General features: G+C 74.5%; 113 protein-coding genes and 2 riboswitches (2 of these 115 only partly in view). Of the genes, 62 read left to right on the top strand and 51 right to left on the bottom strand.

The features are described from left to right. The 4 genes from BJ968_RS26430 to BJ968_RS07400 all read left to right on the top strand — a co-directional run. Positions 1-568: the 3' portion of an ABC transporter permease subunit gene (locus tag BJ968_RS26430; RefSeq protein ID WP_179750570.1), read on the top strand. The gene continues 269 nt to the left of window position 1, outside the view; the window shows 568 of its 837 coding nt (coding positions 270-837); its start codon lies off the left edge, out of view; the stop codon is at positions 566-568. Further along, positions 565-1,290 carry a hypothetical protein gene (locus BJ968_RS07410; protein ID WP_179750568.1) on the top strand — a complete coding sequence of 242 codons (726 nt, stop codon included), beginning with the start codon at positions 565-567 and terminating at the stop codon, positions 1,288-1,290. The genes BJ968_RS26430 and BJ968_RS07410 overlap by 4 nt, the downstream gene beginning before the upstream one ends. A 64-nt stretch (positions 1,291-1,354) precedes the next feature. Beyond that, entirely contained in the window at positions 1,355-2,299 is a 945-nt protein-coding gene (locus tag BJ968_RS07405; RefSeq protein ID WP_179750566.1) for a LysR family transcriptional regulator, read from the top strand. Between the two features lie 162 nt (positions 2,300-2,461). Beyond that, complete coding sequence (locus BJ968_RS07400) at positions 2,462-3,793, top strand: ABC transporter substrate-binding protein (protein WP_179750564.1); 1,332 nt, start codon at positions 2,462-2,464, stop codon at positions 3,791-3,793. A gap of 54 nt (positions 3,794-3,847) precedes the next feature. On the opposite strand, the gene BJ968_RS07395 is transcribed toward BJ968_RS07400, so the two are convergent. Both BJ968_RS07395 and BJ968_RS07390 read right to left on the bottom strand, forming a co-directional pair. Then, positions 3,848-4,675 carry an alpha/beta fold hydrolase gene (locus tag BJ968_RS07395; RefSeq protein WP_179750562.1) on the bottom strand — a complete coding sequence of 276 codons (828 nt, stop codon included), beginning with the start codon at positions 4,673-4,675 and terminating at the stop codon, positions 3,848-3,850. A 2-nt stretch (positions 4,676-4,677) separates the two neighbouring features. After that, positions 4,678-5,202 (bottom strand): phenolic acid decarboxylase, encoded by a 525-nt coding sequence (locus BJ968_RS07390; protein WP_179750560.1) that lies wholly within the window; start codon positions 5,200-5,202, stop codon positions 4,678-4,680. 62 nt (positions 5,203-5,264) lie between these two features. Here BJ968_RS07390 and BJ968_RS07385 point away from each other — a divergent pair, with 62 nt between their 5' ends. Next, positions 5,265-5,783, top strand: a complete 519-nt coding sequence (locus tag BJ968_RS07385; protein ID WP_179750558.1) for a MarR family transcriptional regulator — start codon at positions 5,265-5,267, stop codon at positions 5,781-5,783. 151 nt (positions 5,784-5,934) lie between these two features. Here the strand turns inward: BJ968_RS07385 and BJ968_RS07380 are convergent, their stop codons facing one another. The 7 genes from BJ968_RS07380 to BJ968_RS07350 all read right to left on the bottom strand — a co-directional run bounded on the left by BJ968_RS07380 (position 5,935) and on the right by BJ968_RS07350 (position 14,765). Further along, positions 5,935-7,011: an NAD-dependent epimerase/dehydratase family protein gene (locus BJ968_RS07380; RefSeq protein ID WP_179756356.1), complete on the bottom strand. Its 1,077-nt coding sequence runs from the start codon at positions 7,009-7,011 to the stop codon at positions 5,935-5,937. Between the two features lie 250 nt (positions 7,012-7,261). Further along, positions 7,262-8,218, bottom strand: a complete 957-nt coding sequence (locus BJ968_RS07375; RefSeq protein WP_179750556.1) for a TIM barrel protein — start codon at positions 8,216-8,218, stop codon at positions 7,262-7,264. Further along, complete coding sequence (locus BJ968_RS07370; protein ID WP_218884910.1) at positions 8,215-9,150, bottom strand: TIM barrel protein; 936 nt, start codon at positions 9,148-9,150, stop codon at positions 8,215-8,217. The genes BJ968_RS07375 and BJ968_RS07370 overlap by 4 nt, the downstream gene beginning before the upstream one ends. Beyond that, entirely contained in the window at positions 9,147-10,697 is a 1,551-nt protein-coding gene (locus tag BJ968_RS26425) for a GMC oxidoreductase (protein ID WP_179750554.1), read from the bottom strand. Before BJ968_RS26425 ends, BJ968_RS07370 begins: the two co-directional genes overlap by 4 nt. Then, the gene (locus BJ968_RS07360) at positions 10,694-13,084 is read right to left on the bottom strand and encodes a glycoside hydrolase family 3 N-terminal domain-containing protein (RefSeq protein WP_218884908.1); all 2,391 of its coding nucleotides are present in this window, start codon (positions 13,082-13,084) and stop codon (positions 10,694-10,696) included. Before BJ968_RS07360 ends, BJ968_RS26425 begins: the two co-directional genes overlap by 4 nt. Further along, complete coding sequence (locus BJ968_RS07355) at positions 13,081-14,187, bottom strand: LLM class flavin-dependent oxidoreductase (protein WP_179750552.1); 1,107 nt, start codon at positions 14,185-14,187, stop codon at positions 13,081-13,083. Before BJ968_RS07355 ends, BJ968_RS07360 begins: the two co-directional genes overlap by 4 nt. A gap of 29 nt (positions 14,188-14,216) precedes the next feature. Then, positions 14,217-14,765: a flavin reductase family protein gene (locus BJ968_RS07350; RefSeq protein ID WP_179750550.1), complete on the bottom strand. Its 549-nt coding sequence runs from the start codon at positions 14,763-14,765 to the stop codon at positions 14,217-14,219. A 136-nt stretch (positions 14,766-14,901) separates the two neighbouring features. Between BJ968_RS07350 and BJ968_RS07345 the strand changes: the two genes are divergently transcribed. From BJ968_RS07345 to BJ968_RS07325, 5 genes are all read left to right on the top strand, one after another. Next, positions 14,902-15,576: a TetR family transcriptional regulator gene (locus BJ968_RS07345; protein WP_179750548.1), complete on the top strand. Its 675-nt coding sequence runs from the start codon at positions 14,902-14,904 to the stop codon at positions 15,574-15,576. Between the two features lie 167 nt (positions 15,577-15,743). Next, on the top strand, positions 15,744-17,186 hold the full coding sequence (locus BJ968_RS07340; RefSeq protein ID WP_179750546.1) for an MFS transporter: 1,443 nt from the start codon (positions 15,744-15,746) through the stop codon (positions 17,184-17,186). Next, positions 17,183-18,172 carry a sugar phosphate isomerase/epimerase family protein gene (locus BJ968_RS07335; protein ID WP_179750543.1) on the top strand — a complete coding sequence of 330 codons (990 nt, stop codon included), beginning with the start codon at positions 17,183-17,185 and terminating at the stop codon, positions 18,170-18,172. Before BJ968_RS07340 ends, BJ968_RS07335 begins: the two co-directional genes overlap by 4 nt. A 10-nt stretch (positions 18,173-18,182) precedes the next feature. Next, positions 18,183-18,575 carry a C-glycoside deglycosidase beta subunit domain-containing protein gene (locus BJ968_RS07330; RefSeq protein ID WP_179750541.1) on the top strand — a complete coding sequence of 131 codons (393 nt, stop codon included), beginning with the start codon at positions 18,183-18,185 and terminating at the stop codon, positions 18,573-18,575. A 28-nt stretch (positions 18,576-18,603) separates the two neighbouring features. Beyond that, on the top strand, positions 18,604-19,416 hold the full coding sequence (locus BJ968_RS07325) for a TIM barrel protein (protein ID WP_179750539.1): 813 nt from the start codon (positions 18,604-18,606) through the stop codon (positions 19,414-19,416). Positions 19,417-19,557: 141 nt separating this feature from the next. Here the strand turns inward: BJ968_RS07325 and BJ968_RS07320 are convergent, their stop codons facing one another. The 3 genes from BJ968_RS07320 to BJ968_RS07310 are packed head-to-tail and all read right to left on the bottom strand — an operon-like array spanning position 19,558 to position 22,275. Further along, positions 19,558-20,466: a MetQ/NlpA family ABC transporter substrate-binding protein gene (locus BJ968_RS07320; protein ID WP_179750537.1), complete on the bottom strand. Its 909-nt coding sequence runs from the start codon at positions 20,464-20,466 to the stop codon at positions 19,558-19,560. Then, entirely contained in the window at positions 20,456-21,274 is an 819-nt protein-coding gene (locus tag BJ968_RS07315) for a methionine ABC transporter permease (RefSeq protein ID WP_343077879.1), read from the bottom strand. Before BJ968_RS07315 ends, BJ968_RS07320 begins: the two co-directional genes overlap by 11 nt. Then, the gene (locus BJ968_RS07310) at positions 21,271-22,275 is read right to left on the bottom strand and encodes an ATP-binding cassette domain-containing protein (protein WP_179750534.1); all 1,005 of its coding nucleotides are present in this window, start codon (positions 22,273-22,275) and stop codon (positions 21,271-21,273) included. The genes BJ968_RS07315 and BJ968_RS07310 overlap by 4 nt, the downstream gene beginning before the upstream one ends. Before the next feature lie 149 nt (positions 22,276-22,424). Then, a riboswitch (SAM riboswitch) is annotated at positions 22,425-22,534 on the bottom strand. Between the two features lie 138 nt (positions 22,535-22,672). After that, positions 22,673-22,755: riboswitch (SAM riboswitch) on the top strand. 11 nt (positions 22,756-22,766) lie between these two features. On the opposite strand from BJ968_RS07310, the gene sfnG reads away from it, so the two are divergent. The 4 genes from sfnG to BJ968_RS07290 are packed head-to-tail and all read left to right on the top strand — an operon-like array spanning position 22,767 to position 26,495. Continuing rightward, positions 22,767-23,912 carry a dimethylsulfone monooxygenase SfnG gene (gene sfnG / locus BJ968_RS07305; RefSeq protein WP_179750532.1) on the top strand — a complete coding sequence of 382 codons (1,146 nt, stop codon included), beginning with the start codon at positions 22,767-22,769 and terminating at the stop codon, positions 23,910-23,912. 54 nt (positions 23,913-23,966) lie between these two features. Continuing rightward, positions 23,967-24,761, top strand: a complete 795-nt coding sequence (locus BJ968_RS07300; RefSeq protein ID WP_179750530.1) for an N-acetylmuramoyl-L-alanine amidase — start codon at positions 23,967-23,969, stop codon at positions 24,759-24,761. Positions 24,762-24,780: 19 nt separating this feature from the next. Continuing rightward, on the top strand, positions 24,781-25,311 hold the full coding sequence (idi, locus tag BJ968_RS07295; protein ID WP_179750528.1) for an isopentenyl-diphosphate Delta-isomerase: 531 nt from the start codon (positions 24,781-24,783) through the stop codon (positions 25,309-25,311). Between the two features lie 44 nt (positions 25,312-25,355). Then, positions 25,356-26,495, top strand: a complete 1,140-nt coding sequence (locus BJ968_RS07290) for a membrane dipeptidase (RefSeq protein ID WP_179750526.1) — start codon at positions 25,356-25,358, stop codon at positions 26,493-26,495. Positions 26,496-26,517: 22 nt separating this feature from the next. Here BJ968_RS07290 and BJ968_RS24240 read toward each other — a convergent pair whose 3' ends face one another. Continuing rightward, positions 26,518-26,760: an acyl-CoA carboxylase subunit epsilon gene (locus BJ968_RS24240; RefSeq protein WP_218884906.1), complete on the bottom strand. Its 243-nt coding sequence runs from the start codon at positions 26,758-26,760 to the stop codon at positions 26,518-26,520. Between the two features lie 38 nt (positions 26,761-26,798). Continuing rightward, on the bottom strand, positions 26,799-28,421 hold the full coding sequence (locus BJ968_RS07280) for a carboxyl transferase domain-containing protein (protein ID WP_179750524.1): 1,623 nt from the start codon (positions 28,419-28,421) through the stop codon (positions 26,799-26,801). A gap of 110 nt (positions 28,422-28,531) precedes the next feature. On the opposite strand from BJ968_RS07280, the gene BJ968_RS07275 reads away from it, so the two are divergent. Next, complete coding sequence (locus BJ968_RS07275) at positions 28,532-29,746, top strand: NADP-dependent isocitrate dehydrogenase (RefSeq protein ID WP_179750522.1); 1,215 nt, start codon at positions 28,532-28,534, stop codon at positions 29,744-29,746. Between the two features lie 54 nt (positions 29,747-29,800). Here the strand turns inward: BJ968_RS07275 and ypfJ are convergent, their stop codons facing one another. Then, complete coding sequence (ypfJ, locus tag BJ968_RS07270) at positions 29,801-30,718, bottom strand: KPN_02809 family neutral zinc metallopeptidase (protein WP_179756346.1); 918 nt, start codon at positions 30,716-30,718, stop codon at positions 29,801-29,803. 479 nt (positions 30,719-31,197) lie between these two features. On the opposite strand from ypfJ, the gene corA reads away from it, so the two are divergent. Both corA and yidD read left to right on the top strand, forming a co-directional pair. Further along, on the top strand, positions 31,198-32,295 hold the full coding sequence (gene corA, locus BJ968_RS07265; RefSeq protein WP_179756344.1) for a magnesium/cobalt transporter CorA: 1,098 nt from the start codon (positions 31,198-31,200) through the stop codon (positions 32,293-32,295). A 36-nt stretch (positions 32,296-32,331) separates the two neighbouring features. Next, positions 32,332-32,628, top strand: a complete 297-nt coding sequence (gene yidD, locus BJ968_RS07260; RefSeq protein ID WP_179750520.1) for a membrane protein insertion efficiency factor YidD — start codon at positions 32,332-32,334, stop codon at positions 32,626-32,628. A 15-nt stretch (positions 32,629-32,643) separates the two neighbouring features. On the opposite strand, the gene aqpZ is transcribed toward yidD, so the two are convergent. Together aqpZ and purU are read right to left on the bottom strand one after the other, a co-directional pair. Next, entirely contained in the window at positions 32,644-33,465 is an 822-nt protein-coding gene (gene aqpZ / locus BJ968_RS07255) for an aquaporin Z (RefSeq protein ID WP_179756342.1), read from the bottom strand. A gap of 181 nt (positions 33,466-33,646) precedes the next feature. Further along, positions 33,647-34,534 (bottom strand): formyltetrahydrofolate deformylase, encoded by an 888-nt coding sequence (purU, locus tag BJ968_RS07250; RefSeq protein ID WP_218885601.1) that lies wholly within the window; start codon positions 34,532-34,534, stop codon positions 33,647-33,649. Between purU and BJ968_RS07245 the strand changes: the two genes are divergently transcribed. The 6 genes from BJ968_RS07245 (at position 34,528) to BJ968_RS07220 (ending at position 40,752) form a co-directional block, all read left to right on the top strand. After that, positions 34,528-35,661, top strand: coding sequence for an isochorismate synthase (locus BJ968_RS07245; protein WP_179750515.1), 1,134 nt, complete (start codon positions 34,528-34,530; stop codon positions 35,659-35,661). The genes purU and BJ968_RS07245 overlap by 7 nt on opposite strands. A gap of 192 nt (positions 35,662-35,853) precedes the next feature. Then, the gene (gene glyA, locus BJ968_RS07240) at positions 35,854-37,152 is read left to right on the top strand and encodes a serine hydroxymethyltransferase (protein ID WP_343077878.1); all 1,299 of its coding nucleotides are present in this window, start codon (positions 35,854-35,856) and stop codon (positions 37,150-37,152) included. Then, on the top strand, positions 37,149-38,036 hold the full coding sequence (locus BJ968_RS07235; protein WP_179750513.1) for a bifunctional methylenetetrahydrofolate dehydrogenase/methenyltetrahydrofolate cyclohydrolase: 888 nt from the start codon (positions 37,149-37,151) through the stop codon (positions 38,034-38,036). Before glyA ends, BJ968_RS07235 begins: the two co-directional genes overlap by 4 nt. Before the next feature lie 49 nt (positions 38,037-38,085). Then, positions 38,086-38,910, top strand: a complete 825-nt coding sequence (locus tag BJ968_RS07230; RefSeq protein ID WP_179750511.1) for an exodeoxyribonuclease III — start codon at positions 38,086-38,088, stop codon at positions 38,908-38,910. Between the two features lie 110 nt (positions 38,911-39,020). Beyond that, positions 39,021-40,169, top strand: coding sequence for an alcohol dehydrogenase catalytic domain-containing protein (locus tag BJ968_RS07225; RefSeq protein WP_179750509.1), 1,149 nt, complete (start codon positions 39,021-39,023; stop codon positions 40,167-40,169). 10 nt (positions 40,170-40,179) lie between these two features. Further along, positions 40,180-40,752: a hypothetical protein gene (locus BJ968_RS07220; RefSeq protein ID WP_179750507.1), complete on the top strand. Its 573-nt coding sequence runs from the start codon at positions 40,180-40,182 to the stop codon at positions 40,750-40,752. A gap of 19 nt (positions 40,753-40,771) precedes the next feature. Here the strand turns inward: BJ968_RS07220 and BJ968_RS07215 are convergent, their stop codons facing one another. Continuing rightward, entirely contained in the window at positions 40,772-42,049 is a 1,278-nt protein-coding gene (locus tag BJ968_RS07215) for an FAD-dependent oxidoreductase (RefSeq protein WP_218884899.1), read from the bottom strand. 82 nt (positions 42,050-42,131) lie between these two features. Between BJ968_RS07215 and BJ968_RS07210 the strand changes: the two genes are divergently transcribed. The 4 genes from BJ968_RS07210 to BJ968_RS07195 are packed head-to-tail and all read left to right on the top strand — an operon-like array spanning position 42,132 to position 45,608. Beyond that, positions 42,132-43,070, top strand: a complete 939-nt coding sequence (locus tag BJ968_RS07210) for an ATP-binding cassette domain-containing protein (protein ID WP_218884897.1) — start codon at positions 42,132-42,134, stop codon at positions 43,068-43,070. Continuing rightward, positions 43,067-43,948 (top strand): hypothetical protein, encoded by an 882-nt coding sequence (locus tag BJ968_RS07205; RefSeq protein ID WP_179750505.1) that lies wholly within the window; start codon positions 43,067-43,069, stop codon positions 43,946-43,948. Before BJ968_RS07210 ends, BJ968_RS07205 begins: the two co-directional genes overlap by 4 nt. Then, positions 43,945-44,883, top strand: coding sequence for an ATP-binding cassette domain-containing protein (locus BJ968_RS07200; protein WP_179750503.1), 939 nt, complete (start codon positions 43,945-43,947; stop codon positions 44,881-44,883). Before BJ968_RS07205 ends, BJ968_RS07200 begins: the two co-directional genes overlap by 4 nt. Further along, the gene (locus tag BJ968_RS07195) at positions 44,880-45,608 is read left to right on the top strand and encodes an ABC transporter permease (RefSeq protein ID WP_179750501.1); all 729 of its coding nucleotides are present in this window, start codon (positions 44,880-44,882) and stop codon (positions 45,606-45,608) included. Before BJ968_RS07200 ends, BJ968_RS07195 begins: the two co-directional genes overlap by 4 nt. 69 nt (positions 45,609-45,677) lie before the next feature. On the opposite strand, the gene galK is transcribed toward BJ968_RS07195, so the two are convergent. The 3 genes from galK to BJ968_RS07180 are packed head-to-tail and all read right to left on the bottom strand — an operon-like array spanning position 45,678 to position 48,786. After that, positions 45,678-46,883, bottom strand: a complete 1,206-nt coding sequence (gene galK / locus BJ968_RS07190; RefSeq protein ID WP_179750499.1) for a galactokinase — start codon at positions 46,881-46,883, stop codon at positions 45,678-45,680. Next, the gene (galT, locus tag BJ968_RS07185; protein WP_179750497.1) at positions 46,880-48,013 is read right to left on the bottom strand and encodes a galactose-1-phosphate uridylyltransferase; all 1,134 of its coding nucleotides are present in this window, start codon (positions 48,011-48,013) and stop codon (positions 46,880-46,882) included. Before galT ends, galK begins: the two co-directional genes overlap by 4 nt. Beyond that, positions 48,010-48,786 (bottom strand): DeoR/GlpR family DNA-binding transcription regulator, encoded by a 777-nt coding sequence (locus tag BJ968_RS07180; RefSeq protein ID WP_343077877.1) that lies wholly within the window; start codon positions 48,784-48,786, stop codon positions 48,010-48,012. Before BJ968_RS07180 ends, galT begins: the two co-directional genes overlap by 4 nt. 115 nt (positions 48,787-48,901) lie before the next feature. Here BJ968_RS07180 and trpS point away from each other — a divergent pair, with 115 nt between their 5' ends. The 9 genes from trpS (at position 48,902) to BJ968_RS07135 (ending at position 57,861) form a co-directional block, all read left to right on the top strand. Beyond that, a complete protein-coding gene (trpS, locus tag BJ968_RS07175) occupies positions 48,902-49,966 on the top strand; it encodes a tryptophan--tRNA ligase (protein WP_179750493.1) in 1,065 nt (354 codons plus the stop codon). After that, the gene (locus BJ968_RS07170; protein WP_179750491.1) at positions 49,963-50,490 is read left to right on the top strand and encodes a 2'-5' RNA ligase family protein; all 528 of its coding nucleotides are present in this window, start codon (positions 49,963-49,965) and stop codon (positions 50,488-50,490) included. The genes trpS and BJ968_RS07170 overlap by 4 nt, the downstream gene beginning before the upstream one ends. A 15-nt stretch (positions 50,491-50,505) precedes the next feature. Further along, on the top strand, positions 50,506-51,588 hold the full coding sequence (locus BJ968_RS07165; RefSeq protein WP_179750489.1) for a YhjD/YihY/BrkB family envelope integrity protein: 1,083 nt from the start codon (positions 50,506-50,508) through the stop codon (positions 51,586-51,588). Positions 51,589-51,635: 47 nt separating this feature from the next. Then, positions 51,636-51,884: an SCO4848 family membrane protein gene (locus BJ968_RS07160; RefSeq protein ID WP_179750487.1), complete on the top strand. Its 249-nt coding sequence runs from the start codon at positions 51,636-51,638 to the stop codon at positions 51,882-51,884. A 26-nt stretch (positions 51,885-51,910) separates the two neighbouring features. Beyond that, on the top strand, positions 51,911-52,927 hold the full coding sequence (locus tag BJ968_RS07155) for a substrate-binding domain-containing protein (protein WP_179750485.1): 1,017 nt from the start codon (positions 51,911-51,913) through the stop codon (positions 52,925-52,927). Between the two features lie 174 nt (positions 52,928-53,101). Beyond that, the gene (locus BJ968_RS07150) at positions 53,102-54,421 is read left to right on the top strand and encodes an ABC transporter substrate-binding protein (protein ID WP_179750483.1); all 1,320 of its coding nucleotides are present in this window, start codon (positions 53,102-53,104) and stop codon (positions 54,419-54,421) included. Positions 54,422-54,495: 74 nt separating this feature from the next. After that, positions 54,496-55,473, top strand: coding sequence for a carbohydrate ABC transporter permease (locus tag BJ968_RS24235; RefSeq protein WP_179750480.1), 978 nt, complete (start codon positions 54,496-54,498; stop codon positions 55,471-55,473). After that, a complete protein-coding gene (locus tag BJ968_RS07140) occupies positions 55,470-56,363 on the top strand; it encodes a carbohydrate ABC transporter permease (protein ID WP_179750478.1) in 894 nt (297 codons plus the stop codon). The genes BJ968_RS24235 and BJ968_RS07140 overlap by 4 nt, the downstream gene beginning before the upstream one ends. Before the next feature lie 28 nt (positions 56,364-56,391). Continuing rightward, positions 56,392-57,861 carry a GH1 family beta-glucosidase gene (locus tag BJ968_RS07135; RefSeq protein ID WP_179750476.1) on the top strand — a complete coding sequence of 490 codons (1,470 nt, stop codon included), beginning with the start codon at positions 56,392-56,394 and terminating at the stop codon, positions 57,859-57,861. On the opposite strand, the gene BJ968_RS07130 is transcribed toward BJ968_RS07135, so the two are convergent. After that, complete coding sequence (locus BJ968_RS07130) at positions 57,851-58,474, bottom strand: MBL fold metallo-hydrolase (RefSeq protein WP_179750474.1); 624 nt, start codon at positions 58,472-58,474, stop codon at positions 57,851-57,853. The genes BJ968_RS07135 and BJ968_RS07130 overlap by 11 nt on opposite strands. A gap of 61 nt (positions 58,475-58,535) precedes the next feature. Between BJ968_RS07130 and BJ968_RS07125 the strand changes: the two genes are divergently transcribed. The 3 genes from BJ968_RS07125 to BJ968_RS07115 all read left to right on the top strand — a co-directional run bounded on the left by BJ968_RS07125 (position 58,536) and on the right by BJ968_RS07115 (position 61,465). Beyond that, a complete protein-coding gene (locus BJ968_RS07125) occupies positions 58,536-59,003 on the top strand; it encodes a MarR family winged helix-turn-helix transcriptional regulator (RefSeq protein ID WP_179750472.1) in 468 nt (155 codons plus the stop codon). Positions 59,004-59,103: 100 nt separating this feature from the next. Beyond that, positions 59,104-60,366, top strand: a complete 1,263-nt coding sequence (gene fdhA, locus BJ968_RS07120; RefSeq protein ID WP_179750470.1) for a formaldehyde dehydrogenase, glutathione-independent — start codon at positions 59,104-59,106, stop codon at positions 60,364-60,366. A 79-nt stretch (positions 60,367-60,445) separates the two neighbouring features. Beyond that, entirely contained in the window at positions 60,446-61,465 is a 1,020-nt protein-coding gene (locus BJ968_RS07115) for a TauD/TfdA family dioxygenase (RefSeq protein WP_343077876.1), read from the top strand. 36 nt (positions 61,466-61,501) lie between these two features. On the opposite strand, the gene BJ968_RS07110 is transcribed toward BJ968_RS07115, so the two are convergent. From BJ968_RS07110 to sdhC, 6 genes are all read right to left on the bottom strand, one after another. Next, positions 61,502-63,157, bottom strand: coding sequence for an ABC1 kinase family protein (locus tag BJ968_RS07110; protein ID WP_179750468.1), 1,656 nt, complete (start codon positions 63,155-63,157; stop codon positions 61,502-61,504). A gap of 30 nt (positions 63,158-63,187) precedes the next feature. Further along, a complete protein-coding gene (locus tag BJ968_RS07105) occupies positions 63,188-63,799 on the bottom strand; it encodes a methyltransferase domain-containing protein (protein ID WP_179750466.1) in 612 nt (203 codons plus the stop codon). A gap of 92 nt (positions 63,800-63,891) precedes the next feature. Next, complete coding sequence (locus BJ968_RS07100; RefSeq protein ID WP_179750464.1) at positions 63,892-64,731, bottom strand: succinate dehydrogenase iron-sulfur subunit; 840 nt, start codon at positions 64,729-64,731, stop codon at positions 63,892-63,894. Then, a complete protein-coding gene (locus BJ968_RS07095; protein ID WP_179750462.1) occupies positions 64,731-66,563 on the bottom strand; it encodes an FAD-binding protein in 1,833 nt (610 codons plus the stop codon). The genes BJ968_RS07100 and BJ968_RS07095 overlap by 1 nt, the downstream gene beginning before the upstream one ends. A 21-nt stretch (positions 66,564-66,584) precedes the next feature. Next, positions 66,585-67,091: a succinate dehydrogenase hydrophobic membrane anchor subunit gene (locus tag BJ968_RS07090; RefSeq protein WP_425491480.1), complete on the bottom strand. Its 507-nt coding sequence runs from the start codon at positions 67,089-67,091 to the stop codon at positions 66,585-66,587. A gap of 13 nt (positions 67,092-67,104) precedes the next feature. Further along, positions 67,105-67,524 carry a succinate dehydrogenase, cytochrome b556 subunit gene (gene sdhC, locus BJ968_RS07085; RefSeq protein ID WP_179756330.1) on the bottom strand — a complete coding sequence of 140 codons (420 nt, stop codon included), beginning with the start codon at positions 67,522-67,524 and terminating at the stop codon, positions 67,105-67,107. Between the two features lie 345 nt (positions 67,525-67,869). Here sdhC and BJ968_RS07080 point away from each other — a divergent pair, with 345 nt between their 5' ends. From BJ968_RS07080 to BJ968_RS07040, 9 genes are all read left to right on the top strand, one after another. After that, positions 67,870-69,051: a mannose-1-phosphate guanylyltransferase gene (locus BJ968_RS07080; protein ID WP_179750460.1), complete on the top strand. Its 1,182-nt coding sequence runs from the start codon at positions 67,870-67,872 to the stop codon at positions 69,049-69,051. A 56-nt stretch (positions 69,052-69,107) separates the two neighbouring features. Beyond that, a complete protein-coding gene (locus BJ968_RS07075; protein ID WP_179750458.1) occupies positions 69,108-70,346 on the top strand; it encodes an amidohydrolase in 1,239 nt (412 codons plus the stop codon). Positions 70,347-70,492: 146 nt separating this feature from the next. Continuing rightward, positions 70,493-71,590, top strand: coding sequence for a BMP family lipoprotein (locus BJ968_RS07070; protein WP_179750457.1), 1,098 nt, complete (start codon positions 70,493-70,495; stop codon positions 71,588-71,590). A 36-nt stretch (positions 71,591-71,626) separates the two neighbouring features. After that, on the top strand, positions 71,627-73,141 hold the full coding sequence (locus BJ968_RS26420; RefSeq protein ID WP_179750456.1) for an ATP-binding cassette domain-containing protein: 1,515 nt from the start codon (positions 71,627-71,629) through the stop codon (positions 73,139-73,141). Further along, positions 73,138-74,364, top strand: coding sequence for an ABC transporter permease subunit (locus BJ968_RS07060; RefSeq protein ID WP_179750454.1), 1,227 nt, complete (start codon positions 73,138-73,140; stop codon positions 74,362-74,364). Before BJ968_RS26420 ends, BJ968_RS07060 begins: the two co-directional genes overlap by 4 nt. Positions 74,365-74,372: 8 nt before the next feature. Beyond that, the gene (locus tag BJ968_RS07055) at positions 74,373-75,665 is read left to right on the top strand and encodes an ABC transporter permease (protein ID WP_343077875.1); all 1,293 of its coding nucleotides are present in this window, start codon (positions 74,373-74,375) and stop codon (positions 75,663-75,665) included. Next, positions 75,662-76,093 (top strand): cytidine deaminase, encoded by a 432-nt coding sequence (locus BJ968_RS07050; RefSeq protein ID WP_179750450.1) that lies wholly within the window; start codon positions 75,662-75,664, stop codon positions 76,091-76,093. The genes BJ968_RS07055 and BJ968_RS07050 overlap by 4 nt, the downstream gene beginning before the upstream one ends. Then, positions 76,090-77,373, top strand: coding sequence for a thymidine phosphorylase (locus BJ968_RS07045; protein ID WP_179750448.1), 1,284 nt, complete (start codon positions 76,090-76,092; stop codon positions 77,371-77,373). The genes BJ968_RS07050 and BJ968_RS07045 overlap by 4 nt, the downstream gene beginning before the upstream one ends. Before the next feature lie 55 nt (positions 77,374-77,428). Then, a complete protein-coding gene (locus tag BJ968_RS07040; RefSeq protein ID WP_179750446.1) occupies positions 77,429-79,669 on the top strand; it encodes an EAL domain-containing protein in 2,241 nt (746 codons plus the stop codon). Here BJ968_RS07040 and BJ968_RS07035 read toward each other — a convergent pair. The 6 genes from BJ968_RS07035 to BJ968_RS07010 form a co-directional block, all read right to left on the bottom strand. Further along, positions 79,648-80,214 (bottom strand): GNAT family N-acetyltransferase, encoded by a 567-nt coding sequence (locus tag BJ968_RS07035; protein ID WP_179750443.1) that lies wholly within the window; start codon positions 80,212-80,214, stop codon positions 79,648-79,650. The two genes, BJ968_RS07040 and BJ968_RS07035, sit on opposite strands and share 22 nt — an antisense overlap. 89 nt (positions 80,215-80,303) lie before the next feature. Beyond that, on the bottom strand, positions 80,304-80,624 hold the full coding sequence (locus tag BJ968_RS07030) for an SMR family transporter (RefSeq protein WP_179750441.1): 321 nt from the start codon (positions 80,622-80,624) through the stop codon (positions 80,304-80,306). Beyond that, positions 80,621-80,968: an SMR family transporter gene (locus tag BJ968_RS07025; RefSeq protein ID WP_179750439.1), complete on the bottom strand. Its 348-nt coding sequence runs from the start codon at positions 80,966-80,968 to the stop codon at positions 80,621-80,623. Before BJ968_RS07025 ends, BJ968_RS07030 begins: the two co-directional genes overlap by 4 nt. A 31-nt stretch (positions 80,969-80,999) precedes the next feature. After that, positions 81,000-81,998, bottom strand: a complete 999-nt coding sequence (locus tag BJ968_RS07020) for an intradiol ring-cleavage dioxygenase (protein ID WP_179750437.1) — start codon at positions 81,996-81,998, stop codon at positions 81,000-81,002. 43 nt (positions 81,999-82,041) lie between these two features. Continuing rightward, the gene (locus BJ968_RS07015; RefSeq protein ID WP_179750435.1) at positions 82,042-83,433 is read right to left on the bottom strand and encodes an MFS transporter; all 1,392 of its coding nucleotides are present in this window, start codon (positions 83,431-83,433) and stop codon (positions 82,042-82,044) included. 94 nt (positions 83,434-83,527) lie between these two features. Continuing rightward, positions 83,528-84,412 carry a LysR family transcriptional regulator gene (locus tag BJ968_RS07010; protein ID WP_179750433.1) on the bottom strand — a complete coding sequence of 295 codons (885 nt, stop codon included), beginning with the start codon at positions 84,410-84,412 and terminating at the stop codon, positions 83,528-83,530. Between the two features lie 71 nt (positions 84,413-84,483). On the opposite strand from BJ968_RS07010, the gene BJ968_RS07005 reads away from it, so the two are divergent. After that, a complete protein-coding gene (locus BJ968_RS07005; RefSeq protein ID WP_343077874.1) occupies positions 84,484-85,425 on the top strand; it encodes a DMT family transporter in 942 nt (313 codons plus the stop codon). Here BJ968_RS07005 and BJ968_RS07000 read toward each other — a convergent pair. Continuing rightward, positions 85,346-85,855 carry a GNAT family N-acetyltransferase gene (locus BJ968_RS07000; protein ID WP_179750432.1) on the bottom strand — a complete coding sequence of 170 codons (510 nt, stop codon included), beginning with the start codon at positions 85,853-85,855 and terminating at the stop codon, positions 85,346-85,348. The genes BJ968_RS07005 and BJ968_RS07000 overlap by 80 nt on opposite strands. Before the next feature lie 114 nt (positions 85,856-85,969). Between BJ968_RS07000 and BJ968_RS06995 the strand changes: the two genes are divergently transcribed. Continuing rightward, positions 85,970-86,518, top strand: a complete 549-nt coding sequence (locus BJ968_RS06995; protein WP_246314805.1) for a helix-turn-helix domain-containing protein — start codon at positions 85,970-85,972, stop codon at positions 86,516-86,518. A 22-nt stretch (positions 86,519-86,540) separates the two neighbouring features. Continuing rightward, positions 86,541-87,638 carry an adenosine deaminase gene (locus tag BJ968_RS06990; protein ID WP_179750428.1) on the top strand — a complete coding sequence of 366 codons (1,098 nt, stop codon included), beginning with the start codon at positions 86,541-86,543 and terminating at the stop codon, positions 87,636-87,638. A gap of 95 nt (positions 87,639-87,733) precedes the next feature. Here BJ968_RS06990 and BJ968_RS06985 read toward each other — a convergent pair whose 3' ends face one another. Next, a complete protein-coding gene (locus tag BJ968_RS06985) occupies positions 87,734-88,714 on the bottom strand; it encodes a WYL domain-containing protein (protein WP_179750426.1) in 981 nt (326 codons plus the stop codon). Positions 88,715-88,776: 62 nt separating this feature from the next. Between BJ968_RS06985 and BJ968_RS06980 the strand changes: the two genes are divergently transcribed. Beyond that, the gene (locus BJ968_RS06980; RefSeq protein WP_179750424.1) at positions 88,777-89,403 is read left to right on the top strand and encodes a TIGR03086 family metal-binding protein; all 627 of its coding nucleotides are present in this window, start codon (positions 88,777-88,779) and stop codon (positions 89,401-89,403) included. On the opposite strand, the gene rsgA is transcribed toward BJ968_RS06980, so the two are convergent. Together rsgA and BJ968_RS06970 are read right to left on the bottom strand one after the other, a co-directional pair. After that, positions 89,394-90,464 (bottom strand): ribosome small subunit-dependent GTPase A, encoded by a 1,071-nt coding sequence (gene rsgA, locus BJ968_RS06975; protein ID WP_179750422.1) that lies wholly within the window; start codon positions 90,462-90,464, stop codon positions 89,394-89,396. The genes BJ968_RS06980 and rsgA overlap by 10 nt on opposite strands. 44 nt (positions 90,465-90,508) lie before the next feature. Then, positions 90,509-91,414, bottom strand: a complete 906-nt coding sequence (locus BJ968_RS06970; RefSeq protein ID WP_179750420.1) for a zinc-binding dehydrogenase — start codon at positions 91,412-91,414, stop codon at positions 90,509-90,511. A gap of 88 nt (positions 91,415-91,502) precedes the next feature. On the opposite strand from BJ968_RS06970, the gene BJ968_RS06965 reads away from it, so the two are divergent. Then, entirely contained in the window at positions 91,503-91,991 is a 489-nt protein-coding gene (locus BJ968_RS06965; protein WP_179750418.1) for a MarR family transcriptional regulator, read from the top strand. A 6-nt stretch (positions 91,992-91,997) separates the two neighbouring features. Here BJ968_RS06965 and BJ968_RS06960 read toward each other — a convergent pair whose 3' ends face one another. Together BJ968_RS06960 and BJ968_RS06955 are read right to left on the bottom strand one after the other, a co-directional pair. Beyond that, entirely contained in the window at positions 91,998-92,645 is a 648-nt protein-coding gene (locus BJ968_RS06960) for a hypothetical protein (protein ID WP_179750416.1), read from the bottom strand. Beyond that, the gene (locus BJ968_RS06955) at positions 92,638-94,038 is read right to left on the bottom strand and encodes an aldehyde dehydrogenase family protein (protein WP_179750414.1); all 1,401 of its coding nucleotides are present in this window, start codon (positions 94,036-94,038) and stop codon (positions 92,638-92,640) included. The genes BJ968_RS06960 and BJ968_RS06955 overlap by 8 nt, the downstream gene beginning before the upstream one ends. Positions 94,039-94,119: 81 nt before the next feature. Here BJ968_RS06955 and BJ968_RS06950 point away from each other — a divergent pair, with 81 nt between their 5' ends. Then, complete coding sequence (locus tag BJ968_RS06950) at positions 94,120-95,670, top strand: PHP domain-containing protein (RefSeq protein WP_218884893.1); 1,551 nt, start codon at positions 94,120-94,122, stop codon at positions 95,668-95,670. On the opposite strand, the gene BJ968_RS26415 is transcribed toward BJ968_RS06950, so the two are convergent. Continuing rightward, entirely contained in the window at positions 95,637-96,503 is an 867-nt protein-coding gene (locus BJ968_RS26415; RefSeq protein WP_179750412.1) for an MmyB family transcriptional regulator, read from the bottom strand. The two genes, BJ968_RS06950 and BJ968_RS26415, sit on opposite strands and share 34 nt — an antisense overlap. Before the next feature lie 99 nt (positions 96,504-96,602). Between BJ968_RS26415 and BJ968_RS06940 the strand changes: the two genes are divergently transcribed. Continuing rightward, entirely contained in the window at positions 96,603-97,346 is a 744-nt protein-coding gene (locus tag BJ968_RS06940; protein ID WP_179750410.1) for an SDR family oxidoreductase, read from the top strand. Between the two features lie 10 nt (positions 97,347-97,356). Here BJ968_RS06940 and BJ968_RS06935 read toward each other — a convergent pair whose 3' ends face one another. After that, positions 97,357-98,319, bottom strand: a complete 963-nt coding sequence (locus BJ968_RS06935) for an SDR family NAD(P)-dependent oxidoreductase (RefSeq protein WP_179750409.1) — start codon at positions 98,317-98,319, stop codon at positions 97,357-97,359. 119 nt (positions 98,320-98,438) lie between these two features. Next, positions 98,439-100,094 carry a phosphohexomutase domain-containing protein gene (locus tag BJ968_RS06930; RefSeq protein ID WP_179750407.1) on the bottom strand — a complete coding sequence of 552 codons (1,656 nt, stop codon included), beginning with the start codon at positions 100,092-100,094 and terminating at the stop codon, positions 98,439-98,441. Positions 100,095-100,131: 37 nt separating this feature from the next. Between BJ968_RS06930 and BJ968_RS06925 the strand changes: the two genes are divergently transcribed. The 3 genes from BJ968_RS06925 to BJ968_RS06915 all read left to right on the top strand — a co-directional run bounded on the left by BJ968_RS06925 (position 100,132) and on the right by BJ968_RS06915 (position 103,085). Next, complete coding sequence (locus tag BJ968_RS06925; RefSeq protein WP_179750405.1) at positions 100,132-101,145, top strand: CobW family GTP-binding protein; 1,014 nt, start codon at positions 100,132-100,134, stop codon at positions 101,143-101,145. Between the two features lie 126 nt (positions 101,146-101,271). Then, on the top strand, positions 101,272-102,288 hold the full coding sequence (locus BJ968_RS06920) for an ATP-binding cassette domain-containing protein (RefSeq protein ID WP_179750403.1): 1,017 nt from the start codon (positions 101,272-101,274) through the stop codon (positions 102,286-102,288). Continuing rightward, complete coding sequence (locus BJ968_RS06915; RefSeq protein ID WP_179750401.1) at positions 102,285-103,085, top strand: ABC transporter permease; 801 nt, start codon at positions 102,285-102,287, stop codon at positions 103,083-103,085. Before BJ968_RS06920 ends, BJ968_RS06915 begins: the two co-directional genes overlap by 4 nt. On the opposite strand, the gene BJ968_RS06910 is transcribed toward BJ968_RS06915, so the two are convergent. Then, positions 103,086-103,922, bottom strand: coding sequence for a purine-nucleoside phosphorylase (locus BJ968_RS06910; RefSeq protein ID WP_179750399.1), 837 nt, complete (start codon positions 103,920-103,922; stop codon positions 103,086-103,088). 64 nt (positions 103,923-103,986) lie between these two features. Then, positions 103,987-104,448, bottom strand: a complete 462-nt coding sequence (locus BJ968_RS06905; RefSeq protein WP_343077873.1) for a gamma-glutamylcyclotransferase family protein — start codon at positions 104,446-104,448, stop codon at positions 103,987-103,989. A gap of 29 nt (positions 104,449-104,477) precedes the next feature. Between BJ968_RS06905 and BJ968_RS06900 the strand changes: the two genes are divergently transcribed. Then, the gene (locus tag BJ968_RS06900; protein WP_179750397.1) at positions 104,478-105,917 is read left to right on the top strand and encodes an NAD(P)H-quinone dehydrogenase; all 1,440 of its coding nucleotides are present in this window, start codon (positions 104,478-104,480) and stop codon (positions 105,915-105,917) included. A gap of 96 nt (positions 105,918-106,013) precedes the next feature. Here the strand turns inward: BJ968_RS06900 and BJ968_RS06895 are convergent, their stop codons facing one another. From BJ968_RS06895 to BJ968_RS06880, 4 genes are all read right to left on the bottom strand, one after another. Then, on the bottom strand, positions 106,014-107,861 hold the full coding sequence (locus tag BJ968_RS06895; RefSeq protein ID WP_179756323.1) for an ATP-binding protein: 1,848 nt from the start codon (positions 107,859-107,861) through the stop codon (positions 106,014-106,016). Positions 107,862-107,945: 84 nt separating this feature from the next. Continuing rightward, complete coding sequence (locus BJ968_RS06890; protein WP_179750395.1) at positions 107,946-108,572, bottom strand: Maf family nucleotide pyrophosphatase; 627 nt, start codon at positions 108,570-108,572, stop codon at positions 107,946-107,948. 123 nt (positions 108,573-108,695) lie between these two features. Next, positions 108,696-110,318 carry a DUF885 family protein gene (locus BJ968_RS06885; protein WP_179750393.1) on the bottom strand — a complete coding sequence of 541 codons (1,623 nt, stop codon included), beginning with the start codon at positions 110,316-110,318 and terminating at the stop codon, positions 108,696-108,698. Between the two features lie 16 nt (positions 110,319-110,334). Then, positions 110,335-111,360 (bottom strand): ABC transporter substrate-binding protein, encoded by a 1,026-nt coding sequence (locus BJ968_RS06880; RefSeq protein WP_179750391.1) that lies wholly within the window; start codon positions 111,358-111,360, stop codon positions 110,335-110,337. Between the two features lie 87 nt (positions 111,361-111,447). Between BJ968_RS06880 and BJ968_RS06875 the strand changes: the two genes are divergently transcribed. Then, the gene (locus tag BJ968_RS06875; protein ID WP_179750389.1) at positions 111,448-112,269 is read left to right on the top strand and encodes a biotin--[acetyl-CoA-carboxylase] ligase; all 822 of its coding nucleotides are present in this window, start codon (positions 111,448-111,450) and stop codon (positions 112,267-112,269) included. On the opposite strand, the gene BJ968_RS06870 is transcribed toward BJ968_RS06875, so the two are convergent. Together BJ968_RS06870 and BJ968_RS25535 are read right to left on the bottom strand one after the other, a co-directional pair. Then, complete coding sequence (locus tag BJ968_RS06870; protein ID WP_179750387.1) at positions 112,210-112,833, bottom strand: GtrA family protein; 624 nt, start codon at positions 112,831-112,833, stop codon at positions 112,210-112,212. The genes BJ968_RS06875 and BJ968_RS06870 overlap by 60 nt on opposite strands. 75 nt (positions 112,834-112,908) lie before the next feature. After that, positions 112,909-113,040, bottom strand: coding sequence for a hypothetical protein (locus BJ968_RS25535; RefSeq protein WP_281372677.1), 132 nt, complete (start codon positions 113,038-113,040; stop codon positions 112,909-112,911). A gap of 147 nt (positions 113,041-113,187) precedes the next feature. On the opposite strand from BJ968_RS25535, the gene BJ968_RS06865 reads away from it, so the two are divergent. Further along, the gene (locus BJ968_RS06865; RefSeq protein WP_179750385.1) at positions 113,188-114,438 is read left to right on the top strand and encodes a 5-(carboxyamino)imidazole ribonucleotide synthase; all 1,251 of its coding nucleotides are present in this window, start codon (positions 113,188-113,190) and stop codon (positions 114,436-114,438) included. Beyond that, positions 114,435-114,935 carry the 5' portion of a 5-(carboxyamino)imidazole ribonucleotide mutase gene (purE, locus tag BJ968_RS06860; RefSeq protein ID WP_343077871.1) on the top strand. Its footprint extends 21 nt past the window's final position, so 501 of the gene's 522 nt are visible here — the first part of the coding sequence; it begins with the start codon at positions 114,435-114,437; its stop codon lies off the right edge, out of view. Before BJ968_RS06865 ends, purE begins: the two co-directional genes overlap by 4 nt.

The raw sequence follows: 114,935 nt of genomic DNA, 5'->3' as shown, positions 1-114,935 counted from the left end.
GGGCTCGATCACCGCGTTCACGCTGACCCGCATCACGACCGGCTGGAGCCGGGCCGCGTTCGCCAGCTTCCTGGTCGCCATCGTCCTGCCGGCGCAGCTGGGGCAGGTGCCGCTGTACAGCGCGATGCGGCACCTGGACCTGCTGGGGACCCGCACGGGGATGGTCCTGGCGTACTCGGGGATGCTCATGCCGCTGGCGGTGTTCCTGTACTCGGGTTTCACCCGCTCGCTGCCGCAGGAGTACGAGGAGGCGGCGCAGATGGAGGGGGCGAGCCGGTTCACGATCTTCACCCGGGTGGTGTTCCCGCTGCTGGCCCCGGCGACCGGGACGGTCGCCATCCTCGCCGGGCTCATCGTCTGGAACGACTTCTTCACGTCGCTGGTGTTCCTCAACGGCTCGGACGCGGTGACCCTTCCGGTCGTCGTGTACAGCTTCGTCGGGACGCTGGTGTCGCGGTGGAACGTGGTGTTCGCCGCGGTGCTGCTGTCGATGGTCCCCGTCCTGGTGCTCTACCTGCTGGCGCAGAAGAGGTTCATCCAGGGCTTCGCGGGCGGGGTCAAGGGGTGAGTGCCGCGGCGCGGCTGACGGAGGTCGAGTTCAGCACCCCCGCCCCCGGGGCGGACGCCGAGGTGCTGGTCGGTCTGGGCTTCGTGCCGTCGCCGGGGCCCGGCGCGGCGGGGGGAGGGGACGTCCACGTCCTGCGGACCTGCACGGACCCGCACGGCTGCCGGGTCGTGCTGCGCCCGGGCCCGCGCGCGGCCGTGACCCGGCTGACGTGGCGCCCGGTCGACGGTGACCACCTGCGGCGGATGGTGGGGGTCGTGGAGGGCCGGGCCGGCCTGGAGGGGGCGGTCGTCTCCTCCGGCTGGGCCGGGGAGGACTACCGCGTGGTGCACCCGGGGGGAGCGGAGACGCTGCTGCACTGGCGCCAGGACCGGGAGTGGGTGGCGGGGGCGGCGCTGACCTGCCCGCTGCACCCGGACGGGAGCACGCGGCTGTGCGTGCAGGACCCGCCGCTGGTGCTGGGGGTCGACGTGCCGGTCCCGGACGAGGCCCTGGAGCGCTGGACGTCGTGGGTGCTCGGGGTGCCGCCGGTGGGCTGGGCGGCGCCGGGCCGGGGGCAGGGGCCGCGGCTGCGCAGCGCGCCGGGCGGTGCGGCGGGGCTGCGCGTGGGCTCGGACCGGTGGACCGCCGTCCGCCGGTGGACGTCGCCGGGGGGGCTGGGCCTGGAGGTCGTGGCCGGGGAGGCGGACCTCCTCGGATCCCTAGAATCAGAAGCTTTCTTCTGATACCGTCCTGCCCCAGACGACGGACCGCCGGGTCCGAGCCGGACGACGACGTCGGGAGCGCCTCGTGGTCAACCTGCTCAACACCGACCTCAACCTCCTCGTGCCCCTCGACGCGCTGCTGACCGAGCGGAACGTCACCCGCGCGGGGGCGCGCATCGGCGTGAGCCAGCCGGCGATGAGCGCGGCCCTGGGGCGCCTGCGCCGGCAGTTCGACGACGAGCTGCTCGTGCGCGTCGGGTCCCACTACGAGCTGACCCCGCTGGCCGAGGACCTCGTCTCCCGGGTCCGCGACGTCCTGCGCCGCGCGGAGGAGACCCTCAAGCCGACCCCGGGTTTCGACCCGCGGAACTCCACCCGCGAGTTCCACCTCATCTCCTCCGACTACGCCGTCGCCGTCCTGGCGCCGCTGTTCATGGACCGCCTGCGGCGGGAGGCTCCCGACGTCAAGGTCAGGATCACCAGCGTCGACGCCGCCGCCATCGAGAACCCGCAGACGGCCCTGAGGTCGGCCGACCTGCTCCTCACCCCCCGCGGCCAGACGTCCGGCATCCCCAGCACCGACCTGTTCGACGACCACTGGGTGTGCATCAGCGGGACCCCGCGCCCGGGCGGGGGACTGGACGAGGACGAGTTGCGGCGTTCCCGCTGGGCGCGCGCCTTCGCCGACCACGGCGGGACCGCCGCCGACCGCCAGGTCGACGAACTCGTCGTGGGGGCGCGCGTGGACCTGGTCGTCGACAGCCTCGCGCTGCTGCTCACCGCCGTCGCCGGGACCGACCTGCTCGCCCTCGTCCCCAACCGGCTGGTCGCCCGCGCCGAACTGCTCCACGTCGTCCACCGCGTCCGTGTCCCGTTGCCCCGCACGACGTTGCGCGAGGCGGCCTGGTGGCACCCGTCGCTGCAGGACGACGCCGGGCACCGCTGGTTCCGGCGCCTGGTCCGCGACGCCGCCCGCAGCCTGCCGGCCGACGCCCCGCTCCCGCAGGACGCTCCCGTCGCCCTCGTGTGACGACGTCCCCGGCATCACCGGGGACGATGCGCACCATGCCGAACCGCTATTTCCCCGCCGGTTCCCCGCCTCGGCAGAATCGGGGCAGGCGCCGGGGAACCCCGGCGCACGACACCCCGGAACCCGTCCGGAACCACCCGACAACGCTGTCAGGAGAACTCCATGACCACGTCGAAACCCTCGTTCCGCTCCTCGTCCGGGTCCGTGGGCCGGCGCCGCCGCGCCGCGGCGCTCCTCCTCGCCGGAGCGGTCGCCGCCGCCACCGCGGCGTGCTCGTCGGGGGACGACGCCGCCGCCGGGGACGGCCCCGTGACGATCCGCTTCGCGACCGAGACCCCCACCAGCGGCGAGGGGCCGTACCGCGCCCTGGCCAAGGCCTTCGAGGCCGAGAACCCCGACATCAAGGTCGAGGTCGTCGAGACCCCGCTCGACTCCTACTCCAACGTCCTGCGCACCCAGCTGCGCGGCGGGAACGCCCCGGACGTGTTCTACGGGTCGCCCGGGACGGGGAACACCAACGCCCTGCTGACGCTGGCCGACGCGGGCCTGGTGGCCCCGCTGACCGACGAGTCCTGGGCCGCGGAGGCGGTCCCGGAGAGCTCCAAGGACCTCTTCGAGACCGACGGCGAGGTCTACGCGGTGCCGCTGGACGTGTCCCCGAGCACCGAGATCATCAACCGGACGGCCTACACCGCGACCGGTCTGAGCCCGGCGACGACGCTGCCCGAGCTCCTGCAGCAGTGCGCCACGGTGCGCGGTCAGGGCAAGTCGCTGTTCGCGGTCGCCGGCGCCAACCCGGGGAACCTGTCGCTCATGACGATGGAGTTCGCCTCCAGCTCCGTCTACGCGGCCGAGCCGGACTGGAACGCCCAGCGCGCCGACGGGAAGGTCACCTTCGCCGGGAGCGCGGAGTGGAAGCGCACGCTCGACGCGATCGTGTCGATGAACCAGGCCGGGTGCTTCCAGGACGGTGTCGCCGGTGCGGGTTTCCCCGAGATCACCCAGGCGCTGACCAGCGGGTCCTCCCTGGGCATCTTCGCCCCCGGCGGTGCGGTGACCGAGATCAGCGCCGCCACCCCCGGTCAGGAGTTCGGGGTGGCCGTCCCGCCCGGGGCGACCGCCGACGACACGCGGCTGACCGTCACGACGTCCAACGCGATCGCCGTCTCGGCCGAGAGCGAGCACCTGGAGGCGGCGAAGGAGTTCGTCGAGTTCGCCACCCAGCCCGCCCAGCAGGACGCCTTCGCGAAGATCTCCGGGAACCTGTCCCTGACGTCGCTGTCCGCCGAGGGGGCCGGCGGCGTGCCCGAGCAGCTGTCGGGCATCTCCGACCTGCTGGCCGACCAGTCCAAGCAGGCCCCGCTGGGGTACATCACGTGGAGCTCGGGCGCGGTGACCGACGCGCTCGGCACCGGCGTCCAGGGTCTGCTGACGGGCCAGACGACGACCGCCGACGTCCTCACGGCCATGGACGCCGCGTACGACAAGGGCTGAGCACCGGCCCCGGCACCGCGCGGGCGGTGCCGGGGCCGTCCCCGCGGGGCGGCCTCAGCGGTCCAGGAACCCCGTGATCGAGGCGGCGAACCCCGGGTCGAGCAACGCCTGCCCGTGGTCGCCGCGCACCCGCTGCAGGCGGGCTCCGGGGACGGCGCCGGCGAGCACCTCGGGGCGTTCGGCGAGCGGGTCGGCGTCGCCGGCCAGCACCAGGGTGGGGGCGGTGATCCGGTCCAGGGCGAGGGGCGCGGCGTGCACGGCGTCGGCCTGGGCGGCCAGCGCGAGCAGGTCGTTGCCGGTCTGCTCGGCGAACTCGCGGAAACCCCGCACCAGGGGGTCGGTGATCGCCTCGGGGTCCGGTGAGCGCAGCGCCTCGGCGAGGCGGGTGGCCGGCAGGGCGCGGGTGTCCACGCCGCCGACCTCGACGATCCCCGCGCCGACGCCGCCCACGGCCAGGCGGTGCACGCGCCCGGGGTGCGCGGAGGCGACCAGCAGCGAGACGACGGAACCCATGGAGTACCCGACGAGGTCGACCACGGGCACGTCGAGGGCGTCGAGGACGTCGACGACGTCGGCGGCCATCCGGGCCTCGCCGTAGCGCGCCGGGTCGTGGGGCTTGTCCGACCCGCCGTGCCCGCGGGCGTCGAGGGCCAGGACGCGGCGCCCGGCGGTGAGCAGCGCGTGGACGAGCCCGGTGCGCGGCCACTCCACGAGGGCGCTGGCGCTGAACCCGTGGTGCAGCAGGACCGGGTGGGCGCCGGGGCCGGTCCCGGGGTCGGTCGCGCGGGCGTCCCAGGCGTGGACGACAAGGGTGAGCCCGTCGGAGGTGCCGACCCGGTGGGTGCGGTCCGGGGCGGGGCCCGGCAGGGGTTCGGGTTCCACGGTCAGTCCTCCTGGTCGGTGGAGCCGGCGGGCAGGTCGCCGGGGGCGGTGGCGATGACGCTCTCGTCGTCGGTCCCGACGTGCTCGAAGGACGTGATCCGGGCGAACTCCGGCACGACGTGGATCGGGTACGTGGGCCCGGCGTCGCGGTAGCTGCGCATCAGGGGCAGGTGGTCGTTCTGGTAGAGGACCGTCTTGGTGCCGTCCTCCTCGACCCAGCGCGGGAAGAAGATGGTGCCGTGCAGGCGGCGCCGCCCGGGCATCACGTTGACGACGACCGACGTGCCCGTCGGCTCGTTCCAGGAGAGCTTGTAGCTGTCCTCGTCGAGCAGGACGAGGTCGACCTCCTGGTCCTTGACCCAGCGGCCGCCGACCATGCCGGAGTGGATGCGGTAGTCGATGGTGCGGTCGTTCTTCACGTACATCTCGTACCGCCAGCCGTTGGCGTAGGTGTAGGTGAGGCGGTGCCCGACCAGCCCCGAGAGGTCCTGGACGGGGACGTGGTCCTGAGCTGCTGGAGTCGTCACCCGATGATTTTGCAGACAAAACCACTTGGGGTCAAGGGACCCGCCCGGTGCAGGATGGGGACGTGCAGGACGACCCCGCCGCCGGCCCCGCGGCCGAGCTCTCCGTCCTCCTGGGCCCCCTGCGCCGCAAGGTGCTGCGGCGCAGCCGGGAGCTGGCCGGCCTGCCGGACCTGCCCGAGGCCCAGGTCGAGCTCCTGCGGCTCCTGGCCGAGCGCGGGCCGCTGACCCCCAGCCAGCTGGCCGCGACGCTGCGGCTGGCGCGCTCCACGATCAGCAACCTGCTGCGCACGACCGGCGCCGCCGGGCTCACCGAACGCGCCCCCGGCGGCGGCGACCTGCGCGTGGTCAGCGTCAGCGCGACCGCGGCCGCGCTGACGCTGCTGGCCCGCTACGACCGGGCCAGCGCCACGACGGTGGCGTCCGCGGCGGCGCGCCTGAGCGCCGAGGAGCGGGCGTCGCTGCCCGCCTTGGTCGCGGTGGTGGGCCGGCTGCTGGAGGTCCTCGACGCCGAGGACGGCTCTCGGGGGGAGGACGATCGCGCACCCGGGCCGATGAGCGACCTCGGCCGCCGCACCCGCTGACGTGGATCACCGCACCGGCGACCGCTTCCCCACCCTGCTGGACGCCGGCCGCTCGCACGGTCGCCGCCGGGGCCTGCTCCACCGGTGACCCGCGCCGTCCACCGGTCCACCTCCGGCTGCCCGGGTGTGCAGCCGGAGGTGGACCCGGGGGTCAGGGGACGAGCCGCTGCGCGCGGTAGGCGTCGACGCGGCGCAGGAGGGCGCGCTCGGTGCTCACCCAGCCCGTGTAGCCCAGCAGGCGGCTGCGGGTCATGTCCGCGATGACCTCCATCGGGCGGCCGAGGTCGGCGTCGGTGTGCCACCAGGACGCGACCCGGGCCAGGTCCGGTTCGGTCAGGCCGTGCTCGGCGACGAGGTCGGCCCACACGTCCTCGGCCCCGGCCATCTGAGCCTCCAGCGGCTGCGGCTGCTCGCCCGGGCCCTGCGGCTCGAGACCCAGGTGCGCGGCCAGCGCCGGCCACAGGCGCCGCCAGCGGACGACGTCGCCGTCGACGACGTTGAAGGCGGTGTTCGCGGCCGCCGGGGTGGTCGCGGCCCACACCTGGTGGTCGGCCAGCAGGTCGGCGTCGGTGATGTCGACCACGCCGTCCCACTGCTCGCGCGAGCCGGGGAAGACGAACGGCCGGCCGAGGTGGCGCTGCACCCCGGCGTAGGCGCCCAGGGTCGAGGCCATGTTCATCGCGTTGCCCACGGCGTGCCCGAGGACGGTGTGCGAGCGGTGCACGCTCCAGGAGAAGCCGTGGAGGGCGGCGGCGGCGAACAGCTCGTCCTCCTGCGCGTAGTAGAAGTTGTCCACCGGCAGGCGCGCGGCGTCCTCGAGGAACGGCGTGTCGGGCATCTCGCCCTGGCCGTAGGCCTCGAAGGGCCCGAGGTAGTGCTTGAGCCCGGTGACCAGCGCGACGTGCCGCACCGAGCCCTGCGGCCCGAGGACGGCGAGCAGGTCACGCACCATCGCGCCGTTGACGCGGATGTTCTCGGCCTCGGTGTCCTGCCTGGCCCACGCACCGATGAAGACGTGCGTCGGGCGCAGGTCGGCCAGCGCCTGCTCCAGCGACGACCGCGAGGTCAGGTCGGCCGCTGCGTGCGCGGCGCGCTCGTCGGCGGGCGGGCGGCGCGAGAGGCCCGTCGTGCGCCACCCGGCGTCCAGGAGCTGGCGCACCAGCGCCGAACCGGTGATGCCCGTGGCGCCGACCACCAGGGCGTGCGCGCCCTCCGGCGGCGTGCGCACCGGTGTCGGGGCACGGTCGCTCCCGGTGTCGCCCGGCCAGGAGGCGCCGAGGTCGACGGGCGCTGCGGGGGTGCGGGGCGAGGTGGTGTCGTGGGTGCTCACACCCCGGGTCAGCAACCGCGGGCGCGACGGTGTTCCACGGACGGCAGGACGCTCCGGTCCCGGTGACCGTCCCCGGTGGGTGGGGAGCGCCGCGGCGGACGGTCCGGGGGGCGGTCGGCCGTGCCCGGCGGACCGGGCACGGCCACGGTCACAGACCCAGGCGGTGCCCGGCGTACCAGCCGTTGAGCATGACGCTCGAGGCCGGGTTGGGCGTCTGCTCGCTCTCGAAGACGACCCACCCGTCGTACCCGGCGCCGCGCGCGGCGTCCAGGACGGCGGGCGCGTCGACCAGGCCGCCGCGCGTGCCCACCTCGAAGAACCAGCGCTCGACCTCGCGGTCGCCGCCGGCGGTGAGGAAGGCGTGCTCGGCGTGCGGTCGCAGCCGTTCGCCGGCGGTGTCCACGAACCGGGTGTCCTTCAGCTGCAGGTGGTCCAGCCGCGCCGCGTGCCGCCGGACCACCGCCACCGGGTCCAGCCCGGCCAGGGTGAGCTCACCGGTGTCCACGGTCAGGCCCACGACGGCGGGGTCGGTGGCGGCCAGCAGCCGGTCCAGCACGTCGTCGTCGGCGGCGGCCGACAGCACGTCGGCGTGCAGCGAGACGCGGACCCCGTGCCCGGCGGTCATCGCCCCCAGCGCGTCGAAGCACTCCGCCGCCGTCGCGACCGCCGCGTCGTCCACGGCCCCGACCTGCCAGGCCGCCGGCAGGGCGCGCACCACCAGGCGCGAACCGCCCAGCTCGGCCAGCGCGGCGGCGAAGGGACGGGCCCACTCCACGATCGCGGCGTGCTGCCCGCGGTCCAGCACCGACCGCCCGTGCGACAGCTCCTCGTCGACGGGTTCACCGGGGTCGACGGCCCAGCTGCTCACCGCGGCCAGCCCGACGTCGGTCAGGACCTTGCCGAACGCCGCGAGCGAACCGTAGGTGTTCTCGATCGAGGAGGGCCGCCCCAGCGGGTCCCACCGGCCCGTGCCCCCGCGCAGTTCCACCCCGGTGAAACCGGCCGCCACGACGGTCTTGAACGCGCGCAGGTGCGCGTCCGGGCGGCAGAAGTCGTCGAAGTTCGGCTTCCACTGGTTCACCGCGTACGCACGGCGGATGCTCACGACGCCACCTTCCCGAGGACCTGCTTCGCGTACCACATGGACAGGGCGGTGCTCTCGGCGTAGTCGCCGCCGATGTTGGCCTTGTCGTGCTCGACGGTGACCCAGCCGTCGTAGCCGTGGGCGTCCATCGCCCGCACCAGGCGCTGGAAGTCGACCAGGCCGCCCTCGGTGCCCATCTCGTGGAACCAGCGGTCGGTCTGCGGCGCCATGAGCTCGGCGTCGGGACGGTGCTGGTAGGCGCCCGTGGTGTCCTGCTGGCGGGTGTCCTTGAAGTGGAAGCCCGAGACCCGGTCGTGCAGCCGCTCGTACAGCTCCACGGGGTCGACCCCGGCGATGCAGTGCTGCGCGGTGTCGCAGAAGAAGCTCACGTACCGGGGGTCGGTCAGCTCGTAGAACCGCACGATGTCCTCGAAGGTGCGGATCGCGCAGAAGAACTCGTGGTGGCCGGTGGTGCGGACGCCGAACTCGGTGAGGGACATCTCGCCCACCCGCGTCCAGCACTCCGCCGCCGCGGCGATCTTGTCGTCGGTCACGGGGGCGGTCGAGGTGTAGAGGCTGGCCGGCATGACGATGAGGTTCTCGATCTGCAGGTCCGACCACATCCCCAGCATCCGGCGGGTGCTCTCGACGATCTCGTCGTGGGTCCCGCGCACGTGCGCGTCGGCGACCCGGGGGTCGTACATGATGCCGCGGAACAGGTTCACGATCTTGGCGATGCCGTGGTCCTGGAGGTACTCCTGGTACTTCCCGATGGACCCGAACATCCCGGTCAGCCCGAACACCTGGAAGTCGAACATGTCCAGGCCCTCGAAGCCGACCGCGGCGATCTGCTTGACGAAGTCGTCCATCAGGCGGCGGTTGGCGTACTGCGTCTGCGGTCCGCGCGGGGTGTCCACGCGCCAGTGGTCCATGTAGGCCCAGCGGTAGGTCACGAGCCGTCTCCTCCTTCGGTGCGGTGCGCGAGGTTCTTCGCGACGTGCCGGGCGCCACCGACGGCGAGCGCCACGGTGGTCAGGGTGGGGTTGCAGGCCGTCTCGGTGGGGATCAGGCCGTTGCCGGCGACGAACAGGCCCGGGACTCCCCAGACCTCACCGTTGACGTCGCACACGCTGGTGCCGTCGTCGGTGCGGCCCATCCGGGTCGTGCCCTGGTAGTGCAGGGAACTGCCCGCGGGCAGTTCGATCGGCGCGTCGTCGATGGGGCGGCCCAGCGCGCGGGCCGCCGCCGTGATGGCCGCCTTCGCCGCGGCGAGCCGTTCGGCGTCGACGGCGGTGAGGCCGTAGTGCACGCGCGGGGCGGGCATCCCGTAGTCGTCGGTCGCGGACTCGTCGAACTCGACGCGGTCCTGCTCGCGCACGTCCTTGGCGCAGAACCAGCCCAGGCCCACGTAGGCGCCGGGCCGGTCGGCGGGCAGGTCGGGCCGCGGCACCGGGGAGGCGTCCATCTGCATGACCTGCCCGTGGAAGGGGTGCCGGTCGTCGTCGAAGGGGACCCAGCTGACGCCGCTGCTGCCGTCGATCGCGGTGCCGGCGTGCTCGTCCACGGGGTCCCCGGCGAGGACCTCGTCGGGCAGCCGCACGGCCAGCAGGACCTGCGGCTGGTCGTTGAGGTAGCGGCCCAGGGCCCGCGGGCGGACCCCGGAGGCGAACAGCAGCTGCGGGGTGCGCAGGGCGTCGGCGGCCACGACGACGACCCGGGCGGCGACCTCGGCCGCCGTCCCGTCGCGGCGGTCGCGCACGGCGATCCCGCGGACCGCGCCGCCGTCGTCGCGCAGCACCCGCTCGACCAGCGTCTCGGGGTGCAGCCCGACCCCGTGATCCAGGACGTCGCCCAGGACGACGGAGGGACCGGACCAGTGCAGGCGGCCCGCCCCGGTCCCGTCCACCTCCCGCCGCACGGCCAGGGGCATGGGCTGGACCCGGCGGCCGGCCGGGCGGTCGGCGTCCAGCGCCGCCCCCAGCAGCCGCCGCACCTGCCCGGCCAGCGGCGCGTCGGCCAGCGCCTGCGCGCTCACCCCCAGGAGCCGCTCGGCCTCGTCGAGCAGCTCGTCGAGGTCCTCGACGAAGTCGACGCGCTCGGTGCCGCCGGGGCGCGGGCACGCGCACGTCCAGTGCGCGCCCATGCCGCCGACGTTGCTGGACATCGCCCCCACGGGCAGTCCCGTGCCGCCGGCGGCGAAACCGTCGCCGAGCAGGAACGTGCCGGGCCGCCCGCGCCGGCCGTCGGCGCTCGCGGGCGGCTGGTCGGCGTCGGCCTCGGCGGCCGGCCCCTCCGAGGCCCGCTGCGCCCGGCGCCGGGCCCGCGGGTCGGCGATGTTCTTCACGTGGTCGCCCGGCGGGTCGGACAGCACCGGCCCGACCTCGAAGACCGCCACGCGCAGCTGCGGGGCGTTCTCGTGCAGCGTCCGGGCCCACGCGGCCCCCGCGGGCCCGCTGCCGACGACCGCGACGTCCACCGCGTCCGGGTACCGTCCCGTCACCGTTCCACCTCCAGCTCGAGCGCCTGCGGGTCCGCGGCCGAGCGGGCCACGGTCAGCACGTGCGTGCCGCCCGGCACGGCCCAGCGCCCCGCCGTGCTGTCCCACCGGCGGAACGCCCTGTGCGACAGCCTGATCGTGGCCCCCACCTTCGCCCCCGCGGGGGCGTGCACGCGGGCGAAACCCACCAGCCGGGAACGCGTCGCGCCGGGTGCGCGGCCGTAGACCTGCACGACGTCGTCCCCGGCGCGCCCCCCGGTGTTCTCGACCTCGGCGTGCACCAGCACGTCGTCGCCGTCCCGTTCGGCCTGGACCGCGCCGAGCCGCCACGTCGTGTAGCCCAGGCCGTGCCCGAAGGCGTAGGCGGGCACGGGCCCGCCGGCCTGGAAGTGCGCCGCGCCCGCGGGCTCGATGCGGCGGTAGTCCAGGACGAGGTCGTCGTCGAGCCCCACCCCGTGGCCGGGGTAGTCGGCGTCGGAGCGGGCGAACGTCAGCGGCAGCCGCCCGCCGGGTTCGCGGTCCCCGCGCAGGACCTCGGCCAGCGCCGGGCCGAACTCCTCCCCGGCGTACCAGGGCACGAGCACGGCCCCGACCTCACCGGCCCACGACGTGTCGACCTGGTGCCCGGCGTCGAGCACCACGACGGTGCGGGGGTTGGCGGCGGCGACGGCGTGCAGCAGGCGCAGCTGCTCGGCCGGCAGGTGGGTCGTCGTCCGGTCGGCGCTCTCCCGGGAGGCGTTGCGGTCGTCGCCCAGGACGAGGACCACGTCGTCGGCGCGCGCGGCCAGGGCCACGGCGTCGTAGAGCAGCCCCGCCGGGGCCGGGGCGCGGTACCCGAGGGTGACCGACTGGACCCGTCCGGGCACGAGGTCGAACTCGCCGACGACGCGGACGCGCTGCCCCGCCGTCAGGGCGACCCCGGTGGCGACGGTGTCGGCGCGCGCGACGACGCCCATGACGTCGGCGGGGTCCGGGGCCGCCCAGGTGGCGCGCGGTTCACCGTCGAGCAGGAGGACGCCGTTCCCGGTGCCGCCCAGCAGCAGCTCGTGGGTCCCCTCGACCTCGGCGGTGAACTCGGTGCTGACCCGGACCCGGCCCCCGACCCCGGGACCGCCGATGCCGGGGATCTCGCCGAACCAGACGAACGTCGAGGTCGGCCGGACCTGGGTGGCGCCGGGTTCCTCGGCGCCCGGGGCGAAACCCTCCAGGACGACCTCGGCGAACGGCTGCAGGCCCGGGGGCGCGCAGCCGGGGGCCACGGCCACCTCGGCGCCGGGGAACGCGTCCACCAGGGCCTGCGCCGGGGTGGTGGGCCGGGTGGCCGGGGTGACCTTGGCGAAGGTGCCGCCCTGCAGGCAGGGCACGACGGCGTCGGGGCCCAGGACGGCCAGGGTGCGGCCCGCCCCGGTGCGCAGCGGCAGCAGGCCGCCGTCGTCGTGGAGCAGGACGGTGCCGGCGGCGGCCGCCGCGCGCAGCAGCTCGACGCGCTCCGCCGGTGCGAGGGGGGCCGGGGCCGGGGGAGCGGAGAACCCCGCGCGCCGCCCGACCCGCTCGGCCAGCCGCGCGACCCGCTCGGCGGCGTCGGTGAGCCGGGCGTCGTCGACGTCCCCGGCGCGCACGGCCCCGGCCAGGGCGGGGCCGAAGAACCGCGGGCCGCCGGGCATCTCCAGGTCCAGCCCGGCGCGCGCGGAGGCGACGGTGTCGCGGGTGGCGAACCAGTCCGAGACGACGACGCCGTCGAAACCCCACTCGTCCTTCAGGACGCGCAGCAGCGCGGAGTTCTCGCAGCAGTGCTCCCCGCGCACCCGGTTGTAGGCGGTGAGCACGCTCCACGCCCCGGCCTCGACGGCGGCCTCGAACGGCGCGAGGTACACCTCGCGCAGGTCGGCCTCGTCGACGGCGACGTCCATGGCCTGCCGGCGCGTCTCGGTGTCGTTGGCGACGAGGTGCTTGGCGCACGCCCCGACGCCGTGCTCCTGCAGGCCGCGGATCCACGCCGCGCCCAGGACGGACGTCAGGTGGGGGTCCTCGGAGAACATCTCGAAGGCGCGCCCCGAGAAGGGGGTGCGCGGCAGGTTGAGGTTGGGGCCCAGGACGACGTCGACGCCCTCGGCGCGGGCCTCGGCCCCCAGCAGCCCGCCGACGCGGTGCACCAGGTCGGGGTCCCAGCTGGCCGCCAGCGACGTGCCCGACGGCAGCAGGGTCGCGGTGTCGCGCTCGTCCATGGTGCGGCTGACCAGGCCCAGCGGGCCGTCGAGGAGCGTCAGCTCGCCGACCCCGGCCTCCGGCAGCCCGTGGGCGGTCCAGCCGTTGACCCCGGCGGTGGCCGCGGCGCGGGCCTCGGGGGGCAGGGCGGCGACGTCCGCGTCGTGGCCCGGGCCGACCGTCACTTGCTGTTCCGGAAGTTCGGCATGACCCGCTCGGCGAACAGCCGCATCGACTGGTCGGTGGCCCGGCGGCGCTCGGGGGTCAGCGGACCGCCCATGAAACCGCCCAGGAGGTTCCCCACGCCGAGGTCGGCGTACTCCTTGAGCTTGGCGGTGACGGTCTCGGGGGAACCGTGCAGGCACCACACGCGCTTCCACTCCGGGGTCGTCCCGTCGGTGGGTTCGCGCAGGTCGACGCCGCTGATGGCCTCGGCCTTCTTGTTCGCCACGAACTCGCGCTCGACGGTGCGCTGGTACTGCCCCAGGAGGACGTCGAGCTCGGCCTCGGCCTGCTCGTCGGTCTCGGCGAGGTGGACGTACTGGTAGCTGTGGGTGGTCCAGTCCAGGGCGTGGTCGACGACGGCCTGCGGGTGGCCCTGCGCCTCCAGGGCCGTGCGGTAGCGCTGGTAGGACTCCGCGAACACCTCGAACGGGTTCTCCGGGGTCATCTGCTGCGGGGGCAGGAAGTTCAGGATGAACGCGGGCTGGCCCAGGCGGGCGGCGCGCTCGGTGCTGGAGGGGCGGGCCGCGACGGGCATCATCGTCGGCGTGCGGTTCCCGTACGGCGCAGGGCTGATGCGGCTGACGACGGCGCCGGAGTAGTGCGAGTTGGAGAACTGGACGGGCTCGTCCTCGGGCTTCTTGGCGAACAGCCGGCCGACGATCTCGAGGTTCTCCTGCGACAGGCGGCTGGTGTCCTGGAAGTTCACGCCGAACCCGATGGACTCCTCCGGCGTGGTGCCCGATCCCACGCCCACGAGGAGCTTGCCGTCGGTGAGCTGGTCGAGCAGGGCCAGGCGCTCGGCGAACCGCACGGGGTGGTGCAGCGGCACGGTCTGCACGGAGAACCCGTACCAGAGCTCGGGGTGCCGGGCCGCGAGGTAGGCCGCGAACACGAACGGGTCGCTGGCCTGGGGCGCGTAGCCGGTGAAGTGGTGGTCGGGCTGGAACACCGCGTCGAACCCCAGGGAGGCCCCGCGGTCGACGTGCTCGACGAGGGCGTCCATCACGGCGCGGTCCTCGGAGGGGGCGGTGGAACGGGTGGTGAGGAACAGCGAGAAGCGCATCGGGGCCTCCGGGGTCGGCGCGGGTGGGGTCAGAGCGGGGCGGGTGCGCCGTAGGCGCCGCGGGAGAAGACGAGGGAGTGCGGGACGTCGGGGTCCGCGCCGAGGGCCAGGACGCGGGCCAGGACGACGTCGTGGTCCCCGGCGGGCAGGACGTCGTGGACCTCGCAGTCCACCCAGGCGGCGGCGCCGGGCACGACGTGGCCGCCGGTCGCGGTGCGGTGCCAGCCGAACCGCTCGAAGCGGTCGTCCTCCTTGCGGGCGAAGGCGCGGCAGACGTCGAGCTGGCCGGCGCCCAGGACGCTGGCGGTGAACCGCCCGTGGGCGCGGACCACCGGCCAGGTCGTCGAGGCGCGGTCGGGCAGGAAGCAGACCAGCGGCGGGTCCAGGGAGACCGACCCGAAGGTCCCGACCACCATCGCCGCGGTGGGCTGCCCGTCGGTGGACCCGCCGGTGGGGCCGGTGGTGATGAGCGTGACGCCGGTGGGGACGTGGCCCAGGACGGTGCGGAAGCTGCGCGGGTCGGACACGTCCGCGGGGCGCAGCGGGGTGGGTGGGGGAGCGGTCGTGGGCTCGAGCATCACGGGCCTTCCGGTGGTGGCGACGGTGCCGGGACCGAACGGAGTGGAATCAGAATGTGCATTCGGAACTGTAGGCCGGGCCTCCCGCCGCGTCAACCGCCCACCGCCGCGCGCGGCTCGGCTAGGTTCAGTCCCCGTGCTGGAACCGAAACTCCCCACCTCCGGCGTCGAGACGCCCCCCGCGATCCGTGAACCCCTGCAGGCCCGCAGCAAGGAGTCCTTCGCCCGCGTCCAGGACGCGGCCCTGTCGCTCCTGCGCGAGCGGGGTGACGACTCCTTCACCCTGGCCGAGGTCAGCGAACGCTCCGGGGTCTCCACCGGGAGCATCTACGGCCGCGTGCGCGGCAAGGACGCCCTGCTGCGCCTCGTCCACCAGCGCGAGCTGGAGCGCATCGACGCCGCCACCCTCACCGCCCTGGGGGAGGCCGCAGCCGGGCACCCCACGCTCACCGGGACCGTCAGCGCCCTCGTCGCGGCCCTGGCCCGGCTGCTGCAGGCCGAGGCCGGCGTCCTGCGGCCCTTCATGCTGCGCGCGGTCCACGACCCCGAGGTGGCCCGGGCCGGCCGGCGTTCCTCCGAGCGGGAGGTCGCCGCCTTCTGCGACGGCCTGCTGCGCCACCGCGAGGAGATCCGCCGCGCCGACCCCGAGGCCGCGGTGCACTGGTGCCACACCGTCGTCTACAGCGTCATCGCCCGCCGGCTGGGCCTGGGCAGCACCGTCGAGGGCGCTTCCGGGCCCGAGGTCGACGTCATGGTGGAACGGCTGGCCTCGATGGTCTCCTCCTTCCTGCTCACCCCCGACGGGACCTGAGGCCCCGCCCGGGCGCGCCCCCGGCCCCCGGCCCCCGGACGACCCCCCCCGGACGGCCCCGGGTGGCATCGACACCGCTGATGCGCACGATGCCGGATGCCTATTTCCGTTCCCGGCCCGCGGTGCCGCACAGTGGCGGCAGACACCTGCGCGAAGGAGCGGAGAGCATGACCCACCTGCCGGTGCGGAGCACCGTCGCCCCGCCCGCCCCCGCCCCTGCCGGCCCCGCGCGGTTGCGGCGCCGCGAGAAACTCGCCTACGGGGCCGGTGACCTCGCCTCGAACCTCTCCTGGAACTTCGTCGGCTCCTTCCTGCTCTTCTACTACACCGACGTCGCCGGGGTCCCGATCGCCCTGCTGGGCACCCTGTTCCTCGTCGCGCGCCTGCTCGACGCCGTGATCGACCCCTTCATCGGGGTGCTCGTCGACCGGACCCGCACGCGGTTCGGCCGGGCGCGGCCCTACCTGCTGTTCGCCGCCGTCCCCTTCGGCGTCCTGGGGGTCCTCACGTTCGCCGTCCCCGACGTGGGCGACACCGGCAAGCTCGTCTACGCCTTCGTCACCTACCTGACGCTGGGCATCCTCTTCTCGCTGGTGAACGTCCCCTACAGCGCGCTCATGCCGATGATGACCCGCGACCGCGAGGAGCGGATGCAGCTGGGCGCGCTGCGCAGCGTCGGCTCCTCCGTCGGGACGATCGTCGTCACCGCCGCCACCACCCCCCTGGTCGCCGCCCTCGGCGGCGGGCAGCACGGCTGGACCGTCGCGACCGTCCTCTACAGCGCCCTCAGCATCGTCTTCTTCGCCTGCACCTTCGCCGGGTGCCGCGAGCGCCACGCGGTCGCGGCCGAGCCGGTCGCCCTGGACGCGAGGGGGGACGTGAGGGCGGACCTGCGCGCGAGCCTGCGGGGCCTGCTGCGCAACCGCGCGTGGGTCGTGACGTCCGTCTACGGCGTGCTGAACTTCGTCCGCCTCGGCCTGGTGCTGGCCGTCACCGTCTACTACGCCCTCGTCGTGCTGCAGCGGCCGTCGGCCATCTCGATCCTGCTGCCCCTCGTCTCCGGCGCCATGCTCGTCGGCGGCCTGCTCGCCCCGCGGTACTACCGCCGTCTCGGCATCCGCCGCGGGAACCTGCTCGCCCTCGCCGTCGGCGGGACCGGGTGGGCCGCGCTGAGCCTGGTCGAGTCCCGCTTCGGGGTGTTCGTCGCGGTCTACGCCGTGGCGACGCTGGCCATCGGGTTGTCCATGACCTCGATGTTCACGATGGTCGCCGAGGCCGTCGAGCACCAGGAACGGGTCTCGGGCCGCCGCGACGAGGGGCTGGTGTCGGCCAGCGTCAGCTTCGCGCTGAAGGTGGGGTCGGCGCTCGGCGCGGCCGCCGTCGCCTACGCCCTCGCCGGGGCCGGCTACGACCCGGCGGTGCCGGGCTCGGCCGCCGGGACGATCAGCGCCCTGTACCTCCTGGCGCCCGTCGTCCTCGTCGCCGCCCAGGCCGTCGTCGTCCTCCTCTGGTCCGACGTCCCGTCCGGCGCCCCGTCCGACGTCCCGTCCGGCGTCACCGTCCCCACCCACCCCTCCCGCCCCCACCAGTCCCCGGAGGACGTCCGATGAGCCACCGCATCACCCGCGGGGTGAGCCTGTACAGCTTCCAGGAGGAGTTCTTCCTGCGGACCATGACGGTGCGCGACGCCGTCGCGGTCGCCGCGAAGATCGGTGCCCTCGACATCGAGATCATCCCCGAGCAGTCGATCCCCGGGTTCCCGCACGTCAGCGACGAGTGGGTCCGCGACTGGCACGACACGATGGCCGAGTTCGGCACCCGGCCGCTGGCCTACGACTTCTTCCTCGACACCCTGCGCCACCCCGGTCGCCGGCTCACCCACGACGAGCAGGTCGCCTCGGTGCGCCGCGACGTCGACCTCGCCGTGCGGCTCGGCACGACCAAGCTGCGCGCCATCATCAGCACCCCCGCGGAGGTCCTGCGCGACGCGGCCCCGTACGCCGAGGAGGCGGGGGTGCAGCTGCTGCTGGAGGTGCACGCCCCCTTCCACTACGCCCACCCGTGGGTGCTGCGGCACCTGGAGGTCATGGACGCCCTCGACAGCCCCGCGCTGGGGTTCATGCCCGACCTCGGGTGCTTCGTCGAGCGGTTCCCCCGCGTGGCCTCCGAGCGCGCGCTGCGCGAGGGCGCCCGGCCCGAGGTCGTCGACCTGGTCGTGAAGACCTACGACGACCACGGCGACGTCCACGGCCTCATGGACACCGTGAACTACCTGGGCGGTGGTCCCGTCGAGGTGGGGCTGGCGCGGCAGGCGACCCACTACACGTGGCGGGACCCGCGGATGCTGCTGGAGCAGATCCACCGCACCCACCACGTCCAGGCCAAGTTCTACGAGATGACCGACGAGGGGACGGAGTACTCCATCCCCTACGACCGCATCGTCGACGTCCTCGTCGAGGGCGGCTTCTCCGGGTGCCTGTCCAGCGAGTACGAGGGCAACCGGCACATCCAGGACGCCCACCCGGTCGACTCCGTCGAGCAGGTCACCCGGCACCACGCCATGCTCGAGCGCCTCCTGGCCCGGCACGAGAACTGAGGAGACGACCGTGTTCGAGAAGTACGTCATCGTCCCCGGCACCCTGCGCAACGTCGTGGAGGACGGCCGCACCACCGGGTTCGAGCTGGGTGTGCGGATGCCCTACTACCGCGGCCTGGGCCTGTCCATGGTCGAGGACGTGGCGGTCACCGTCGACGGCGTCCGCGCCGCCCCCGAGCGCACGACCTTCACGGTGCACGGCAACAGCTACCCGCTGACCGGCCTCGGTGAGGTCGTCGAGGACCGCTGGGAGCTCGGCGAGGTCGCGACGGTGGCCGTCGCCCACCCCGGCGGGCTCGCCCCGGGCATGCACGACGTCGAGGTCAGCCAGCGCCTGCGCATCTCGTACATGCCCGTCCCCGGCGGCGGCCGGGCCCGGGCCGCGGTGGAACTGTCCGCCTGAACCCCCCCCCGACCAGAGGAGAGAACCCGTGACCCACCGGCTCGCGCCGAACATCGAACTGCTCTTCACCGAGCACGGCGACTACCACGACCGCGTCCGCGCCGCGGCCGCCGCCGGTTTCACCTCGGTGGAGATGTGGGGCCCCACCGGCAAGGACGCGCCCGCCAAGCCCAAGGACCTCGCGGCGCTCAAGGACGCCCTGCAGGAGACCGGGGTGCGGCTGGAGGCCCAGCTGGCCGAACCGCGCACCCAGTTCATGATCCCGCCCAAGGACCACAGCCACTTCTACCGGGGCATCGAGGAGGGGGCCCGCATCGCGGCGGACCTGGGGTGCCCGCGCATCGTCGTGCAGGGCGGCACCGGGTTCGGCGGCCGCAAGCGGCAGGAGCAGCACGACGAGCTCGCCGGGATCTACACCCGCGCCCTGGAACTCGTCGAGGGGTCCGGTGTCGTGCTGGTCCTGGAGGCGGTGAACACCCGCGTCGACCACCCCGGCACGCTGCTGGACCGCACGGCCGACGCGCTCGACGTCGCCCGCACCGTCGGTTCCCCGCAGTTCGGCGTCCTGCTGGACGTCTACCACTCCCGGGTCGAGTCCGAGGACCTCGTGCAGGTCCTCGCCCAGGCCGGCCCGCTCGTGCGGTACGTGCAGGTCGCCGACGCCCCCGGCCGCGGCGAACCGGGCACAGGGTCGATCGACTGGGCCGCCACGTTCCGGGCGCTGACCGCGGCCGGCTACGACGGCCCGGTGGGCCTGGAGTACTTCCCGACCGTGCCGTCCGAGGAGTCCACCCGCCACCTTCGCGCGGTCCTGGCGGACCTGGGGGCCCTCGCCCGCTGAGGCCCCGCCCCCCTCACCTCGACCCACCTCCACCCGCCCGACCCACCTGGCCGCCCGCGTTCCCCGCTCGAAGCACGGTTCGGGCCCTCGAGAGACTCCCTCGAGGGCCCGAACCGTGCTTCGAGCGGGAAGAGGCGGGGGTCAGGCGCCGTTCAGCGGGAGCAGGACGCCGGCCACCTCGGGGTTCGTGGCGAGGTACTCCTGGACCTTCGGGTCCTGGAACGTCTCGACGAGCTTCTCGATGTTCTCGGTGTCCTTCCACCGCGAGCCGATGGTCAGCTGACCGGCGAACTCGTCGGGGGCGGTGGGGGCGAAGATCTGCTGCTCGATCGGGATCTTCGCCGCGAGGTAGTACTCGGTGTACCCGACGGCCCCGTCCAGGTCGGGCAGGGCGCGGGACTGGGCGCCGAAGTCGAGCAGCGTGAACTTTAGGCCCTTCGGGTTCGTGGCGATGTCGTCCACCGTGGCGGAACCGACGTCGGTGCCGGGCTTCAGCGTGATGAGGCCGGCCTCCTGCAGCACGAACAACCCCTGCGACTCGTTGGCCGGGTCGGAGTACAGCGAGATCGTCCCGCCGTCCGGGATCTCCTCGGGGCTCTTCCACTTGGCCGACCACAGCCCGAAGCCCCACCGGAACACGGGGGTGGCGGCCTCCTCGCGGAAGTCGGGGTTCGCCTGCAGCACCTGACCGAGCCAGAGCTCGTGCTGGTAGATCGTGCCGGCGACCTCACCGTCGCTGACGGCGCGGTTGATGGTGTTGGAGTCGGCCAGGGCCTTGAACGCGACCTTGATGCCGTGCGCAGGGGCGACCTCCTGCGCGACGTACTCGATGAGCGCCTGCTCGCGGGCGTTGCCCTCGGCGGTGGCGACGTACAGCGTCGCCCCGGCCTGCGTGTTGGCCGTCTCCTCCCCGCCGAGGCGGGGGACGACCAGGGCGGCGGTGACCCCGAGGGCGACGACGGCACCCCCGGCGACGAACGGCCAGAGCCGCCGCCGGCGGACCTCGAAACCGTGGTCGTCGGTGGGGGTGGGGCGGGTCTCAGTGGACAAGGGTCTCCTCCGTGGCGGGGGTGGTGGCGGGGGTGGTGGCGGGGGTGGTGGCGGGGGTGCTGGTGCGCGCGGTGGCGCGGCGGCGCCGGGAACGGCGGCGGGTGCGGGGGTCGGCGGCGCGGGCGACGGCGTCACCGACGAGCTGGACGGTCGCGACGAGCGCGACGAGGACGACGATGGTGGCGATCATCACGGCGTGGTCGAAGCGCTGGTACCCGTAGGTGACGGCGACGTAGCCGATGCCGCCCGCGCCGATGGTCCCGGCGATGGCGGAGTACTCGATCATCGCGATGGTGTTGATGGTCAGCCCGCCCACGATCGAGGGCGCCGCCTCGGACAGCTGCACGGACGTGATGACCTGCAGCGGTGAGGCGCCCGAGGCCTGCGCGACCGTCACGAGGTTCGGCGGCACCGAGCGCAGCGAGTTCTCCACGATGCGGCTGAAGAACGCGGTGCCGGCCAGGACCATCGGCACGACGGCCGCCCGGATCCCGATGTTGGTGCCCGTGACGAACCGGGTGAAGGGCACGAGCGCCGCCATGAGGACGAGGAACGGCAGCGATCGGCCGGTGCTGACGACCCAGCTCAGCGCGGTGTGCGCGACGCGGTTCTCCAGCAGCCCGCCAGGGGCCAGGTTGTGGACCAGGACCCCGATCGGGACCCCGAGCAGGACGACGATCGTCATGACGATCCCGACCATGAGCAGGGTGTCGAGCAGGGCGGGGGCGATGAGGGCGGGGATCTCGTCCAGCGGGGTGTCGAGACCGGACGCCGCGGGCAGCGCCAGGGGGGACGCGGAGGGGATCACACGAGGTCCAGTTCACGGTCGGCGGGGGCGACCTGCGCGTGCAGGCCGCGGCGGGTGAGGGCGGTGCGCAGGTCGGCCGGGTCGACCGAGCGCGGCACCCCGAGGGTGGCGTGGCCGACGGTGGTCCCGGCGACGGTGCCCACGGAGGCGCCGAGCAGGGCCAGGTCGTGGCCGAGCTCGCGCGCCGAGCTGGTCAGCCAGTCCGCGGGGACCCCGTCGCCGCGGTAGTGCACGTCCCACACGACGAGCCCGGTGGCGGCGTTGACGGGCCGCCGGGGCAGCAGCGCCGCCCCGACGGGGGAACCGGGGTCGCGCAGGACGTCCAGCAGCGGGGCCGACTCCACGATCCGGCCGTGGTCGAGGCGGGCGACGGCGTCGGCGACGTCGACGACGGTGTCCATCTCGTGGGTGATGAACAGGATGGCCAGGCCGAGGTCGTCGCGCAGTTCCCGCAGCAGCGCCGTGATCGACGCGGTCGCCTCCGGGTCCAGCCCGGACGTCGCCTCGTCCGAGAGCAGGACGGTGGGCCGCAGCGCCAGGGCGCGCGCGATGCCGACGCGCTGGCGCTGCCCGCCGGACAGCTCGTGCGGGTAGCGGTCGGCGTGACCGGCGAGGCCGACGCGCTCGAGCAGCTCCGCGACGCGGCGGCGGCGGTCGCGGGGCACGACGCCGAGGTAGCGCAGCGGCAGCTCCACGTTCTGCGCGGCGGTGCGGCGGGTCTGCAGCCCGTCGGACTGGAAGATCGTGCCGATGCGGCGGCGGGCCGCGCGCAGGCGGTCCCCGCGCAGGTCGGTGAGGTCCTGACCGGCGACGACGACCGACCCGGACGTGGGTCGCGTCAGCAGCGTCACGCACTGGGCGAGGGTGCTCTTGCCGGCGCCGCTGGGGCCCACGACGGCCGTGATGCTGCCGGCGGGGACGGTCAGGTCGAGGTGGTCCAGGACGGTGGTGGCGTGCGGCGGGTCGCCGTACGTCTTGGTGAGGTGGCGCAGTTCGATCACGTCGTCCTCCGGGGCGGCGTCGATGAGCTCGTCGGGGCGTGCGGGAGCGACCGGGCGCGCAGCTGCGGCTCGGTGCGGGGGTCCTCACGGGGGAGGGTCGGGGCGTGCTCAGCGCGAGCGGCGACAGGCCTTCGTCACGTCGGTCTCCCGGGTCGTCCTTGCCCACGCCTCCCGTGGACCTGGTCCTCACCCGGAGCACCCCACGACGGATCAGGGTTGCCGGCCAGCGAGCCGGGGCTTGACGCTGGCGCTCATGACCTGTCTCGACCATGACAGGTCCGCGCCGACGGCGTCAAGCGCTTCGGCGTCTCCGACAACCGTTGTCCCCCAACCGGTCGGGGCCGGGTACCGGAACGTTCGGCTGCACGGGCCGTCCGCGGCGGGGTACGCTGCGGTGATCCCATCCAGAGCGGCTGAGAGACCTGGCTCGACGACGCCGCAGCAACCCCACGGGGGTGCTACCGCCAGGACCGATGGAGGACGGCACACCGATGTCCCTGCACGAGCCCCTGAAGTTCGCCTACTGGGTCCCCAACGTCTCGGGGGGCCTGGTCGTCTCCACCATCGAGCAGCGGACCAGCCACGACCCCGCCTACAACGTCGAGGTGGCCCGCGCCGCCGAGCGCGTCGGTTTCGAGTACGCCCTGACGCAGGTGCGCTACCTCGCCTCCTACGGCGCCGACGCTCAGCACGAGTCCACGTCGTTCTCCCTGGCGCTGCTGCTGGCCACCGAGCGGCTCAAGGTCATCGCCGCGGTGCACCCGTTCTTCTGGCACCCCGGGGTGCTCGCCAAGTTCGCGGCGACCGCGCAGGAACTGACCAACGACCGCCTGGCGCTGAACGTCGTCTCGGGGTGGTTCAAGAACGAGGCGACGCAGCTCGGCGTCACCTGGCACGAGCACGACGACCGGTACCGGCAGTCCGAGGAGTTCATCGAGCTGCTGCGCGGGGTGTGGAGCGAGGACGGCTACAGCCAGTCCGGGGAGTTCTTCAACGCCTCCGACATCACGTTCCGTCCCCAGCCGAAGGTCGCCCCGGAGCTGTTCCAGGGCGGGAACTCCACTGCGGCGCAGGCCATGGCGGGGCGGGTCTCGGACTGGTACTTCATGAACGGCAAGTCGATCGCCGACGCCGCCGCCGGTGTGCGCGAGGTCTCGGCCCAGGCCGCGCTGAACGGCCGGTCGATCCGGTTCGGGATCAACGGTTTCGCGGTCGTGCGCGACACCCGCGCCGAGGCCGAGGCCGTCCTGGAGGAGATCATCGCCAAGGCCGACCGCGTCAAGGTCGAGGGTTTCGGGGCGGCCGTGCAGGAGGCCGGGAACGCGACGAAGGACGGCAAGGGCATGTGGGCGGACAGCGAGTTCCGCGACCTCGTGCAGTACAACGACGGTTTCCGCACCGGCCTGGTGGGGACCCCCGACGAGGTCGCCCGGCGCGTGCTGGCCTACCGCCTCGTCGGCGTCGACCTGCTGCTGCTGGGTTTCCTGCACGTCAAGGAGGAGGTCGAGGCGTTCGGGGAGCTCGTCATCCCGCGCGTGCGCGAGCTCGAGGCGCGGCTGGCGGCGGGGGAGGACCTGCAGCTGGGCGCCGAGCTCGACGCGGCCGTCGCCGCGGCGACCACGCCCGTCCCGGCCTGACCCCGCGCCGGGAGCCACCACGCACCCCCCGCCCGCCCGTGGCAGGCTGGGGCTGTGCGGCGGCTCCCGGTCCTCCTCCTCGTGGCGGCGCTGTGCGCCTGCTCCGGGCCCGCGCCGGCCGCACCCGCCGCGCCCCCGGTCAGCGGCGCCGCGCCCGCCGCGGCGCCCGTCCCGCCGGCCCCCGTGGTCGTCCTGGACCCGGGGCACAACGGCGGCAACGCCGCGCACCCGGAGCAGATCGCCGCGCCCGTCCCCGCGGGCGGCTTCGAGAAGCCCTGCAACACCACCGGGACCGCCACCGACGACGGGTACCCCGAGCACGCGTACGCCTTCGACGTCGCCCTGCGCGTCGCGGACCTGCTGCGCGCCGGCGGCGTCACGGTCGTGCTGACCCGCACCGACGACACCGGCGTCGGGCCCTGCGTCGACGCCCGCGCGGCCCTCGCCAACGACGCCGGCGCGGCCCTGGCGGTCTCGATCCACGCCGACGGTGCCCCCACGACCGCCACCGGCTACCACGTCGTCGAACCCGGGCCCGCGCCCGACGGCGGGAACGCCGCGGTCCTGGACGCCTCCGACGTGGCCGCGCGGGACCTGCTGGCGGCGTTCGGCGCGGCGACGGGCCTGCCGCGGGCCACCTACCTGGGCGACCTCGTCGAGCCGGGCCTGACGCGCCGCACCGACCTCGCCGGCCTCAACCTCGCGCGGACCCCGTCGGTCCTGCTGGAGTCGGGCAACATGCGCAACGCCGGGGAGGCCGCGCTGATGACCGACCCGGCCTGGCGCCAGCGCGCCGCGCAGGGGGTCGCCGACGGGGTCACGGCGTTCCTCGCGCGCAACACCCCCTAGGAGCGCTTACGGTGCGGGGGTGACCCTCGCGCCCGCAGACCCCGCCGTGGAACTCGTCGTGCTCCTGACCGACGACGGCACCCCGTGCGGCACCGCGCCCAAGGCCGACGTGCACCACACCAGCACCCCGCTGCACCTGGCGTTCTCCTGCTGGGTCTTCGACGACGCCGGCCGCACGCTGCTGACCCGCCGCGCCGCGGTGAAGCGCACCTGGCCGGGGGTGTGGACGAACTCGTTCTGCGGCCACCCCGGCCCGGGGGAGGAGCCGGCCGAGGCCGTCGCCCGGCGCGCCGTGCAGGAGCTGGGGACGCCCGTCACGGCCGTGGAGCCGCAGCTGCCGATGTTCCGCTACCGCGCGGTCATGCACGACGGGACCGTGGAGAACGAGATCTGCCCGGTCTTCTCGGCGCGGCTGGACGGGGAGCTGGACCCCGACCCGTCGGAGGTCGACGGGTCCCGCTGGGTGTCGCTGGAGCAGCTGCGCGCCGAGGTCGCCGCCGACCCGACGCCCTTCAGCCCGTGGATGCTGCTGCAGCTGCGCGAGCTCTGAGCGCCCGGGACGGCCGCCGCCGGGCGGGGGAGTACGTTCCCCCCGTGCTCGACCTGCGCGACGACGTCCTGGAGGACCACCCCGTCTTCGACGGCCACAACGACCTGCCCTGGCGGATCCGCGAGGACTACGGTTCCGACCCCGTCGCCGCCGGTCTCGCCGCGGGACAGCCGTCGCTGCACACCGACGTCCCGCGACTGCGGGCCGGCGGGGTGGGGGCCCAGTTCTGGTCGGTGTTCGTCCCCTCGCACTGGGACCACCCGACCGCGGTGACCGCCACGTTCGAGCAGATCGACCTCGTCCGCCGGCTCGTGCTGGCCCACCCCGACGTGTTCCGCTGGACCCCGACCGCGGCCGACGTCCGGGCCGCGGTGGCCGACGGGCTCATCGCCTCGCTGCCCGGCGCCGAAGGGGGGCAGAGCATCGCCGGTTCCCTGGGGGTGCTGCGGGAGCTGCGGCGCGCCGGCCTGGCCTACATGACGCTGACCCACAACGACAACACCCCGTGGGCGGCCTCGGCCACCGGTGAACCCGTCGACCACGGCCTCACCGGCTTCGGCCGCGAGGTCGTGGCCGAGATGAACCGCACCGGCGTCCTCGTCGACCTGTCGCACGTCCACGAACGCACCATGCACGACGCCCTGGACGTCACGACCCGGCCGGTGGTCTTCTCCCACTCCAGCGCCCGCGGCGTCACCGACCACCCGCGCAACGTCCCCGACGCGGTGCTGGAGCGCCTGCGGGTCAACGGGGGCGTCCTGATGGTCACGTTCGTGCCGGCCTTCGTGAACCAGGCCTGCGCCGACCACCGCGCCGCGACCGCGGCCGAGCAGGCGCGCCTGGGGCTGACCGGCGCCCCCTACGACCCCGAGGGCGACGCCGGGGCCCTGGCGCCCTACCGCGCGTGGCTGGACGCCAACCCCCGGCCCGTCGCGACCGTGGACGACGTCGTCGCCCACCTCGAGCACGCCCGGGAGGTCGTCGGGGTGGAGCACCTCGGCCTCGGCGGTGACTTCGACGGGGTCGACGAGCTCCCGGTCGGCCTCGGGGACGTCTCGTGCTACCCCGTGCTGCTGCGGGCGCTCGCCGACCGCGGCTGGTCGGCGGCCGACCTGCGGGGTCTGACCAGCGGGAACGTGCTGCGGGTCCTCGAGGCCGCGCAGGACGGCACGTCCGTGGACTGACCGCGCCCCGGGCGGGTCGGGCCTACCGGGGCAGGGCGCTGGCCTGCCAGGACCCCTGGCCGGGCACGGGCGCCAGGCCGAGGGTGTGGCGCGGATCGGACCACCGCGACCGCGGGGCCGGCAGCGGCGCCTGCGGGACCGGCCGCCGCAGCTGCGAGGTCAGCACGACCGTGAGGGCGGCGAGCTCCTCCGGTTCGGGGTTGCCCCGCTCGATCCGCAGCGCGGCGAGCAGTTCGGTGATGCCCTGGGCGGCGTCGTCGCTCACGAGGTCCTCCTGCGGGTGGGTCGTGGGTGGGCTGGAGGTCAGAGGGGGATGTTGCCGTGCTTCTTGGCCGGCAGCGTCGCGCGCTTGGTGGCCAGCGCCCGCAGGGCCCGCGCGACCTGCACGCGCGTCTGGCTCGGCGCGACCACCGCGTCGATGAAGCCGCGCTCGGCGGCCACGTAGGGGTTGGCCAGCTGCAGCTCGTAGTCGTCGACGAGCTCGCGGCGCTTGGCGTCGACGTCCTCACCGGCCTCGGCGGCGGCCTTCAGCGCGCCGCGCTGCAGGATGTTCACCGCGCCCTGCGCGCCCATGACGGCGATCTGCGCGCTGGGCCAGGCCAGGCACACGTCGGCGCCCATCTCCTTGGAGCCCATGACGATGTACGCGCCGCCGTACGCCTTGCGGGTGATGACCGTGACCAGCGGGACGGTCGCCTCGGCGTAGGCGTACAGCAGCTTCGCCCCGCGCCGGATGATGCCGTTCCACTCCTGGTCGGTGCCGGGCAGGAAGCCGGGGACGTCGACGAACGTCAGCACCGGCAGGTTGAACGCGTCGCACAGCCGCACGAACCGCGCGGCCTTCTCCGAGGCGTCGATGTCCAGCGTGCCCGCCAGCTGCTGCGGCTGGTTGGCGACGATGCCGACCGGGCGGCCCTCGATGCGCGCGAAGCCCGTGAGCACGTTGGGGGCGAACAGCTCGTGGACCTGGCAGAACTCCTCGTCGTCGACGATGGCGCCGATCACGGCGGTCATGTCGTACGGCTGGTTGGGGGAGTCCGGGACGATGCCGTCGAGCACCAGGTCGTCCTCGTCGACGACGAGGTCGCGCACGTGCTCGGGCGGCAGCAGCGGCGCCTCCGAGAGGTTGTTCGAGGGCAGGTAGGACAGGACCTCGCGCACGTAGGCGATGGCCTCGTCCTCGTCGGCGGCCAGGTGGTGGGCCACCCCCGAGCGGGTGGCGTGGGTGCGCCCGCCGCCGAGCTCCTCGAAGCCGACGTCCTCCCCGGTGACGGTGCGGATGACGTCCGGGCCCGTCACGAACATGTGCGAGGTCTCGTCGACCATCACGGTGAGGTCGGTCAGGGCGGGGGAGTAGACCGCCCCGCCGGCCGAGGGCCCCAGGATGAGGGAGACCTGCGGGACGACGCCGGAGGCGTGCACGTTGCGGCGGAAGATCCGCGCGTACTGCACGAGGGAGGCGACCCCCTCCTGGATGCGGGCGCCGCCGCCGTCGTTGATGCCGACGACGGGGCAGCCCGTCGTGGCGGCGAAGTCCTGCAGCTCGGCGATCTTGGCGCCGTGCTCCTCGCCCAGGGAGCCGCCGAAGGCCGTGAAGTCCTGCGCGTACACGCACACGGGGCGGCCGTCGACCGTGGCGTAGCCCGTCACGACGCCGTCGCCGTCGACGTGCTTGGCCGCCATCCCGAAGGCCGTCGCCCGGCTGCGGACCAGCCCGCCGCGCTCGACGAAGGAGCCCTCGTCCACGAGGGCCGCGATGCGCTCGCGGGCGGTCTTCTTGCCGCGGGGGTGCTGCTTGGCGGCGGCGCGCTCGTCGGCGGCCCGCACGGCGGCGTCCGTCCGGGCGTGCAGCCCCGCGAGCTGACCGGCCGTGGTCCGCGGGTCGAGCTGCTCGTCGATCGGCTGCGGGGTCTCCAGACTGCTCACGGAGGCGCAGCGTACGTGACAAGCGGGCCCCCGCGGTGAAGGCTGGGGGCGGCGCGAGCGGTAGCTTGACGTCGAGAGACATGCCCAGTGAGTCGGAGGGGACAAGCGCAGTGGCGAAGATCAAGGTCCAGGGTCCGGTCGTCGAGCTCGACGGTGACGAGATGACCCGCATCATCTGGCAGTTCATCAAGGACCGCCTGATCCACCCGTACCTCGACGTCGACCTGGAGTACTACGACCTCGGGGTCGAGCACCGCGACGCCACCGACGACCAGGTGACGATCGACGCGGCGCACGCCATCCAGAAGGCCGGCGTCGGCGTCAAGTGCGCCACCATCACGCCGGACGAGGCGCGCGTGGAGGAGTTCGGGCTCAAGAAGATGTGGCGGTCCCCGAACGGGACGATCCGCAACATCCTCGGCGGCGTGATCTTCCGCGAGCCGATCATCATCAGCAACATCCCGCGCCTGGTGCCGGGCTGGACCAAGCCGATCATCGTCGGCCGGCACGCCTACGGCGACCAGTACCGCGCCACCGACTTCAAGTTCCCCGGCGAGGGCACGCTGACCGTGACCTTCACCCCCAAGGACGGCGGGGAGCCCATCGAGCACGAGGTCTTCCAGGCGCCGGGCGCCGGCGTCTCGCTGTCGATGTACAACCTCGACAGCTCGATCTTCGACTTCGCCCGCGCGTCGCTCAACTACGGCCTCTCGCGCGGCTACCCGGTCTACCTGTCCACGAAGAACACGATCCTGAAGGCCTACGACGGCCGCTTCAAGGACATCTTCGAGGAGGTCTTCCAGAGCGAGTTCAAGGCGAAGTTCGACGAGGCCGGGATCACCTACGAGCACCGCCTCATCGACGACATGGTCGCCGCGTCCCTGAAGTGGGAGGGCGGCTACGTCTGGGCCTGCAAGAACTACGACGGCGACGTGCAGTCCGACACCGTCGCGCAGGGCTTCGGCTCCCTGGGCCTCATGACGTCGGTGCTGACCACCCCGGACGGCTCGGTCGTCGAGGCCGAGGCCGCGCACGGCACCGTGACGCGCCACTACCGCCAGCACCAGCAGGGCAAGCCGACGTCGACGAACCCGATCGCGTCGATCTACGCCTGGACCCGCGGGCTCGCGCACCGCGGCAAGCTGGACTCCACCCCCGAGGTGACCGGCTTCGCCGAGACGCTCGAGGACGTCGTCATCAAGACCGTCGAGAGCGGCAAGATGACCAAGGACCTCGCGCTGCTGGTGGGGCCGGACCAGGCCTGGCAGACGACCGAGGAGTTCCTCGGCTCCCTCGACGAGAACCTCGCCGCGCGCCTGGCCTGAGGCCGCGCGCACGGACGGCCCCGCACCCTCCCGGGTGCGGGGCCGTCCGGCGTCTCACAGGCTCTGGGTGGCGAAGGTGTCGCACTGGGCGGGGTCGCCCGTGCGCAGGCCCGTCGTGAACCACCGCTGCCGCTGCTCGGAGGTCCCGTGCGAGAAGCTGCCGGGGTCGACGCGGCCGCCGCCGAGGTTGGTCTGGATGAAGTCGTCGCCGATGCGGGCGGCGGCGTCCAGGGCCCGGTCGACGTCGTCCTGGGTGAGGTCGGAGATGAGCGGGGCGCCGGAGTCGTCCGGCACGGTCGTGGCGTGGTTGGCCCACGTCCCCGCGTAGCAGTCGGCCTGCAGCTCCAGGCGCACGCTGCCGCTGTCGGGGCCGGTGACCCCGGCCTGCACCTGGTCCGTCGTGCCCAGCAGGTGCTGCACGTGGTGGCCGTACTCGTGGGCCAGGACGTAGGCGTCCACGAAGGCGCCGCCCTCCGCGCCGAACCGGGAGGTCAGCTCGTCGAAGAACGACAGGTCCAGGTACACGAGCCGGTCGGCCGGGCAGTAGAACGGTCCCGTCCCCGACGAGGCCGCGCCGCAGCCGGTCTGCGTCGACCCCTGGAAGTAGACGGTGTCGGTCGGGACGTAGCGCGAGCCCAGCGTGGCGCCCCAGTAGTCCTGGATCGACTCGATGTCGGCGACGACGGCGCACTCGCGCCGCGCGTTGGCGTCGGCGCCCGTGCGGCACGAGGCGGCGAGCTGGGCGCCGTCGGCGGTCTGCACCTGCCCGGAGCCGAGCTGGTCGAAGACGGAGGCGCCCTGCTGGGCCGACCCGCCCGACCCGCCGCCGCCGAGGACCTGGAAGAGCACGAGGACCAGGATCCCCACGATCCCCAGGCCGCCCCCGCCGAGCGCGACGGTCCGTCCACCCCCGCCGCCGCGGCGGTCCTCGACCCCACCGGGGTCCAGGCTCGCGTCGTCCCGGTACCTCATGGCCGTCCCCCCTCGTTCGTGCGCGTACGGGGCGATCCTGCCGGAGGGGCCGCCGGTCGGCCCGCCGGACGGCTGCGCCACGGCCGCGAAGAGGCTGTTCGCGCAGGGGAGGTGGCCCACGCGCGCGCTCGCGGTCGGGCCGGCCTCCTCGACGTCGGCCCGGACGCGGTACGGCCCGGCGGGCACGTCCCCGGTGGCCACGTCGCAGGCCGTGAACCGCGCGCGCAGGGTGGTCCACGGCGACCTCCCGGATCCTCGGCCGCCGCGCTCCGCTGGGCGACGATCCGTCGCCGAGCGACGCCACGGTGACGGCGCGGAGGAAGGGGCGGCCGCCGCGCCCCGGCTGCGCCGGAGGGGGGCTCCCGGCGCGGGCGGGGGTCGCGGAGGCGGCACACTGACCCCGGTGCGCGGCGACAGGAGCCGCACCGAGAGCCCCCGAGGAGGTCGCCGTGCCCCGCCGCCGTCTGCCGCTGCCGTCGATGGGACGACGGGGCATGGTGCCCTCGCGCAACCTCGCCCTCGACGGGGCGATCCCCTCCGAGCCGATGGCCCGCGGCAGCAGCCTCATCGACAGCGGCGTCTACGAGGCCGGGCACCGCGTCGACTCCCCGACCGACCTCGTGAGCACCGTCCGCTCGCTGCGCCAGGTCGCCGGCCGCGTCGCGTGGATGGGGCTGTACCGGCCGGCGGAGGAGGAGCTGAACTCCCTGGCCGCCGAGTTCGGCCTGCACGAGCTCGCCGTCGAGGACGCCGTCCTGGCCCACCAGCGGCCCAAGCTGGAGCGCTACGGCTCGACGCTGTTCGTCGTGCTGCGGGCCGCCAGCTACGACGACGCCTCCGAGAAGGTCGAGTTCGGCGAGCTGCACCTGTTCATCGGCCACGACTTCGTCATCACCGTCCGGCACGCCGAGTCGCCCAGCATCGCGCCGGTCCGCAAGCGCCTGGAGGCGGACCCGGAGATGCTCGGGCGCGGCACCGAGGCGATCCTCTACGCGATCCTCGACACCGTGGTGGACGGCTACGGGCCGGTCCTGAGGGGCCTGGAGAACGACATCGACGAGATCGAGACCCAGGTGTTCACCGGGGACCCCACGGTCTCGCGGCGCATCTACGAGCTGTCGCAGGAGGTCGTGGACTTCCAGCGCGCGGTGACGCCCCTGAGCGCCATCCTTGCCGGTCTCAGCGGCGGCTTCACCAAGTACCGGGTGGACGAGGAGCTCCAGCGCTACCTGCGCGACGTGGCCGACCACGTCACGGTGGCCATCGAGCGCATCGAGAACTACCGCAACCAGCTGCGCGACATCCTCACGGTCAACGCGACCCTGGTCGGGCAGCGGCAGAACGAGGAGATGCGGTCGCTGACCGAAGCCAGCTTCGCCCAGAGCGAGGAGGTCAAGAAGATCTCCTCGTGGGCGGCCATCCTCTTCGCCCCCAGCCTCGTGGGGGGCATCTACGGCATGAACTTCACGCACATGCCCGAGCTGGACTGGCGGTACGGGTACCCGCTGGCGCTGGCGCTGATGCTCGGCCTGAGCGTCACGCTGTTCGTCATCTTCAAGAGGCGCGGCTGGTTGTGACGCGCGGGTCACCCGCTCCGCACCTAGCGTGAGGGGATGAACAGCCCCGCCGCCCGGTCGGTCGACTGGGCCATCGCCCGGTACCAACGCTCGCTGTCGCCCCGCAAGGGGTGGTCGTGCGCGCACCGCGTCGCCCACGGCGGGCCGTCCTGCTCGGCCGCGGTGCGCTCGTCCGTGCGCCGGCGCGGCGTGCTGGGGTCCCTCGCGCCGAGCGCGCTGCGCTTCCTGGCCTGCTACCGCGCCGCGCTGCTGCTGGCGCCGATGGAGGTGCAGGGGGTCTGCTGCCTGGGCGGCATCCCGATCCCGTTCCGCTTCGGGGGCCGGGGCCGCTGAGCCGTCCCGCCGGGGTCAGTCCCGGCCGCGCGCGGCCTGCTGCGCCTCGGGGGCGGTGAGGTCGACGGTCGCGTCGGCGGCGTCGCTGCGGGCCTTCTCCACCGGCTGCCCCTCGCGGGAGGCGGCGGTCGTCCCGGTGTCGCCGGTCAGCCCCCGGTAGGCCAGGCCCGCGACGGCGGCGCCGACGAGCGGGGCGACCCAGAACGCCCACAGCTGGGTCAGCGCCCAGCCGCCGACGAAGAGGGCCTGCCCGGTGGAGCGGGCCGGGTTCACCGAGGTGTTCGTGACGGGGATGCCCACGAGGTGGATGGCCACCAGCGCCAGGCCGATCGCCAGGGGGGCGAAGCCCTGCGGGGCGCGCCGGTCGGTGGACCCGAGGATCACCAGGACGAAGAAGGCCGTCAGGACGACCTCGGCCAGCAGGCCGGCGGCCAGGGAGTACCCGCCGGGGGAGTGCTCGCCGTACCCGTTCGCGGCGAACCCCGACTCCGAGGCCGAGAAGCCCGCCTTCCCGCTCGCCACCGCGTACAGGACCGCGGCCGCGGCGGTGGCGGCGACGACCTGGGTGACGACGTAGGGCAGGAAGTCGCGCGCGGGCAGCCGCCGGGCCAGCAGCAGGCCGAGGGAGACGGCGGGGTTGAAGTGGCCGCCGGACAGGTGCCCGACGGCGTAGGCCATCGTCACGACGGCCAGGCCGAAGGCGGCGGAGACGCCGAACAGCCCGATGCCGGTCGCGTTGGCGTCGTCGGGGAAGGCCGCGGCGAGCACGGCCGAGCCGCAGCCGATGAGCACGAGCCAGAAGGTGCCGAGGAACTCGGCGGTCAGGCGGCGGGACAGGGTGCTGGGCACGGTCATCTCCTCGCTGCTGGAAGATCACGCTACGTGACGAGAGTCTGCCGACGGTGGCCGATCACGACAAGGCACGAAACGGCAACGGTGACGAGAACACCGCCCGGACCCCCGGTGACGCCCGCCCCGGCCGCCCCTTCCGACGACCGGCGCGACGACCGGCGCGGCCTCAGCGGAAGACGACCGTCCGCCGCCCGTCCAGCAGCACCCGCTGCTCGGCGTGCCAGCGCACCGCGCGGGCCAGCGTCCGCGCCTCGACGTCCTGGCCGATCCGGACCAGCTCGGCGGCCGTGGCCCGGTGGTCGACCCGCTCGATCTCCTGCTCGATGATCGGCCCCTCGTCCAGGTCGGCCGTCACGTAGTGCGCCGTCGCCCCGATGATCTTCACGCCCCGCGCGTGCGCCTGGTGGTACGGCTTGGCGCCCTTGAAGCTCGGCAGGAACGAGTGGTGGATGTTGATCGCGCGACCGGCCAGGCTGCGGCACAGGTCGTCGGACAGGACCTGCATGTACCGGGCCAGCACGACCAGCTCCGCGCCGTGCTCCTGCACCAGCTCCAGCAGCCGCGCCTCACCGGCCGCCTTCGACGCCGCGTCGCCGGTCACGACCGGCACGTGCACGAACGGCAGGCCGTAGAACTCCGCCAGCGGCTGCAGGTCGGTGTGGTTGGAGACCACCGCGCGGATGTCGACCGGCAGGTGCCCCGAGCGGTGCCGGAACAGCAGGTCGTTGAGGCAGTGGCCCTGCTTGGAGCACATCACCAGCGTCGGCAGCGGGACGTCGGCCGCCGACAGCGTCCAGTCGACGTCGAACCGGTGCGCCACGACCTCCAGGTTGGCGCGCAGCGCCTCCTCGCTGGCCGACGCGTCGAAGGCCACCCGCAGGAAGAACAGCCCCGTGTCCGGGTCCCCGTACTGCTGGCTCTCGGTGATGTTCGCGTCCAGGGCGACGAGGGCACCCGTCACCGCGTGGACGATGCCGGGACGGTCGGGGCAGGACAGGGTCAGGACCCTCGGGCGCGTGCTCACCCGTCGAAGCCTAGGCTGACCCCGTGTCAGAACCCGAAGCGGTAGCGCTCGCCGTGCAGGCTGGAGCCACCGTCTTCTCCGGAGAGAAGTCGACCCTCGTGCAGACCGGGCCCCGCCCGCCGGTGCCCGGCGGCTCGGGGCTGGAGCAGCTGCGCCGCGCCGCCGCGGCCCTCGAGCGCGCCGACCCCGACGTCGTCGTCGCCGGTGCCGTCCCCTTCGACCTGACCCGGCCCGGGTCCCTGCGCCTGGGCCCGGCCCGGACGGCGCCCGGCCCGCTGCCCCTGCCGCTGCCCGGCGCGCGCGGGCAGGTGACCGTGGCGCGCAGCCGCCCGGTGCCCCCGCCGTCGGGGTACGCCGACGCCGTGCGCGCCGGGCTGGCGCAGATCCGCGCCGGCCGGGTCGACAAGGTCGTCCTGGCCCGCACCCTGCAGCTGGAGGCCCTCGACGACTGGTCGATCCCCGACCTGCTGTCCGAGCTCGTCAGCCGCAACCCCTCGGCCACGGCGCTCGCCGTCCCGCTGGACGACCCCGCCGACCGGCAGGCCCGCTGGCTGGTCGGGGCGACCCCGGAGCTGCTCCTGCGCCGCCGCGGGCCCAGCGTCCTGCTGCGGCCCATGGCCGGGTCGATCCCGCGCTCGCCCGAACCGGACGAGGACATCCGCCGCTCCGACGCCCTCCTGACCTCCGACAAGGACCGCCGCGAGCACCGGTTCGTCGTCGACGCGGTCGTCGAGGCGCTGTCGCCGTTCTGCCGGACCATCACCGCCCCCGAGCCCGAGCTCGTGGCCACCCCGGCGGTCTGGCACCTGGCGACCCGCATCACCGCGCTGCTCAACGACACCGCCACCACGTCGGTCGACCTGGTCGCCGCGCTGCACCCGACCCCGGCCGTCGGCGGCTCGCCGCGGAAGGCGGCCCTGGAGGTCATCGGCGAGGTCGAGGGCCTGGACCGGGGCTGCTACGCCGGTGCGGTCGGCTGGCAGGACGTCCACGGCGACGGGGAGTGGGTCGTCGCGGTGCGCTGCGCGGAGGTGAAGGGCCGCACGCTGCGCATCTTCGCGGGCGCGGGCATCGTCGAGGGGTCCGACCCCGACGCCGAGGTCGTCGAGACCGCGGCCAAGATGCGCACCGTCCTGGACGCGGCCACCTCCCGGTAGCGGACGGGTGGAGCTCGTGGCCGCGGTGCGCCCGGCTGGGCTAACCTGGCCGGGCCGCGACTGGCGTCGAGGTGGGTCACCACCGGGGAGCGGCAACGGGCCCGTCGTCCTGCCGGGTGGGGGCCCGCCGTTCACGGGGTCGTCCGCCTGGGCTCCGCGTCGCCACCACCGCCCGCCGTACGAGGAGCGAACGTGACCGACGTCCAGCCCACCACCACCCCCGGTGTGACCGACCTGCCCCTGAGCGAGGTCGACCCCGAGATCGCCGCCGTGCTCGACGCCGAGCTCGGCCGTCAGCGCGACACCCTCGAGATGATCGCCAGCGAGAACTTCGCCCCGCGCGCCGTCCTCGAGGCGCAGGGGTCGGTCCTGACCAACAAGTACGCCGAGGGGTACCCCGGCAAGCGCTACTACGGCGGCTGCGAGCACGTCGACGTGGCCGAGGAGCTGGCCCGCACGCGCGTCAAGGAGCTGTTCGGCGCCGAGCACGCCAACGTCCAGCCCCACTCCGGCGCCACGGCCAACGCGGCCGCCATGCACGCCCTCATCCGCGGCGGCGACGGCATCCTGGGCCTGGAGCTGGCCCACGGCGGCCACCTCACGCACGGCATGAAGATCAACTTCTCGGGCCGGATGTACGACGTGTCCGCCTACGGCGTGGACCCCAAGACGTTCCGGGTCGACATGGACGTCGTGCGCGCCACCGCCCTGGAGGCGCGCCCGAAGCTCATCATCGCCGGCTGGTCGGCCTACCCCCGCCACCTCGACTTCGAGGCGTTCCGCTCCATCGCCGACGAGGTCGGCGCGTACCTCATGGTCGACATGGCGCACTTCGCGGGCCTCGTCGCCGCCGGGCTGCACCCCAGCCCCGTCCCGCACGCCGACGTGGTGACCTCCACCGTCCACAAGACGCTGGCCGGGCCCCGCTCGGGCGTCATCCTCAGCAAGGCCGAGCACGCCAAGAAGATCGACTCCGCCGTGTTCCCGGGCCAGCAGGGCGGTCCGCTCATGCACGTCATCGCGGGCAAGGCCGTCGCCTTCAAGGTCGCCGGCTCGCCCGAGTTCGCCGAGCGCCAGCGCCGCACCCTGGAGGGCGCGCAGATCGTCGCCGAGCGCCTCACCGCCCCCGACGCCGTCGAGGCGGGCATCTCCGTCCTGACCGGCGGCACCGACGTCCACCTCGTCCTGGTGGACCTGCGCGACTCGCAGCTGAACGGCCAGGAGGCCGAGGACCGCCTCCACGAGGTCGGCATCACCGTCAACCGCAACGCGGTGCCCTTCGACCCGCGCCCGCCGATGGTCACCTCCGGCCTGCGCATCGGCACCCCGGCGCTGGCGACCCGCGGTTTCGGGGCGGCCGAGTTCACCGAGGTCGCCGACGTCATCGCCTCGGCCCTCAAGCCGGAGTTCGACGCCGACGCCCTGCGCGCCCGCGTCGCCAAGCTCACGGCCGAGTTCCCGCTGTACCCCTCGGCCGGGTCGTTCGCGTGAGCGCCGTCGTCCTCGACGGGAGGGCCGCCGCGGCGGCCGTCAAGGCCGACCTGACCGAGCGCGTGGCCAAGCTGCGCGAGCACGGCGTCGTCCCCGGCCTGGGCACAGTCCTGGTCGGCGACGACCCGGGGTCGGCCAGCTACGTGCGCGGCAAGCACCGCGACTGCGCCGAGGTCGGCATCGCCTCGATCCAGGTCGAGCTGCCCGCCAACGCCACGCAGGGCGAGATCGAGTCCGAGATCGCCCAGCTGAACGCGAACCCGGACTGCACGGGGTTCATCGTCCAGCTGCCGCTGCCGCGGGGCATCGACGCCAACGCCGTCCTGGAGATGGTGGACCCGGCCAAGGACGCCGACGGCCTGCACCCGACGAACCTGGGCCGGCTGGTGCTGCGGGTGAAGGAGGAGATCACCTCCCCGCTGCCGTGCACCCCGCGCGGGGTCATCGACCTGCTCCTGCGCCACGACGTCCCCCTCGACGGGGCCGAGGTCGTCGTCGTGGGCCGCGGCGTCACGGTCGGGCGGCCCATCGGGCTGCTGCTGACCCGGCGTCACCCGAACGCGACGGTCACGCTGTGCCACACCGGCACGAAGAACCTCGACGAGCACCTGCGGCGGGCCGACGTCGTCGTCGCCGCGGCCGGGGTCCCCGGTCTGGTCACGAAGGAGAACGTCAAGCCGGGCGCCGCGGTGCTCGACGTGGGCGTCTCCCGGGTGTTCGACGAGGCGAGCGGCAAGAGCAAGCTGACCGGCGACGTCGCGCTCGACGTGGCCGAGGTCGCGGGGTTCATGGCCCCCAACCCCGGCGGGGTCGGGCCCATGACGCGCGCCCTGCTGCTGACCAACGTGGTCGAGTCGGCCGAACGGGCCGCGGGCCTGCGCTGAGCACGGGTGCCCGGCCCCTCCCGTCGGAGGGGTCGGGTACCGTCCGCGGGTGCCTGCGAAGAAGAAGCTGCTGACCGTCGCGACGGTCAACGTCAACGGCGTGCGCGCCGCCGTGCGCCGCGGGATGCACCCGTGGCTGGCCGAGCGCGACCCCGACGTCCTGCTGCTGCAGGAGGTCCGCGCCCCCGACGACGAACTGCGCAAGGCCCTGCCGGGGTACCCCCACGTCGCCCACACCGAGGCCGCCGCCAAGGGCCGCGCCGGGGTCGCGGTCGCGACGCGGGCCGAGTTCTCCGCCGTGCGCATCGGGTTCGCCCACGACCCGCACTTCGAGACGTCCGGCCGCTGGGTCGAGGTGGACGTCGACACCGCGATCGGGCCGGTGACCCTCGTCAGCGCCTACGTGCACTCCGGTGAGGTCGGCAGCCCGCAGCAGGACGACAAGTACCGGTTCCTCGACGCCATGGACGTGCGGCTGGCCGAGCTGGGCCGGGCCGCGCAGGACACCGGCCGCGAGGCCCTCGTCGCGGGCGACCTCAACGTCGGGCACACCGAGCGGGACATCAGGAACTGGAAGGGCAACCGCGGCAAGGCCGGTTTCCTGGAGGACGAGCGCGCCCACTTCGACCACTGGTTCGGGGACCTGGGCTGGGTCGACACCCAGCGCCGCGTCGCGGGGGACGTCGACGGGCCGTACGCGTGGTGGAGCTGGCGCGGCCAGGCCTTCGACCGGGACACCGGCTGGCGCATCGACTACCAGCTCGTCACCCCCGGGCTGGCGGAGCGGCTGCAGACGGTGCGGACCGACCGCGCCGCCAGCTACGCCGAGCGGTTCTCCGACCACGCCCCCGTCGTGGCGACCTACCGCGCCTGACCCGGCCGCCAGCGCTGGCGCACCCGGCCCCGCGGGAGCACCCTGGTCACCAGGGTCCAGCCGGCGGCCCGTCGACGACGGCGGCCCACGGCCGCGGCGGGAGGCGGCACGTGCGCGCCATGGTGTACCGAGGGCCGTACCGGGTCCGGGTGGAGGAGAAGGACGTCCCCCGGATCGAGCACCCGAACGACGCCGTCGTGCGCGTCGAGCTCGCGGCGATCTGCGGGTCCGACCTGCACCTGTACCACGGGCTCATGCCCGACACCCGCGTCGGGACGACGTTCGGGCACGAGTTCATCGGGGTGGTCGACAGCGTCGGCCCCTCGGTGCGCAACCTCGTCCCCGGCGACCGCGTGATGGTGCCGTTCAACATCTCCTGCGGGTCCTGCTTCTACTGCGCGCGCGGGATGCTCGCCAACTGCCACAACGTCAACCCGAACGCCACGGCCGTCGGCGGGATCTACGGCTACTCCCACACCACCGGCGGCTACGACGGCGGTCAGGCCGAGTACGTGCGCGTGCCGTTCGCCGACGTCGGTCCCGTCAAGGTCCCGGAGTGGATGCACTCCGAGGACGCCGTCCTGCTGACCGACGCGACGGCCACCGGGTACTTCGGCGCCCAGCTCGGCGACATCCGCGAGGGTGACGTCGTCGTGGTCTTCGGCGCCGGCCCGGTCGGGCTGGTGGCCGCGAAGTCGGCGTGGCTCATGGGGGCCGGGCGCGTCATCGTCGTCGACCACCTGGAGTACCGGCTGGAGAAGGCCAGGACGTTCGCGCACGCCGAGACGGTGAACTTCGCCGAGCACGACGACGTCGTCGTCCACCTCAAGCGGATCACCGACCACCTCGGCGCCGACGTGGCGATCGACTGCGTGGGGGCCGAGGCGGACGGCAACTTCCTGCAGCACGTCACCGGCACCAAGCTGAAGCTGCAGGGCGGTTCGCCCGTCGCGCTGAACTGGGCCATCGACGCGGTGCGCAAGGGCGCGACGATCTCCGTCATGGGAGCCTACGGCCCGGTCCCGAGCGCCGTGAAGTTCGGCGACGCCATGAACAAGGGCCTGACGCTGCGGATGAACCAGTGCCCGGTGAAGCGGCAGTGGCCGCGCCTGTTCGAGCACGTCCGCAACGGGTACCTGCGCCCGCGCGACCTCGTGACCCACCGCATCCCGCTGGAGGACATCGCGGAGGGGTACCACCTCTTCTCCTCCAAGCTCGACGGCATCGTCAAGCCGCTCATCGTCCCCACCGCCGCCTGAGGAGGCCACCGTGGCGTACTGGCCCCAGAAACCCCCGCTGCCCGAGACGAGCGAGCAGCTGCGCGCCCGCATCCCCGGCTGGGGCGTCGACCTGGACCCGAAGGACCGCCCCGCCGTCCCGCAGGAGGTGTTCGACCCGGCCGGCTACGGCGCGCACTGGGAGTTCCCCGACCGCCAGCCGGAGGGGTACGGCCCGCGCGAGCGGTCGGTCGAGCACGCGTTCCTGCCGCCGGTGTTCGGCACCACCGCCCCCCTGCACGGGGTGTCCGGCCGCATCCGGCGGTTCGCCTACGACCGGTTCAGCGAGGGCCGCAACGCGCACTGGCTGCTGCTCATCGCCGCCGACCGCGTCGACACGTTCGAGGGTCTGCTCACGGCCGCGGCGAGCGGGCGCCCCGACGACCCCGTCACCGAGAGCGGTGTCCTGGCCGAAGCCGGCCACCACCCGGTGGGCTCGCGGGCCGGCCGCGTCGACGCGCACCACCAGTGGATCGACCCGGTCGTGGTGGCCGGGCCGTGGGTGGCCGCCGCGGCGGGGGTGGCCGTGGCGGGGGCGGCGGTGGTGCGGCGGCTGACCCGGTAGGACCGCCGGACCCCAGCACTCAGGTCCCCAGTTCCTCCAGCGCCGGGAAGATCGCCTCCGACCACGTCGGGAACGCCCGCACGTGGTGCCGCAGCAGCTCCACGTCCAGCCGCGCCCGGACCGCCAGCGCCAGCTCGGCCCCCCAGGAGTCCGCGTCGGGGCCCACGCAGGCCGCGCCGACGAGGACCCCCGCCTCGTCGGCGAACAGCTCCACCGCGCCCGTCACGTCCCGCCGCCGGGACAGCCCGACGAGCGTGGCCCGCTCGACGTCCCCGACCTCGAACCGGGCCGAGCGCGCACCGGACGTCGCGCCCACGCAGAACACCGTCGGGTCGGTGTAGACGGCGCGGGGGACCGCGGAGTAGTCCGCGTCCCGGCCCCGGCCGAGCAGCTCGGCGACGACGGTGCGGGCCTGGTGGTTGGCGGTGTGGGTGTAGGGGGAGATCCCGGTGACGTCGCCCACGGCGTACAGCCCGTCGACGACCCGGCACCGGGCGTCGGTCCGCAGCGCCCCGGCGTCGGTCAGCCACCCGTCGGCCAGGCCGAGGCCGTCGGTGACCGGCCGGCGCCCGGTCGCCAGCAGCAGCCGGTCGAAGGGCAGCTCCACCCCCGACTCCAGCCGCAGCCGCTGCCCGTCGACGACCTCGGCGGCCGGGTCCCCGGTGTGCACGGCCACCCCGTCGCCGGCCAGCGCGGCGCCCACGACGTCACCCACCCACGGCGGTTCCCCCGACAGCAGGTGCGGTCCGCGCTGGACGAGCGCGACCTCGCTGCCCAGCCCCCGGAAGGCCTGGGCCAGCTCCACCGCCACCGGGCCGCCGCCCAGCACCACCAGCCGCCGCGGCAGGTCCGGGCAGGCCAGCGCGTCCTCCGACGTCCACGTCGGCGCCCCGTCCAGGCCGGGCAGCGGCGGCCGGACCGGTGAGCTGCCCGTGGCCACCACGACCGCCCCGGCCTCCACCACCTGGTCGTCGAGCTCGACCCGGCCCGGGCCGACGCGACGGGCCGAGCCCCGCACGACCTCCACGCCGTCCCCGGTCAGCTCCGCGGCCGCCGCGGAGTCGTCGCGGTGGGAGGAGGCCTCGTCGCGCACCGCCCGCGCCGCGACCCACGACAGGCCCGCGCGCGCCGACAGCAGCAGCGACTTCGCGGGGACGCAGGCCAGGTAGGGGCAGTACCCGCCGACCAGGCCCCGCTCCACGAGGGTCACGCGGCGACCGGCGCGGGCCAGCTCCTGGGCGACCATCTTCCCGCCCGAACCCGAACCCACGACGCAGACGTCGGTCGAAGTGATCACCTCGTGATGGTTCCCGAAGGATTGACCCCTCGCGCGCCGAAGGGGGGAGGCACCCGGGCCCGGCGGGTGCTGAGATGGGCCTGTGGACGAACCTGCGGCACTGGAGTGCCTCGACGTGGGGAAGCGGTTCGGGGCCGTGCAGGCCCTCGACGGGTTGACGGTGTCGATGACCGCGCCCGCGACCGGCCTGCTGGGCGCGAACGGGGCGGGCAAGTCGACGCTGATGCGCACCGCGCTCGGGCTCACCGCCCCCGACCGCGGGACCCTGCGCATCCTGGGCCTGGACACCGTGAGGGACCGTGCGGAGGTGCGGCGCCGGGTGGGGTTCATGCCCGAGCACCCGTGCCTGCCGAACGACATGTCCGCCCAGGACGTGTGCGTGTCGCTGGCCCGCCTGCGCGGCCTCGGCCGGCGCGACGCGGTGCGCCGCACCAGCGAGGTGCTGTTCGCGGTGGGCCTGGAGGAGGAACGGCGCCGGCCCGTGGGGACGTACTCCCTGGGCATGCAGCAGCGGACGAAACTGGCCCAGGCCCTCGTCCACGGGCCGGACCTGGTGCTGCTCGACGAACCCACCTCCGGGCTCGACCCGGCGGGCCGGGAGGAGATGCTGACCATCGTCCGGCGGTTGTCGACGGAACTGCGGATCCGCGTCGTGGCCAGTTCCCACGTCCTCGACGACATCGAGCGGACCTGCGACGAGGTCGTCGTCCTGCGTTCGGGGACGCTCGCGGCCCAGCGGCCCGTCACCGTCGGACACGACCCCTCCGGCCCGGCCGAGCTGCGGGTCAGCGGCGACGTCGGCGCCTTCGCCGCCGCGCTGGGGCCGCGCGTGGAACCCCTCGGGGTGCGGCTCGCGCCGACCCCGGCCGGTGACATCGGGATGAGTTCGAGCCCGGACGCCGCGCTGGACGCCGTGCGCGACCTGGCCGCCGAGCGGGGCGTCGGCGTCGAACGGCTCGTCCCCGCCGCGCGCGGGCTCGAGGACGTCGTCGTCGACGCGATGGCCGGGGGGACGCGGTGAACCCGGTGGGACCGGTGGGCGGGGCGCCCCGGGCGGTGCTGCACGACATCCGCTACTCGCGGTTCGCGGGGGCCCTGCGACCGCGGCGGTCGGCCGTGGCCAGTTTCGTGGCCAGCGGCATCCGCCGGCCGCTGGGCCTGCGGCGCAGCGCGAGCGCGAAGATCTGGCCGTTCCTGCTGCTGGGCGTGGCGTACCTGCCGGCGCTCGCGGTGGTCGCGGTGCCGCTGCTGGTGCCCGCGGTCAGCGTGCAGCCCACGGACCTCATCAGCTACGCGCAGCTGCTGGGCACGAACTCCGTCGTGCTGCTGGCGTTCGTCGCCACCTCCGTCCCCTCGATGCTCACCCGGGACCGGCGCGACCGCGTGCTGTCCCTGTACTTCGCGACGGCGCTGTCGTGGTTCGAGTACGTCGCCGGGGTGTTCCTGGCGGCCCTGGCCCTGCTGGCGATCATCGTGCTGGGGCCGTTGCTGGTGCTGTTCGTCGGGTCCATCGCGACGGCCGACGCCCCGTGGACGTGGTTCACCGACCACCTGGGCGACCTGCCGGGGATCGTCGGCGGCGCCGGGGTCGTGGTGCTGTTCCACGCGAGCCTGGCACTGGCGATCGGGTCGCTGACCGCCAAGCGCGTGTTCGCGGTGGGCGGCTACCTGGCCGTCGTGCTCGTCGGGCCGGCGCTGACGGGGGCCGTCGCGCTGGTCACCCGCGAGGACTGGCCGCTGGCGCTGGACCCCGCCAGCGGGCCCGTCCGGCTCGCCGCGTACCTGGCCGGGGAGGACCTGGCGAACCCCGGCTCGCTGGCGTGGGTGGTCTGGGTGCTCGTCGTCGTCGGGGGGCTGGCCGTCCTGGGCGGCCGCTACGCCAGGGGGAGCGACGCGTGAGCGCCATCGAGCTGGAGAACGTCAGCAAGTGGTTCGCCGACACCGTCGCGCTGTCCGACGTCAGCGTCCACGTCGACGCCGGGGTGACGGGCCTGCTGGGGCACAACGGGGCGGGGAAGTCGACGGCGCTGCAGCTGCTGGCCGGGGCGACCCGCCCCAGCCAGGGCACCGTCCGCGTCCTGGGCAGGGACCCGCACCAGGACCCGGCGGTCAACGCGGGCCTGGGGGTCGTCGCCGACGGCGAGGCCACCTGGGCGCACGCCACCGCCCGCACGCAGGTGGAGTTCCTGGCGCGGCAGCGGCGCGTGCGGGACCACCGCGCGGCGACGGCGGCCGTCCTGGAACGGGTGGGGCTCACCCACGCCGCGGACCGGCGCGTGGGGGGTTTCTCCAAGGGCATGCGGCAGCGGGTCAAGCTCGCCCAGGCCCTCGTGCACGACCCGCAGGTGCTGCTGCTGGACGAACCGCTCAACGGCCTGGACCCGGCGCAGCGGCGAGCGGACCTGGACCTGCTCGCGGCGCTGGGGGCCGAGGGCCGCACGGTCCTGGTGAGCTCCCACGTGCTGTCGGAGGTCGAGCGGATGGCCGCCCGCGTCCTGGTCGTCGTCAACGGCCGGCTGGTCGCCGAGGGGGAACCGGCGGGGATCCGGGAACTGCTCGTCGACCGTCCCCGCACGGTGCGGCTGGAGGGCGAGCGCGTCCTGGACCTGGCGGGCCGGCTCCTGGCCGAGGGGCTGGTGGAGTCGGTGCGGCGCGAGGGCGCGGGCCGCCCGGGCGTGCTCGTGGAGGCGCCGCGGGCCGTGGCGCTGGCCGAGGCGGTGCCGCGGCTGGCCCGCGAGGCGGGGGCGACCCTGCGGCGGGTCGAGGGCGTGGGGGAGGACCTGGAGAGCGTGTTCGCGCACCTGGTGCGCGCGGCGAGGGGAGCGGGACGATGAGCACGACGCTGTACGGGTTCTCGCTGCGGGGCATCCTCCTGCGGGGGCGGACGGCGGGTTTCGCGGTCCTGCCCGTGGTCGTGGCGGTCGTGGTGCTGGTCGTCATCGGCATCACCAGCGTCCCCAACCGCTACGGCGTGCAGAACACCTTCACGGGCAACCTGCTGACGGGCCTGGTGGTGCCGATCGTGGCGCTGGTGCTGGCGATCGGGGCGTTCGGCGACGAGCGCGACGCCCGGACCCTGCCGCTGCTGCGGGCCATCGCCCGTCCCCGCTGGCACACCGTCCTCGCGCGGTTCGCGGCGGCGTGGACGGCGACCGTCGTGGTGTCGCTGCCGGCCGTCGTCGCGTGCGCGGTGCTGGGGATCTCGGTGAACCAGCCGGCCGGGCGGGTCGTCGGCGGGGTGCTGCTGGCGACGGTCCTCACGTCGGGGGCGTACTGCGGGTTCTTCCTGCTGCTGTCGCTGCTGACCCGCCGGGGGTTGCTGGCGGGGCTGGCGTACCTGGTGCTGTGGGAGACGTTCCTCGCCGGGCTGGCCCCGGCCCTGCGCGGGTTGTCGATCGGCTCCTACGGGCGCCGGGTGGCCTCCGTGGCCATCCCCGGTGACGTGCCGCTGGGGACGGTGTCGTCGCTGGGGGTCACGGGCGCGTCGCTGGTCCTGGCCGGGATCACCGTGGTCGCCGTGGTCCTGTCGGCCGTGCGCCTGCAGCGCATGGACGTGTGAGCCCGGACCGGTCACCGCAGGGGCCCGGCCACCGCGGGACCTCGCGGTGGCCGGGCCCGGCCCGCGGGGTCAGAGGTCGCGCGCGGCGCCCTCGGCGGGCAGGGCGGACAGGAACCGCGGGGCGGTGAGGCCCTGCTCGGCGAACGCGGCCGAGACGGCCTCGGCGACGGCGCCGACCCGGTCGGCGGCCACGAGCGCGATGGCCGACCCGCCGAAACCCCCGCCCGTCATGCGCGCCCCGAGGGCCCCGTGCGCGCGGGCGACGTCGACGGTCAGGTCGAGCTCGCGGCAGGACACCTCGTAGTCGTCGCGCAGGGAGTCGTGGGAGGCGTTCAGCAGGTCCCCGATCTCCCCGGCCCGGCCGGCCCGCAGGAGGTCGGCGGTCCGGCGGACCCGGTCGATCTCGGTGACGGCGTGCCGCACGCGGCGGCGCAGCACGTCCCCGTCGAGCCGGTCCAGGGCCTCCTGGAGCCGGGCCGGGTCGACCGCGCGCAGGTTCGGCACCCCGAGGTCCCGCGCCGCGCGCTCGACGTCGGCGCGGCGCGCGCCGTACTCCCCGCCGGCGTGGGAGTGCGCGGCGCGGGTGTCGACGACCAGCAGCGCCAGCCCGGCCCCGGCGAGGTCGAGGGCGACCTGGGTGACGGTGTCGTCGTCGGTGTCGAGCAGGATCGCGCCGCCCTCGTGGCAGCGCAGCGACGCGGCCTGGTCCATGCCGCCGGTGGCGGCGCCCGCGACGGCGTTCTCGGCGAGCTGGCAGGCGGCGGCGAGCGCGGCCCGGCCGGTGTCGTCCAGCGGGGCCCCGGCCAGTTCCCCGAGGGCGACGGCGACGGCGCACTCCAGGGCCGCCGAGGACGACAGGCCCGAGCCGTAGGGGACGTGGCCGTCGACGAGGGCGTCGAAACCGCCGGTCAGGACGGGGTGGTCGAACCCCTTGCGGCGCATGGCCCACGGGACCCCGGCGACGTAGGCGGCCCACCCGGTGGGGGAGCCCTCGCCGACGTCGGCCAGGTCCAGGCGCACCTCGCCGTCCTCCTGCAGGGACCGGACCCGCACGGCGCCGTCGGTGCGGGGGCGCAGCGCGACGAACGTGCGGTGCGGCAGCGCCAGCGGCAGGCACAGCCCGCCGGTGTAGTCGACGTGCTCGCCGATGAGGTTGACCCGCCCGGGGGCGGACCAGACGCCCGCGGGGTCGGTCCCGTGGGCGTCGCGGAACCCCCGGGCCAGGGCGGTCGCGGTCGCGGGACGGTCGGGGGCGTCGAAGAACTCGGTGCTCACTGGGAAACCTCGCGGAGTCGGGCCGCCACCTTCTCGGGCGTCGTGTCGTTGATCCAGGCCGCCATGGCCGATTCGGAGCCGGCGAGGAACTTCACCTTGCCGGGGCCGCGCTGCACGCTGAACACCTGCAGGTGCAGCCGGAACTCCTCGCGCCCCTCGTGGGCGGGGGCCTGGAACCAGCCGGCGATGTAGGGCATCGGGTGGTCGTCGGGGTAGTACCGGTCGAGCCGGCCGAGCAGGTCCAGGTAGGCGCCCACGAGGTCGGCGCGCTCGGCGTCGGTGAGCGCCGCCAGGTCCGGGACGTCGCGGTGGGGGGCGAGGTGGACCTCGACGGGCCAGCGCGCGGCGGCGGGGACGTAGGCGGTGAAGTGCTCGGTGGAGAGCACGACGCGGTCCCCGGCGCGCCGTTCGGCGTCCAGGACGTCGCGGAACAGGTTGCGGCCCGTGGCCTCGCGGTGCTCGCGGGCCCGGCGCAGCATGGTCGCGGTCCTGGGGGTCACGAAGGGGTAGCCGTAGATCTGCCCGTGCGGGTGGGGGAGGGTGACGCCGATCTCCTCGCCGCGGTTCTCGAAGACGAAGACCTGCTCCACGCCCTCGGTCGCGTTGAGCGCCTCGGTGCGGTCGATCCACGCCTCGAGCACCGTCCGCGCGCGGTGCGGGGTCAGGGTCGCGAACGAGCCGCGGGTGTCGGAGGTGAAGCACACGACCTCGCAGCGCCCGGCGGCCGGGCGCGTGGGCCACAGCTCCTCGCCGTCGAGGAACCCGGCCTGCCCGCCGATGCGGTTCGAGAACGAGGGGAACCGGTTCTCGAACGCGACGACGTCGTAGCTGGAGTCGGCGATCTCGGTGGGGAAGCCGCCGGGGACGGTGGGGGCCAGCGGGTCCTGGTCCGGCGGCGGCATGAGGGTGCGGTCGTTGCGGTGGGAGGCCATGGCGATCCAGTCGCCGGTCAGGGGGTCGAACCGCACCTGGGAACCGCCGCGCAGGGTCTCGTCGGCGGGCGGCAGCGGCCGGTGGTCGACGGCGGAGCGGACGCGCTCGCCCGACAACCACGGTTCGGTGTCGTCGAAGTGGATCAGTTCCCGGCCGTCGGCCATGGCGACCGTCGTCTTGCGGAACGGGTGGGTCATCGGGGTTCCTCCAGGGGGGCGGCGATCACGAGCTCGCCGACGTGGTCGGCCAGGGCGGGGCGGTCGGCGGGGTCGAGGGCCCCGTCGGTGACGAGGACGTCGACGGCGTCGAGGTCGGCGAAGGAGGCGAGCCCGACGACGCCGTGCTTGGAGGCGTCGGCGACGACGACGACGCGGGCGGCGCAGTCCATGAGGGCGCGGTTGGTGTCGGCCTCGAGCAGGTTGGGGGTGGTGAGACCGGCGCGGACGTCGAGGCCGTGCACGCCGAGGAAGAGGACGTCGACGTGCAGCGCGCGCAGCGAGGCGCGGGCGACGGGGCCCACGAGGGCGTCCGAGGGGGTGCGGACGCCGCCGGAGAGCACGACCGTCCGGCCGGCGTCGTGCAGGACGTCGGCGACGCGGGGGGAGTTGGTGACGGCGGTGAGGTCGGTGACGGCGCGCAGCTCGGCGGCCAGGGCGACGGTCGTCGTCCCGGCCGACAGCGCGACGGAGGCGCCGGGTTCGGCGAAGCGGGCGGCGGCCCGGGCGATGGCCCGCTTGGCGTCGGTGCGCAGGGTCGACTTGGCGGCGAAGCCGGGTTCCTCGCTGGAGCGGCCCAGGGCGGCGGCGCCGCCGTGGACGCGGGCGACGAGCCCCTGCCGGGACAGCTCGCCGATGTCGCGGCGGACGGTCATCTCCGAGACGCCGAGCCGGTCGACGAGGTCGGCCACGCGCACACCGCCGTGCGCGCGGACCGCGTCGAGGATCAGCTCCTGCCGCTGATGGGCCAGCACCGGACGAGGATGCCCCGCCCCGCGCCCGAAGTCAACCAGGGTCGAACAGGACCGAACACAACCGCACAGGAACCTGGAGAGGGGCGACCCGGCGGCGGCTGGCAGGATGGAGGGCATGTCGGCTGAGGCAGCGCACACGGTCACCCAGGTCACCACCGCGTCGGGTCGCCCCCGCCTGCTGTCGGGCATGCAGCCCACGTCGGGCTCGCTGCACCTGGGCAACTACCTCGGCGCGCTGAAGCAGTGGGTCGCCCTGCAGGACACCCACGAGGCCCTGTACTGCGTCGTCGACCTGCACGCCCTGACGGTCGCCCCCGACCCCGCCGAGCTGCGCGAGCGCACCCGCTGGACCGCCGCGCAGTACGTCGCCGCGGGCATCGACCCCGAGCGCTCGGCGCTGTTCGTCCAGAGCCACGTCCCCGCCCACGCCCAGCTCGCCTGGGTCCTGTCCTGCCTCACCGGCTTCGGCGAGGCCGGCCGCATGACGCAGTTCAAGGACAAGTCCGCCAAGCAGGGCAGCGACTCCACCACCGTCGGCCTGTTCACCTACCCCGTCCTCATGGCGGCCGACATCCTGCTCTACCAGGCCGCCGAGGTCCCCGTCGGCGAGGACCAGCGCCAGCACCTGGAGCTGACCCGCAACCTCGCCCAGCGCTTCAACTCCCGCTTCGGCGACACCTTCGTCGTGCCCGAGCCCTTCATCCCCAAGGAGACGGCGAAGATCTACGACCTGCAGGACCCCACGGCCAAGATGAGCAAGTCCTCCTCCTCGCCCAACGGCATCGTCGACGTCATGGACGACCCGAAGGTCACCGCCAAGAAGATCCGCTCGGCCGTCACCGACACCGGCCGCGAGGTGCTCTACGACCCCGTGGAGAAGGCTGGGGTCTCCAACCTCCTGTCCATCCACTCCGCGCTGTCCGGGCGCACGATCGCCGAGCTGGAGGCCGACTTCGCCGGCCGCGGCTACGGGGACCTGAAGAAGGAGCTCGCCGAGGTCGTCACCGACGCCCTGGGCCCGGTCCGCGCCCGCGCCACCGAGCTCATGGCCGACCCCGGCGCCCTCGACGAGCTGCTGGCCGCCGGCGCCGACCGCGCCAACGAGATCGCCGAGCGCACGCTGGCCACGGTGTACGACAAGGTCGGCCTCGTCGGCCGCGCTGGTGGACGGGGCCGGTGACGTCAGGACGGGTCCAGGTCATCGGGGTCTCCATCCCGGTGCCCGAACCGCACGCCTCGGAGCTGACGGCCTGGCGCGGCGAGTTCGGCGACCCCCTCGCGCACGCCATCCCCCCGCACATCACCCTCCTGCCGCCCTTCGAGCTGGCCGACGCCGACCTCGACGCCGCCCGCGACCACCTCGCGGCCACGGCCGCGACGGGGACGCCGTTCGACGTGCACCTGCGCGGCACGGCGACCTTCCGCCCCGTCTCGCCCGTCGTCTTCATCCAGCTCGCCCGCGGCATCTCCGAGTGCGAGCTCCTGCAGGCCGCCATCCGCACCGGCCCGCTCGCGGCGGAGATCAACTTCCCGTTCCACCCCCACGTCACCGTCGCCCACGACGTCGACGAGGAGTCGCTGGACCGCGCCGAACTCGTGTTGCGCGACTGGGAGGCGACCTTCACCGTGAAGGGGTTCAGCCTCTACGAGCACGGCGCCGACGGCGTCTGGCGGCCACGGGAGGACTTCACCTTCCTGCAGTGAGGGGTGTGGCCCGACGTGAGCGGCGCCATCGACCAGGCCAAGAGCGCCGTGGGAACCGTCCAGCGCACGCTGCCGGCGCGGGCGTGGAAGAAGTACGGCGACGCGCGCGGCAACGTCCTGGCCGGCGGCGTCGCCTACTTCGCCTTCTTCTCGATCTTCCCCGCGCTCGCGGTCGCACTGACCCTGACCGGCTTCGTCATGCAGGGCACCCCCGAGCTGCGGGACTGGGTCGTGCGCAACCTCGTCGCGGGCCTCAACGACTACGTGCCCGGCCTCGTCCACGAGGGGTCCAGCCCCGCCGGGGGCGGCGGCAACGGCATCTACATCGACGACTACCTCAACTCCACGACGCTCACGTGGACGCTGCTGGTGTCCGTGGCCACCGGGCTGTTCACCGGCATCGGCTGGGTCGACGGCATGCGCCAGGGCGTGCGGGCGGTCTTCGGGGAGGACTCCGGCGGCGGCAACTTCGCCGTCGTCAAGCTGCGCGACCTCGGCGGCATGGCCATCATCGGCTCCGGGGTGCTGCTGTCCGTCGTCTCGGTCGTGGCGACCAACGCGGCGGGGGAGTTCCTGCTGGACGCCATGGGCTTCGAGCCCTCCACCTGGTCGCGCTGGCTGCTGGCCGCGCTCGGCTTCGCGGTCTCGTTCGTCATCGACACCCTGACCTTCCTGGCCGTCTTCCGCTTCCTGCCCGGGGCCGACGTGCCCCTGCGGGACCTGCTGCAGGGCGCCGTCCTGGGCGGCATCGGCATCGGCGTCCTCAAGCAGTTCGGCACGACCATCGCCAGCCGCAGCGCCGACGGCGGGGCCTTCGTCGGCTCGGCCGTCACCCTGGTGGTGCTGCTGGTCCTCATGAACCTCATCGGCCGCCTCGTGCTGCTGGCCGCGGCCCTGGCCGCCGTCCGGGCCGAGGACAACGGCTCCCTGCACCCCGACCTCATGGCCCAGGCCCGGCTCGCCGTGCCGCTGGGGCCGGAGGTGCCGGACGACCTGCGCCCCGGCGCGCCGCGGCGCCGCGTCCCGTTCCTGTCCGGGGTCGTCCTGGGCGTCGTCGGGGCGAGCGCGCTGAAGCTGGTGCGCCGCAGCGGCCGCTGACGAGGCGGCCGCGCCGGCCGCCGGTCCCGGGGTGGGAGGATCGCCCCGTGGTCCTGTCGAAGCCCGTCAGCTGGTTCCTCGTCCTGTTCGGCGTCTGGAGCTGGTTCATCTGGCCCAACTTCCTGCGCAACATCTGGGGCGACCCGCGCTCGTTCGACGACGGCGCCCAGCCGTTCCTCCTCGTCCACCTCGTGCTCGTCGTCGTGAGCCTGGTGCTGGGGACGGCGATCGCCGTCATCGGCGTCCGCGGGCTGCGCGGTCTGCGAGGATCGGCCCGCCGCCCCGGCGGCCACTGACCGACGGACGACCAGCGGGAGACACCGTGCCGAGCCCGAGCGCGCCGACCCTGAACTCCGTCGCGGCGCGCGCGGGGGTGTCCCGGGCCACGGCCGGGCGCGTCCTGGCCGGGTACGGCCGGGTCAGCGACGCGGCGCGGGAGGCGGTGCTGCGGGCCGCCGCGGAGCTGGCCTACGTGCCCAACCAGGCGGCGCGCTCGCTGGTGACCCGCCGCACCGGGTCGGTGGCGCTGGTCGTCGTCGAGCCGGTCGAGCGGTTCTTCGCCGACTCCTACTTCCCGCTGGTCCTCAGCGGGGCTCAGGCCCGGCTCGCCGAGCGGGAGGTCCAGCTCGTCCTGGTGGTGCTCTCGACCGAGCGCGAGCGCGAGCGCTTCGAGCGCTACGCCCGCGGCGGGCACGTCGACGGGGCGATCCTGGTCTCGGTGCACGGGCCGGACCCGCTGCCGCAGCACCTGCAGGACGCCGGCATCCCGGTGGTGCTGTCCGGGCGCCCCTACGACGAGGGCAGCACGGTGCCGTTCGTCTCGGCCGACAACGTCGGCGGGGCGCGCACCGCGACCCGCCACCTGCTCGAGCGCGGCTGCCGGCGGGTCGTCACCGTGGCCGGGCCGATGGACATGCGCGTGGGGCAGGAGCGGCTGGCGGGCTTCCGCACCGAGCTGCGGGCCCAGCACCGCCGCTTCAGCGCGGGGCTGGCCGAGGTGGGCGACTTCACGGCCGACGGCGGCCGGGCCGCGACGCGGGTGCTGCTGGAGCGCTGGCCGGACCTGGACGGGGTGTTCGCGGCCAACGACCTCATGGCCGCGGGAGCGCTGCAGGCGCTGGCGGCGGCCGGGCGGGCCGTGCCCGGGCAGGTGCGCGTCGTCGGCTTCGACGACGCCCCGCTGGCCGCGGCCGCGACGCCGCCGCTGACGACGGTGCGCCAGCCGGTGGTGGAGATGGGGCGGGAGCTGGCGGGCCTGCTGCTGGCCCTGGTCGACGGGGCGCCCGGGGTGGCCGACGTCGTGGTCCCGACCCAGCTCGTCGAACGCGCCACGTCCTGAGGCGCCGGTCCTGAGGTGCCGGTCCTGAGGCGTTGACACGGGGAACCCTCCGGGTCGATGCTGTGGGCATCCCTTGAGAGCGCTCTCACGGAGACAGCCCCATCGTGAGAGCGCTCTCACGGACCCCTGATCACCGTCGATCCGCCGCTCCGGCGAGGCCCGAGGAGTTCTCCCATGACCACTGCACGGCCCACCACGCGCAGCAAGGCCCTCGCGGCCGCCGCGACCACCCTCGTCGGCGCGCTGCTCATCACCTCCTGCAGCACCGCCTCCTCCGGCGCGAGCGACGCCAGCGCCTCCGACGGCAAGACCAACCTGACGGTCAGCCTCTTCGGGACCTTCGGCTACGAGGAGGCCGGTCTGTTCGACGAGTACGAGAAGCAGAACCCCGACGTCACCATCCAGTACGAGTCGACGCAGGGGGAGAACAACTACTGGCCGGCGCTGCAGACCAAGCTGGCCTCGGGCAACGGGGCCGCCGACGTGCAGGGCATCGAGGTCGGCCGCATCGCCGACGTCGTGGCCAACCAGGGCGACAAGTGGACCGACCTCAAGGGCACCCCCGCCGGTGACCAGGTCGCCAACTACCCCGAGTGGAAGTCGGCCGCCGCCACCACCGAGGACGGGAAGGTGCTGGCCCTGGGCACCGACATCGGCCCCATGGGGCTGTGCTACCGCAGCGACCTGCTCGGGCAGGCGGGTTTGCCCACCGACCCGGCGCAGCTGGCCGCCCGGCTGGGCAGCTGGGACGACTACCTCGCCCTGGGCCGGGAGTTCAAGGCCAAGGCGCCCGCGGGCACCGCCTGGATGGACTCCGCCGGCGGGTTCTACAACGCCATCGTGTCCACCGAGGAGGAGATCTACTACGACTCCTCCGGCGAGCTCGTGTGGGACAGCAACCCGGCCGTGAAGAAGGCGTTCGACACCGCCGCGACCGCGGCCGCCGAGAACCTCACGGCCAAGCTGGAGCAGTTCGAGGACCCCGCCTGGGACAAGGGTTTCGGTGGCGGCGCGTTCGCCACGATCGCCTGCCCGGCCTGGATGGTCGGCTACATCAAGGGCAAGGCCGGTGACGCCGGCGCGGGCAAGTGGAACCTCACCTCCCTGCCCGGCGGGGCCGGCGGGAACTGGGGCGGCTCGTACCTGGGCATCCCCAAGTCCAGCAAGAACACCGAGGAGGCCGCCAAGCTCGTGAAGTGGCTGACCGACCCCGAGCAGCAGGCCAAGGTCTTCGGCGTCGGCGGGAACTTCCCGTCCAACACGGGGGCGTTCGACCTCGTCTCCGGCGCCACCGACGAGTACTTCCAGGGCGCCCCCATCGGGAAGGTGTTCTCCGCCGCCGCCGAGGCCGCCCCCACACAGATCCTCGGTGAGGAGGACGCCGTCGTGAAGTCCTCCCTCGTGCAGTCCCTGCTGTCGGTCGAGACCAACGGCGTGAGCCCCGCCGACGCCTGGCAGGCCGCCTCGAAGGACCTCGCCAACCAGATCGGCTGAGGCCGAACCCCGGGGCGGGCGCCGCGCGCGGCGCCCGCCCCGGACCACCCCGCCGACCTCGCGAGGAGACCCGCGTGAGCACACCGAGCACGACCGCGCCCCCGGCCCCCGCCGGTCCCCGCGCGACCCCCGGACCCCGCCCGAGCCTGCGGTCGCGGCTGTTCCGCCTGGAGGGCGTCACCGCCCCCTACGCCTACGTCGCCCCGTTCTTCCTGCTGTTCCTCGCCTTCGGGCTCTTCCCCCTCGTCTACACGATGTGGATCAGCTTCCACCGCTACGAGCTGGGGTCGGACCCGGAGTGGACGGGCTGGGACAACTACACCTGGCTGTTCACCAACCCGAAGTTCTACAACGCGCTGCTCAAGACGATCACCATCGGCATCCTGTCCACCGTGCCGCAGCTGCTGCTGGCCCTGGGCCTGGCGCACCTGCTGAACTACCGGATGCGGGCGCGCAACGTGTTCCGCGTCTCGATGATCATGCCGTACGCGACCTCGGTGGCCGCCTCCACGCTGGTGTTCGCGCAGATCTTCGGCCGCGACGGCGGGCTGGCGAACTGGCTGCTGTCCCTCGTCGGGCTCGACGGGCTGGACTGGCGCAACGGCGACCTCAGCGCCCAGATCGCGATCGCGGTCATCGTCACGTGGCGCTGGACCGGCTACAACGCCCTCATCTACCTGGCCGGCATGCAGTCCATCTCCACCGACCTGTACGAGGCCGCCGCGCTGGACGGGGCGAACCGCTGGCAGCAGTTCGTGCACGTCACCCTGCCGGGCCTGCGCCCGACGATCCTGTTCACCGTCGTCGTCTCCACGATCGGTGCGACGCAGCTGTTCGGCGAGCCGCTGCTGTTCGGCGGGGTCGACGGGGGAGCGCTGAACCAGTACCAGACGCTGGGGCTGTTCATGTACCAGCAGGGGTGGGCGTTCGGCGCCCTGGGCCGGGCCGCCACCATCGCCTGGGTGACGTTCCTGCTCATCGTCGTCCTGGTCCTGCTCAACACCGCCCTCGCCCGCTGGCGGGACCGCGACACCGAAGGAGCCCGCCGATGAGCGCCACCACCGTCCGCGAGGCCGCCCTGGCCGCGCCGCCGCCCCCCGGTGGCCGGCGCCGGCGCTACCGCGCCCCCGACGCCGCGGGACCGGTGACGTACGTGCTGCTCGTCGTCACGGCGTTCCTGTTCATCGTGCCCTTCTACTACATGGTCGTGGCCGCCAGCCGGCCCATGGCGGAGATGAACACCTCGCCGCCGCCGTTCCTGCCCGGCCCCTACCTGTGGCAGAACATCACGACGGCGCTGGACCAGCAGGCCATCGGGCTGTCCATCGTGAACTCCCTCATCGTCTCCGGGATCACGACGGCCGGGACCCTGCTGTTCTGCACCCTCGCCGGGTTCGCCTTCGCCAAGCTCCGGTTCCGCGGCAAGAAGGCCCTGTTCGCCATCACCATCGGCACCCTCATGATCCCGCCGTCCCTCGGCGTGGTGCCCCTGTACAAGCTGATGTCGGACTGGGGCCTGGCCGGCCGCCTGGAGTCGGTGATCCTGCCGACCCTGGTCAGCGCGTTCGGCGTGTTCTTCATGCGGCAGTACCTCGTCCAGACCCTGCCGGACGAACTGCTGGAGGCCGCCAAGGTCGACGGGGCGTCCTCGACGCGCACCGTCGTCAGCATCGTCCTGCCCATCGCCCGCCCGGGCATGGCCGTGCTGGGCATGCTCACCTTCATGACGAGCTGGAACGACTTCTTCTGGCCCGTCATCACGCTGAACTCCACGACGCCGACGGTCCAGGTGGCGCTGAACAACCTGGGCAGCGGCTACGTCCCGGACACCTCGATCATCATGGCCGGCACCCTCGTCGGCACCCTGCCCGTCATCGTCGTGTTCCTGCTCCTGGGCCGGCAGATCGTCAGCGGCATCATCGCCGGCGCGGTCAAGGGCTGACCGTCCCACCCCTTCCCGAGAGGACCCCGTGACCACCACCGAAGACAACCCCACCGCCGTCGAGACCGCCGAGGGCACCGGGGCGCGCAGCTTCCCGCCCGGTTTCGTCTGGGGCACCGCCACGGCCGCCTACCAGGTCGAGGGAGCGGTGGCCGAGGACGGCCGCACCCCCTCCATCTGGGACACCTACAGCCACACCCCCGGCCGCGTCGCCGGCGGGGACACCGGCGACGTCGCCGACGACCACTACCACCGGTTCCGCGAGGACATCGCCCTCATGAAGCGGCTGGGGCTGGCCTCCTACCGGTTCTCCGTCGCCTGGCCGCGCATCACCCCGCAGGTGAGCGCCGACGCCCTCGGCCCGGTCAACGGGGCGGGCCTGGCGTTCTACTCGACGCTGGTGGACGAGCTGCTGGCCGCGGGCATCGAGCCGGCCGTCACGCTGTACCACTGGGACCTGCCGCAGGCCCTGGAGGACGCGGGGGGCTGGACGTCGCGCCGGACCGCCGAGCGGTTCGCCGAGTACGCCGAGGTCGTCGCCGCGGCCCTGGGGGACCGGGTGCGGACGTTCATCACCCTCAACGAGCCGTGGTGCTCGGCGTACCTGGGCTACGCCTCCGGCGTGCACGCCCCGGGCCGCACCGAACCGGCCGCGGCGCTGGCCGCGGTGCACCACCTCAACCTGGCCCACGGGCTGGGGGCGGCGGCGGTCCGCCGGGCCGCGCCCGGCGCGCGCGTCGCCCTCACCCTGAACCTGGCGTGGGTGCGCACCGAGGGTTCGCGCAAGGCCGACGCCGACGCGGTGCGCCGCGTCGACGGGCTGCAGAACCGGGTGTTCCTCGACCCGGTCCTGCACGGGAGCTACCCGGCCGACGTGCTGGCCGACACCGCCGCCGCGACCGACTGGTCCTTCGTGCACGAGGGCGACCTGGCGCTCATCCACCAGCCGCTGGACGTGCTGGGGGTGAACTACTACAGCCCGACCGTGGTGCGCGCCTGGGACGGGGCGGCCCCGCGGGCCGAGGCCGACGGGCACGGGAACAGCGCGCACAGCCCCTGGGTGGCCTGCGAGGACGTCGAGTTCCCCGAGCTGCCCGGCCACCGGACGGCCATGGGCTGGAGCGTGGACCCGCGCGGCATGACCGAGCTGCTGCTGCGCCTGCACCGCGAGCACCCCGGCCTGGAGCTGCTCGTCACCGAGAACGGCGCCGCCTACGACGACGTCGTCACCGCGGGGCAGGTCCACGACGTCGAGCGCACCCGCTACCTGCGCGACCACCTCGCGGCCGTGCTCGACGCCGTGGAGGCCGGGGCCCCCGTGACCGGCTACTACCTGTGGTCCTTCCTGGACAACTTCGAGTGGAGCTACGGGTTCTCCAAGCGGTTCGGCATCGTCCACGTCGACTACGCGACCCAGCAGCGCACCCTGAAGGACAGCGCCCTGTGGTACGCCACGGTCGTGGCGGCCAACGCGGTGCCGGCGGCGCTCAGAGGGTGACGGTGGAGCCGACCGGGACGATCTCCAGCGGCGTCCCGGTCAGCTGCTCGGTGAACTGCGACGTGCTCTGCTGACCGGGCTCGGAGAGCATGAGGTCGTGGATGGCGATGGCCCGCTGCGGCTTCACGGCGCGCAGGAAGTCGACGCCCTCGCTGAGCTTGGCCCACGGCCCGCTCGTGGGCACCAGCAGCGTCCGCACCTCCACGCCGGGCACCTCGTAGGCGTCGCCGGGGTGGAAGACCGTGCCGTCGACGAGGAACGCGACGTTCTCCACCGGCGGCAGGTCGGGGTGGATGGGGGCGTGCTGCCCGCCGAAGACGGTGACGGTGAAACCCGCCGCGTCGAACTCGTCGCCGGCGCCGACGTGGCGGACGCCCTCGACGGCGTCGGCCACGGAGCCGGGGCCGAAGACGGGCAGGTCGGGGCGCCGGGCCAGCTCGGCCCGCAGGGCGTCGGCGTCGACGTGGTCGGGGTGGTCGTGGGTGAACAGCACGGCGTCGGCGGCGGCCAGGAGGTCCGGCGTGTTCGGCGTGTAGGCGCCCGGGTCGATCAGCAGCGAGGAACCGCCCTCGGTGAGGACGACCGTGGCGTGGGTGTGCTTGGTGAGCTCCATGCCGAAACCCTACAGTCGAAACTGTTCAGTTGTCACTGAAGGTTTGCGGTAGCCTCGTCCCATGGACACCCGGGACCTCGCCCACGACCTGCGCCTGGTGTTCGGCGCGCTCGGCCGTTCCGTCAACGAGGACAACGCCCTGCCGCCCATCCGCTCCGTCGTGCTGGGCACCCTCGACCGCGAGGGCGCCATGACGTCCTCCGACCTCGCCGCCCGCCGCCGCGTACGCCCGCAGACCATGGCCGTCACCGTCAAGGAGCTCGTCGGGCTCGGCTGGCTCACCACCACGCCCCACCCCGCCGACGGGCGCAAGGTCCTGCTCGACCTCAGCGACGAGGGGCGCGCGGTGCTCCGGGCCGACCGCGAGGGCCGCGTCCGGCGCATCGCCGACGGCCTCCGGCAGCACCTGAGGCCGGCCGACCTCGACACCCTCGCCGACGCCGTCCACGTCCTCGCCCACCTCACCGAGCGGCTCGGCGGGTCGCTCGGCGAACCGCTCCTGACCGCCTCCCGCCCCCCGCGGGGGTGACCGGCGCCGCCGGTCCGCCCTTGCGCGACCGGCCGGGCGGCGGTTGGGTGGCCCCACAGCGCCGACACCGGTGTCGGCGCCCGTGAGAGGGGTCCCCGCCATGTCGACCACCACCGCGTCCGACCTCAGCGTCAACGGCGCCACGCCCAGCGGCAACCGGGCCGTCGCCTACCTCGGCCCCGGCCGGGTCGAGGTCCAGACCATCGACTACCCGACCTTCGAGCTCAAGGACGGCCCGGGCGTGAACCCCGCCAACGTCGGCCGCAAGGTCGACCACGGCGTCATCCTGAAGCTCGTCGCGACGAACATCTGCGGCTCGGACCAGCACATGGTCCGCGGCCGCACGACCGCCCCGCCGAACCTCGTCCTCGGCCACGAGATCACCGGCGAGATCGTCGAGGTCGGCCGCGACGTGGAGTTCCTGAAGGTCGGCGACCTCGTCTCGGTGCCGTTCAACATCGCCTGCGGCCGGTGCCGGAACTGCAAGGAGCGCAAGACCGGCATCTGCGAGAACGTCAACCCCGACCGCCCCGGCTCGGCGTACGGGTACGTCGACATGGGTGGCTGGGTCGGCGGCCAGGCCGAGTACGTCCTGGTGCCCTACGCGGACTTCAACTGCCTGAGGTTCCCCGACAAGGACCAGGCCATGGAGAAGATCCTCGACCTGACGATGCTCTCGGACATCTTCCCGACGGGGTTCCACGGCGCGGTCACCGCCGGCGTCGGCGTGGGGTCGACGGTGTACGTCGCCGGGGCCGGTCCCGTGGGCCTGGCCGCCGCGGTCGGTGCGCAGCTGCTCGGGGCGGCCGTCGTGATCGTCGGCGACCTGAACGCCGACCGGCTCGCGCGCGCCCGCAGCTTCGGCTGCGAGACCGTCGACGTGTCGCAGGGCGACCCGAAGGACCAGATCGAGCAGATCCTCGGGGTCCCCGAGGTCGACGCCGGCGTCGACGCCGTCGGTTTCGAGGCCCGCGGCCACGGGGCCGGCTCGGCGACGGAGGCCCCGGCGACGGTGCTGAACTCGCTCATGCAGCTCACCAAGGCCGGTGGAGCGCTGGGCATCCCCGGCCTGTACGTCACGGGCGACCCCGGCGGGGTCGACGAGGCGGCCAAGCGCGGTTCCCTGTCGCTGGACCTGGGCACCGGGTGGGCCAAGTCGCTGTCGTTCACCACCGGCCAGTGCCCGGTCATGAAGTACCACCGCCAGCTGATGATGGCGATCCTGCACGACAAGGTGCAGATCGCGAAGGCCGTCGGCGCGACCCCGATCTCGCTGGACGAGGCCCCGGCCGCCTACGCCGAGTTCGACGCCGGCGCTCCCAAGAAGTTCGTCATCGACCCGCACGGCATGATCAAGCGCTGACAATCTGCCTAGACATCGAGGAGTGGACTGGGCAGACTGCCCATCGTTCGACGCGCTACGGTGTGACCCGCACACTGACGTGCGTCGACGATGGGAGCTGCTCGTGTCCTCGGTGTTCCTCGACTCCTCGGCCGTGGTGCCGACCCTGCGTGAGCTCGCGGTGGAGGAGCGGTCCGCGCTCGCCGCCCTGGGCTCACGGGTGACCGCCGACCCCGTGACCGAACCCGAGGCCTTCGGCCGCCAGGCCCGGCTGCTCGCCCGCGAGCTGCCGCAGGGCCTGGCCGAGACCCTGTGGGCCTTCGAGGAGCGCGGCTCCGACTCCGGCGTGCTCGTGCTGCGCGGCCTGGACGTCGGGGACCTGCCCGCCACCCCGCCGGACAACACCGGCGGCGTCGGCGCGCGCACCCTGCTCGCCCGCCAGCAGGCCGTCGTCAGCCACGCCCTCGGGCACATGGTCGGCTACGCCGCCGAGGGCCACGGGCACCTGCTGCAGGACATGGTCCCCAACGCCCGCCTCGCCGCGACCCAGCAGTCGCAGGGCTCGCGCGTGGAGCTGGAGGCCCACACCGAGCAGTGCTTCTCCGACCTGCGGCCCGACTACGTCGTCCTGGGCTGCCTGCGCGGCGACGCCGACGCCGCGACCTACGCCTTCCGCGCCCTGGACCTGCTCGCCCACGTCGACCCCACCGACGTCATGGAGCTGTTCCGGCCGCTGTGGACGACCCTGGTCGACGAGTCCTTCGCCGACTTCCTCGACACCCGCGAGGTGCGCGGTCCGTTCCCGATCCTGTCCGGCGACGTCGACGACCCGACGATGCTCGTCGACCAGGACCTCATGCACGGCATCACCAAGCACGCGCAGGCGCTGCTCGAACGCGTGCTGGAGGTCTACGTCGCCCACCGGCACGCCGTCACCCTGCAGCCCGGCGACGTCCTGCTGCTGGACAACCTGCGCGCCATGCACGGCCGGTCCCCGTTCGCGCCGCGCTTCGACGGGACCGACCGCTTCATCACCCGCGGCTTCGTCGTCCGCGACCTGCGGCGCTCCCGGTTCGCCCGCCCCGGCGGCGGCCGCGTCGTGCAGGCCAGCTTCTCCTGACCCCTCGTCGGCGCACCCGCTGACCCCGGCGAGGGGTCAGCGGCGGCGGCGGTGGCCGCGGGCGGTCCAGCCCAGGTAACCCGTGAGGCCCGCCAGGGCCGCCCCGCCCACCGCGACCACCTTCGTCTCGTGCGGCTTCAGCCGCTCGGGGTCGGTGGAACCGAGGGTGGCGAGGGCCCCGATCCCCGCGGAGACGACGAGGCCGACGACGAGGCGGTTGCCGATCCGCTCCAGCCGCGCCACCAGCGGGTCCAGCTCGTCGGTCCGCAACGAGACGGAGATCCCGTCGCGGTCCAGGACGTCGAGGAGCCGGCCGAGCTGGCCGGGCAGCTCGACGCCGAGCTGGGCCACGTCGACCCCGGCCTGCCGGACGCGCTTGGCCAGCACGAGCGGGTCGAAGTGCCGCCGGACGAGGCGCCGCGCGTACGGGCCGAGGATGCGCCCGAGCTGGAAGTCCGGGTCCAGGCTCGCGCCGAGCCCCTCCGTCATGACGATCATCTTGACGACGAGGGCCAGGTTGCGCGGCAGGGCCAGGTGGTGCCGGCGCAGGATCTCCAGCACGTCCCGGACGATGTCGCCGACCTTGATGCGTCCCAGCGGCAGGCCCTCGTAGGTGCGCAGCAGGTGCGCGCAGTCGGTCGTCAGGCGCACCCGGTCGACGCGGTGCTCGGTGACGCCGATGGTCGCGAACGCCGCCGCGATCCGGGCGGGGTCGCGGCGGTCGAAGGCCGCCAGCAGCATCGCCAGGTGCTCGCGGGAGCGTTCGTCGACCTCCCCGACCATCCCGTAGTCCAGCAGCCCGATGCGTCCCGACGGCTCGATGAGGAAGTTGCCCGGGTGCGGGTCGGCGTGGAAGAACCCGTGCTCGAACACCATGTCCGCCAGCAGCCGCGTCGCGCGCGCGGCCAGCGCGGACCGGTCGATCCCGTTCTCCTCCAGCGCTGCGGTGTCGCTGATCTTCATCCCGTGCAACCGCTCCAGCGTGATGACGCGCGACGTCGTCGTCTCCCAGTAGACCTGGGGGACGCGGATGTCGGGGTCGCCGTGGAAGTTGCGCGCGAAGCGCTCGGCGTTGTGCCCCTCGGACAGGTAGTCCAGCTCGGCCCGGAGGGTGTCGGCGAAGTCCGTGGCCAGACCGACGACGTCGTAGTCGGCCGCCACCGACCAGCGGCGCGAGGCCTGGACGGCGAGGGTCCGCAGGATCTCCAGGTCGCCCTCCACCTCCTCGACGACCCCGGGGCGGCGGACCTTCACGACGACCTGCGTGCCGTCCTCGCGGACCGCGGTGTGGGCCTGCCCGATCGAGGCGCTGGCCAGGGGGTCGCGGCTGAAGTGGACGAACAGCTCCTCCGGGTCCGCGCCCAGCTCCTCCTCGACGGCGGCGCGGACGACCTCCCACGGCACGGGGCTCGCGCTGTCCTGGAGCTTCTCCAGCTCGCGCTGGAACGCGGGGGACAGCAGGTCGGGGCGGGTGGAGAGGATCTGCCCGATCTTGACGGCCGTCGGGCCGAGCTCCTCCATGACGAGCCGGACGTGCTCGGCGCGGGTGTGCCGTTCCCGTTCGCGGGGGTGGCCGAACAGGTCCCAGTCCGTGCGCACCCACCGCTCGAGCCCCAGGGCGTCGATGAAGTAGCCCAGGCCGTGCCGGGACAGGATCCGGCTGATCTGCAGGTAGCGGTCCTGGTGGCGCATGCGTCTCCCCGGTGTGGCCCTGCCCGCACTCTACGCAGGCGCGCGCAGCCGGTGGATCGCCACCTCGGCCGGCCCGGCGTGCGGCACCCGGTCCACCGCCCAGTCCCGCGCGGCCCGCGCGGTGAACTCGCGCGCGGCGGGACGGCCCGGGTCGGCGACCCACACCTGCCCGCCGGGGGCCACCAGCGCGGGCAGCGCCGTGAGGACCGTGCCGACCTGCGCGCGCTCGTAGAGGACGTCGGCGGCCACGACGAGGTCGAACGGCGGGTCCAGGGGCGCCGGGTCGGTCGTCCAGTCCCAGGCGCGCACCGCGAGGCGGGCGCCGTTGCGGGCGGCGTTGCCCTCCAGCAGCGCCACCGCGTCGGGGGTCCAGTCGGTCGCGGTGACGTCGTGCCCGGCCAGCGCGGCCCGCAGGGACGGCACGCCCAGGCCGCAGCCGAGCTCCAGCGTCCGCGTGCCCGGCGCCACCGCGGCCACGGCGTCGGCCAGGGCCAGCGCGCTCGGCCACAGCTCGGCCCAGTACGGCGCGAACCGCTCGTCGGCGTACGCCCGGGGCGTGAACAGCTCCTCCAGGTCGCGGGGCAGCAGCAGGTCCAGCGCCCGCCCGGCCACCGACAGCGAACGTTCGACGAGCTCCGGCACGCGGGGAGCCTACGGCCCGGGCGGGGGAGCGGGTCGCCGGGGACGACGAAGGGCCCGCCCGGGACGTCCGGACGGGCCCTGCGCGCGGTGGGTCAGAGCTTGCGGGCGATCAGCGCCTGCTTGACCTCGGCGATGGCGCGGGTCACCTGGATGCCGCGCGGGCACGCCTCGGAGCAGTTGAAGGTCGTGCGGCAGCGCCACACGCCCTCCTTGTCGTTGAGGATCTCCAGGCGCAGGTCCGAGCCGACGTCGCGGCTGTCGAAGATGAACCGGTGCGCGTTGACGATCGCGGCGGGGCCGAAGTACTGGCCGTCGTTCCAGAACACCGGGCAGCTCGACGTGCACGCCGCGCACAGGATGCACTTGGTGGTGTCGTCGAAGCGCTCGCGGTCGGCCTGGGACTGGATGCGCTCGCGGGTCGGCTCGGCGCCCTTGGTGATGAGGAACGGCATGACCTCGCGGTAGGCCGCGAAGAACGGCTCCATGTCGACGATGAGGTCCTTCTCGACGGGCAGGCCCTTGATGGGTTCCACGACGATCGGCTTCTTGATGTCGAGGTCCTTCAGCAGCGTCTTGCACGCGAGCCGGTTGCGGCCGTTAATGCGCATGGCGTCCGAACCGCAGACGCCGTGGGCGCAGGAGCGGCGGAACGTCAGGGTGCCGTCCTGCTCCCACTTCACCTTGTGCAGGGCGTCGAGCACGCGGTCGGTGCCGTGCATCGTGAGGTCGTACGTCTCCCAGTGCGGCTCGGAGTCCTTCTCCGGGTCGTACCGGCGCAGCTTCAGGGTGACGGTGAACGAGGGGATCTCGCCGGTGCCGCCCTGACCCTCGACGGGAGCCTTCCTGCCGGAACCGCTGCGAGCCGTCTCGGCCGACTTGGCCGACGCCGCTTCGGCGTTGGTCTCCTGCGGGCTCGTCTCGAACGTCGACATCAGTACTTGCGCTCCATCGGCTGGTAGCGGGTCTGGACGACGGGCTTGAAGTCCAGGCGCGTGGTGTAGGACCCGTCGGCGGCGGGCTCGCGGTAGACCATCGTGTGCCGCATGTAGTTCACGTCGTCGCGGTTGGGGTAGTCCTCGCGGAAGTGGCCGCCGCGGGACTCCTTGCGCTCCAGGGCACCCAGGCACATGGCCTCGGCGAGGTCGAGCAGGAAGCCCAGCTCGAGACCTTCGAGGAGGTCGAGGTTGAACCGCTTGCCCTTGTCCTGGACGGAGGCGCGCGAGTACCGCTCCTTGAGCCGCTCGATGTCGGTGAGGGCCTGCTTGAGGGTGGCCTCGGTGCGGAACACCTGCGCGTTGGCGTCCATCGTCTCCTGCAGCTCGCGCCGGATGTCGGAGACGCGCTCGCCCTGGGGGCGGTCGCGCAGCTCGGCCATCCAGTTCACGACCGGGACCTCCGAGCCCTCGGGCACGGCGATCCACTCGGCCTTGTTCGCGTACTCCGCGGCGGCGATGCCGGCGCGGCGGCCGAAGACATTGATGTCGAGCAGGGAGTTGGTGCCCAGCCGGTTCGAGCCGTGCACCGACACGCAGGCGACCTCCCCGGCCGCGTACAGGCCGGGCACGACGCGGGTGTTGTCCTGCAGCACCTCGGCGTCGACGTTCGTCGGCACGCCGCCCATCGCGTAGTGCGCGGTGGGGTAGACCGGGACGGGCTCGGTGTACGGCTCGACGCCCAGGTAGGTGCGGGCGAACTCGGTGATGTCGGGCAGCTTGGCGTCGATGTGCGCCGGCTCCAGGTGGGTCAGGTCGAGCAGGACGTAGTCCTTGTTCGGCCCGGCGCCGCGGCCCTCGCGCACCTCGTTGGCCATCGACCGGGCGACGATGTCGCGCGGGGCGAGGTCCTTGATGGTGGGGGCGTAGCGCTCCATGAACCGCTCGCCGTCGGCGTTGCGCAGGATGCCGCCCTCGCCGCGGGCGGCCTCGGACAGCAGGATCCCCAGGCCCGCCAGGCCGGTCGGGTGGAACTGGAAGAACTCCATGTCCTCCAGCGGCAGGCCGCGGCGGTAGGCGATGGCCATGCCGTCGCCGGTGAGGGTGTGCGCGTTCGAGGTCGTCTTGTAGACCTTGCCCGCACCGCCGGTGGCGAGCACGACCGACTTGGCCTGGAAGACGTGGATCTCGCCGGTGGCCAGCTCGTACGCCACGACGCCGGCGATGCGCTGGTCGCCGGGGGTGCCGATGCTCGGCGGGGTCCGCAGGCCGGGCTGGTCGGCGGCGCCCTCGATCTCGGTGCCCGTCTTCGCCTCGGTGGTCGGGACGAGGAGCAGGTCCAGGACGTAGAACTCGTTGAAGAACTCCACCTCGTGCTTGACGCACTGCTGGTAGAGGGTCTGCAGGATCATGTGACCGGTGCGGTCGGCGGCGAAGCAGGACCGGCGCACGGGGGACTTGCCGTGGTCGCGGGTGTGCCCGCCGAAGCGGCGCTGGTCGATCTTGCCCTCGGGCGTGCGGTTGAACGGCAGGCCCATCTTCTCCAGGTCCAGGACCGCGTCGATGGCCTCCTTGCACATCACCTCGGCGGCGTCCTGGTCGACGAGGTAGTCACCGCCCTTGACGGTGTCGAAGGTGTGCCACTCCCAGTTGTCCTCCTCGACGTTGGCCAGCGCGGCGCACATGCCGCCCTGGGCCGCACCGGTGTGCGAGCGCGTCGGGTAGAGCTTGGTGAGCACGGCCGTGCGGGCCCGCTGGCCCGATTCCAGGGCCGCGCGCATCCCCGCGCCGCCCGCGCCGACGATGACGACGTCGAACTGGTGCGTCTGCATGGTGCTGCTCCCGTTCTCGGATCAGGTGTTGGGGCTGGTGACGGTGGGCACGTCGTCGATCGCCGGGCGGCACACGTCCAGCGTCGAGCTCGGGTCCGCGCACGGGTCGAAGGTGAAGATCACCAGGGTCCCGACGACGATGACGACGACGGTCGCCAGGTACAGCGCCATCTTCAGCCAGAACCGCGTCCGGTCGCGCTCGGCGTAGTCGTTGATGATGGTGCGCACGCCGTTGGTGCCGTGCAGCTGGGCCAGCCACAGCATCAGCAGGTCCCAGACCTGCCAGAACGGGCTGGACCACTTCCCGGCGACGAAACCCCAGTCGACCTGGTGGATGCCTTCGCCCGTCATGAGGTTGACGAACAGGTGCCCGAAGACCAGGACGATGAGGACGACGCCGGACATGCGCATGAACAGCCAGCCGTAGAGCTCCCAGTTGGTCCGGGTCGGCTTGTTGCGCTTGTAGGGGGAGCGGGGGGTCTCCAGGGCGGGGGCGTAGCTGCCGCCGGGGGTCTGATCGGTGCTCACGGCGCGCGGCCCCTCAGTGCGTGAAGACGATGGTCAGGTGGCGGACGAGGAAGGGCACCATGAGGACGACCCAGACCGCGACGACGCCCCAGAACAGCTTGCGCTGGTGCTTGGTGCCGCCGGACCAGAAGTCGACGAGGATGATGCGGACCCCGTTGAGCGCGTGGAAGACGACGGCGCCGACCAGGCCGGCCTCGCCCAGGCCCATGACGGGGTTCTTGTACTGGCCGATGACCCCGTTGTAGACCTCGGGGGAGACGCGCACCGTCGCGGTGTCCAGCACGTGCACGAAGAGGAAGAAGAAGATCAGCACGCCGGAGATGCGGTGCATCACCCAGGACCACATGCCCTCGCGGCCGCGGTAGAGGGTTCCTGCGGGTCGGATCCCCTGCGTGGTCCTCCCGGCGGGTGCGCCCTGTCCGGGTGGGGTCAGGCTCGTGGCCACCAGCGTCCTCCTCGAGTGCTCCTCGACGCCGGGTCCACCGGAGCTACGGCGCGCGGGCGGCGGCGTCTGGCACCCACTGTAGGCGCGCGGGCACGCCGGAGGTGCCCCACGGGGAGCCGGTGGGGCATTTGTGATGAAGGACTCACGGCGCCGTGAGGCCCAGGTCACGCAGGCGAGCCTCACCTACCGTGGACCACGGGACGGGTCCCGCGCAACCTCCTACGCCGTGTCGGAGACGCGGGTGGCCCGAACGTGGCGCAGATCACGTCCAGCCGCCCGAACGGGGTCCTCGGGGGCTCCTGCGGCGCGGGCCGCACCGGTAGGTTCCGGGCCATGACTGACGGTGCGCGCAGCAACGGTCCCGGCTCCTGGTCGGCGTGGTCGGACGACGACCTCGAGGACGCCCAGATCGACCTGTCCGACTTCCACGCCGTCGTCCCGGCCGGTGGTGCGGGGACCCGCCTGTGGCCGTTGTCGCGCAGCGACCGCCCCAAGTTCCTGCTCGACCTGACCGGCCGGGGGCGCACGCTCCTGCAGCAGACCTGGGACCGGCTGCTGCCGCTGGCCGGCGCCGACCGGCTGCTGGTCGTCACCGGCCGCTCCCACGCCGACGCCGTCTCCGCCCAGCTCCCCGAGCTGCCCGCGGCCAACGTCCTGCGCGAGCCGTGCCGGCGCGACTCCGCCGCCGCCATCGGCCTGGCCGCCGCCGTCCTGGTCCGCCGCGACCCCGACGCGGTCCTGGGCTCCTTCGCCGCCGACCACAACATCTCCGGCCGCGACGACTTCGAGAGCTCCGTCGAGGAGGCCGTCGTCACCGCCCGGCGCGGTTTCGTCGTGACCATCGGCATCGCCCCCTCCCACCCCGCCACCGGCTTCGGGTACATCCGCCTCGGCAAGCGGCTGCGGCTGCAGGGGGCCCCCAACGCCCGCCGCGTCGTGCAGTTCAAGGAGAAGCCCGACGCCCGCACCGCCTCGGCGTACCTGTCGACCGGGGACTACCGCTGGAACGGCGGCATGTTCGTCGCCCGCGCCGACGTCCTGCTCGAACTGCTCGCCGCGCACGCCCCGGCGCTGCACGCCGGGCTGGAGCGCATCGCCGACGCCTGGGACACCCCCCAGCGCGACGCCGTCCTGGAGGAGCAGTGGGCCGCCCTGCCGGCCATCGCCATCGACCACGCGGTGGCCGAGCCGGCCGCCGAGGAGGGCCGCGTCGCCGTGGTCCCGGCGACCTTCGGGTGGGACGACGTCGGGGACTTCTCCTCCCTGGCCGAGCTGCTGCCCGCCGACGTCGACCAGCCCAAGGTGCTCGGGGACGCCTCCCTCGTCCTGACCGAGGGGGTCGCCGGCGGCCTCGTCGTCCCGGCCAACGACCGCGTCGTGGCGCTGCTCGGGGTCGACGACCTCGTCGTCGTCGACACCCCCGACGCGCTCATGGTGACGACGCGGGCGCGCGCCCAGGAGGTCAAGAAGCTCGTGGAACGGGCCCAGGAGGCCGGGCACGACAAGGTCGTCTGAGCGTGCCGCGGGGTGAGGTCGGCGGCACGGGTCCGGCGCGGGTAGCGTCGGGGAACGTGACCAGCGACACGAGCACCCCGCGGACCGCGGCCGGTCCGGGCGAGCTCGCCGAGCGGATCGCGGACCTGGTCGTCAGCCACGAGCCGACGGCCCGGGCCCTGCGCCGCGAGCTGCACGCCCACCCCGAACTGGCCCGCACCGAGCACCGCGCGACGGCCCGGGTCGCCGAGCTGCTCACCGGCACGGGCGCGCACGTCAAGCTGCTGCCCGGCACCGGCCTCATCGCCGACGTCGGCCCCGCCGGTCCCCGGGTGGCCGTGCGCGCCGACCTCGACGCCCTGCGCACCCCGGAGTCCACGGGCCTGCCCTACGCCTCCACCGTCCCCGGCGTCGCCCACGCCTGCGGCCACGACGTGCACACCGCCTCCGTCCTCGGGGCCGGGCTCGTGCTGGCCGACCTCGCCCGGACGGGTGATCTGCCGCACGGCGTCCGGCTGGTCTTCCAGCCCGCAGAGGAGGTCATGCCCGGCGGGGCGATCGACGTCGTGGGGGCCGGGGCCCTGGAGGACGTCGCGGCCATCTACGGCCTGCACTGCGACCCGACCCTGGACGTCGGGACCGTGGGCCTGAAGGCCGGGCCCATCACCTCGGCCTCCGACCACGTGACCGTCCGGCTGCACGGCACCGGCGGGCACACCTCGCGCCCGCACCTGGCCGGCGACCTCGTCTTCGCCCTCGGTCAGGTCGTCACCCAGCTGCCCGCGGTCCTGGCCCGCCGCGTCGACCCCCGCGCCGGGGTGAACCTCACCTGGGGCGCCGTCCACGCCGGGGACGCCCCCAACGCCGTCCCCGCCGAGGGCTACGCCTCGGGGACGTTGCGCTGCATGGAGACCGAGGCGTGGCAGCACGCCGGCGAGCTCGTCGAGGACGTCGTGGCCGACCTCGTGCGGCCCTACGCGGTGCGCGCCGAGGTCAGCCTCGTGCGCGGGGTGCCGCCGGTCGACAACGAGGTCCACTCCACCGCGGCCCTGGAGGCGGCGTCGCGGGCGCTGCTGGGGGAGGACGACGTCCTGCCGACGCGGCAGTCCCTCGGCGGGGAGGACTTCGCCTGGTACCTGCACCACGTGCCCGGCGCGATGGTCCGGCTGGGGACCCGCACCCCCGGCGGCCCCACCTACGACCTGCACCGCGGGGACTTCGCCCCCGACGAGTCGGCCATCGCCGTGGGGATGGGGGTGCTCGCGCTGACCGCCGCGTCAGCGCGCGCCCTGCCCGCCCGCCCGCCCGCGCACTGACCGCTCGCGAGGTCTCGATCTGGACAACCTGCCCGCCCGGACGGGCGGAGGAGACGATTTCGCACACTACGATGACGGCGCGTTCGCACCAGCGCGTGCCGGAGGCGAAGCATCGACGCGAACACCCCGACCTGGAGGACATCCACATGAAGACGATCCACCGCTTCGCCCCGGTGGCCGCCGTGGGCGTGGCCGCCCTGCTGCTCGCCTCCTGCGGCAGCCGGCCGACCGAGGGCTCGGGGTCCACCGAGAGCGCGGCCGGCGGGTCCGGCGACGCGTTCAAGGCCTGCATGGTCCTGGACACCGGCGGTGTCGACGACCGCTCGTTCAACCAGTCCTCCTACGCCGGTTTCGAGGCCGCCAAGGAGGAGAACCCGAACATCGACATCTCCTACGTCGCCTCCAACAGCGACGCCGACTACGTCCCCAACCTGACCGCCGAGGTCGGCAAGGGCTGCGGCACCGTCGTCGCCGTCGGCGGCCTGATGTCGGACGCCGTCAAGGAGGTCGCGGCGCAGAACCCCGACCAGAAGTTCGCCGAGATCGACTCCGCGCCCGTCGCCGACAACGTCTACGGCTTCGAGTACAACACCGTCGAGGGCGGTTTCCTCGGTGGTTACCTCGCCGCGGGCATGACCAAGACGGGCACCGTCGGCACCTGGGGCGGCCTGAACATCCCGCCGGTCACCATCTACATGGACGGCTTCTGGGAGGGCGTGCAGTACTACAACCAGCAGAAGGGCAAGAGCGTCAAGGTCCTGGGCTGGGACGAGAAGAACCCCAGCGGCGGCACCTTCTCGAACTCCTTCACCGACCAGGCCGCGGGCCGGTCCATCACCGAGACCCTCGCCTCCCAGGGCGCCGACGTCGTCATGCCGGTCGCGGGCCAGTCCGGCCTGGGCGCCGGGGCCGCGGCCGAGGCCGCGGGCGGGTCGCTGAACCTCATCTGGGTCGACACCGACGGCTGCGTCAGCGCCGAGCAGTACTGCAAGTACTTCATCTCCTCGGTGACCAAGAACCTCACCGACGCCGTGAAGGACTACGTCCTCAAGGCCGCCGACGGCGACGCCCCCACCGGCGCCTACGTGGGCAACCTGGAGAACGAGGGCACCGGCCTGGCGCCGTTCAACCAGTTCGACGCGCAGGTCCCGGCCGAGCTGAAGACCGAGCTGGACACCGTCAAGCAGGGCATCATCGACGGCAGCATCGAGATCACGTCGCCGAGCGCCATCAAGGCCAGCTGAGACGACGACGAGGGCGACGAGGGGAACGCAGCGCACGTGCAACTCGAACTCAAGGGCATCACGAAGCGCTTCGGGCCCCTCGTCGCCAACGACTCCATCGACCTCGTCGTCCGCGAGGGTGAGATCCACGCCCTCCTCGGCGAGAACGGGGCCGGCAAGAGCACGCTGATGAACGTGCTCTACGGCCTGTACACGCCCGACGAGGGGCAGATCCTCGTCGACGGCGAACCCGTGGAGTTCTCCTCCCCGGGCGACGCCATGGCCGCCGGGATCGGCATGGTGCACCAGCACTTCATGCTCGTCCCCACGTTCACCGCCACCGAGAACATCGTGCTGGGCGCCGAGCTCACCACCGGCGGCGGCTTCCTGGACCGCCGCCGCGCCCGGCAGCGCGTGGAGGAGACCTCCCGGCGCTTCGGCCTGCAGATCCCGGCCGACACCCTCGTCGCCGACCTCGCCGTCGGCGTCCAGCAGCGCGTCGAGATCGTCAAGGCGCTCCTGCGCGACGCGAAGGTCCTCGTCCTGGACGAACCCACGGCCGTGCTGACCCCGGCCGAGACCGACGACCTCATGCGCGTCATGCGCGAGCTCGCCGACGCGGGCACCTCCATCGTGTTCATCACGCACAAGCTGCGCGAGGTCAAGGCCGTCGCCGACCGCATCACCGTCATCCGCCGCGGCAGGGTCGTCGGGGAGGCCTCCCCGCAGGCCTCCCCCGAGGAGCTCGCGGCGCTCATGGTGGGCCGCGACGTGCGGCTGCGCGTGGAGAAGCAGGACGCCGAACCCGGCGGGACCGTCCTGCAGGTGGCGGGCGTCCGCGTCGTCGACCCCTCCGGGACGGTGCTGCTGGACGACATCGACCTCGACGTGCGGGCCGGGGAGGTGCTCGCGATCGCCGGCGTCGACGGCAACGGCCAGACCGAGCTGACGCGCAGCGTCGTCGGCCTGCAGGCCGTGGAGTCCGGGTCCGTGCGGATCGCCGGCACCGACGTCACGGGCCGCGGCATCGCCGACGTGCTGGGCCTCGGCGTCGGGTACGTGCCGGAGGACCGGCTGCACGACGGGCTCGTCGGGTCCTTCAGCATCGCCGAGAACCTCGTGCTGGACCTGGTGGACTCACCCGCGTTCGCCACCGGCCCGACCGTGAACCGCGAGGCCGTGCGGCGCAACGCCGCCGAGCGCATCGCCGAGTACGACATCCGCACCCCCTCCGCGCAGGCCGCGGCCTCGACGCTGTCGGGCGGCAACCAGCAGAAGGTCGTCCTGGCCCGGGAGATGTCCCGCCCCCTGAAGCTGCTGGTCGTGGCCCAGCCCACCCGCGGCGTGGACGTCGGCAGCCAGGAGTTCGTGCACCAGCGCATCGTCGCCGAACGGGACCGGGGCGCGGCGGTGCTGCTCGTGTCCACCGAGCTCGACGAGGTCCGCGCGCTGGCCGACCGGATCGTCGTCATGTACCGCGGGAAGATCGCCGGCGAGGTCGGGCCGGAGGCGACGCAGGAGGAACTGGGGCTGCTCATGGCGGGCGCCACCACGGGGAAGGGACACGCGTGAGTTCGACCTCGGTCGAGAAGGAGGCCCCGGCCGGATCGCCGGGGGCGCGGCGGCGCCGGCTGCAGTGGGGCGGCAGCTGGCTCGTCACGGTGTTCGCCGTCGTCGGCGCGTTCGTCGTCGGCGCGGTCCTCATCGTCATCGGCGACGAACCGTCCCGGCGCAGCGCCGGGTACCTGTTCAGCTACCCGTGGGACTTCCTGGCCAACGTCTGGTACTCCGTCCGCGACGCCTACCTGGCCCTGCTGCAGGGCGCGGTCTACAACCCGAACTTCTCCGGGGTCACCGCGCTGCGGCCGATCTCGGAGACGCTCGTCAACGCGACCCCGCTGGTCCTGGCCGGGCTGGCCGTGGCGCTGGCCTTCCGGGTGGGCCTGTTCAACATCGGGGCGCAGGGGCAGATCATCGTCGGCGCCGTCGCGGCGGCCTGGGTCGGTTTCGCCCTCGACCTGCCCGTCGTGCTGCACCTCCTCGTCGCCCTCGTGGCGGGGGTCGCCGGTGGGCTCGTGTGGGGCGGGGTCGTGGGCCTGCTCAAGGCCCGCACCGGGGCCCACGAGGTCATCACGACGATCATGCTGAACTACGTCGCCGTCAACCTCCTGACCTACCTGCTGTCCGTCCACGGCTTCCAGCGCGCGCCGTACACGCAGGCCATCTCCGAGCAGGTCGCGGGCACGGCCGTGCTGCCCAAGCTGCTGGGGTCCTCGCTGCGCGTGAACCTGGGCCTGCTGCTCGCGGTGCTGGCGGCCGTCTTCGTCTGGTGGCTGTTCGACCGGTCCCGGCTGGGCTTCCGGCTGCGGGCCGTGGGGGCCAACCCCGACGCCGCCCGCACGGCCGGCATGGACGTGGGCCGCCTGCAGGTCGTCTCGATGGCGCTGGCCGGTGGGCTCGCCGGGCTCGCCGGGGCCACCCAGGTCCTCGGCGTCACCGGCAGCGTCACCGGCAGCGTCGCCGGGAACATCGGCTTCGACGCCATCACGGTCGCCCTCCTGGGGCGGAACAACCCGTACGGGATCATCGCGGCCGGGCTGCTGTTCGGCGGGATGCGCGCCGGGGCCGTGCAGATGCAGTCCGTCACGGGTGTCCCCGTCGACCTCGTCGGGGTCCTGCAGGCCCTCGTCGTCCTGTTCATCGCCGCCCCGGCCCTGGTCCGGGCGGTGTTCCGCCTGCGTTCCGGCGGTGGCGCCGGGGTCGGTTCCGAGCTGGCCGGGGGGTGGACCCGTTGAGCGCGCCCGTGAGCCCCGAGACCCCCGCCGCGGTCGTCCAGCTGGACCACGTCGAACCGCCCGTCAGCCTGCGCAAGCGGGTCGTCACGGGGGTGCTGCTCGTCGTCGTCGGCCTCGTCACCGTGCTGGGCTGGGGCCTGGGGTCCGGAGCCGCCGACGCCACGTTCCGCTTCGGCGGCGGCTCGTCGGTCACCCTGCCCGACCTGACCGTCCCCGGCACCGTCACCCCCGTCGTGCTCGGCGCCGTCGTCGTGCTGCTCGGGCTGTTCCAGCTGGCGAAGGGGTTCCGCGCCCGGCGCGGTCCCGCCGTCGTCGCCGTGACGCTGCTGTGCTTCGTCGTCGCCTTCCTGTGCTGGGTCATGTCCGGCCAGGACGCGCAGTCGATGGACCTCGTCAAGCTCCTGCAGCAGACGGTGTTCCTCGCGACCCCGCTGATCCTCGGCGCGCTCGCCGGGGTGCTGGGGGAGCGCTCGGGCGTCGTCAACGTCGCCATCGAGGGGCAGATGCTCACCGGCGCCTTCGCCGGTGCGCTGGTCGGGTCGATGGCCGGCAACCTCGGCGCGGGCGTCGTCGGCGCCGTGCTGGCCGGTGCGGTCGTCGGGTGGCTGCTCGCGGTGTTCGCGATCCGCTACCGCGTCAACCAGGTCATCCTCGGCGTCGTGCTCAACGCCGCCGCCCTGGGCTTCACCGGCTGGGCCTACAAGGCGCTCATGCAGACCGACACCCAGCGGTACAACTCCCCGGGCGTGCTGTCGCCGCTCCGCGTCCCCGGGCTGGCCGACATCCCCGTGCTCGGGCCGCTGCTGTTCCAGGCCAACGTCCTCGTCTACGCCATGTACGTCGTGATCATCGCGCTGCAGGTCGTCCTGTTCCGCACGAAGTGGGGCCTGCGCACGCGGGCCGTCGGCGAGCACCCCAAGGCGGCCGCGACCGTCGGGATCGACGTGCTGCGCGTGCGGTACGTCAACGTCGTCGTCGCGGGCGCGATCGCCGGTCTCGCGGGGGCCTACCTGTCGATCGGCACCATCGGCCCGTTCACCGAGAACATGTCCGCCGGGAAGGGGTTCATCGCGCTCGCCGCGGTGATCTTCGGGCGCTGGACCCCGCGCGGGGCCGTCGCGGCGTCGCTGCTCTTCGGCTTCTTCGCCGCCCTGCAGACCCTCGTGGGGATCCTGCAGGGTCCCGCCGCGGTGCCCTCCAGCTTCCTGTCGATGCTGCCCTACCTCGCCACGATCCTGGCCGTGGCCGGTTTCGTCGGGCGGGTCCGGCCCCCGGCGGCCAGCGGGGAGGTCTACCCGTGACGGGCCCGGTCGCCGACTGGGACGCGCTGCGGGCCGCGGCCCGCGCCGCGCTGGCGCACTCCTACTCGCCGTACTCGAACTTCCCCGTCGGGGCCGCCGCCCTCGTCGAGGACGGGCGCGTCGTGTCCGGCGCGAACGTCGAGAACGCCTCCTACGGCGTCACCCTGTGCGCCGAGTGCACCCTCGTGGGGCAGCTGCAGATGACCGGCGGCGGCAGGCTCGTCGCCTTCGCGTGCGTCGACGCCGTCGGCAACGTCCTCATGCCGTGCGGGCGCTGCCGCCAGCTGCTGTACGAGTTCGGCGGCCCGGACCTGCTCGTCGACTCCCCCCGCGGCGTCGTCCCCATGACCGAGGTGCTGCCCGACGCGTTCGGGCCGCACGACCTGACCGACCCCGCGCGCAAGAACCCCGGAGAGGCACCGCAGTGAGCCAGCAGTTCGCCGCCGTCGACGTCATCCGCACCAAGCGCGACCGGGGGGAGCTGTCCGACGCGCAGATCGACTGGGTGGTCGACGCCTACACCCGCGGCGAGGTCGCCGAGGAGCAGATGTCGGCGCTCGCGATGGCCGTGCTGCTCAACGGCATGAGCCGGCGGGAGGTCTCGCGCTGGACGGGCGCGATGATCGCCTCGGGGGCGCGGCTGGACTTCACCGACCTGCCGCGGCCCAGCGTCGACAAGCACTCCACCGGCGGGGTGGGGGACAAGGTGACGCTGCCGCTGGCGCCGCTCGTCGCGGCCTGCGGGGCCGCCGTCCCGCAGCTGTCAGGCCGCGGGCTCGGCCACACCGGCGGCACCCTCGACAAGCTCGAGGCGATCCCCGGCTGGCGGGCGTCGCTGACGCTGCCGCAGATCCGCGACCAGCTCACCGACGTGGGTGCCGTGATCTGCGCCGCCACGGGTGACCTGGCCCCGGCGGACAAGAAGCTCTACGCGCTGCGCGACGTGACGGGCACGGTCGAGGCGATCCCGCTCATCGCCAGCTCCATCATGAGCAAGAAGATCGCCGAGGGCACCAGCGCGCTGGTCCTCGACGTCAAGACCGGTTCCGGCGCGTTCATGAAGTCCCTGGAGGACTCGGTGGAACTGGCGCGGACGATGGTCGGCCTGGGCACCGACGCGGGGGTGCGCACGGTCGCCGTCGTCACCGACATGTCGACGCCGCTGGGACGCACCGCCGGCAACGCCCTGGAGGTCCGCGAGTCGGTCGAGGTGCTCGCCGGCGGCGGGCCCGCGGACCTCGTCGAGATCACCCTGGTGCTGGCCCGGGAGATGCTCGCGGCGGTCGGGCTGGACGCCGTGGACCCCGCGGACGCCCTGGCCGACGGCCGCGCGATGGACGCCTGGCGGCGGATGGTCGCCGCCCAGGGCGGGGACCCGGACGCGGCGCTGCCCGTCGCGCGGCACACCCACGACGTCCTCGCCCCCGCCGACGGCTTCCTCGACGTCGACGCCCTCGCCGTGGGGGTCGCCGCGTGGCGGCTGGGGGCCGGGCGGTCCCGGCGCGAGGAGGCCGTGCAGGCCGGCGCCGGGGTCGAGCTGCACGCCGTGCGCGGGGACGCCGTGCGCGCCGGGCAGCGGATCGCGACCCTGCACACCGACACCCCCGAGCGGTTCGACTGGGCCGTGCAGGCCCTCGAGGGCGGCTTCCCGGTGACCCCCACCGCCCCCGCACCGGTCCCGCTGGTCCACCAGCGGATCACCGCCTGACGTCCACCGCCCGGACGGCGCAGGGGGTGCGGGGGTGCGCGACGGGACGGCGGGCGTGAGCGGCACCGCACCGCGGTGGGGGTGGACCGGCTGGGCCGCCGCCGTCGCGGCGGTGGCGGGCACCTACCTGACCCCCCTGCCCGACGCCGTGCGCTCGGCGGTCTTCGGGCTGGTCGGCCTCGGGGTCGTCGCGCTGGCGACGGTCACCGTCGCCCGCCGCCGCCCGCGCCCGCCGTTGAGCTGGTCGCTCATCCCCGTCAGCCTCGGCCTGTTCCTGCTGGGGGCCGCGCTGCGCCCCTGGGCCGACGGCCGGCCCGGGGTGCAGGCCTTCGCCCCCGACCCCTTCTCGATCTGCGGGTACGTGCTGCTCGCCGTCGCCCTGGCCCGGCTGGCCTCCAGCGCCGGCGGGCTGCGGCGCGAGGTCGTGTACGACGTGCTCATCGCGAGCCTGGCCGCCGCCGCGGCCGCGGTGCAGTTCCTCGTCCTGCCGGTGCTGGAACTGCCGGGCCGCACCGTCGCGGGGTCCGTGCTGGCCGGGGTCTACCCGCTGCTGGACGTCGTGGTCGTCGTCCTGGGCCTGGACCTGCTGCTCATCGCCCCGGGGGTCCTGGCGCACCGCTGGCTGGGCGCGGCCCTGGCCTTCCTCCTCGTCGGTGACCTCGGGTACGCCGTCCTGGGCCGGTGGGGCTGGTTCGTGGCGCCCACGGCGTTCGACGCGCCGTTCGTGGTGGCGTGCTGCCTGCTGGGCGTCGCCGTCCTGCACCTGCCGCCGCGGGGCCGGACCGCGCCCCCGTCGAGGACCTTCGACGCCTGGTCACCGGCGCGCCTGGTCGTGCTGTGCGTGTCCCTGACGGGTGCGGCGTACCTGGCCAGCACGCGCGGCGGGCAGGACCGGGCCGGTCAGGTCGCGGCGTTCGCGGTGCTGTGCACCACGATCGGGCTCGTCGTGGCCCGGGCCGTCTCGGCCGTCAACGGGCAGGCCAGCGCCAAGGCCGTCCTGGAGCACCGCGCCACGCACGACGGGCTGACCGACCTGCTGGACCGCGACGAGTTCGAGCGCCGCGTCGAGGTGGCCGCGCCGGGCGTCCGCCGCTTCCTGCTGTTCGTCGACCTCGACGGGTTCAAGCGCGTCAACGACACCCACGGGCACGTGGTGGGGGACGCGCTGCTGCGGGAGGTCGCGGACCGGCTGCGGCGCCTGGCCCCGGACGGCGCGGTCATCGGGCGGCTGGCCGGGGACGAGTTCGTGGTGGTCGTCGAGGGCGGGCAGGACACCGCGACGGACCTGGCGCAGGAACTGCTCGGCGGGCTGCGGGCGCCGCTGCGGCTGCGCGTGGGGGAGGTCGTGGTCTCCGCCTCGATCGGGGTCGCGGAGGTGGCGCGGTCGGTGGCGACGGCGCTGCGGGAGGCCGACGTCGCGATGTACCGGGCGAAGTCGCACGGCCGGAACCAGTTCGTCGTCTGGGACGACTCCCTGCGCCGGGAGATCGGCGACGAGGTCGAGTTCGAGCTGGACCTGCGCAGCGCGGTGGCCGAGCAGACCCTGCAGGTGCACTACCAGGCCATCGTGTCCCTGGCCACGGGGGAGCCGCGGGGGGTGGAGGCGCTGCTGCGGTGGACCCACCCCCTGCACGGGCCCGTCCCGCCCACGAGGTTCGTCCCGGTGCTGGAGGAGACCGGGCTCGTCGTCGACGTGGGGCGCTGGGTGCTGGGCACCGCGCTGGACGACCTCGCCCGGTGGCGGCGGGAGGGGGTCGTCGGCACCGACTTCCTCGTCTCGGTGAACGTCTCGCCGCGCCAGCTGCTCGACCCGTTCTTCGCCCGGACCGTCGCGGAGCGGCTCGCGGCCAGCGGGGTGGAGGGCGGCGCCCTCCTGCTGGAGATCACCGAGTCGTCGATGCTGGAGAAGGACGACCAGACCCTGCACCTGCTCGCCGGCCTGCGCGCCCTGGGGGTGGGCCTGGCCGTCGACGACTTCGGGACGGGGTACTCCGCGCTGGGGTACCTGCGCAGCTTCCCCGTGACCCGCGTGAAGATCGACCGCAGCTTCGTCGCCGGCCTCGACCAGCACGCGGCCGACCTGGCCGTCGTCCGCGCCGTCGTCGCCGTGGGGGAGGCCCTGGACCTGGCGGTGACGGCCGAGGGCGTGGAGACCGAGGAGCAGCGCGCCGCCCTGCGCGAGCTGGGCGTCGCGCACGGGCAGGGGTGGTTGTGGCACCGGGCCCAGTCGGCCACCGACGTCGCCCGGTACCTGGCCGCGGGGACGGCCGGACGTCAGACGCGGCTGAAGTCGTAGGCCCAGTACGTCTGCTCGTCGAGCCGTTCGCCCTCGGCGGCGTGGCCGAAGGAGTGCACGACCCGTTCGATGAGGCGCGGCAGGGCCAGCCGCTCGTCGTTGTAGCGGCAGATGTCCAGGCTCGCGACGCCGCCCTGCTCGTGGACGACGCGGCACATGGCCTCGACGAGCTTCACGAAGACCCCGCTGCTGCGGTACGACGGGTGCACCCCGACGCAGCCGATGTACCAGATGCTGCCCTCGGCGAACTGCCGGGGCCACCGGGCGCGGTAGTAGTCCTCGGACAGCTGGTAGACCGTCGACAGGTCGTTGGAGAACGTGGCGAACGCGCAGACGGCGTCGTCCCGGTCGACGTCGCGGGCGACGTACTTCAGGACCCGCTCGTCGGAGCAGACCTCCTCGAACTCCGCGCGGGTCATGAGGTGCTGCTGCACGGCCCGGGTGGTGAGGCTGGAGAAGGCGACCTCGTAGACCTTCCACGCCTGTTCGAGGTCGTCGCCGGTGAGGCGGGTGGAGGTGCTCAGGGTCGTGGTGGCGCGGGGCATCGGTCCTCCGGGGACGGTCGGCGGACCTCGATCCTCGCAGGACGGCAACCGTCGCCGGGGGGCAATCGTGGCCCCGCCCGGTCCGGGCCTCAGTGCGCGCCGAGTTCCACCAGCAGCACCCCGGCGGCGATGAGCAGCACCCCCAGCAGCATCGTCCGGGTCAGCGGGTCCCCGAACAGCGCACGGGCCAGCAGCGCCGTCGCGGCGACACCGACGGCGGACCACACGCCGTAGGCGACGCCCACGGGCATCCCGGCCCGCAGGGCCAGGGACAGGAAGGCGAAGGAGACGAGGTAACCCAGACCCACGACGGGGATCCACCGGCGCACGCGCCCGCCGTCGGAGACGCGCAGGACGGCCGTCGCGGCGACCTCGCACGCGATGGCCCCGGCCAGGAACACCCAGCTCACCGCCCGGTCCCTTCCCCGGGGTGCCGCGAACCCAGTTCGACGAGCAGGACCCCGGCGACGACGAGGGCGATCCCGGCCGCCATCAGCGGGGTGAGGGGCTCGGCGAACAGCGCCGCCCCCGCGAGCGCCGTGAGCACCACCCCGGCCGCGGCCCACAGCCCGTACACGACACCGATCGCCATGCCGCGCCGCAGGACCGCGGCCAGCAGGACGAACGCCGCGAGGTACCCGGCGACGACGGGGCCGTACCAGAGGGGCTCGGTGGTGGCGGCCCGCAGCGACAGCGTCGCGGTCACCTCGGACAGGACCGCCCCGGCCAGCAGACCCCACGCGGATCGACGCACGCGCGGAACCGTACCGGCCGGGGGGACGGGGTCAGGCCGCGGCCCCCGCCGCGGCGGGGGCGCCCGAGGGGGGCGTCCCGCCGTCGCCGGGGCCGCCCGCGGGGTGCCCGGAGGTGTCCGAGCCCATGCCGGCCATGGTGCCGGCGGTGGGCTCGGTGGTGGTGTCGACGCCCACGGTCAGCGACACGGCGTACCCGTTCGCCACGTCGCCCGTCACCGTCGCCAGCTGGCTGGCGCCGCCGTCGTCGCCGAACACGTTGTCGGTGGCCAGGGTCACGCCCGCGAGGTTCGCGACGGAGTCCTCGTACCCGGCCGTGGCGTAGACGGTGTCGCACACGTCCTGGGGCAGCGCCACCTGGGAGGTGGCGATGCAGTTCGCGACGTCGGTGATGTCGTCCACCGACGGGTACACCTCGAAGTGGACGTGCGGCCAGCGCCCGGAGTAGCAGGCCGGGAAGGTGCTGGTGAACGTCACGCTGCCGTCGGCGTCGGCGACCTGCACCCCGCGCAGGTAGTTCTCGTTCGTGTCGGCCGTCGTGTAGAGGGAGTAGTTCCCGTCGCGGTCGCAGTGCCAGACGTAGACGGCGACGCCCTCGAAGGGGACGTTCCCGCCGGCCAGGTCCACGACGTCCAGGGTCAGGGTCATCGGGACGCCCTCGGCCGTGGTCGTGGAGGACCCGAAGCTGGAGCGGATGTCGCTGCGGACGATCCCGCTCTGCTCCAGGACGTCGGCGCCGTTGGACCCGTCGCCGGGGTAGGGGCCGGCGGTCTCGTCGGGGATCTCGGCCAGGGAGCCCGAACTCGCTGCGGAGGAGGCGGAGGACGAGGCGGAGGACGAACCGGAGGACGCGGCAGTGGTGTCCTGGCTGCCGCACGCGGCGAGCGCGAGCCCGGTCGCGCCCAGGCCCAGGAACCCGAGCGCGCGGCGGCGGTCCAGCATCGTCGCGAGGTCGAACGCCAGGCCCTGGTCGTCGACGTCCTCGTGGGGGCGGGGGAGGGGGCGGCCTTCGTAGCGGCGGTCATCCGTCATGGGAACACCGTCGGGTACCGACCCGTGGTTCCGCGGTGACCGGTCAGTGCGCCGGCTGTGAGACCCGGCGCGCCACGACGAGGGCCGCCACCGCGAACGCGACGCACAGCCCCAGCGTCACCGCGAACCCCGCGCGGGCCGAGGCCGCGGAGACGGCGGCGAAGACCAGCCCGGTCAGCGCCGTCGCGGTGCCGCCCCCGGTCGCGTCGCTGATGGTCAGGGCGGCCGACCCGGCGCCCTCCTGCCCGGGGGCCGACTGCTCCAGGACGAGCACCGTCGTGCGGGGGAAACCCAGTCCCATGCCCGCCCCGGCCAGGAACCACCCGGCGCTGCCGGCCAGGGCCGCCACCAGCACCCCCGGGCCCAGCACCGCGACGGCGGCCTGCGCGGCGACCCCGGCCAGCAGGAGCACCGTCCCGACCCGCACGGCGCGCGCGTGCGGCAGCCGCGAGCCCATGCGGCCCTGGACGGCCGAGGCGCCCGCCCACGCCAGCGCCGCGGCCGTCAGGACCGAACCGGCCAGGGCCAGCCGCACCCCGAACCGCTCGTGCAGCATCAGCGGCAGGTACACCTCGGTGCTGAAGAACGTCGCCGCGAGCAGCCCCCGCAGCAGGACCGTCGCGGGCAGGCCGCGGTGCGCGGTGAGGGTCCCCGGCGGCAGCAGCGGGCGGACGGCGGCGACGAGCACGACGACCGCGACCACCGCGGCGAGCCAGCGCCAGCGTCCCGCCGCAGCGGCCGAGCTGAGCGCGACGACGGCCAGCGACACCCCCGCCGCGGCCAGGAACCGGCTGCGCGGGAACGGGTCGGTGGTCGTGGTGGTGGGCCGCACCCGCAGCAGCGTGGGCAGCACGGCGCCGGCGGCGACGAGCACGAGGAGCAGCACGCCGGTGAAGACCCAGTGCCAGCTGAACGTCTCGGCCACCAGGGCGGCCAGCGGCGGGCCGACGAAGGAGGGCACCACCCAGGCCGCGGCGAAGGCGCCGAAGACGGCCGGGCGCAGCGCCGGCGGGTACGCCAGCGCCACCAGCACGTACAGGGTGACGCTGATCCCGCCGGCCCCCAGGCCCTGCAGGAACCGGGCGGCGACGAAGACGCCCGCCGAGGGGGCCAGCGCCGCGGCGAGCAGGCCGGCGCAGAACACGGCGACCGCGACGAGCAGCGGGCGGCCCGGGCCGCGGCGGTCCGACCAGCCGCCGGCGGCGACCATGCCCAGGACGCTGGCCGCGAGGGTCGCGGCGAAGGCCGTCGCGTAGGTGTCCCGGCTGCCCAGGTCCTCGCTGACCAGCGGCATGACGGTCGTCACCGCCAGGCTCTCGAACGCCGAGAGGAACACCAGCGCCGTCGTCCCGGCCGTCGTGACCAGGTACCTGCGGGAGAAGATCCCCGCGGTCCGGGCGGGCGGGGCGGTGCGGGCGGCGGTGCTGGGGGTCACCCGCCTCACGCTAGGACCTCCAGCGCGCTGCAGGTCGACCCCGCCGTCCGCGCGCGGCCCCCGCCCTCCGCCCCGGCGGCGGGCCGGGCGCGGGTCAGGACCGGGCCAGGTCGCGCAGCGCGTCCAGCACCGTCCGGACCCCCCGCCGGGCCAGCGCCTCCGGGCGCAGCAGGGCGTCGACGCGGCGGTTGACCGACACGTCGGCCAGCGGCCGCAGGACCACGCCCGGCTCGGGCCGGGAGGTGCGCGAGGGCAGCAGCGCCACCGCGTCCCCGGAGGCGACGACGGAGGCCGCGACGAAGAACTCGTTGATCCGGTGCACGACGTCCAGGGGCCGGCGGGCCGCGGCGGCCACGACGTCCAGCGCCCCCGCCAGCGGGAACCCCTCGTGGACGGAGATCCAGCGCTCGCCGGCGACGTCGGCGACCGTGAGCTCCTCGCGGTCGGCCAGCGGGTGGCCGGCGGCGAGCGCCACGTGCAGGGGTTCCAGGAGCAGGGGGACGACCCGCAGCCGGCGGGCGGGCCAGCCGGGGCCGGCCTCGGGCCGGTGGGCGAGGACGACGTCGTAGTCGGCGACGAGGGCCGGGAACAGGTGCTGGGCGACGTCCTGGTCCGCGCAGCGCAGCGGGGGTGTGCCGTCCAGGGCGGTGAGCAGCGGGCCGAACCAGGCCAGGGCGGCGGAGTGGAAGGCGGCGACGCTCACCCCGGTGGTGGGGGACTCCAGGTGCCCGGTGACGGCCCGCCGGGCCGCGTCCATGGCGGTCGCCACGTCGACCGCGGCGGCGGCCAGCGCCTCCCCGGCGGGGGTCAGGGCCAGGGTGCGGCCGCGCTTCTCGGTCAGCGGGACGGGGCAGGTGCGTTGCAGCGCGGCCAGTTGCTGGGAGACGGCGGAGGGGGTGACGTGCAGCGCGCGGGCGACGGCGACGAGGCTGCCGCGCTCGGCGAGTTCCCGCAGCACCGTCAGGTGCCGTTCGTCCATGAAGCCAATCTAAACCCCGGTGTCAGGAACTCGTGCTGGACTTGACGGTCGTCGGGCCGCAGGCTCGTCCCGTGCGTGATCGACGGGTGGACGCCCTGCTGCTGGGTGTCGCGGTGGTCTGGGGCAGCAGCTACCTGGCGGCCAAGGTGCTCGTCGACGTCGCCGGCGTCCTGCCGGTGCTGGCGCTGCGCTACGCCGGGGCGGCCCTGGCCCTGGGTGTCGTCGTCGCGGTGACGCGGGCGCGGGTGGGGCGGCAGGAGCTGCGGTGGGGTCTGGTGCTGGGGCTGTCCCAGGCGGCGATCCTGCTGCTGGAGACGTTCGGCGTCGCGGGCACGAGCGCCACCAACGCGGGTCTGCTCATCTCCACGACCATCCTGCTGACGCCCCTCGTGGAGGGTTTCGCGGCGCGGGCGTGGCTGCCGCCGTCGTTCTTCGCGGCGGCGCTCGTCGCGGTCGTCGGCGTGGTGCTGCTCGTCGGCGGCGGGGGCTGGCGCACGCCGACGGGCGGCGACCTGCTGGTGCTGGCCGCGGCCGTGGTCCGGGCCTGCCACGTCACGGCCATCGGGCGGGTCACGCGGCGGGTGCCGCTGGACCTGCGCGGGCTGACGTTCGTGCAGACGGTCGTGGGCGCGGTCGTCGGGGTCGCGCTCGCCCCGGGCGCCACGCTCTCGGTCGTGCAGGGCGCCACCGCGGCCCAGTGGGCCGGGATCGCCTACCTCGCGCTGGGGTGCAGCGTCTTCGCGTTCCTGGCCCAGTCGTGGGCCGTGCGGCGCACGTCCGCGGCCCGGGCCAGCCTGCTGCTGGGCACCGAGCCGTTGTGGGCGGTGGTGTTCGGGCTGGCCCTGGCCGGGGACGCGCTGGGGGTCGCCGGGGTCGTGGGGGCGGTGCTGCTGCTGGGGGCGACGTTCGCCGGCCAGCGGGTCGAGACGCGGTTCAGCGCACGGGTCCCGGTGCCCCGCGCGGGCCGAGGGGTCGCTGCAGGCGGTGCACGTCCCACCAGCGACCGAGTTTGAACCCGATGTCGGTGAAGGTGCCCACGTCGGTGAAGCCCAGCGCCCGGTGCAGGCCCAGGCTCGCCTCGTTGGGCAGGGTGATGCCCGCGACGAGCATCCGGAAGCCCTTGCGCTCCAGGCGGTCGAACAGCTCCCCGTAGAGCGCCCGGCCGGCCCCGGAGCGGCGCAGCCCCTGCTGCAGGTAGACGCTCACCTCCACCGACCAGGCGTAGGCGGCGCGGGCGGCGTACGGGGCGGCGTACGCGTAGCCGCGCACGACGCCGTCGTCGGCCAGGACGAGCCAGTCGTGGGCGGCGGCGATGCGCCGGGCGAACTCGCCGGCGTCCGGCGCCTCGGTCTCGAAGGTGACGGCGGTCTCCTCGACGTAGGGCGCGTAGAGCGCGGCGCACGCGGCGGCGTCCCCGGCCGTGGCCGGTCTGATCGTCCTCATGTCACGATGGTAGTCATGTTGTCGACTATGGTGTCGAGCATGGCTCCGTCGAACCCGGCTCCCCCGACCACGGCTCCGACGGACACGACTCCCTCGACTCCCTCGACCGTGGACCTGTCGAACTCCCTCGCCGAGACCCTCGTCGCCGTCCGCACCGCCCGCGGGCTGTCGGTCGCGGCGCTCGCCGAGGCCTCGGGGGTCTCGCGCGCCATGATCACCAAGGTCGAGCGCGGTGCGGCGCAACCCACCGCGGTGCTGCTGGGCCGGCTCGCAGGCGCCCTCGGGCTGACGTTGTCGCAGCTCGTGGCGCGCGCCGAGGGCTCCGAGGAGCCCGTGGCCCGGCGCGCGGACCAGCCCGTGTGGACCGACCCCGCGACGGGGTACGTGCGCCGGGCCGTCACGCCCGGGACGGGAGGCCCGCTGGAGCTCATCGAGGTCGTGCTGCCGGCCGGCGCGCGCGCCGGGTTCCCCGCCGCGACGTACGCCGGGACCCACCACCAGGTCTGGGTCCTCGACGGCGCGCTGCGCTTCCACGAGGGGGCCGTCGTGCACGAGCTGGGCGCCGGGGACTGCCTGCGGCTGGGGGCCCCGCAGGACTGCGTCTACGAGAACGCCTCCGGGCAGCCGTGCCGCTACCTCGTCGCGCTGGTGCGGACCGCGTGAGGCGCCTGGCAGGATCGGGTCCGTGAGCGAGAACACGAGCACGATCGACCGGATCCGCGCCCTGCCGAAGGTGTCGCTGCACGACCACCTCGACGGCGGCCTGCGGCCCTCGACGATCGTCGAGATCGCCGCCGCCAACGGCCACCGCCTGCCCACGACCGACCCCGAGGAACTGCGCGCCTGGTTCCGCGACGCGGCCGACTCCGGCACCCTCGTGCGCTACCTGGAGACCTTCGACCACACCATCGCCGTCATGCAGGACCGCGAGTCGCTGGCCCGCGTGGCGACCGAGGCCGTCCTGGACCTCGCCGCCGACGGCGTCGTCTACGGCGAGCTGCGCTACGCCCCCGAGCAGCACCTGCAGCAGGGCCTGACCCTCGACGAGGTCGTCCTGGCCGTCGAGGAGGGCATGCGCCGCGGGGAGCAGCTGGCCGCCGAGGCCGGGACCCCCGTCAAGGTCGGGACCCTCGTCACCGCCATGCGGCACGCCGACCGCGGCCTGGAGATCGCCGAGCTCGCGCTGCGGCACCGCGACGCCGGTGTCGTCGGGTTCGACATCGCCGGCGCCGAGATCGGTTTCCCGCCCTCCAACCACCTCGCGGCCTTCGACCGGCTGCACGCCGAGAACTTCCCCGTGACGATCCACGCCGGCGAGGCCGAGGGCCTGCCCAGCATCGCCGACGCGCTGCACACCTGCGGCGCCGAGCGCATCGGCCACGGCGTCCGCATCGTCGAGGACGTCCAGCTCGGGGAGGGCACCGACGCCCACGGCCTGCCGAACGCGACGCTGGGGCGCCTGGCGGCGTGGGTCCGCGACCGCGGGATCGTCCTGGAGCTGTGCCCGTCCAGCAACGTCCAGACGGGCGCGGCCCCGAGCGTCGCCGCGCACCCGATCACGGTGCTGAAGGACCTCGGGTTCTCCATCAGCGTCAACACCGACAACCGGCTCATGTCCGGCACGTCGCTCTCGCGCGAGTTCGCGCTGCTGGTCGACGAGGCCGGCTGGGACCTCGCCGACGTCGAGCGCGCCACCATCACGGCCCTGTCGGCCTCGTTCCTGCCCTTCCCCGACCGGCTGGCGCTGGCGAGCGACGTGATCCGCCCGGCCTTCTCCGCCTGACCCCCGCCGTGCTCGATCACCGCTGTGCTTGATCACCGCTGTGCTCGATCACCGAGGGGGGACGCCCCTCCCGCGGTGATCGAGCACCCCCGTGATCAAGCACTTCCGTGATCAGGCACGGGTTTCTGCTCGTACGTCCGCAGCACGTCGCGGGCCGTCCGCACGAGGTCCGCGACGAGTTCGGGGGGGTCCAGCACGGTCAGCGCCGACCCCATCCCGAGCAGGACGGCGCGGGCGGCCGGCAGCGCGCGGAACGTCGCCCGGACCTCCAGGGACGTGCCGTGGTCGCTCACCTCGGGTTCGGCGACGAGCTGGGCGTCGGCGATGCGCAGCACCAGCCCGGCGTCCTGCGGGGAGACCCGGAACCGGACCGCGACGCCGGGGACCTCCCGCCGCTCCACCCGGTCGCGCAGCCGCGACCACACCGCGCCCAGCCCCGGCAGGTCGGCGGCGACGGGGTCGGGCAGCACCTCCAGGCCGGCGACGCGGTCGACGCGGAACAGGCGCTCGTCGTCCCCGGCCCGGGCGACCAGGTACCAGGTGCCGCCCTTGGCGACGAGGCCGATCGGGTCGAGGGTCCGCGTGGACGTCCGCCGCGCCCCGGCCGGGCGGTAGGTGACCCGGACCGCGCGGGCCGAGAAGACGGCTTCCTGGAGCGCGGCCAGGTGCGGGGGGTTCTGCTCCCGGGAGCGCCAGCCGGCGGGTTCGACGAGGATGCGCTCGGCGGCGCGCCGGAACGGTTCCCGGTCCGCGGCGGGGGTGGCCGCCAGGAGCTTGCGGACGGCCGACTCCCACGCCCGGTGCTGCGGGTCCGCCGGGCCGGAGGTGCCGGAGAACAGCGCCCGGGCCTCGTGGGGGGTGAACCCGGTGACGTCGGTGCGCCAGTCCTCCAGCAGGGAGATGCCGCCGCCGCGCCCCCGTTCGGTCCACACCGGGACCCCGGCGCTCGACAGCGCCTCGACGTCGCGCAGGACGGTGCGCGTCGAGACCTCCAGGCGGACGGCGAGGTCGGGGGCGGACATCCGGCCGTGCGTCTGCAGCAGGAACAGCAGGGACAGGAGGCGGTCGGCGCGCACCCGTCGAGGTTCCCACGAGAAGGTGACAGGAGGTGTCACCTTCACTGAGGAGAGTGCTCCTCGTGACCGATCCCCGTGAACCCCTGCACCGCGCCGCCGACCTCGCCGGCCTCCTCGTCGCGGCCGTGCCCGCCGACACCCTCGACCGGCCGACCCCCTGCACCGACTGGGACGTGCGGGCCCTCCTCGGGCACCTCGTCGCCGTCACGACCCGCGTCGCCCACATCGCCCGCGGGGGTTTCCCCTCCGACCTGCCCAGCCTGCTCGACGAGGAACCCGCCGGGGGTTTCGCCGCCGCGTTCACCGCGGGTGCCGCCGACGTCCGCCGGGCGTGGGCCGACGACGCCGTCCTGACCGCGACCGTCCACCACCCGGCCGGGGACGTGCCCGGCGCGGTGGGGGCGACGATCTACGTGCAGGAGTTCGCCACGCACGCCGTCGACCTCGCCGTCGCGATCGACCGCACCGACCTGCTCGACGAGGAGTTCCTCGCCGGGGTGCTGCAGGTCGCGCTGCGCGTCGTCCCCGCCCAGCGCGAGGGTTTCCCGTTCGCCCCGCCCGTCGCGGTGGCCGACGACGCCCCCGCGCACGCGCGGCTGGCCGGCTGGCTCGGCCGAACCCTGCCCGTGACGCTGCCCGTGACGCCGCCCGTGACGCCGCCCGTCGCCGCGAGGGCCGGTCAGGAGTAGCGGTTCCGGTTCGCCTTGACGAGCTTCTTCCACTCGCGCCGGCGGTCGGCGGCCAGCCGGGCGTCGGTGCGGGAGGCGAACCAGGCCTGCTCGCGCTCGAGCTTGCGCAGGCTGTCGAGGCGGCGCCGGTCGAACACCCCGGACTCGATGGCGGCCAGCACGGCGCACCCCGGTTCGCTCGTGTGCGAGCAGTCGGAGAACCGGCAGTCCACGGCGACGTCCTCGACGTCGGCGAACGTCGTCCCGAGGGCGCCGCCGAGTTCACCGACCCCCAGGCTGCGCAGGCCGGGGGTGTCGACGAGGACGAGCCCGCCGGGGACGGGCACGAGTTCGCGCGTCACCGTCGTGTGCCGGCCCTTGCCGTCGACGGAGCGGACGGCCCCGACGGCGAAGCGCTCCTCGCCGAGCAGCAGGTTCGCCAGCGTCGACTTCCCGGCCCCGGAGGAACCGAGGAGGATCACGGTGCCGCGCAGGCGGTCCCGGAGCGCCTCCACGGTCGACGGGTCGTCCTGCCGGACCGGGACGACGTCGACCCCGACGGCGTCGCCGCGGACCCGGGCGAGGGTCTCGTCGAGCTCGTCGCCGGGCAGCAGGTCGCACTTGGTGAGCGCGACGACGGGGGTCGCCCCGGAGTTCCAGGCCAGGGCGAGGAAGCGTTCGACGCGCCCGACGGTCGTGCGGGACTCGGCGCCGATCGCCACCACGACGGTGTCGACGTTCGCCGCGAGCCGGTGCTCGGCCGAGCGGCCGGTGACCGACGCCCGGGCCAGCACCGTGCGGCGCGGCAGGACGCCGACGGCCCGGACCCCCTGCGGGTCGTCGAGCAGGAGGCCGACCCAGTCGCCCGTCGTGGGGTCGGGCACGAGGTGACCGGCGGGGGTCGCCACCCGCTGCGGTCCCAGCGGGGTCTCGACGTCGCACGCCCCCCGGTGGACCCGGACCACGCGCGCGGGCAGCAGGTGCTCCTCGGGGTGGCCGGAGCGGAACGTCGCCCAGCGCCGGGCCCAGTCGTCGTCCCAGCCGAGCCGGGCCAGGGGGTCGGGGTTCGTTCCGTTCTCCACGTCCCCGAGGCTAGGTTTCCGCCCGATCCGGCGGCGAGGGGTTTTCAGACGGTGATGACGACGCGGCCCCGCAGCCGTCCCGCCTCGCCGTCGGCGTGGACGGCGGCCAGGTCCGCGAGCGGGCGGCGGTCGGAGACGTCGAGGCGCAGTTCCCCGGCGTCGACGGCGCGGGCGAGCTCGGCGAGCTGGGCGGTGTCGTTGCGCACGTACATGACCTTCCAGTGCACGCCGCGGGCGTCGTCGTCGGTCAGGGGCAGCGGCGGAGCGCTCACGGCCGTGCCTCCGTCGCGGACGAGACCGGTGAGCCGGCTGAGTTCGGCGGGGTCCCCGGAGACGTTGTTGAAGAGCAGGTCGACGGGGGCGGTCACGGCGTCGGCGAGGGCGACGCGGGTGTGGTCGACGACCTCGTCGGCCCCGGCCGCCTCGACGGCGGCGCGGCTGCGGGGGCCGGCGGTGGCGATGACGTGCGCTCCGGCGCGCTTGGCGAGCTGGACGGCGAAACCGCCGACGCCACCGCCGGCGCCGTTGACGAGGACGCGCTGGCCGGCGCGCAGGCCGCCGTGGTCGAACAGGCCCTGCCGGGCGGTGAGGCCGGCGATGGGCAGCGCCGCGGCGTCGGCGAGCGGGACGGACGTGGGGGCGGGCACGAGCAGGTCGCGGGGGACGGCGGCGTACTCGGCCGCGCCGCCGCCGACGGGGACGCCGAGGAAGGCGATGACCGGTTCGCCGGTGTCCACGACGGTGCCGGCGAGGTCGATGCCGGGGGTGTAGGGCAGCTGGAGGGGGATGAGCTCGGTCATCCACCCGCCGCGGACGGCGGCGTCGACGGGGTTGAAGGTGGTGGCCGCGACGCGGACGAGGACCTCGCCCTCGCCGGGGACGGGCCGGTCGACGTCGGTGACCTGCAGGACGTCGGGGGTGCCGTAGCGGGTGACGCGGACGGTGCGCACGGTGGTCTCCTCTCCTCGTGTACTTCGAATTCGAAGCACTGGGGTGAGCGTACGACTGCTTCGAATTCGACGCAAGTAGGATGTGCGGGTGGCCCGGGGACTGAGCGAGGAGCAACTGGCGGCGTACTTCACGCTGACCGAGGTGGGGAACCTGCTCGAGCAGGCCGTCAGCGACCAGCTGCGCGCCGACGGCGACCTGAGCCCCGTGCAGTTCCAGGTCCTGGCCACCCTGGGCGAACCCGGTGCCCCGGACTACCGCATGACCGACCTGGCCGACCGGATCGTCTACAGCCGCAGCGGGTTCAGCTACCAGGCGGGGCAGCTGGAGAAACGCGGCCTCATCGCCCGCGAGCGCGACGGCCACGACGAGCGCAGCACCGTCGTGCGGCTGACCGCGCAGGGCCGGGACCTGCTGGCGCGGGTCATGCCCGGGCACGTGGAGGTCGTGCGGGAGCTGCTGCTCGAGGCGCTGCCGCCCCGGGACCTGCAGACCCTGCGCGGGGTGCTGGACCCGGTGCGCGACCGCCTGCGGTCCCGGCCACCGCGGTCGGCCCGGCCGCGCCGCCGCACGGGGTAGGTGCGGTCAGGCCGGCCGGGTCGCGCCCGCGAACAGGTCCTCGACCAGGGCCAGGTCGTCGAGGGCGGCCAGCCGCTCGGCCGGCAGCGGGGCCAGGACGCGCGTCCCGGCCTGCGCGCACGCCAGCCTCAGGTCCGCGTCGAACTCCGCGTCCGCGGCGCGCGCGTCCAGCAGGGCGACGGTCGTCGCGAGCGCGCGCACGGTGTGGGGGTCGCGGGCCACGACGGTGACGGCCGCGGCGGGGAACTCCGCGGCCACGACGTCCACGAGCGAGCCCACGGCGACCGACTCGTGGGCCACGACGCAGCGGGCCCCGGCGGCCAGCGCCGAGCACAGCGACCGGGCGGCCCCCAGGAACGCCTCCGGCGGAAGGATCGCGACCGGCGGGGGCCGGCGCCCGCCCGCGGCGACGGGCAGCAGCAGGTCGAGCTTGTCGGCCCACCCGGCCCACCGCACGATGGTGTCGACGCAGCCGTCGACCTGGGCCACGGCCTCGGAGATCCGGCAGCGGTGGGCCCGCCGGACCTGCTCGACGAACCGGTTCCGGTCCGCCTCGACCTCCGAGGCCGCCGCGAGCAGCGCGCGGCCGCGGCGGGCCGCGCTCTGGGCGACCGGGACGGGTGGGGCGGGGTGCGGCCGGGACGCCTCACGCACGGCAGGCCCGGACGAGGTCGAGCGCGTCGCGGCGCGGGTCCGGCGGGGCCGGGACCTCCGCGCCGAGCTCACCACCCCACACCGTCACCGAGCCGGCTCCGGCCAGGTGCGGCAGCGCGTCGGCGGGGGAGCGGATCGAGCGCACGCCCAGCACGGGACCGGGTGGGGGCCAGGCGCTGTGCCGCCCGACCGTCGCCAGGCCCGGGGGGGCCCACCAGCCGCCCGGCGGGAGTCCGGCGGGCAGCCCGTCGGTGGAGTCGAGGACCTCCCGGGCGGCGCGGGCCAGGTGCGGGGTCGGGACGGGGCCGACGACCGTGGCGCGGTCGAGGGGGTGGCCGGTCCGCAGCCGGGCGACGACGGGGGCCGTGCGGGCGGTGAGGGCGTCGGCGACGGACCGGGCGACGAGGACGCGCGAGCCGCCCGGGCGCTGGTGGGCGCCGCCCGCGCTGGCCTCCACGAGGGCCGTGCTCACCTGCTCCAGGTCCGCCCCGGCCAGCACGACGTCCACGTGGGGGGCGTCGAGGCGTTGCAGCAGAGGGGTTCCGCGGTGGGCCAGCGCCACGCCCACCCTGCGCAGGTCGTCGGCGGACCCGTCGGCGCGGACGGCCACGAGGGCGTCGTGGGACCACAGGACGGCGTCCGCGGCGGCGTCGGCACCGGGGGCGGCCCGGACCAGCCCCGGCGGCAGACCCGCCTCCTCGGCCAGGCGCACGAGCTGGCGGGCGGTCGCGGCCGCGGCGGGGCGGGCCCGCAGGACGACCCCGCAGCCGGTGGCCAGGGCCGCGACGATCGCGCTCAGGGCGTCGGCGGTGCTCGTGCGCCACGTCGCGAGGACGACGACGACCCCGCCGCCGGGGCGGTGCGCGGCGCCGACGGCCGGGAGCTTGTCGGCCCAGCCGGCCGCGGAGAAGGCAGCGGCGTGGGCGGCGGGGGCGTCGCGGGTGAACCCGGCGGCCAGCGGCCGGCCCGTCGTCAGGGCCGCGGTGACGGCCAGCGCCCGCACGTGGTCGGCGAGGACGTCGGCGACGGCGAAGAGGAAGCGCGCGCGGTCCTCGGGCGACAGCCACGCCCAGTCGCTGGCGCTGGTGGCCGCGACGGCGGAGGCGATGTCCCGCGCGAGGTCGGGGCCGGTGTCCTGCACGCGCAGCAGCCGTTCCCCCGTCGTGGGCGCCAGGACGTCGAGGAGGTCCCCGGTGGCCGGCGCGGAGCCGTCGGGGCCGTCGGGGCCGTCGGCCAGGACGAGCTCGGGGACCTCCGCGGGCAGGGCGGGGGTGGGAGCGGGCACGGCGGCCAGCGACTCGTCGGCGGCGGGCAGGTCGAGGGTGGTCACGCGCAACGGGGACTCCCGCGGGGCGGACAGGCCCGCGGGAGCCTCCGGTGGCGAAGTGCTCACAGCCGGTGAGTCTACTGATCTCCCCGTGCTGGGAGAGGGCCGTTCGGAGGACAGCCCGGCCGCCCTGGCAGGGTGTGGCCCGTGGCCGCCCACCCCCACCCCCACCCCCACGCACCGACCCCGCTGCCGCCGGACCCGGTGAGCTCCGACGGCGACGACCGCGACTTCGCCTGGTACGCCGGCGACCACCACATCCACACGACCTTCTCGCGCGACGCCATGTACTCCGTCGACGACCAGGTCCGCCGCGGCCACGAGTGCGGGCTGGACTGGCTGGTCATCACCGACCACGGCGGCCCCGACCACGCCAAGCAGTCCGTCGCCCTGCAGACCCCGCTCATCGAGCAGGCCCGCCGGCGCCACGACGTCCTCGTCTTCCAGGGCATGGAGTGGAACGTCCCCGGCGCCGAGCACGCCACCTTCATCGCCCCCGACCACGCCGACACCCCCGACCTGCTGCAGCGGTTCGAGCGGATGTTCGACGGCGACGTCCTGGCCGCCCGGCAGAACCCCACCGGACCCCGGCTCATCGAGCACTCCGTCGAGGGCGGCCCGGTCGCCGAGCAGCTCGGGCTCGACGCCCTGGCCTGGCTGGTGGAGGAACTGCGCACCGGCACCGTGGGGGAGGCCCTCGTGCTGTCCAACCACCCCATGCGCACCGGCCGCGTCTCCCCCTCGAAGGTGCGCGGCTGGCGCGACGCCGCCCCCGGGGTGTTCGTCGGCTGGGAGGGGGCGCCCGGTCACCAGGCCGCCGCGCTGCCCGCCCCCCTGGGCCGGGGCCGGGGACGCGGCCAGTACGACGAGTCCCCGGGGAGGTGGTCCTTCCCCGGCTACGACCTCGACCAGTACCGCACCTGGGGCGGTTTCGACGCCGCCACCGCCCGCGTGGGCGGGTTGTGGGACTCGCTGCTCGCCGAGGGGCTGCCGTGGTGGATCACCGCCAACTCCGACAACCACTTCGACATCGGCGACACCGTCCGCGTCGGCCACCCCTCCCTGGAGCACTACCGCGAGCACGGCTCGCGCGGTGAACCCGTCGAGACCGGCGTCGTGCAGCACGGGTACGTCGACTTCGCCCCCGGGTTCTACTCCCGCACGTGCGTGGGTGCGGTGTCGCGCGACTACCGCTCGGTCATGGCGGCCCTGCGCGGCGGGCGGGTCTTCGTCGTCCACGGCGGGCTCGTGCGGGCCGTCGAGGGGCGGGTGCGCGCCGCCGGTCCCGGCCCCGGCGTGACGTTCGGGGGGCGCACCACGGTCCGGCGCGGCGGGGACGTCGAGGTCGAGCTCACCGTCGACCCCGCCACCGCGCCCAACGGCAGCGGTGAGGTGCCGCGCTCGGCGCGCTGGGACGTCATCGTCGGCACCGTCACCGGCCGGGCCGGGGACCGCGACCTGTTCGAGGCGCCGGGCACCCGCGTCGTGGAGAGCTTCGAGATGCCCCGCACGGGCGGGCGGCAGGTGTTCCGGACCGTCCTGCGGGGCGTCGCCGACCCGCTGTACGTGCGGTTCCGCGGCAGCGACGGCAAGCACGCGCGCGCCGACGGGCACCCCGAGGTGGACCGGATCGGGGACTCCGACCCGTGGGACGACCTGTGGTGCTACACCAACCCGGTGTTCGTCGACGTCACCTGAGCGGTGGTCTGAGCGGTGGTCCGAGCGGTGCGCTGGGCGGCGAGCATCCCCAGCAGGGTCAGGGCGTCGGCGGAGGGGGTCCCCGCGGCGGCGTGGTAGACGGCGAGCTGCTGCCCCGCACCGTCGCGGACGTCGAAGGTCTGCACGTCCAGCGTGAACTCCCCCGCCCGCGGGTGCGCGAACCGCTTGCGCTCGGCGGTCTTGCCGCGCGCGTCGTGCCGGTCCCACCACCTGGAGAACTCCTCGCTGCCCCGCAGGGCCTCGCGGACGGACCGGATGCGGGGGTCGCCGGGGTGCGCGCCGTCGGCGAGGCGGAACGCGGCGACCGTGTTGCGCGCCACGACGTTCCAGTCCGGGTAGAGCGTGCGGGCCGCCGGGGTCAGGAACACGAACTCCACGAGGTTGCGCGTCGCCGGGAAACCCCCGAAGAGCTCCTCGGCCAGCGGGTTGCTGGCCAGCACGTCCAGGGCGCGGCCCAGCACCAGCGCGGGCGTCGCCGGCCAGGCCGCCAGCAGCCCCACCAGCCGCGGGTCCACCCGCTCGGGCCCGCCGGCCGTCGGCACCGGGGCGAGCCCGGCCAGCCGGTACAGGTGCTCGGCCCCGTCGCGGGGCAGGCGCAGCGCCGCGGCCAGGGCGTCCAGCACGGCCGGCGAGGGGTTGCGCTCACGGCCCTGCTCCAGCCGCACGTAGTACTCGACGCTGATGTCGGCCAGCAGCGCGACCTCGCTGCGGCGCAGGCCCGGTACGCGGCGCCGGGTACCGGCCGGCAACCCCGCGTCGGCGGGGGAGACGTCGGCGCGGCGGGCGCGGAGGAAGTCCCCGAGAGCGGTCACGCCCCCACCGTAGGGCCGGTGCGCCCCCGAAGGGTGGGTGCGCCGCTACCACCCCCCGCGCGGTCTGCCCCCGCGCCGCGGCGCCGCGAAGCTCGGGGCATGACCACAGGAACCACCGTCCGCAAGACCGTCCTCGTCACCGGCGCCTCCAGCGGCATCGGGGAGGGGACCGCCCGTGAACTGGCCGCGGCCGGGCACCACGTCGTCCTCACCGCCCGGCGCGCCGACCGGCTCGCCGAGGTCGCCGGGGGGATCACCCGCGCCGGCGGGTCGGCCTCCACCGCCGTGCTGGACGTCACCGACCCCGCCGCCTTCCGCGCCGTCGTCGACGGCGTGGTGGCCGAGCACGGGCGCCTCGACGTCCTCGTCGCGAACTCCGGCGTCATGCTGCTGTCCCCCTTCACCTCCCTGCTGACGCAGCAGTGGGACCGCACCGTGGACGTCAACGTCAAGGGCGTGCTGCACGGCATCGCCGCCGTCCTGCCGCACTTCCTGCGCCAGGGCTCGGGGCACTTCGTCACCACGGCCTCCGTCGGCGCCCACCAGGTCAGCCCCACCGCCGGGGTCTACTGCGCCACCAAGTACGCGGTGTGGGCGCTCATGGAGGGATTGCGGCTGGAACTGCCGCCGTCGGTGCGCGTCACGACCATCACCCCCGGGGTCGTCGAGAGCGAGCTGGCCACCCACATCACCGACGCCACCGCCGCGGCCGCGATGGCCGAGTACCGCCGGGAGGCGATCGCCCCGGCCGCGATCGGGCGGGCGATCGCCTACGCGGTCGGGGAACCGGCCGACGTCGACGTCAACGAGGTCGTCGTCCGGCCCGCCGCGCAGCGCCCCTGAACCGGCCGGCTCAGCCGACCAGGCGCTCGCTGAAACCCCACAGCCGCTGCGCCGTGGCGGGGTCGAGGGCGGCCGAGGTCGCGTCGGAGGGGATGACGTCGGCCGTCAGCTCCCGCACCTCGTCGTCGACGGGGGCGACGTCGTTGTCCTTGAGGTAGACGCCGCCGACGTCGGCGAGCAGGGGGCTGGTGGCCGCGAACACGACGGTCGCCGCCCCCTGCTCCGGCGTCTTCTTGCCCCGCGCGGGGTCGATCACGGGGCGGCCGCCGGCGTCGAGGAGCCCCTGCTCGCGCAGGGTCGCCGCCCAGACCGGGTCGTCGAGGGCGCCCATCAGGACGACGCCGGGGTGGACGGCGTAGCCGCGGACCCCGTCGGCGGCGTACCGGCGGTCCAGCCCGACGCTGAACAGGACGTTGGCGAGCTTGGTCTGGGCGTAGGCCGCCTGCGGGTGGTAGCCGGTCGTGAACCCGGGGTCCTCCCAGCGGATCCGCCCGAACCGGTGGGCCCCGGAGGACAGCGTGACGACGCGGGCGGCCCCGGCGGCGCGCAGGGCCGGCAGCAGGCCGGTGGTGAGCTGGAAGTGCCCGAGGTGCCCGGTGGCGAACTGCTTCTCGACCCCGCGGGCGTCGCGCTCGACCTGCGCGGGGGCGGGCAGGTTGGCCGCGTTCACCAGGACGTGCAGCGGCCCGTCCCAGGCGCGGGTGAAGGCGTCGATGGAGGCGGGGTCGAGCAGGTCGAGCCCGGCCACCGCGACCCGGTCCACGCCGGCCAGGGTGCGTGCGGCGAGCGCGGGGTGGCGGGTCGCGACGGTGACGTGGGCGCCGGCGGCGGCCAGCGCGCGGGTGGTGACCAGCCCGAGGCCGCGGTGGCCGGCGGTGACGACGACCCGGGTGCCGGTCAGGTCGCGGCCGGCGAGGACGTCGGTGGTGGTCGAGGCCGCGGTGAAACCGGAGCCGAGGGGGTGCTGGGTCACGGGGACCTCCTGCCGAAGAAGCGGAACACTCGTCCGGAACTTTAACCGGATCGCTGTTCCGCCTGCAAGGGGCCCCCGGGGTGCGACGACGGGCCGGCTCGCACCGCCCCGTCGCCGGTTCAGGCCAGCCCGGTCGCCGCCCGCACGTCCCGCAGCACCCCGTCCAGCCGCTCGCGGGCCGCGCGGCGCGCGCCGGGCAGGTCCCCCTCGACGTCGGCGACGACCTCGCAGTAGCACTTCAGCTTCGGTTCGGTCCCGCTCGGGCGCACCACCACCCGGGTCCCGTCCGCCGTCCGGAACCGCAGGCCGTCCGTGGGCGGCAACCCGTCCAGGCCCTCGGCGAGGTCCTCGACCGAGGTCACCGCCGAACCCCCCAGGTGCGCGGGCGGGTCGGTGCGCAGCCGCGCCATCGCCGCCGGGATGAGGGACAGGTCCTCGACGCGGACCGTCACCGGCGCCGTCAGGTGCACGCCGTCGAGGCGGTCGAGGTCGTCGAGCAGGTCCCGCAGGGTCCGGCCCGCGGCCAGCTCGCGGCGCACGATCCCCGCCACCAGCAGCGAGGCGGAGATCCCGTCCTTGTCCCGCACCACCTCCGGGGCCACGCAGTAGCCGATGGCCTCCTCGTACCCGAACGTCAGGTCCGGGACCCGCGCGATCCACTTGAAACCCGTCAGCGCGGACGCGAACCGCGCACCGGTCCGGTCCGCGACCCGCCGCAGCGCCTGCGAGCTGACCACCGAGCAGGCCAGCACCGCGCCGGAGCGGGCCAGTTCCGCACCCAGGACGCGGCCCAGCTCGTCACCGGAGAGCTGGGTGAAACCCCCCGGGCCGGGCACCGCGACGCAGCACCGGTCCGCGTCGGGGTCGACGGCCAGGACGACGTCGGCGCCGACCCGCTCCGCGAGGGCGACCGCCCGGTCCAGCGCGCCGGGTTCCTCGGGGTTCGGGAACGGGACCGTCGGGAACGCCGGGTCCGGGTCGGCCTGCTCAGGGACGGGGTGCACGTCGGTGAAACCGCTGCGGTGCAGCGCCTCCAGCAGCACGGAGTTGCCGACGCCGTGCATCGCGGTGACCACGACCCGCGGGTCGCGGCCCGGGGCGGGGTCCACGGCGGCGGTGACGGCGGACAGGTACTCCTCGACGATCCCCGGCCCCAGGACCGTCCAGCCGTCCGCGGCGCGCGGCAGGCCGGCCAGCGGGCCCACCGCGGCGATCCGCTCGGCGATCCCGGCGTCCACCGGCGGCACGATCTGCACCCCGCGCCCCTCGGGACCGGCGGCCCGCCCGCCCAGGTAGACCTTGTAGCCGTTGTCGCGGGCCGGGTTGTGGCTCGCGGTGACCATGACGCCCGCGTCGGCGTCCAGGTGCCGCACGGCGAAGGCCAGGACCGGTGTCGGCAGCGGCCCGGGCAGCAGCAGCACCTCGCAGCCCGCGGCCGTCAGGACGGCCGCGGAGTCGTCGGCGAACTCCCGCGACCCGTGCCGGGCGTCGAGCCCGACCACCACGCGGGGACGGTCGAACCGGGCCGTCAGCCAGGCCCCCAGACCCGCGGCCGCGCGCTGCACCACGGCGCGGTTCATGCGGTGCTCACCGGCGCCGACCACCCCCCGCAACCCCGCCGTGCCGAACTCCAGGGGACCGCGGAACCGGTCCGCCAGGTCGGCCCGGGCCGCCGCGGAACCGTCGTCGAGCAGGGCCTGCAGCTCCGAGCGCGTCCGGGGGTCGGGGTCGTCGGCGATCCACGCGCGGACCCGGTCGAACAGCTCGTCGCTCACGGCCCCACCCTACGAGGGGCGTGCGAGGATGACGCCCGTGAGCACCCCCGTGGTCGTCCTCGCCGGGTTCCTCGGGGCGGGCAAGACGACGGTGCTCAACCAGTTGCTCCGGTCGGCGGCCGACGTGCGGCTCGGTGTCGTCGTCAACGACTTCGGCGCCGTCGGGATCGACGCCCTCCTGGTGGCCGGCTGGGCCGACAGCGCGGTGTCGCTGGAGAACGGCTGCCTGTGCTGCTCCACCGACGACGGCAGCGTCGACGAGCTGCTCGCCCGCCTCACCGCCCCCCGGCGCGGCCCGGGGCTGGACGCCGTCGTCGTCGAGGCCAGCGGCGTCGCCGAGCCGTCGGCCATGGTGCGCCGGGTCCTGACCACCACCGTGCCCGGCGTCCGCTACGGCGGGCTCGTCGTCGCCGTCGACGCCGTGGAGTTCGAGGCGACCCGGCTGCGGCACCCCCAGCTCGACGACCACGTCGCCATGGCCGACGTCGTGCTGCTCACCAAGACCGACCTCGTGCCGGCGGAGGAGGCCGCCCGGCTCGCCGCGGTCTGCCGGGGCCTGAACGCCTGGGCGCCCGTCGTCCCCGCCGCGAAGGGGCAGCTCGACCCGCGGCTGCTGTTCGAGACCCCGCCCGCGCGGCAGCGGCAGCTCGCGCTCGGCGAGGTGGTCCACGACCCCGGCGACCCCGGGACGCACGTCCACTCGATGTACGACGCCGTCGAGTTCCGCAGCGAGGCGCCGCTGGACCCCCGCCGGTTCGTCGCCTTCCTCGAGCGCCGCCCCTCCGGGGTCTTCCGCGTGAAGGGCTTCGTGCGGTTCGCCGTGGAGGGTTCCGGGCAGCGGTACCTGCTGCAGACCGTCGGCGCGGCCGTCCGCTTCGAGCGCGGCGCCTGGCCGCCGGGGTCGGACCGCGCCACCGAGCTCGTCCTCGTCGGCGCCGGCCTGGACGCCGACGCGCTGCGCCGGGACCTGCGCGACTGCGTCCACGACGGGGAGCCGCTGCGCGACGAGATGGCGATGATGGGCGTCCTGCGCAGCACCGAGGGGGTCTGAGGCCCGGCCCGCCGCGTGCGCGCGGGCGATGAGTTCCGCGCCCGCGCCCGGTCCACCCCCGCGAGACCCGCGAGGCGGGGGAAAGGGCGGTGCGACGTGTCGGAAGCTGCACCTACTGTCGGTCCCATGGCACCGGTCGAAGAACTGACGGCCCAGCCGCCGGCGGTCCAGGCGCGAGGGCTCGTGAAGCGGTACGGCGACGTCACAGCGGTGGCGGGCGTCGATCTGGCGGTGCCGACGGGCACCGTCCTGGCCCTGCTGGGGCCCAACGGCGCGGGGAAGACGACGACGGTCCGGATGCTCACGACGCTGCTGGTCCCCGACGGGGGCAGCGCGACGGTCGCGGGCGTGGACGTCGTGGCCGACCCGCGGGAGGTCCGTCGGCGCATCGGCCTGTCGGGCCAGTACGCGGCCGTCGACGAGAACCTCACCGGGTTCGAGAACCTCGACATGGTGGGGCGGCTCTACCACCTGGGTCGCAAGCGGTCCCGGGAGAGGGCGTGGGAGCTGCTTGAGCAGTTCGACCTCACCGACGCGGCCAAGAGGGTCGCCAAGACGTACTCCGGCGGCATGCGGCGCCGCCTCGACCTCGCGGGGGCGCTGGTGGCCGAGCCGCCGGTGCTGTTCCTCGACGAGCCCACCACGGGCCTGGACCCGCGCAGCCGCAACGACATGTGGGACCTGCTGACCCGCATGGTCGGTGGCGGCACCACGCTGCTGCTGACGACGCAGTACCTGGAGGAGGCCGAGCGCCTCGCCGACGACATCGTCGTCATCGACCACGGCCGCGTCATCGCCCGCGGCACCGCCGACGACCTGAAGACCCAGGTCGGCGGCCAGCGCGTCGAGGTCGTCGTCGGGTCCGACGCGGACGTGGACACCGCGGCCGCCGTCCTGCACGAGGTCGCCGTCGGGGAGCTGCAGGTGGAGCGCCGCGCCCGGCGGGTCACCGCCCCGGTGACCTCGGGCACCCGGGTGCTGGTCGAGGTGCTCCAGCGCCTCGGCGACGTCGGCGTCGTCCCGCTCGACGCGGGGTTGCGCCGGCCCACGCTGGACGACGTGTTCCTGACGTTGACGGGCAAACCCGCCGACGAGGTCGCCGGCGGGGAGCCGGCCCGGACGGTGCAGGGGGTGCGCTCGTGAGCGCCGTGGCCGAGGTCGTCGCCGACAGCTCGGTGATCGCCAAGCGGAACATCCTGAAGATCACCCGGATCCCCGACCTGCTCGTGGGGACCCTCATCTCGCCCATCATGTTCATCCTGCTGTTCGGCTACGTCTTCGGCGGCGCCATCGCCGTGGGCGGGGGGAACTACCGGGAGTTCCTCGTGCCGGGCATCTTCGCCCAGACGGTCATCTTCGGCGCCACCGTCACCGGCGCCGGCATCGCCGACGACATGCAGAAGGGCATCATCGAGCGGTTCCGGTCGCTGCCCATGACGCAGTCGTCGGTGCTCGTGGGCCGCACGGCCTCCGACGTCGTCCTCAACGTCATCGTCACCGTCATCATGTCCCTGACCGGCCTCGTCATCGGCTGGCGGATCCGGACCTCGCTGCTGGACGCCGTCGTCGGGTACGCCCTGCTGCTGCTGTTCGCCTACGCGGTGTCGTGGGTGATGGGCCTGCTGGGCCTGCTCATCCGCACCCCGGAGGCGTTCAACAACCTCACGTTCCTGACGATCTTCCCGCTGACGTTCATCACCAACGCCTTCGTCCCGCTGGAGTCCTTCCCCGGCCCGCTGAAGGCCATCGCCCAGTGGAACCCCGTCTCCACCCTCGTGCAGGCCGCGCGCGAGCGCTTCGGCAACGTCCCGCCCGGCACCCAGCTGGGCACCTGGTCGATGCAGAACGCCGAGCTGTACACGCTGCTGTGGGTCGTGGTGGTCCTCGCGGTGTTCGTCCCGCTGGCGACCCGCCAGTACCGGCGGGCCGCCGCGCGCTGATCAGAGCAGGCGCACGACCCCCGCGAGGAGGTCCGCGCAGCGGCCGGCGGCGTCCCGGCCGGCCTGCAGGACCTCCTCGTGGGACAGCGGCTGGTCCGACACCCCCGCCGCCAGGTTCGTCACCAGGGAGAACCCCAGGACCTCCAGGCCGGCGTGCCGGGCCGCGATCGCCTCCAGCGCCGTCGACATCCCCACCAGGGACGCGCCCAGGACCCCCGCCATCCGCACCTCGGCGGGGGTCTCGTACTGCGGGCCGGGGAACTGCGCGTACACGCCCTCGCGCAGCGACGGGTCCACCGTGCGCGCCACGGCGCGCAGCCGCGCCGAGTACAGGTCGGTCAGGTCGACGAACGTCGGCCCTTCCAGCGGGGTGGCGCCCGTGAGGTTGAGGTGGTCGGAGATCAGCACGGGCGAACCGGGCGGGATCGTCCGGTCCAGCCCGCCGCACCCGTTGGTCAGCACGACCGTCCGGCAGCCCGCCGCGGCCGCCACCCGCACCCCGTGCGCCACCGCCCGCGGACCGTGGCCCTCGTAGTGGTGGGTGCGCGGCAGCACCAGCGCGTGCAGCGGGTCCGCGTCCGGGCGCGGCACGCGGATCGAGCGGACCGTGCCCGCGTGCCCGACGACGGCGGGGGCCCGGAAACCGGGCAGGTCCGTCGCCGGCAGGGACGCCACGACCTCCCCGAGCCGGTCGGCGGCCGCGGCCCACCCCGAGCCCAGCACGAGCGCCACGTCGTGCCGGGGCACGCCGGTCCGCTCGGCCAGCCCGGCGGCGGCCTCCTCGGCGACGGTGGACGGGTCCTCGGCCAGGAGGCCGGCGGGCGGGGTCGCGGTCACGCCCGCCAGCGTAGTGAGCGCGCCCGGGCGCCCGCCGGGGCGGTGCCGGGCGCCGCCGCGCGCCTCAGGCGTCGTTGGAGCGGCAGGGGCGGGCCCGCAGGCCCAGCACGTAGTCGTGCGGGGCGCCGCCGGCCTCGGCCGCGTCGGCGAGGCCGCCGAGGTACCGCGCCGTGGGCAGGCCGCCCTCGTAGTCGTCGAGCACGTACGTCCACGCCACGACGTCGCCGTCCAGCGTCTTCACCCGCACCCTGATCTTGCGGAACAGGCCGATGTCCATGCCCTCGGCGGCGTCCATGCGCACCTCGTCGGCCTCGGTCAGGTCGTACAGCGCGACGTACACCTGCTCACCGGGGGCCTCCACCACCGTCGCCAGCGGCCCCTGCCAGCTGCGGTCCTCCCCGCCGAACGTCAGCCGCCAGTCCTGCAGCCACCCCGTGGAGCGCAGCGGGGAGTGCGGGGCTTTGCGGGACATGACCTCGGGGTCGAGGTTGGTCGCGTACGCGGCGTAGGCGGGCGAAGCAGGCACGGAGATGAAGGGTAGGGGAGCATGGGGGTGTGAGTCCCACCAGTGCGTCCTCAGTCAACAACGCGACCCGGGTGGCCATCCTCGGCGGCGGGCCCGGCGGGTACGAGGCGGCCCTCGTCGCGGCCCAGCTCGGCGCCGACGTCACCGTCGTCGAGCGCGACGGCCTCGGCGGGTCGACCGTCCTCACCGACGTCGTCCCGTCCAAGACGCTCATCGCCACCGCCGAGCTCATGGCCACCGTCGGCGGCGCCTCCGAGCTGGGGGTGCGCTTCCCCGGCGGCAGCGCACCCGACACCGAACCGGCCGGGGCCGTCACCGTCGACCTCGGCCGCGTCAACGCCCGCGTCAAGGCGCTCGCGGCCGCCCAGTCCGCGGACGTGCGCGCCCGGCTGGAGAAGGAGGGCGTGCGGATCCTGTCCGGCTCCGGTGCCCTCGACGGCCCGCACACCATCGTCGTGCGCGACGGCGAGGACGCCGGTGCGCGCGTCGAGGCCGACGTCACGCTGCTGTCCGTGGGCGCCAGCCCGCGGGTCCTGCCCGACGCCCAGCCCGACGGCGAGCGCATCCTCACCTGGAAGCAGGTGTACGACCTCACCGAGCTGCCCGAGCACCTGATCGTCGTCGGGTCCGGTGTGACGGGCGCCGAGTTCGCCAACGCCTACGACGCGCTCGGCGCCCACGTCACGCTCGTCTCCTCCCGCGACCGGGTCCTGCCCGGGGAGGACGCCGACGCCGCCGAGGTCCTCGAAGGGGTGTTCCGCCGCCGCGGCATGGACGTCCTGTCCCGGTCCCGGGCGGAGAAGGTCGAGCGGCACGGCGACACCGTCGTCGTGACGCTGTCCGACGGGCGCACCGTGGAGGGGTCGCACTGCATCGTCGCGGTCGGCGCGGTCCCCAACACCGCCGGCCTGGGGCTGGAGGAGGCGGGCATCTGGACGTCGGAGTCGGGGCACGTCGAGACCGACAAGGTGTCCCGCACCTCCGCCCGCGGCGTCTACGCGGCCGGGGACTGCACGGGCGTGTTCCCGCTGGCCTCCGTCGCGGCCATGCAGGGCCGCATCGGGATGTGGCACGCCCTCGGCGACTCCGTCGCGCCGCTGAGGCTGCGCTCGGTGGCGTCCACGGTCTTCACCTCCCCGGAGATCGCGACCGTCGGCTGGACGCAGGCGCAGATCGACTCCGGCGAGGCGCAGGGGGAGATCGTCAAGCTGCCGCTGGCGACCAACGCCCGCGCCAAGATGCTCGGCATCCACGACGGGTTCGTGAAGCTGTTCTGCCGCACCGGGTCCGGCACCGTCATCGGTGGTGTGGTGGTGGCCCCGCGGGCCAGCGAGCTGATCTTCCCGGTGACCCTGGCGGTCGAGAAGCGGCTCAACGTCGACGACGTCGCGCACGCGTTCACGATCTACCCCTCGCTGTCGGGGTCGATCGCCGAGGCGGCGCGGCAGCTGCACGTCATGGGGGAGTAGCCCCGAGGCGTGCTCAGCCGCCGGAGCGCTCGATCACGCTGATCGAGCACTCCGGCGGTCGAGCACTCCTGGGGCGGGCGCTCCGGCGGGGGACCGTCAGGCGTCGACGATCTCGCAGAGCACCGCGCCCGTGGTGGTCGTGTCGCCGGCCTTGGCGGTCAGGCCGGTGATGGTGCCCGCGCGGTGCGCCAGCAGCGGCTGCTCCATCTTCATCGCCTCCAGGACCGCGACGAGGTCGCCCTCGGCCACCACGTCCCCCTCGGCGACGTCGATCTTGACGATGGTGCCCTGCATGGGCGTCACCAGCGCGTTCGGGTTCCCCGCCGACCCGCCGCCGGCCTTGCCCTTGCGGCCGCCGCGGTGCGTCGCCGACCGGTAGGCCCGGGCCACGGCCGCCCCCGTCGCCACGCCCGCGCGGGAGATCTCCTGGCCCGCCCGGGACAGCTGCGCGTTGAGCTGCTCCACCGGGATCGAGACCTCCAGGCGCTTGCCGGCGACCTCCACGACGATCGTCTCCCGGTGCGGCGCACCCTCACCGCCGGCCTCCAGCGCACCGGAGCCGGGCATCTTCGAGGTGTCGAACTCGGGGGACTCGATCCAGCGGGTGTGGACGGTGAAACCCTCCGCGCTCGTCGCCGCGAACGCCGGGTCGGTCACGACCGTGCGGTGGAAGGGGATGACCGTCGGGACACCCTCGACGACGAACTCGCCGAGCGCGCGGGCCGCGCGGGCCAGCGCCTGCTCGCGCGTCGCGCCGGTCACGATGAGCTTGGCCAGCAGCGAGTCGAAGTCCTGGGAGATCTCCACCCCGCCGTTGACGGCCGCCGCGCGCGGGTCGATGCCGGTGTCGACGCGCACGCCCGGGCCCGACGGCAGCGAGAACCGGGTGAGCTTGCCCGGGCGGGGCAGGAAGTTCGCGCTCGGGTCCTCGCCGTTGATGCGGAACTCGATGGAGTGCCCGCGGGTGGCGACCTCCGAGTAGCCCAGGTGCTCACCGCGGGCGATGCGGAACTGCTCCACGACGAGGTCGATGCCGCTGACCTCCTCGGTCACCGGGTGCTCCACCTGCAGGCGGGTGTTGACCTCCAGGAAGGCCAGCGTCCCGTCGGCGGCCACGAGGAACTCCACCGTGCCCGCGCCGACGTACCCGGCCTCGCGGACGATCGCCAGGGACGCGCGGCGCAGCTCGGCGTCCTGCTCGGGCGTCAGGAACGGCGCGGGCGCCTCCTCCACGAGCTTCTGGTGCCGGCGCTGCAGCGAGCAGTCGCGCGTCGAGACGACGACGGCCCCGCCGTGCGCGTCGGCCAGCACCTGCGTCTCCACGTGCCGGGGACGGTCCAGGTAGCGCTCCACGAAGCACTCACCGCGGCCGAACGCGGCCTCGGCCTCGCGGACCGCGGAGGCGAACAGCTCCGGCACGTCCTCGCGGGCGCGGGCCACCTTCAGGCCCCGGCCGCCACCGCCGAAGGCGGCCTTGATGGCGATGGGCAGGCCGTGCTCGTCGGCGAAGGCCAGCACCTCCTCCGGCCCCGAGACCGGGTCCGGCGTCCCGGCGACCAGCGGGGCGCCCGCCCGGGCCGCCAGGTGCCGGGCCGAGACCTTGTCGCCCAGGGCCTCGATGGCCGCCGGCGGCGGGCCGACCCAGGTCAGGCCCGCGTCCATGACGGCCTGCGCGAACGCGGCGTTCTCGGACAGGAACCCGTACCCGGGGTGGACGGCGTCGGCGCCGGCCCGCAGGGCCACCTCGATGATCTTGGCGCCGTCGAGGTAGGTCTCCTTGGCGGTCTTGCCGCCCAGGGAGAACGCCTCGTCGGCGCTGCGCACGTGCAGCGCGTCCCGGTCGCCCTCGGAGTAGACGGCCACGGAGGCCAGGCCCGCGTCGCGGGCGGCGCGGACCACGCGGACCGCGATCTCCCCGCGGTTGGCCACGAGGACCTTCGTCACCGGACCCGTGACAGCGGTCGGATCGGGGGAGGTCATGCGGCGTCTCCGGGGAGTCGAGGGCGGGAGCGGGGCGGAGGGCTGAGACTACCCGCGCGCGGCCCACAGGTCGGTCCAGGCGACCCCCGCCTCGCGGACCAGGTCGCGCAGGAGCGGCAGCGAGACGCCCACGACCGCGTGGTGGTCCCCCTCGACGCCCTTGACGAACGCCCCGCCCAGCCCGTCGACCGTGAACGCGCCCGCCACCTTCAGCGGTTCACCCGTCGCGACGTACGCCGCGATCTCGGCGTCGGTCACGTCGGCGAAGTGGACCGTGACGCTCGCGACCCCGCCGATCGTGGCGCCCGAGCCGTCCTCGCGGTCGTCGATGAGCCAGTGCCCGGTGTGCAGGACGCCCGTGCCGCCGCGCATCGCCTCCCACCGCGCCGTGGCCTCGGCCGCGTCGGCCGGCTTGCCGAGGACCTGCCCGTCGAAGGCGAGGACGGAGTCGCACCCCAGGATCAGCGAGTCCTCGGGGCGCTCGTCGTCGCCCGCGACGTCCTCGGCCTTGGCCTTGGCCAGCACCAGGCACACGTCCTCGGGGTCGGTCACCCCGTAGCGCTCGACGACGGCGGGCTCGTCGACGGAGGAGACCAGCACCGCCGGGTCCAGGCCGGCGGCGCGCAGGGTCGCGAGGCGGGCGGGGGAGGCGGAGGCGAGGAGCAACGACGTCACGCCGTCATCGTTCCACGCGCGCCGTGGGCGCCGGGGGTCCGGATCGTTGTGACAACGCTCGCGATCAACGGCAGCGTTGTCACAACGATGCTAACCCCCCCCGCGCCCGGTGACGACGCAGCGTCAGGGCAGCAGCGCGGAGCGCAGCACGTCCATCCCGACCGACCCCACGTCCAGCGCGCGCCGGTGGAAGGAGCGCAGGTCGAAGGCCGCCCCCTCGCGCGCCCGCACGTCGTCGCGCAGCGCCGTCCACAACCGCTCGCCGACCTTGTAGCTCGGCGCCTGACCGGCCCAGCCGAGGTAGCGGTCCAGCTCGAACCGCAGCACGTCGGTGTGGTTGCCCGACACCGACTGCACGTAGGCCCACGCCTTCTCGTACGTCCACGGGCCGCCGTCGGGGGCGGGCAGCCCGCAGTGCAGCCCGATGTCCAGCACAACCCGGCCCGCGCGCAGCAGCTGCGCGTCGAGCATCCCCAGCACCTCGCCGGGGCCGTCCAGGAACCCCAGCTCCTGCATGAGCCGTTCGGCGTACAGCGCCCAGCCCTCCCCGTGCCCGGAGACCCAGCACCCCTGCCGCCGCCACCGGTTCAGCACCTCGCTGCGCACGGCCGTCTGGCCGATCTGCAGGTGGTGGCCGGGCACGCCCTCGTGGTGGACGGTCGTGGCCTCGCGCCACGTCGAGAACGTCGTCTGCCCCGCCGGGACGGCCCACCACATCCGGCCCGGGCGGGTGAAGTCCTCGCTGGGGCCGGTGTAGTAGATGCCGCCGCTGGTGGTGGGCGCGATCCGGCACTCCAGCCGGCGGATCTGCTCGGGGACGTCGAAGTGCGTGCCGTGCAGGGCGTCCACCGTCCGGTCCGACCGGTCCTGCATCCAGGCGCGGAAGTTCGCCGCACCCTCGACGACGAGGGCGGGGTCGGCGTCCAGCGCGGCGGCGGCCGCGTCCACGTCCGGGGACCCGGTGACCTGCCGGGCCACCACCGCCATCTCCGCGCGCAGCCGGGCGACCTCCTCCAGGCCCCACGCGTACGTCTCGTCGAGGTCCACGGCGGCCCCCGTGAAGTAGCGCGACCACAGCTCGTACCGGTCGCGGCCCACGGCGTCGGCGGCCGGCGCCTGCGGCAGCAGCTCCTCGCCCAGGAACCCGGCCAGCTCCCCGTAGGCCTGCGCCGCAGCCGCTCCCGCGACCGGCGCGCCGTGCTCGGCGCCGAACTGCCCGAAGAAGCCCGTCGCGTACTGCCCGGCCTCGGCCGCGCACGCCCGCACCTGCCGGGCCGCCGCGACCCGGCCCGCGGCGGCCGCGGCCCGCAGGCTCTCCACGTACCCCGCGACGGCGGCCGGGACGGCGGCCAGGCGCTCGCCGACGGCCCGCCGCTCCTCCTCGGTGCCCGTCGGCAGCAGGTCGAAGACCATCCGCAGGTCCTGGACGGGGGAGGCGATGACGTTGAGGTCCCCCAGCAGTTCCCCCGCGTCGTGCAGCGCCACCTCCAGCCCGAGCCGGTCCTGCAGGGCCGCCGCGGTGACCCGGTCGACGTCGTCCTCGACAGGGGCCGCCGCCAGCGCGCGCAGGGTGGCGCGCTGGGCGTCGGCGACGGCGGCCAGCCCGGCGGGGGAGCGGTCCCCGAGCCCGGGGGCGGCGTCGGGGACCCCCAGGCTCAGTGCCGCCGTCGGCTGCAGCCGCAGCACCGTCTCCAGGTACCGCTCGGCCACCTCGTCCACCGCGGTCGCCCGCCGCTGCTCGCTCACGGGACGACCCTAGTGATCACGACCCGGTCGCGGGAGCCTGCTGCGCGGCGGTCTCCAGCAGCGGCACGAGCCGGTCCAGCAGCCACGGCAGGCTGAGCACCGTGGCCGACGTGGCGGTCACCAGGGTCGGGTCGTCGAGCCAGGCGACGGCACCGGAGGCGACGGCCGGCATGGTGGCGTAGACGGGGTCGGCGAGCAGCTGGTCGCGGGTCAGCCCGCCGTAGCCGACGACGAGGTCGGAGTCGAGGTCGCGGACGCGTTCCTTGGCGACCTCGGCGTAGAACGTCGACGCCTGCGCCGCCAGCGCGGCGATGCCCGGGGCGTCGACGAGGCCCAGCTCGTGCAGCATGTCCACGCGCGGGTCGCCGGGCAGGTAGACCGACAGCCCCTCGGCGGTGGCGTACGCGTAGCTGAACGTCTTGCCCGCCAGCACCGGGGAGGTCTTCGCGCGGTCGGCGAGGTCGGCCTCGGTGGAGGCCACCAGCGCCGTGGCCTCGTCGGTCCTGCCGAGGGCCTGCCCGACGAGCCGCACCTGGTCCTGCCACGTCGTCAGCCACGGCTGGTCGGGGTAGGCGACGGTCGGCGCGATCTTCGACAGCGTCGCGTAGTCGTCGGCGGTGATGCCGGAGTAGACGGCGAGGATCAGGTCGGGGGTCAGGGCGGTGATCTGCTCGAAGGGCAGGTCCCCGGACGTGGGGTTGGGCAGGAACGTCGTGGTGGCGGCGTCGAAGTGGCCCTCCCACCAGGGCAGCGTGCCGTCGTCGAGGCCGCCGTAGGTGACCTCGGGGATCCCGACGACCTGCCCGCCGAGCGCCCACACGGCCTCCTGCGAGCCCCAGCCCAGGCAGACGACGCGCTGCGGGGCGGACTCGACGGTGGTGGTGCCCAGGGCGTGGGTGAGGGAGACGGGGAACGCCCCGGCGGCGGCGGTGCTCGTGCCGGTGGCGGCCGGGTCGGCGGCGGTCTGCTCCGAGGAGCCGCAGGCGCTCACCAGGGCGATCAGGGGAAGGGTGGCCAGCAGCGTGCGGCGCGTCGTGGGCACGGCGATCTCCGGGGTCGAGAAGGTCAGGGGAGCCTCACCTCACCACAAGATCGCGTCCTGGCGAAATCGGCCTGGGAGGATCGGGGCGTGAGCGAGCCCACCGAGCCCTCCCCGTCCCCCTGGTCCGACCTCGACCGCCCCCCGCTGCGGGCCGGTGCCCTGCGCACCGCGCTCGTCGGCCCCGGCGGCTGGAGCCGGCTGGACGTCGTCGCGAGCACCGGGTCGACCAACGCCGACCTGCTCGCCGACGCCGGCGCCCCCGACGGCGCGGTCCTCGTCGCCGACCACCAGGCCGCCGGCCGGGGCCGCCTCGGGCGCACCTGGACGGCCCCGCCGCGGTCCTCCCTCGCCGTCTCGGTCCTGCTGCGGCCCACCCCGGCGCCGGAGCGCTGGTCCCTGCTGCCCCTGGTCACGGGCCTGGCCGTCGTCGACGCCCTGGACGCCCTCGGCGTCCAGGCCGGGCTGAAGTGGCCCAACGACGTCCTCGTCACAGGCCCGGACCGTCCGGGCAAGGTGTGCGGCGTCCTGTGCGAGGCCCGTCCCGACCGGGTCGTCCTGGGGGCCGGGATCAACGTCTCGCTGCGCGCCGACGAGCTGCCCGTCGAGACCGCCACGTCCCTCGTGCTGGCGGGCTCGGGCAGCCGGGACCGCGACACCGTGCTGCGCCGCTACCTGCGCGCGCTGCGGCTGCGGCTGGACGACTGGGAGGCGGGCCGGTCCCCGCTGGCGGACTACCGCGCGGTCAGCTCGACGATCGGCGCGCAGGTGCGGGCCCAGCTGCCCGACGGGACGTCGCTGGAGGGGGAGGCCCTCGACGTCGACGACGACGGCCGGCTGGTGGTGCGGACCTCAGACGGCGCCCGGACGAGCCTGACCGCGGCGGACGTCGTCCACCTGCGCCCCCGCTGACACCGGCTCACCGGCCCCGGGGTGCCCGGGGTGCCCGGGGTGACCGCTCTCGTGGGAGGGGTGGGCCTGCCAGCCCTCCTCGCGCAGCTCCTCCACGAACACCCACCGGCGGTAGGCCCACCAGCGGAACAGCGTCCCCAGCGCCACCCCGACGACCTTGGCGGAGACGTTGGACGCCAGCGGACCGCGCAGGTCCAGGACGTAGTACGTGAACCCCAGGCACACCAGGGAGATGAGCAGCCCGAAGCCGTTCATCAGGAAGAAGAGCAGCAGCTCGCGCGGGGCCGAGGCGCGCCGGCGGTGCCGGAACGTCCAGTACCGGTTGCCCAGCCACGCCACCACGATGCTCAGGACGACCGAGACGACGTTCGCCGTGAGCGGTTTGCCGTGCAGGACCCCCTCGCCACCCGGGCCGGCGTAGCGCAGCAGGTTGAAGACCCCGAAGTCGGTGACGAACGCGACGGCGCCGACGATCCCGAACTTGGCGGCCTCGCGGGCCAGGACCTCGTAGGTGTCGCGCAGCCGTCGCACGAGACCCGCGCCGCCCTGCTCGTTCCCGCTCACTCGCATCCCCCCGGTCGTGGCCACTGCTCCTGCGGCCACGCAGTCTGACGGGTCAGGCTGGGAACCGGCTCCACGTCACCGCCGGGCGGGGGTGCGTGTCCCCGCGTCGGTGGTGGGCGCATCCCGGGGGGTGAGGTGGTCCTCCATCTTCACCGCGCCCACGATGCCGAGGACGACGAACACCACGCAGGCGATCACGGTGACCAACTCGTTCCCCTTCCGCGGGTGCGCGCCGCGCTGCGCGACGTGCCGGGGGCAAGCCTCGCGCACGGTGCGGCGGTGGGCATCCCGGGGCCCATCGGCCGGGCGGGTGGTGACCTGAGGCGGCCCCGGCGGCCACTACCCTTAGCGCACGTGACCGCCTCCTCCACGGACCGCCCCCGCCAGGACCCGGCCCCCTACGCCCGGCCGGGCGGGTTCCCCGTCGTGGGCGTCGTCGGCGGGGGGCAGCTCGCCCGGATGATGCAGCCGGCCGCCACCGCCCTGGGCCTGCGGCTGCGCGTCCTGGCCGAGGGGCCCGACGTCTCCGCGGCGCAGGTCATCACCCCCGCCCCGATCGGCGCGGCCGACGACCTCGAGGCCCTCGTCGCCTTCGCCCGCGAGTGCGACGCCGTCACCTTCGACCACGAGCACGTCCCCGGCGAGGGGCTGCGGGCCATGGCGGCGCTCACCTCCGTGCAGCCGGGCGCCGACGCCCTCGTGCACGCCCAGGACAAGGTCGTCATGCGGCGCGCGCTCACCGAGCTGGGCGTCCCGTGCCCGGCGTGGGCGCAGGTCGCCGACCGGGACGCGGTGGAGGCGTTCGCGGCCTCGGCGGGCTGGCCGGTGGTGCTGAAGACCCCGCGCGGCGGCTACGACGGCAAGGGCGTCCTCGTCCTGTCCGGGCCCGAGGACGAGAAGTGGGCGACGGCGCAGGCGTGGCTGGCCGACTGGGCCGACCGCGGCGGCCTGCTCGCCGAGGAGCACGTCCCCTTCACCCGCGAGCTGGCCGCCCTCGTCGCGCGCAGCCCCTCGGGGCAGGCCGCGGCGTGGCCCGTCGTCGAGACCGTCCAGCGCGACGGCGTCTGCCACGAGGTGACCGCCCCCGCGCCCGGCCTGGACCCGGCGCTGGCCGCGGAGCTGACCGACGTCGCGCTGCGGATCGCCGGCGGGCTCGGCGTCACCGGGGTGCTGGCCGTCGAGGTGTTCGAGGTCGAGCGCGACACCCCCGACGGACCGGTCAGGGACGTCCTGGTCAACGAGCTCGCGATGCGCCCGCACAACTCCGGGCACTGGAGCATCGACGGGTCGGTCACCAGCCAGTTCGAGAACCACCTGCGCGCCGTCCTGGACCTGCCGCTGGGCTCCACCGAACCCCGCGCGCCGTGGACGGTCATGGTGAACGTGCTGGGCCCGAAGGCGATCGAGGAGCGGCACGAAGACCTGTACCGGTCCTACCTGCACGTCATGGCGCACGACCCGGGCGTCAAGGTGCACCTGTACGGCAAGGAGCAGCGCCCGGGCCGCAAGCTCGGGCACGTCACCGTCTACGGCGACGACCTGGACACCGTCCGCGCGCGTGCCCGGCACGCGGCGGCCTTCATCGCGGGGGAGATCGACGAGTGAGCACCGTGCGCGTGGGACTGGTCATGGGGTCCGACTCCGACTGGCCCGTCATGGAGGAGGCCGCGAAGGCGCTGGAGGAGTTCGAGGTCGGCTACGAGGCCGACGTCGTCTCCGCCCACCGCATGCCGCACGACATGGTGGCCTGGGGCGCGGCCGCCGCCGAGCGCGGCCTGCAGGTCGTCATCGCCGGCGCCGGCGGCGCCGCGCACCTGCCGGGGATGCTCGCCAGCGTCACCCCGCTGCCCGTCATCGGCGTCCCCGTGCCGCTGCGGTACCTCGACGGCATGGACTCGCTGCTGTCGATCGTGCAGATGCCCGCGGGCGTCCCCGTCGCGACCGTGTCGATCGGCGGGGCCCGCAACGCGGGGCTGCTGGCCGTGCGGATCCTCGCCGCGGCCGACCCCGAGCTGCGCTCGCGCATGGTGGAGTTCCAGGACTCGCTGCGGCAGGTCGCCCACGACAAGGGCGAGAAGCTGCGCGCGCGGACGCGGCGCGGC

Source organism: Kineococcus aurantiacus, from assembly GCF_013409345.1.
Lineage (GTDB): Bacteria > Actinomycetota > Actinomycetes > Actinomycetales > Kineococcaceae > Kineococcus > Kineococcus aurantiacus.
Note: the sequence above shows the minus strand (reverse complement) of the source record. Positions and strands in the feature narration are given on the sequence as shown.

Bases quoted from the DNA above. Each gene is read 5' to 3' on its own strand.
- BJ968_RS07400 (WP_179750564.1), top strand. From the start codon at position 2,462: ATGACCACGTCGAAACCCTCGTTCCGCTCCTCGTCCGGGTCCGTGGGC.
- BJ968_RS07355 (WP_179750552.1), bottom strand. From the start codon at position 14,187: ATGCGCTTCTCGCTGTTCCTCACCACCCGTTCCACCGCCCCCTCCGAG.
- BJ968_RS07350 (WP_179750550.1), bottom strand. From the start codon at position 14,765: ATGCTCGAGCCCACGACCGCTCCCCCACCCACCCCGCTGCGCCCCGCG.
- BJ968_RS07340 (WP_179750546.1), top strand. From the start codon at position 15,744: ATGACCCACCTGCCGGTGCGGAGCACCGTCGCCCCGCCCGCCCCCGCC.
- BJ968_RS07335 (WP_179750543.1), top strand. From the start codon at position 17,183: ATGAGCCACCGCATCACCCGCGGGGTGAGCCTGTACAGCTTCCAGGAG.
- sfnG (WP_179750532.1), top strand. From the start codon at position 22,767: ATGTCCCTGCACGAGCCCCTGAAGTTCGCCTACTGGGTCCCCAACGTC.
- ypfJ (WP_179756346.1), bottom strand. From the start codon at position 30,718: ATGAGGTACCGGGACGACGCGAGCCTGGACCCCGGTGGGGTCGAGGAC.
- corA (WP_179756344.1), top strand. From the start codon at position 31,198: ATGGGACGACGGGGCATGGTGCCCTCGCGCAACCTCGCCCTCGACGGG.
- yidD (WP_179750520.1), top strand. From the start codon at position 32,332: ATGAACAGCCCCGCCGCCCGGTCGGTCGACTGGGCCATCGCCCGGTAC.
- BJ968_RS07195 (WP_179750501.1), top strand. From the start codon at position 44,880: ATGAGCACGACGCTGTACGGGTTCTCGCTGCGGGGCATCCTCCTGCGG.
- galT (WP_179750497.1), bottom strand. From the start codon at position 48,013: ATGACCCACCCGTTCCGCAAGACGACGGTCGCCATGGCCGACGGCCGG.
- trpS (WP_179750493.1), top strand. From the start codon at position 48,902: ATGTCGGCTGAGGCAGCGCACACGGTCACCCAGGTCACCACCGCGTCG.
- BJ968_RS07150 (WP_179750483.1), top strand. From the start codon at position 53,102: ATGACCACTGCACGGCCCACCACGCGCAGCAAGGCCCTCGCGGCCGCC.
- BJ968_RS07140 (WP_179750478.1), top strand. From the start codon at position 55,470: ATGAGCGCCACCACCGTCCGCGAGGCCGCCCTGGCCGCGCCGCCGCCC.
- BJ968_RS07130 (WP_179750474.1), bottom strand. From the start codon at position 58,474: ATGGAGCTCACCAAGCACACCCACGCCACGGTCGTCCTCACCGAGGGC.
- BJ968_RS07125 (WP_179750472.1), top strand. From the start codon at position 58,536: ATGGACACCCGGGACCTCGCCCACGACCTGCGCCTGGTGTTCGGCGCG.
- fdhA (WP_179750470.1), top strand. From the start codon at position 59,104: ATGTCGACCACCACCGCGTCCGACCTCAGCGTCAACGGCGCCACGCCC.
- BJ968_RS07110 (WP_179750468.1), bottom strand. From the start codon at position 63,157: ATGCGCCACCAGGACCGCTACCTGCAGATCAGCCGGATCCTGTCCCGG.
- BJ968_RS07100 (WP_179750464.1), bottom strand. From the start codon at position 64,731: ATGTCGACGTTCGAGACGAGCCCGCAGGAGACCAACGCCGAAGCGGCG.
- BJ968_RS07095 (WP_179750462.1), bottom strand. From the start codon at position 66,563: ATGCAGACGCACCAGTTCGACGTCGTCATCGTCGGCGCGGGCGGCGCG.
- BJ968_RS07080 (WP_179750460.1), top strand. From the start codon at position 67,870: ATGACTGACGGTGCGCGCAGCAACGGTCCCGGCTCCTGGTCGGCGTGG.
- BJ968_RS07070 (WP_179750457.1), top strand. From the start codon at position 70,493: ATGAAGACGATCCACCGCTTCGCCCCGGTGGCCGCCGTGGGCGTGGCC.
- BJ968_RS07035 (WP_179750443.1), bottom strand. From the start codon at position 80,214: ATGCCCCGCGCCACCACGACCCTGAGCACCTCCACCCGCCTCACCGGC.
- BJ968_RS07020 (WP_179750437.1), bottom strand. From the start codon at position 81,998: ATGACGGATGACCGCCGCTACGAAGGCCGCCCCCTCCCCCGCCCCCAC.
- BJ968_RS07010 (WP_179750433.1), bottom strand. From the start codon at position 84,412: ATGGACGAACGGCACCTGACGGTGCTGCGGGAACTCGCCGAGCGCGGC.
- BJ968_RS07000 (WP_179750432.1), bottom strand. From the start codon at position 85,855: ATGAGGACGATCAGACCGGCCACGGCCGGGGACGCCGCCGCGTGCGCC.
- BJ968_RS06940 (WP_179750410.1), top strand. From the start codon at position 96,603: ATGACCACAGGAACCACCGTCCGCAAGACCGTCCTCGTCACCGGCGCC.
- BJ968_RS06920 (WP_179750403.1), top strand. From the start codon at position 101,272: ATGGCACCGGTCGAAGAACTGACGGCCCAGCCGCCGGCGGTCCAGGCG.